Below are 100,357 nucleotides of genomic sequence, written 5' to 3' on the forward strand. Positions count from 1 at the left end.
AAATGGTGGAGGTGGCGGGAATCGAACCCGCGTCCGAAGATCATACACTGAAGGCGTCTACATGCTTATGCCAGGATTTAATTTAGCCGCCCGACTCTCCCCTGGCAGGGATTTCCGGGAAGCGATTCCACTAAGGTTTCGCCTTGGGGCCGTGGACCCTCCCCTCAACTATCCCACTAAAAATGACGATCCATCTTCACCCGTGGGAGAGGCTCAGCGGATCGGTAGCAGGTTATTAAGCTGCTACAGCGTAGTCGTAATTATCGGCGTGTAATTCGCCCCGGGCTTTTTAACGAGGCCAGCCCGGACCTCGGCATGCAACCATCAGCTTCCTATCCCCGTCGAAACCTGTACACCCCCTTGTAAACTCTGTTCAGTGACTCTTGCTCTTTTCTCTGAGGGCCTGGGCCATCTCCCTCGACTGGTCTTTCTTCTTCATGTCTTCCCGCTTGTCATAGAGCTTCTTGCCCTTGGCAAGTCCCAACTCGACCTTGGCGAGGCCATTCTTGAAGTAGAGGCGCAACGGAACAACCGAGTATCCCTTTTCGCGGATCTTGCCGAAGAGCTTTTCGATCTCTTTCTTATGCATCAGGAGCTTGCGCAGCCTGTCAGGATCGTGGTTCTCCCGGTTGCCGAACGCGTAGGGATTGATGTGGAGATTGTGCAGAAAGATTTCACCATTACGGATCAAGGCAAAGGAGTCGTTGAGGTTTGCCTTGCCGTCGCGCAGGGATTTCACCTCGGTCCCCTTCAGCACCATTCCCGCTTCAAAACGCTCTTCTATGAAGAAATCGTGAAACGCTTTCTTGTTATTGCAGATCAGCTTTTCTCCCATGCAAATGATACTAGCAGATATGGTGAAATCATTGCAAGGAGTAAAAAGGACTGTGATTGTCCGTTACTTGATGGGGTTTAGCGGTGCTCTGGCCGGTCGGTGAATCTGCCGGACAGAATCACATGGATAAGCTCCCCGTTGCCGATAACGGCTTCGTGGAGCCCCTCGCCGGTGCTCTGTGGATCCGGGAGTTTAATGACGAGCAGGTCGGCACGCTTGCCCTTCTCAAGGGACCCTGCCCAGTCGGCAAGAGCGAGTTGTCGCGCCGGACCGAGGGTCGCCATGGCAAGGACCTCCGACGGGGTGAAGACGTCCGGGAAGAGATCGAGGAGGTAGCGCATTTCGTCCCACAGGGAGAGGGAATCGTTGCTGGCCAGCGAGTCGGTGCCCAAGGAAAGAGGAATGCCGAGCTTTTTCAAAAAGGCGACAGGTGCGCGCCCCACGGCAAGCTTCTCATTGCTCCGGGGGCAAAGCACAATGCCGATGCCGCGCTTGGCAAGGGTTTCGGCATCCGACGGCGTAAGATGAACGCAATGGACCGCCGACATGTCGCCACCGAGCACGCCGAGGCCGTCGAGCCAGGCGGTTGCGGTAGCACGTCTCGGGGCGGGGAGGTACGACTCCCACCTGACGTGGGGATAGAGCAGCTCAGCGATATTCCCGGTCGAATCGAAGAAGAAATCACTCTCCTCCCGGGATTCGGCCAGATGGATGATGCGCGGCACGTTGTGTTTTTCCGCAAGCCGGCGGACATCCTGATGGAGCTGTTCGGAAACGGTGTGGGGGGCATGGGGCGAGAGGCCCGGCAGAAAGTCTCCGGCGGGAAAAGAAGCCACGGCAGTGCCAAGCTCCGAGATGAGCTCGGCGCTGCGGACCGGATCGTGGCCGATGGCCTCGAAGAAGAGCCGCCCCGCCAGGCCGGAGCCGGCATACAGAGGGAGGAGCGACCGGTCGGTGAGAATTTCGCCGATGGACGTGGTCCCCGCTTCAAGGCAGATACGCAGCCCTTCCCGTACGGAAAGTTCCAGTTCCTGCCGCGTCAGGGCCCGGCGGATTTTGATTACCTGGATGATCCAGTCCACATACGTCCGGGGCGAGTAGTCGATTCCCTTGCGGATTTTCCATGACGGGAAGTGGGTAAGCTCCAGATGGGTATGGGCGTTGACGAGGCCGGGAAGAATGGCGCAGCCCGGAAAGTCGTGAACAGGACAGCCGTACCGGGCGCGGAGCTCGGCGAGCGTGCCCGTATCAACTATCCGGCCATTGTCCACGGCTAGCGCGCCGCCGGCGACGGGGGGCGATGAAATGGGCACAAGGTATGAGGCGGCGTAGAGCTCCATCGGACTGATCCTCGCTTAGTCAATCATCCCGCTCGGCAGCACAAACAGAACGTCATGCTTCTACCATGAGGCGGCTTTTGCCAGACCGGTACAGAGCTCTTCCACCTGCTGCAGCACTGCCTGAATCTCCGGCAATTGCACGAGTTCACACTGCTCCGCCAGTACGGACTCCAGAATCTCGTTGGTTGTCAGCGGGTTGGCCAGGACGACGCGCAACACGGTGAGTTCCCGGTCATGGTGCGCCACATGCAGCCGTGTCCGGGAGACAAAGGTTTTCCCGGCTTCGCGCTGGAATTTCTGCAGCAACTGGCAGACCTGATCGAGGAGCGCATTGATATCGGCGCGTTCCCGGTCCGTCACGTCGTGCAAGGTCTGCTGAACGGCGGCCGGGCAGTAGCGGTACGTGAGGATATTCAGTTCCGGTTCGCTGATCAGTTCGAAATCGGGATGCTGCCTGATCATGTCGGCAAAGGTGCGAGCACGTTCGATCCCCATGTCGATCAGCAGTTCGTACCCTTTGCGTCCAATGATCGAGAAACCGGCATGTACCAGCATCGCCTTCCCCGGCCGTGATCCCTCCAGGGTATGGCTGCCCAGATCCTTGGAACCGTGGCGCAGGATGTAGTTGGCGTGATGCTCGATGGCTGACAGGGCGGTGGGATCCTTGAAGACGACCATTCCCGCCCCCATGGGCACATAGAGCTGCTTGTGCCCGTCAATGGTGACCGAGTCGGCCCGCTCGATACCCTTGAGCAGGGAGCGGTGGCGATCGGAAAAAAGGGTCGGTCCACCCCAGGCGGCGTCCACATGGAAATGACAGCCAAGTTCCTGGGCAAGATCGGCCATCGCCTCCAGAGGGTCCACGTTGCCGGTTTCGGTGGTTCCGGCGATGCCGACCAGCGCCAGCGGGAGCGTGTTCCGGTCTTGGAGGCGCCGGCACTCTTCTCTCAGTGCCTTGAGGTCGATGCGGTTGTTCGCTTCGGTTTTCACCTTGACCAGATCGTCCCGGCCGATGCCGAGCAGGTCGGCCGCCTTTCCCAGGGAGTAGTGCCCCCGTTCGGAGACGAGCACGGCAATGCCGTCCGCGCCGCGATGCTTGAGCGCACGGGCCAGCCCCTCCCGGGCAATGCCGCGAAATGCTCCGTTCGGGGCAAACAGACGGTTGCGTGCCACCCACAGGGCCGTGATATTGGCGATGGTACCGCCGGAGCAGAAGGCACCCAGGGCATGCCGGCTGTTATGAATCCATGATGGGTAGAAGTCTTCGTCGCGGCGATACACCAGATGATGGAGCATGGCGAGGACCTGCCGTTCCATCGGCGTAAAGGCCTTGGATGTCTCCACCTTGACCACGTTCTGGTTGAGGGCGGTCATAAGACGCGCCAGCGGCAGCATGAAGTACGGGAGCGCCGAGGTCATGTGCCCGACGAACGCCGGCGAGGCGGTATGAACCGAGTGGGCGACGAGGTTCTCTTTGACGAATTCGGTGTATTCGGAAACGTAGGTAGGTTCTTCCGGAATGGCGAAGGAGGAAAAATTCGCTTCGATATCTTCCAGATCGCGCTCGATGGCAACGATATGGGTCTGCAGGAAGCCGGTGACATCGCCGGATATGGCCTGATCGATGGCACCGAGGGTCGAATCGGGTGCTTCAGGCACGGTGAAGATCCGGTAGAGGTTCTCAAGGCTGGCACGAGCTGCGTCACGATTTTTCGGCATGGTTCGCTTCATCCTCTGGGCAGGCAGTGGTCAGGCTGCCCGCAGGCACGGACAACTACTGCTCCTCACCCAGAACGCAGTTGTCGATCAGCCTCGTTGTTCCCATCTTCACGGCCAGGGCGAGAAGTGTCTTTTCATTGGCCGTTTCCACCGCCTCAAGGGTTTCACTGTCACGGAAATCAGCATAGTCGATGGCGGCGCCAGGTACTTCGGTGATTATCCGCAGCACCTTTTCGCGCAGGCGCGCGACGCTCCGCTCGCCATGGGTGAACAGGTTTCGTGCGGCGGCAAGGGACCGATTGAGGCAGAGGGCGTTGGTGCGCTCCTGCGGCCCCAGGTAGGCGTTGCGGGAGCTCATTGCCAATCCGTCCGGCTCGCGGATAATGGGCATGCCCACGATGCTCAGATCCATGTTCAGATCCGCAACCATCCGGCGGATTACGGCCAGTTGTTGGAAGTCCTTCTTGCCGAAAAACGCCGTGTGGGGCATGACGATATTGAAGAGCTTGGCCACGACGGTGGTCACCCCGCGGAAGTGTCCCGGACGGCTCGCTCCGCAGAGAGGAAGCGTCACCTTTTCCACATCGACATAGGTCTGGAATCCGGCAGGGTACATGTCATCGGCCCGGGGGGCGAAGATCACGTCCGCCCCGGCCGCTGCGGCAACCTGCCGGTCCCGCTCCAGGTCGCGGGGGTACGTGGTGAAATCCTCGCTGGGGCCGAACTGGGTCGGGTTGACAAAGATGCTCACCACCAGGATGTCCGCGCGGGTGCGCCCCTCGCGCATGAGCGAGGCGTGACCGTCGTGGAGATAGCCCATGGTGGGGACCAGGGCAATGGTTTTCCCCGACCGCCGGGCGTTGCGGGAAAACGCCTGCATGTCGGCAACAGAATCTATGATGCGCATGTCAGTTGAATGAATGCCCCTCGGTGGGGAATTCCCCTTTCTTGACTTCGGAAATGTAGGACGCGACCGCGTCGGAAATGAGCGTACGGGCGTCGCCATAGCGTTTGACGAATTTGGGAGAGTATTTCTCGCACAGGCCGAGGATGTCGTGGATGACGAGGACCTGGCCGTCGCAGTGGGGACCGGCACCGATGCCGATGGTGGGAATGGAGAGTTCTGCGGTGATGCGGCCGGCGAGCGTGAGCGGAATCCCTTCCAGGACCACGGCAAAGGCTCCCGCTTCCTGGACCGCGAGGGCGTCTTCCAGCAATCGCTGGGCCTGCTCCTCCTTCTTGCCCTGCACCTTGTAGCCCCCCATCCGGTGAATCGATTGGGGGGTAAGTCCGATGTGGGCCATGACCGGGATGTCCATGTCGGCGATGGCCCTGATGGTGTCCGTCACGTGGGCTCCGCCCTCCAGCTTCACCGCTTCGGCTCCCCCCTCCTTGACCAGGCGTCCGGCGTTGATGCGGGCATCGCGCAGATCGGTCTGGTAGGAGAGAAACGGCATATCCGTAACCACCAGTGCCTTGGGTCTGGCCCGGGTAACGGCGCGGGTGTGATAGAGCATGTCGTCCACGGTAACCGGCAGGGTGTTGTCGTGGCCGGCAAAGACGACGCCGACCGAGTCTCCCACCAGGATCATGTCGATGCCGCATTCATCCATGATGCGGGTAAAGGGATAGTCGTAGCTGGTGAGGACGGTTATCTTCTCGCCCGTCGCCTTCATTTTCTGGATATCGAGGATGGTTTTCGCGCGGTTCACCGTGGTTGTCCCCTGTCAAATAACAAATGCGCCACCGGGGTCCGGAGGCGCACGAAAACGACCATGGAAGGGAATGCTCACCCATCCTCGTCGGTGCGGCTATCGCCTTCCGTCCCGGTTCAGTCGTGAATCCAGGCAGTATATCCGTAAAAAAGGATGACGGCTCCACCTGGGTTGCGGGCCGTCATCAGAATACTGCACGAATACTACAAATAACGTGGTTTTGTCCAGAACTATTTAAATCAACTGGCGATCTTCTTCATCAATTCGAGCTCTTTTACCACCTCGCCGCTCTCCTCGCGCCGGACTTCCATGTCCTCGAAGATTCGCGTTACCATCTCGCCGACCGCCTCCACCGATTTCTTGATCTCCGACCCGTCCTCGACCTGCTTGACCGTTGCCCTCACCATCTCCTGGGCCATCTCCTTGATGGTGTCAACGGAGCGGACAATGCTCATGGCGGCATCGGACTGTTCCTTGGAGGCCTTGTAGATCTGCGTGCTCATGCTGCTCACGTTCTCGATGGAGTTGGTGACCAACTGGACGCTGCGCGCCTGCTCCTCGGTGGCGGTCTTGATCTCGTGGGTCATGTCCATGGAGCGGGTGGAGCTCTCGTGAATGACCTGAAGCGACTGCCCCATGATGCCGCCCAACTCGACCCCTCGCTGGACCAAGTCCTTGGAGGCGGTTATGTTCTGGGCCGCGGAGCGGGATTCCCGCATGATTTCCTCGATAATGCCGGTAATCTCCCCGGTGGACTGGCCGGTCTGGAGCGACAGGTTGCGGATCTCGTCGGCCACGACGCCGAAGCTCTTGCCGTACTCTCCCGCCTGGGCCGCGATGATGGACGCGTTCAGTGCCAGGAGGTTGGTTCGCTTGGTGATGTCGTTGATCACGCCGACAATGCTTTCGATCTTGCCGCTGTTCTCGGAAAGGCGCTTCATGGCCTCGAAGGACTGGTCAACCGAACGCTGGATCTCGTCCAGGGCCTGGATGGTCTCATCCACCACGGCCCGGCCGCTGTCGGCCTTTTCCTTGACCGTGCTCGATACCTGGTGCGAGATGGCGGCGCTCTGCTCCACGTTCTTGATGGAAGAGTTCAGCTCCTCCATGGCCGACACCGACTTGTCGATGGACTCCGACAGGTAGTCGATGTTCCGCGTTACCTGCTCAATGGCCACATAGATATTGCTCACGGCGGAACTCGTCTCATCCACCGCCGAGAGAACGCTCTCGGACGCTGAAGCGATGTGGGCGGTGCCGTCGGCCACGGAGTTGACCGCTTCCTTCAGGTTGACCACGTAGCGGGAGTAATGATCGCGGTTCTTGAGCAGATCGGCAAAGGTGGTTTCCAGTTCCGACGTCAGCGTCCCGATAGCCTTGAGCAGGTTGATGCGGACAATCGCCGACGAGGCTTGGTCGGCAAAGAGCTTGATGGTGTCCACGTCCGTATCGTTGAGCGAACGGCGGCTCGAACGGTTGTCCACGGCGAAAACACCGATGGCTTCCCCCTTGACGACGATGGGGCAGATCACGAAGCTTTTGGATCTGAGGGCCCTGATGGCGTCAAAGGGGGGCTGGAGCCGGAAATCCGTCGGATAGGCGCTGATGTCGTCGATCATGTAGAGCTGGCGGTCGGTAAAACACTTGCTGATCACCCCACCCCGTTGATCCAGGGGCAGCGAAACGCCGGCGAGGTTGAAGTCAGAGGTGCCCACGGCTGCCACGAACGAAAGCGAGGCCCGCGCGGCATCCGCCATGAGAATGTTGACCCGCTCGTAGCCGAGAACATCGTGGAGTCCCTCGGCGCACAGCCGCAGGACCTCGTCCACGTCAATGGATTTCTGAATCTTGCTGCTGATCTGGTGAAAATTCTTGATGTTGTTGTCGAGAATCCGATAGCGGTTTTCAAATATTTCCTTTTGCGACGCGACTTCCTGATGCAGCAGGTTCAGTTCGGCGGCGCGCTTGTGCAGTTCGTCGCTCGTCTTTCCGATATGGTGCCCCACCACGGCCAGGACAAGGGCAGTGCCCATTCCCATGTACGTATAGAGGGCTACTTGGTAGGTTGACCGGGTAATATCGGAGAATACCTGCCCCAGGAGGGGCTGGCCGGGGTCGGAAAAGAAAATGAGGCGGATAAAGGTCCAGGCAATGGGAGCGCCGATTCCCAGCGCACAGCCGAGAACCCCGTACAGGCTGCTCCTGTTTTTGAATACAGCACCGGATTCCATGTGGATATCCCTCCATTGTGCGCATTACCCGGCAACGGGCGGCATCGAGCCGGCCATGCCGATGGTTCGGCTCGGATGCATTACGTATTACATCGGCGGTAAAAAGGATTTCTTAAGAAAAAACGAGTGCACTCTATATCGCGGTCCGGTCGATGTCAACTCCCTACCGCCGCCCCACCACGATGCCGAGCTCTTCTGCCGCAGTCACCATCTGGCCGCCGGGGTTCACCAGTTTCAGCTTCCGCACCGCCCTTTCGATGGATACCGATTTGATGTCGCGGCCGCGCAGGCAGACCATCCGTCCATACTGTTCCTGTTCGATGAGCTCTACGGCGGCAACGCCGAAGCGGCTTCCGAGGCAGCGATCAAAGGTAGATGGCGAACCGCCCCGCTGAAGATGGCCCAGGACCATGACGCGAACATCCATGTCGAGACAGTCCCCCAGTTGCCGGGCCACGTATTGGCCGACCCCTCCGAGCCGCTCAATGGTGTTCGTTTCATCGGCCCGTTTCTGCACGACCCGGCTGCCGCCGCGCGGGAACGCCCCCTCAGCCACCACGATGATGCTGAAAGCACTTCCCCGTCTACGCCGCTCGTCGACCGCACGGCAGACCGTGCTGATATCGTAGGGTATCTCGGGAATGAGAATCACGTCCGCGCCGCCGCTGATGCCCGATTCGAGCGCGATCCAGCCGGCATAGCGTCCCATGACCTCCATGATCATGACCCGGTGGTGGCTCTCGGCCGTGGAGTGAAGCTTGTCCAGGGCATCGGTTGCGGTTTCCAGGGCGGTGTTGTAACCGAAGGTGACATCGGTCTCCATCAGATCGTTGTCAATGGTCTTCGGCACGCCCACAACGGGAATTCCTTTGTTCATGAGCTCTAGGGCGATCTTGAGCGAGCCGTCCCCCCCAACTGCCACAAGTGCGTCGATCCCCTGATTTTTGATGTTCGCGACCACCTCGTCCGACACGTCGGTTAAAACGATTTTACCATTCACTTCAACAGGATATGAAAAAGGATTGCCACGGTTCGACGTGCCGAGGATGGTTCCGCCGCGGGGAAGTATCCCGCGTACCTCATTGAGGCCGAGCGGTACGATTCTGTTGTTGTAGAGCAGGCCGTCGAATCCGTCCCTGATACCGACCACTTCCCAGCCGCGCCGGATAATGGAGCTCTTGACAACTCCCCTGATCACCGCATTGAGCCCCGGGCAGTCTCCGCCTCCGGTCAGTATGCCTATTTTACGCGCCATGATTCCTCCCCGTCGTTGATCACTATGCAAACGCACTCTCAGATATCGAATTCATCCCGCGCCAGCGCAGCGCTTCCCAGAAGCCCTCCGTCATCGCCCAACGCGCCACGGACCACCGCGAGCCGCTCGGCCGGAATCGGAAAGGCCCGGGCACGAACCTCCCGCTCAATGGAGTTCCTGATCAGATCAAAGCTTGCCGCGACACCTCCCCCAACGATCAGTGCCTCCAGGTTGAGTACGTTGGCCATTGATGCCGTTGCCATGCCCACATAGCGTCCCGCCTCGGCGAAAAATTCCGCTGCTGCCCCATCCCCTTCCTGGGCGAGGCGGGCAAGGTCCTGGGTCGTGAGCCGCGCCGCAGACCCGTCGGCCGGCATATATAGCCCCGCAATCATGGCGTTTCGCGCGGCTGAGGCTATGGCCGTGGCAGAGGCATATTGCTCGAGGCAACCCCGGTTGCCGCAGGGACAAGGCGTACCCTGGGGCTCGACCGTCACATGGCCGAACTCGCCGGCCACGCCGTCGATACCGGTCCACAGCCGTCCGTTCAGGACGAGCCCTCCCCCGACGCCCGTGCCGAGGGTAACCATCAGGAACGAGTCGAACTCGCGGCCTGCGCCGAAGGATTTCTCGCCGTACGCGGTGGCATTGACATCGTTGGCTATCGTTGCCGGCAGGCCGCTGATGCGTTCCAGGTCGTGGCGGAGATTGATGCTGTCAATGGCTGGAAGATTCACCGATACGTGAATATGCCCGTCATTGGCCACAAGCCCCGGCACGCCGGCACCCACGGCCACGATGCGAAATCCCGCCTGAACCGCATGCTCTCTGAGAATGCCTACCCCTTGGGCGAGTTTGTCGTAAAAGGCGGCTCTCCCCTCATGGATATCGGTCTTCTGCCTGTAGCGGAAATGAATCGTTCCCGCTGCATCCACGAGCCCCATCCGCAGATTGGTCCCGCCGATATCCATGCCGATGAACGCCGGGCGGATCATGGAGTCTCCCGGGGAAACAGGGGTGCCAAGCGATCCCAGGCAGCCAGAAGCCCTTCCGGCACTATCCGCAGATCCGCTACGACCCCCATGAAATTCGTGTCGCCGTTCCAGCGGGGCACCACGTGGATGTGGAGATGGTCGTCAACTCCGGCCCCGGCCGCTTTCCCCAGATTGATGCCGATATTGTAGCCATTGGGGCTGGCCGCATCCTGGAGGATGGAGCGACAAAGCCGGACCGTGCGGAACAGATCGAGCATTTCCGCTTCGGACAGGGAATCCATGTCTGCGGTATGGCGCAGAGGGGCCACCATGAGATGACCATTGGTGTAGGGGTAGCGATTCAGCATCACGAGAGATAACGGTGTTCTGTGAAGGATGAGCCGATCCCGGTCGCTGGCCTGTCCGTTAGTGGGACAGAAAATGCATCCGGCGGGTTTTTCATCCACGAGGTATTCCATGCGCCAGGGCGCCCAGACACGTTCCACGACGGGTCCTCCCTTTGGGAGCCTGAAGCTCCCGGTCGATTTTCCCCGGGATTATCCGTGAAAATGCTCTAAATTACAAGCATGCCACGCCTCTTCAGTGTCCACACAGAAATAGAATGATTTTTTAGTATAGCTGTAATTATCCCTTGACAAAGCATTGAACCTAAGAATAAGGTTGTTTAATTTCAATAAAAACGCGGGCGATAAAACCGTGTTGGTCTCGCAGCGACATACCAGAACAAATTTTAGCATTACTAAAACGTACCTATCGCGAAAGGAGCGAACACCACATGAGAAAAAAGCAGGACGCCCTTGATTATCACTCCATAGGAAGAAAAGGCAAGATCGAGGTAATTCCGTCAAAACCATGCCTTACCCAGCGCGATCTCTCCCTTGCCTACTCACCCGGCGTAGCCGAGCCTTGTCTTGAAATCGAAAAGAACCCCGAAGATGTCTATACATATACCGCCAAGGGAAACCTGGTGGCTGTGCTGTCAAACGGCACGGCCGTGCTCGGTCTCGGTGACATCGGCGCCTTGGCCGGCAAGCCGGTCATGGAGGGTAAAGGTGTTCTCTTCAAGCGTTTTGCCGATATAGATGTCTTCGACATCGAAGTGGACACCAAGGACGCTGACGAAATAATCAGAGTCTGCCAGTTGCTGGAACCGACCTTCGGCGGCATCAACCTTGAGGACATCAAGGCCCCGGAATGCTTTTACATCGAGGAAAAGCTCAAGGAGACCATGAACATTCCGGTCTTCCACGATGATCAGCACGGCACCGCCATCATCTCCGGCGCAGCCCTCATCAATGCCCTTGAACTGGTCGGAAAGAAGATCGAAAACATCAAGATCGTGGTCAACGGCGCCGGTGCCTCCGGCATCGCCTGCGCCCAGATGGCGGTTGAACTTGGTGCGCGGAAGGAAAACATCATCCTCTGCGACACCAAGGGTGTCATCTACAAGGGACGTACCGCCGGCATGAACGAGTACAAGGAGCGCTTCGCCGTTGAAACCGAAGACCGCACCCTGGAAGATGCCTTCAAAAACGCCGACGTGGCCTACGGCCTCTCCAGCAAGGGTGCCTTCACCCCCGAAATGGTCCGGGACATGGCGCCCAACCCGATTATCTTCGCCATGGCCAATCCCGATCCAGAAATCACCCCCGAGGAGGTGGCGGCAGTCCGTGCCGACGCCATCATGGCAACCGGTCGTTCCGACTATCCCAACCAGGTGAACAACGTTCTGGGTTTCCCCTTCATCTTCCGTGGCGCACTCGATGTGAGGGCCACCACCATCAACGAGACCATGAAGAAGGCGTGCGTGCTCGCCCTGGCCGAACTTGCCAAGGAAGACTGCCCGGACTCGGTCTGTCGGGCGTACGGCAACAAAAAATTCGCCTACGGACGCGAGTACATCATTCCGAAACCCTTTGACCCCCGGGCGCTCCTGAGGGTGGCGCCTGCCGTTGCCAGGGCTGCCATGGAATCGGGGGTTGCCCGCCAGCCCATCGCCGACATGGAAAAGTATGTGGAGCACCTGGAAACGCTCCAGGGCAAGGCCAAGGAGACTCTACGCCTCATCATCAACAAGGCGAAGACCGATCCCAAGCGGGTCGTTCTCCCCGAGGGAGAGAATGAAAAGATCCTCCGGGCCGCACAGGTGATGATCGAGGAGGGGATCGCCTATCCGATCCTTCTGGGCAATCGGGAGGAGATCCGCAAAAAGATCGAGGAGCTCAACCTTGACCTTAATGGCGGCGTCACCATCATTGACCCGGACGACAGCCCCGACACCGAGCGCTACTCCCAGGCCCTGTTCGAGCAGCGGCAGCGGAAAGGGATCACCCTGTCCGAGGCCCGCCGCATGATCCGGCGCCGGGGCCGCACCTATTTCGGCTGCGAGATGGTCTGCCACGGCGATGCGGACGCCCTGCTCTCGGGGATCGATGCCCATTACCCAGACATCATTCGCCCTGCCCTTGAAGTGATCGGCAAGCAGGAAGGGCTTTCCAGCGTCCACGGGCTGTATCTGATGGTCTTCAAGCGGGGAATCTTCCTGCTGGCCGATACCACGGTCTGCATCGAGCCCACCGCGGAGGAACTGGCCGAAACCGCCATACTGGCGGCCGAGAAGGCGCGGCTTCTGGATCTCGACCCGCGCATCGCCATGCTTTCCTTCTCCAACTTCGGTTCCGTCAATCATCCCCAGGCGCTCAAGTGCAAGCGGGCGGTGGAGATCGTCAAGCAGCGGGCGCCCGAACTGATGATCGACGGCGAGATGCAGGCCGACACCGCCGTGGTGCCCGACATTCTGGAGGCCCACTATCCTTTTGCCACTCTCAAGGGGGGGGCAAATGTCCTTATTTTCCCCGACCTGAACTCGGGCAACATCAGCTACAAGCTCCTTACCCGCCTCGGCGGCGCCGATGCGATCGGGCCGATTCTCATGGGGATGAAAAAACCGGTACACGTGCTGCAGCGCGGCGACGACGTCATGGATATCGTCAACATGGCAGCCATTGCCGTTGTCGACGCGCAAAACAACTAAGCGCCAACATATGGAAATGACAAAGGGGGCCCTCGGCCCCCTTTTTTTGTCGCAAAATCCGAAAGGTAAACGAGAAATCGGGTTGTCACGGCCTTAGGGAAAAAGGTAGAATGACCACGTACCACATCCATTCCGCCTGGGAGCCAGCCCATGGACCAGTTGACACAGACAAGACGAAGCGATGCGCCGATGCTCTGGACCATCGCCCTCTCTCTTGCATTGCACGGAGCGCTCTATTCCGTGACGTCACTCCTGCCGCGCCACGTGGCTGGCGTGGAAGGGATGCAGGTTGTTTCCGTGGACCTGTCCGGCAGCGAGATTCGCCCTGTTGCACCATCACCGCCGGACAGCCTGCCAGCTCCCGTACCCGAACCTGTTGTTGCCAGCGACATGAGCCTGCCGGTGGAAAACGAGCAACCGCCCGCCGAAGAAGCTGCGCCGCCGCCCCGGGCGGTTGAGCCGCCGCCATCGCCGGTGGTGCAGGCGCCTCCCTCGCCCCTTTCGCTGGGCATGTCCCGCGGCTTTTTCCGCGGCATAGCCGAAGGCGAGTCCCTGAGAAGCGATGTCCGTGAATATTACTTCACGCTTCTGGAAACCATAAACGAACGGTGGTGGACGGTTGCGAGCGCGTCGGGAATGGAACTGGGCCGCTCGGAGGCGATGCTGACCATTGTGATGAAGAAAAGCGGTGAGATGGTTGACGTGCAGTTGGTGAAGAGTACGGGGAGCCCGGCCTATGACCGGTTGATTCTCCAGGCGGTTCAGGCGGCCAACCCCTTGCCTCCCCTGCCTGACAGCTATACCAGCGAGCTGTTTCTGGCGCCGGTTCGCCTTGTGGCGCCCCGGGGACTGCTCTTTTCGTAACCAGCGTTACGGGGGTTCCTCAAGGTCCACGAGATCCACATCGGCAAAACCGTCGTGGTCCAGGTGCTCCAGCTTGCCGGCCGTGTCACGGAAAGCGGGGTCGATGTCGGCAATCTTGCGATATTCGGCAAGGGCCTTATCCACGTCCCCTTTCTGCTCGTGGGTAAGGGCCAATTCATAGGTCAGGCAGAGAAACTCCTCCGGCGAAAGCTCCGACAGCATCAGCCCCGAACTGAACAGCTCCTCAGCCCTTCCCGGTTCACCCTTGTCCCGGTAACATATCCCCTGAAGCGTGATGCAATCCACGAGGCGGCGAGGGTCTTGCGACGCGGCCTTGAACTCGGCAATAGCATCGTCGTACAGCCCCATTTCCTTGTAGGCGATGCCAAGGTTGTACCGGGTTTCGGTGTCACCCTGTTCGAGCTGCTCACCCACCCCTTTCTTGAATGCCGAAAAAAAGCCGTCAAGACCATATTTGTCCCCCTTAGAACCGGAGGGCGGCGATACGAACGGTGGAGACGGCACAAGATCGTTCAGTTCATCCTCAGTGAAATCAAGGGACGAGCCGTCCGGTAATGAAGCTGCCTCGTTTTCGGGGCCGGCAAGCCAATCGGTCGATTCGTCCGGCACGGAAACTTCGAGCTCGATCTCTTCAAGGTCGGCATCGCCGTCGACTTCAAGCCCGATCTCAACCTCTTCTTCCCACAAGGATTCATCGGAATCGAAGTCGACTTCCGCCGCACAGGCAACGGGAGATTCAGGGACAGCGGGCGAGCCATCCGGCGAGGGTGCCGAATTTTCAGAAAACGATGCGGGTTCCTGCTCCTGTTCTCCGGCAACCGCACCATCCTCGTCGGCTGTCCCGCGAACCCTGCGCAGCCCTTCGGTAATGGCCCCGTTATCGGGAGCGATCTCCTGAAGCGACAGGTAGAACTGTTCAAGGGTCTCGGGCTCCTGGCTGAGGAATTCGGCCTCAAAGCGCTTCAGGAGTCCGAGCGCCTCATCCACATCACCCCGATGACGCAGACAGAACAGGAGCCCTTTGCAGGCGGTAAGCTCTCCGGGGTAGTTGAGCACGATGCGGTTGTATGCATCCGAAGCGGTTTTCAGGTCGCCCGCTGCCCGGGAAGCGTCGGCCAGGAGGTAGAGTGCGCGCGGATTGAAGCGCTCGTCGTCCACGAACTGCTTCAACAGGGGGAGAGCGGCCCCATGGTTGCCGGCGGCCAGTTCATCTTCGGCCACCATGAGGAGAAACTCCTTCCGTTGCGGAAAGAGCTGCCCGATCCGTTCGCAGATGCGTCCGTAGGCAGCGGCATCGCCCCGCGCTCTGATTTCGCGGGCCAGGGTGGTAAACTCCTGATAGGCTTCATCTGTCTGGCCGATCTTGTTCCGGGTGTCGGCCAGCTTCAGGCGGATAGTGATGTTCTCCCGGTCCAGGGAGTGCATGCGCTCCAGGACCTTCACCCCTTCACGGAGTTGCCCGCTCTTTTCGTAGACCTCGTAGACTGCCTTGTATTCGGCCAGGGCATTGCCGACAAGTCCCTGCTTTTCATTGAGGGTGGCAAGGGTGAGGGATGTGCCCGAATTGGCGGGATCAATCTTCTGGATCTGCTTGTAGACTGCGATCGCCTTAAGGAAGAAACCGTTGTCGGCGTAAAACTTGCCGATGACTTCGAACTCCCGCAAAGCCTCGCCCTTCCTGTTGGTGCGGACCAGCAGTTCGGCGTACTTCTGCCGAACCCGCACATCCTTGGGGTCAAGTGTTACCGCTTGCTCGTATTCACGGATAGCCCGGTCGACCTGTCCCTTGATAAGGAACTTCTGGGCACTGTCGAGATGTTTATCTTTCTTGGAGCTCACCGTCCATCCGTTGTCTGGGAAGGTCAAAAAACATGTACTTGTAACCTAAAGGAAAGAGTGTACCTTGTCAAGCCCGGACGCCCCGTGAAATGGCGTAATTGCATGCACTATGGGCTGCTTTCATGCTTTCCGCCGATGTCTTTGATCAATCGCTCAAGGCGTCGGATCTCATCCGGGGTGAGACGCCGGTCGTGGTAGACCGCTCCACTGTAAACGGCAACGAACTCCGTTGCCGCCGGATCGTCCAGCTCCGCGACGATTTCAGACAGTCCCTGCGAGGGATCCGGGCTCCGGGGAAGGCCGTGGCAGCGGGCAAGCCTGGTCAGGAAGCGCTTCATGAGCCGCTTCTCCCTGCCGGCAGGCCTGTGACGGCGAGTAACCAAGACGCCACCCAACGCCGCCAGGGCCGTGATTGTCACCGCCGTGACCAGGCGTGCATCCCTCGGCATGCGCAGCCCTTTGAACCGGCTGTTTGCCGTCCGGACAAGCTCGACCTGTTTCTGGAGGTCATAGGTGATGACCACCTGAATCCAGAGATAGGAGAGCGAGTCGACCATGCGGGTCATTCTGCCGAGCATGCCGGGCCTGGAGGCTTCACCCACCCGGTCGAAGTTGACGGCAAAGGCGCTCGGGTCGATCATGACCCAGCCGCGGCCGTCTATGAACGCTTCCACCCAGACATGGGCGCGGTCTTCAGTGACCAGATAATAGCCGGCCAGTTCGTTATATTCCCCGCCGTAGTAGCCTCCCACCAGCCTCGCCGGCACGCCCGCCACCCGTAAGAGCCGTGCGAACGATGATGCAAAAAACTCGCAGTGCCCTTTTTTACTGCCAAAGAGAAAGGCATCGACCGGATCGTCCGCGACCGGAAGCCCTGTGGTGGCGTAAGAGAATCCGGCATCACGAAACCACGCCTCGATCCTGTCGAGCCTGGCCGCATCGTCCGCTGCACCAACGGCCAACCGGCGCGCCAGGTCAACGGTTCGGCCGGAGATCCGCTCGGGCAGCTTCAGGTAGTGATTTCGGTCCACCGTCCCCCTGACGGCGATAGTGTCGGACACCACCGACTGCACCTCATACCTGATCCGTCCCCCCGGACGTCCCCGATTGACAAAGGTACCATCGTTGGCCTGCCTGCTCCGGACTCCGTCCATGCGAATCGGCATGTTGAGTCCCACCAGGTAGGTGGTGCGCGAGGGCTCGGGATAGATCACCTGCCGCACGGCCCTTCCTTGCGGCTGGGCGGGTGAATCCGCAGTCGGGGTCGCCCCGCGCACCCATCCGGTGGGGGTCGCCGTATCCAGGACCAGCCCCCGCCAATACAGCGCATTCCGCTCCAGCCTCTCGCATTCGGCCCTGAACGCGACGGTGTGGGCAGCGGCGACGCTGGAGGACGTGCCCGGCTCCACGCGCTCGCTGAGCCCCGTTGTTATCTCGCCCGGGGCATTCAGAAAACTGAGGAGCGGAAACTGGGGCCGCGGCAGGATGGCGAAAAAAACGAGCAGAAGCGGCAGCGACGCGGCGGGCATGGCAAGGGCCGCCGCGACCACGCGCCTGAGCGCGCGGGAGGTGAGGCTGATGCCTTCGTCGACGCTATGAAAGGCCAGAAGAACGAGCGCGATAGCGATAAGGGCCAGCAGGAGCGTCAGATAGAGCAGAAACAGGGCGCTCAGACTGAAGAGCGATGACCCTGCCAGGAGGAAAAGGGCAAGCGCGAATATCTGGAGAAGGTTTCGCGGACTCTTTTCGTTGACCAGTCGCACCGCCAGCAGCATGACGAGGAAGTTCACGACCGGCGCTGCCGGATTGGAGCGGCTCCACTGGAGTAAGTACGCCGCAAAGGCGACGACTGTGAACAGTGTCGCCGGAATGCCGGCCAGAGGATGCCGTCCCCGGCGATCAAATGCGATGCCCAGCGCCAGGGCCAGCGGGGCCGCGAGTCGCGCTGGCCAGTCCGCATGGAGCACGACGGGGAGATACCCGAGAACCGCCACGAGGTAGGCGAGAATGGTGATAACGGTCTTAACGGAAACCATGGAGTGCCAGTTCCGTGAGCAGTCTGAGCCGATGGGCGCGCGAAGTATCAGGGGGTATGGTCCGTCCGCCGACCGAGAGACCAACGGGACGGTTTGCCCGGATGGCCCGGTTTACGAGCCAGACCCCGCACCGGAGGCGCTCCTCGCGGTCACTGCCCGGCAAGCGGTCCGGATCGAGGATGATCGGCTCGTCCGCAACAGCGGTCATCCCTTTCACCTTCAGAGAACCGTGGCGTGCCGAAAGGCGCCAATGGATCAACCTGAACGGCTCCGTGCCCGTATAGTCGGAAATCCGGTCCACTTCCCCTTCGTAACCGGGGGAAAGGCTCTCGCGCCCCCCTCTTCCCGCCTGCTCCGGCAGAACGGGAAAACCGGCGCATGGAAGGGGCGAGGGGAAAACAACGCCGCGAACATCCAGGGGGAGGACCGTTGATCGGACAAAAAAATTAATGGGAAAGGGAGAGCTCACCACGGCTCGCCCCAGGGTAACGATCCCTCTGCGGGAAAACCTGATCGCGGCAGAACCGGCTTCGTCGGACTGCCGTTCCACCAGGCTGAAGTCGGCCCAGCCGCCCCCCTCCACTGCCACGCGCAACAGGAACGAGGGCACGAAACGCTTCCGGTTGGCAATGACCAGATAGGCAAAGGTCTCCTGGCTGGCATAGATCTCGTCGGGCAGGCGCACCTGGAGCGCGAGGCCGCGGATATTGAGCCATCCCGCAACTCCGGAAACAGTCATGAAACCGAGCAGCGCCGAAACGATGAGATACAGGAGGTTGTTGCCGGTGTTGACCGCAGCGAACCCGATCAGGAGCGTTATGGCGATATAGGCGATGCCGGGCCGGGTCAGCCTCAGGCCAGCGGAACGGGTATGGTGGCGAGGATGGCGTGTAATAGCTCCCCCTTGTCCAGGTTCTCGTTGTCAAAGCCGAGGATCAGGCGGTGCGCACCAACCGGCGCCGCAATCGCCTTCACATCCTCGGGAATGACGTAGTCGCGCCCCTCCAGATAGGCGTGGGCCTTGGCGGTTTCGGCCATGGCAATGGCCCCCCTGGTGGAAACGCCCGACGTCACGGCATGGTGGCTGCGGGTGGCCGCAACGATGGCATGGATGTAGTCAACAACCTTGTCGGACAGGTAGATGGATTCGCGGACCGTCCGCTGGGCCTCGGTGATGTCGTCAACCGTCACGAGCGGCTCCAGGTGGCGGATGCCGTCACGGATGCTCCCTCCCTTGATGATGGCCTTTTCGATGGCCTCGGGCGGGTAGCCGATGCCGCTGCGGACCACGAAGCGGTCCAGTTGCGATTCGGGGAGCGGATAGGTCCCCACCTGCTCCACCGGGTTCTGGGTGGCGATGACCAGGAAAGGCTCGGGCAGCGGGTGGGTGGTGCCTTCCACCGTGACCCGCCGCTCCTCCATTGCCTCCAGAAGCGCGCTCTGGGTCTTGGGCATGGCGCGGTTGATCTCGTCCACCAGCACCACGTTGTTGAAGATGGGGCCAGGCATGAAGGTAAAGCGGTTTTCGTCCCTGTTGAGGATGGAGAGGCCTGTGATATCCGAGGGCAGAAGGTCGCTCGTGCACTGGACCCGGCCGAAGGAGAGCCCCAGGGCCCGTGCCAGGGCGAGGGCCAGGGTCGTCTTGCCCAGGCCCGGTATGTCTTCCAGCAGGATGTGCCCGCCGGAAAGGAGCGCGATCACCGACAGACGGATCGCCCGGACCTTGCCCTTGAGGTAGTCGGTGGCCAGCGTGTCGATGACGTTGAGCATTTCAGCGCGCTTCAAGAGGTGCATGAACAGAGCCTTTCAGGAGACGTGGGTCGGAATGCCGCCTTTAATAGTACCACAGGAACAGCGGGAGCGACCGCTTCACTTTTCACACGTTTGCTGCTAAGATACCAACGCCGTCTGCTCAGGGGCAGGGAGCGCGGCAATCCCTTCAAGAACGGACCAGTCATGCGCTACATCAGCACCAGAGGAACCATTCAGCCCATTCGCTTCAAAGACGCGGTCATGATGGGGCTCGCCACCGATGGGGGGCTTCTCCTGCCGGAAACGATACCGGCCATCGACCGGGACACGCTCGCGACATGGAGGACGCTGCCGTTCCAGGAACTCGCCTTCCGGATCATCTCCCGCTACGCCGACGACATCCCGGCCGATGACCTGCGCAGTCTCATCGACCGCTCCTATGCCACCTTCGATCATCCCGACGTGACGCCGGTCGTGGAGCGGGGCGGTCTCCACATCCTCGAGCTCTTCCACGGCCCCACCCTCGCATTCAAGGACGTGGCGCTTCAATTCCTGGGCAACCTCTTCGAATATCTGCTGCAGGAGCGGCACGAACGGATGAACATCGTCGGCGCCACGTCCGGCGACACGGGAAGTGCCGCCATTTACGGCGTGCGGGGCAAGGAGAACATCAACATCTTCATCCTCCATCCCCACGGCAAGACCTCGCCGGTCCAGGCGCTGCAGATGACCACGGTGCTCGATCCCAACGTGCACAACATTGCCGTGCGCGGCACCTTCGACGATTGCCAGAACATCGTCAAAAGCCTGTTCAACGATCTCCCCTTCAAGGAACGCTACGCTCTCGGCGCCGTAAACTCCATCAACTGGGCCCGGGTACTGGCCCAGGTGGTCTATTACTTCCACTCTTACTTCCGCGTGGCAAAGACCATTGGCGACGAAGTTGTCTTCTCGGTCCCCACGGGCAACTTCGGCGACATTTTCGCCGGCTACGTGGCCAAGCGGATGGGACTGCCCATTGCCAGACTGCTCCTGGCCACCAACGAGAACAACATTCTTGCCCGCTTCATCAATGACGGAGACTATTCGCTGAGCGCCGTGGTGCCCACTGTGTCGCCGTCCATGGACATCCAGTTGGCCTCCAATTTCGAACGCTATGCCTACTATCTCTTCGGAGAAGATCCCGCCAGAGTCCGTGAGGCTTTTACCACGCTTCCCGACCGGGGCCGGATCGACTTCTCCGATGCCGAAATGGCGCACGTGCGCACCGAATTCCTCGCCTATTCGGTCAACCAGGAAGAGACCGTCGACACCATCGCCTCCTTCCACCGTGAAACCGGCTACCTCCTTGATCCCCACACGGCAGTGGGCGTGCGGGCTGCCCGGCACCTGGTGACCGACGGCACGCCAGTCATCTGCCTGGCCACCGCCCACCCGGCAAAATTCGCCGATGCCGTGGTGCGCGCGGTAGGGTTCGAACCGCCGCGCCCCCCGTCGCTCAAAGGGATTGAAGACCTGCCGAGCCGGTGCGAGGTGCTTGACTCACGTATCGAGCAGATCAGAACCTTCATCGAGGAAAAGGCCCGCTAAGGGTCTTTCCCGCTAGGATACGCCATGAAATTTGACTGGAACGGCATCGACACCGTACTGTTGGACATGGACGGGACACTGCTCGACCGCCATTTCGACGACCATTTCTGGCTCGAACACGTACCCAAACGCTATGCCGCCCGGAACAGCATTCCCCTGGACGAAGCGAAAATCCTTCTCTATGCCCTGTTCCGCTCCCAGGAGCGGACCCTGAACTGGACCGACCTGGATTACTGGTCGGAGCGGCTCGGACTCGACATCCCCGTTCTCAAGCAGGAAGTCGATCACCTCATCGCTGTCCACCCCGGCGTGGTGGAGTTCCTGCTCTTTCTTCGCCAGCACGGCAAACAGGCCTGGCTCGTGACCAACGCCCACGGCAAGACCCTCTCCCTGAAGATGCGCAAAACCCGGCTCGGGCACTATTTCACCGGCATCATTTCCGCCCACGACCTTGGACTGCCCAAGGAGGACGTGCAGTTTTGGGGAAAACTGAGGGAACGGATTCCCTACGAACCATCGCGGACGATGCTCGGAGAAGACAGCGAAACAAACCTCGGCACCGCCGAGGAGTACGGCATCGCTCATCTCGTCTATGTGAGCCGTTACAGCTCCGCGGTTACTCCCATAGCATCGGGCCGTTACGCCTCCATCCACTATTTTACCCAACTCATCCCAACCGCCGACACCGACGTAACTGTCCTTCCGCCATGAAAAAAGGCAGCCTGCGATGGCTGCCTTTCTCCGGCATCAACGTGCGGGAAGACGTTTCTATTCCAGATTATCCTCGATCCTGATGAATCTGCTCTTTTCGCTGATGAGCTCAAAGGTGTCGATCTCTTCCAGGGCCGCACGAATGTCCCTTTCCCGGGCTTCATGGGTCATGATCACGATGGGTACCGATTCACCGGCGCTTCTCCCCTTCTGGATCATTGATTCAATGCTGATGTCGTACCTGCCGAGGGCACCCGAAATTTTTGCCAGCACACCGGGCTTGTCAACGGCGCCGAAACGGAGATAGTACTTGCCCTCGATCTCGCCCATGGGCTTGAGGGCAAGGGTCGTGACTGCCTCGTCCCGATAGCCGAGGGGCGCGCACCGGCGGCCCACGCCGGCAAGGATGTTCCGGGCGATTTCGATGACGTCGCCCACCACGGCACTGGCAGTGGGCTCCATGCCGGCGCCGCGGCCATAGAACATGACGGGACCGATAAAATCGCCGGTGAAGCGGATGGCGTTGAAGACCCCGTCCACATCGGCAAGCGGGTAGTTGACCGGGATCATGGTCGGATGGACGCGGGCTTCCACGGTATCACCGGTGCGCTTGCCAATGGCCAGCAGCTTGATCTTGTACCCGAAATCCCGGGCAAAACCAATATCCACGGACGAGATGGAACTGATCCCCTCGGTGTGGATGGCGTTGAAATCAACCTTTGTCCCGAAGCAGAGGGAGACCAGCAGCGCCAGCTTGTGGGCGGTATCGACCCCCTCGATGTCAAAGGTCGGATCGGCCTCGGCATAGCCAAGCTCCTGGGCGGTCTTGAGAACATCGGCAAAATCGGCCCCTTCCTGGGTCATGCGGGTGAGGATGTAGTTGCATGTGCCGTTGAGAATGCCGAACACCGTGGTGAAGTTGTTCGCCGCCATGTTCCCCAGGATGGCCGAGATGACCGGGATGCCGCCGCCGACCGCCGCTTCGAAGAGGACTTCGACCCCCTTGGCCGCGGCCGCCGGATAGATCTCCTCGCCGTGCAGGGCAAGCAGGGCCTTGTTGGCGGTGACCACGTGCTTGCCGTTGTTGATGGCCCGCAGCACGAAACTCTTGGCCGGCTCGTAGCCGCCGATCAGCTCGATCACCACGCTGATCTCCGGGTCATCGAGTACCTCGGCCACGTTGCTGGTGAGCGTTCCCGGAGGGAGCTCGATGCCCCTGTCGGTGGTTATGTCCAGATCGGCGATCTTTTTAAGGGTAACCGCGGCGCCGACCTTGTCGGCAATGAGGCCGGCGTTGGCCTGGAGGAGCTTGGCGACACCCGTGCCGATGGTGCCGAAGCCGATGAGTCCGATCTTGATCTCTTTCATGTTTCCTCGTTCTGGTGCCTGTCGGGATGAGTTGGGGCCGCTACCCCTTGTCGGGGAGCGTTGAGGCGATCTCGTCCAGAATGCCGTTGATGAATGCCGGCGAGTCCTCGGTGCCGAACTTTTTAGCCACCTCGATGGCTTCGTTGATGGTGACGTTTTTGGGAATGTCGGGCCGGAACAGCAACTCGTACATGGCCATTCGCAGAATGCTCAGGTCAACCCGGGCCATGCGGCCGATGGACCAGTTCTTCGATGCGCCGGTGATGGCAGTATCGATCTCCTGGCGGTGCTCCAGGACCCCGCGGACCAGGTCGTCGGCAAAGCTTCGCCCCGCCGCCGCTCCGGGCTCTGATTCGTCCAGTGCGAGCTCCAGGAGCGGCGCAGCCTCGCCGGCAGCGTAATCCCGTGAGTACAGCAGTTGCAGGGCCAGCTCCCTGCCGAGGCGGCGGGCGCCCACTAGCGGAGCTCCCGGTAGAGGCGCGCCGTTTCGATGGCGGTCACGGCCGCATCGAAGCCCTTGTTCCCCGCCTTGGTTCCGGCCCGCTCAATGGCCTGCTCGATGGTGTCGGTGGTAAGCACGCCAAAGACGACCGGCACGCCGGTGGCCAGGGAAACATGCGCGACCCCCTTGGAAACCTCGGCGGCCACGTAATCGAAGTGGGGCGTGGAGCCGCGGATCACGGCGCCGAGGCAGATTACGGCATCGTAGTTCCCCTTCTGGACCAGTTTCTGGGCCGTGAGCGGGATCTCAAAGGCCCCGGGAACCCTGACGACGTCGATGTCGCCATCATCACCACCATGGCGGACCAGGGCGTCCACAGCACCCTCAAGAAGCCTCTCGCCGATGAAGCTGTTGAAGCGGCTCACGATAATGCCGAATCGAAGCCCGGTGGCGTCGAGCTTGCCTTCGATGAATCGGGGCATGGTATCCTCCTCAGATGTTTTCCAGCAAATGACCGAGCTTTTCGCGCTTGGCCTTGAGATAGTCGAGATTCGTCGTGGTGGGCGGGATTTCGATGGGAACCCGCTCCAGGATATTGATGCCGTAGCCCTGGAGGCCGATCAGTTTGCGAGGGTTGTTGGTCAGCAGCCTGATGTTCCGCACCCCCAGGTTCACGAGAATCTGGGCACCGATGCCATAGTCACGCAGGTCGGGCTTGAAGCCAAGGGCCAGGTTCGCCTCCACCGTGTCTTTCCCCTCGTCCTGCAAGGCGTAGGCCTTCAGCTTGTTGAACAGGCCGATGCCGCGTCCTTCCTGGCGCATGTAGAGGATGACCCCGCGCCCTTCGGCCTCGATCATCTCCATGGCCCGATGGAGCTGGCTGCCGCAGTCGCAGCGCAGGCTGCCGAAAACGTCGCCGGTCATGCACTCGGAATGCACCCGGACGAGCACCGGCTCATCCCCCCTGATCTCTCCCTTGACCAGCGCCAAGTGCTCCAGCCGGTCAACGTCGTTCTCAAAGGCAATGGCCCGGAATTCCCCGAAATCCGTGGGCAGAAGCACGTCTGCCGCACGCCTCACCAGGGACTCGTGCTTGAGCCGATAGGCCACCAGGTCCGCGATGGTGCAGATCTTGATTCCGTGCTCCCTGGCAAAAACCTTGAGTTGCGGCATTCGCGCCATGGTGCCGTCGTCGTTCATGATCTCACAAATGACGCCAGCGGACTTGAGCCCGGCAAGACGAGCCAGATCGACCGAGCCTTCGGTCTGGCCGGCACGAACGAGCACTCCGCCCGGCTTGGCCCGCAGCGGGAACACGTGGCCCGGACGGGCGAGGTCATCTGCCTTTGCGTCATCGGCAACAGCGGTCAGAATGGTGTGGGCCCGGTCCGCCGCTGAGATGCCGGTGGTCACCCCCCGTTTTGCCTCGATGGATACGGTGAAGGCCGTGCCGAAGGAGGAAGTGTTTGCCGAAACCATGAGTGGCAGTTGGAGATGATCGCACCGTTCGGTCGTCATGGTGAGGCAGATGAGCCCCCGCCCGAACCGGGCCATGAAGTTGATCGCCTCGGGGGTTACCATTTCCGCGGCCATGGTCAGGTCGCCTTCGTTCTCACGGTCCTCGTCGTCCACCAGGATCACCATCTTGCCCTGACGGATGTCTTCAATTGCTTCCTCAATACGTGCAACCGGCATTGGTCTCTCCGTCCCTTACATAGGTAATCATTTCATATCTCACAAAAATCCGTTCTTTGCAAGAAGCTCAAGGGTTACCCCGTTATCCCCCTTTCGGGGTTCCCCACCGCCTCCCAGGAGCCGTTCGATGTACTTGCCGAGAATGTCCGTCTCTATATTGACCCGGTCGCCCGGTCGACGGTGCTCCAGGGTCGTTTTCGCAGCGGTATGGGGAATGACGTTGACCGAAAACGAGTCGGCGTCAACCGTGTTTACCGTCAGGCTGATGCCGTCCACGGCCACCGAGCCCTTGGCCACCAGGTAACGGCTGAATCCGGAAGCCATCCGGAAGGTGAACAGGATGTTGCCGGACACCTCGCGACGTCCCTCGATTGTTGCCACCAAGTCCACATGCCCCGTCACCAGGTGGCCGCCGAGACGGTCTCCAAGGCGGAGAGCCCGCTCCAGGTTGACCGGAGCCCCCGTTGCCAGACTGCCGATCGTGGTGCGCTCCAATGACTCGGGGGAAACGTCGAAGGTAAGCTCGCCGCCCCCCTTTGCCACCACCGTGAGACAGGCCCCGTTCACTGCGACCGAGTCGCCCAGATTCACGGACTCAAGCGGCAGCGCCGTGGCCACGGCAAGGCGTGCCGCCTCTCCCCGGCGCTCCAACCGCCGCGCGGTACCCACATCTTCAATCAATCCCGTGAACATGCTTCCTCCGGATAGGCCTCGATCATGATGTCGCCGCCGAAACGCCGCACCCGCGCCGTTTCAAGGCGGAATGCCCGCTCCATGCGCTCCACCGATGCCCCGCCGAACAACCCGATGCCGTCGGCACCGCCCAGAAATAGGGGGGCGTAAAAGAGAATGAACTTGTCGATGAGTCCCTGACGGAGAGCCGCACCGGCAAGCTCGCTTCCCCCCTCCAGCAGGATCGACTGGATTCCCCTGGCGCCAAGGCGCTCCATGAGATCGCGCAGGTCCACGCGACCTTTGTCGGATGCGCAACGGATGACCTGCGCTCCCCGCGTCTCCAGAGAAGCTATTCGATCCCGATCATCTGACGTGGTCGCGATGATGGTGCCGCGGGCCAGGTCATCTCCCAGAACCCGTGCCTGATGTGGTATCCTGAGGCTGCTGTCCACTATGATCCTGAGAGGATTTTTCCCCTTCACGTGGCGCACGGTGAGTTCGGGGTCATCGGCCAGCAGGGTTCCGGCCCCCACCATAACGGCATCAACCATCGCTCGAAGTCGATGCACGTACCGCCTTGATTTATCGTTAGTTATCCAGCGCGAATCACCAGACAGAGTGGCTGTCTTCCCATCAAGGGTCAGGGCGCTCTTGAGGGTGAGGAAAGGAAGCCCTGTGGACACGTGTTTCGCAAAGGGTTCATTAATCAGCCGGCACTCCCCATTCAGTACGCCGGTAATTACCCGGATACCTGCCGCTTCGAGACGGGCGACCCCTGTGCCGCAGACCTTGGGGTTCGGATCAACCATTCCCACGAAGACACGTGCTACTCCCGCAGCAACCAGGGCATCTGCGCACGGGGGGGTGCGGCCGAAGTGGGAGCACGGCTCGAGCGTTACATAAACGTCAGCCCCGCGGGCCAGCGGACCGGCCTCGCGCAACGCGTGGACCTCCGCATGGGGTGTGCCGGCCTTGCGGTGCCACCCCTCGCCGACCACGGTGCCCTCACGCACGATCACGCACCCCACCGCAGGGTTGGGGGACGTCTTGCCAATGCCTTTTCGGGCAAGGGAAAGGGCACGCCGCATCATGTTTTCATGGACAGATGTCATGGGAGTGGGGCTGCTACTTCTTGAGAAGATCCTGGAGCTCGGACATGAACTCGTTGACATCCTTGAAGGAGCGATAGACCGAGGCAAAGCGGACGTACGCCACCTCATCGATGTCATGGAGCTCGGTCATGACCCATTCGCCGATGGTGGTACTCGGCACTTCCTTTTCCCCGAGCTCCGGCAGGCGGGCCTCCAGCCGGTCCACGAGCCGTTCGATGGTTTCCCGGGACACCTGCCGCTTTTCACAGGCCTTCTGAATGCCCGCGATGAGCTTGAGCCGGTCGAATGGCTCGCGGCGCCCGTCCTTCTTGAGCACCAGAGGAAGGACTTCCTCGATCCGTTCGTGGGTTGTGAACCGCTTGCCGCACGACTCGCATTCGCGCCGACGGCGGATGGCCGCCCCACCCTTGTCGGGGCGCGAGTCCACCACCTTGCTGTCGAGTTGACCGCAGAACGGACATTTCATGACGCTCTTCCTTTCAAGTCGGAAAATCGCTCCACTGCTACGCCGGATTCGCCGATCATCTCGCGGGCAAGGTCGTCCGAGTATCCCTCTTCGTACACGATGCGCCGGATGCCGGCATTGATGAGCATCTTCGAACAGATGATGCACGGCATGGTGGTGCAGTAAAGGGTGCCCCCGTCGATATTGGTGCCGTGCTTGGCCGCCTGGATGATGGCGTTCTGCTCCGCGTGGAGGCCCCGGCAGAGTTCATGGCGCTCGCCGGACGGGATGCCGAGTTTCTCTCTCAGGCATCCCACGTCGAGACAGTGGGCCACACCTGAGGGCGCGCCATTGTAACCGGTGGCAAGGATGTTCTTGTCCTTGACGATGACCGCACCCACCTGACGCCGCAGACAGGTCGAGCGCTTGGCCACCAGGTGTGTGATCTCCATGAAATATTCGTCCCAGGTGGGTCGGGCCATGAGGTCTCCAGTGCGGGAAATACGCGCCAGAATACACCGAAGACTCCTGAAAGGTCAAGAAATTAGCCCATTGACGCGGGGTTGCACCGGGTAAATGCATGATTGACAGAGCAGCGCCAAGGTCCGGATAATGAGACATCACTTCCAGCGCGAAAGAGGTTTGCCCATGACCCCCGAAAATCTGCTCGCACGGCATTTCGGCCCAGCCACTACGGCCTGCGGCATTGTGCTTGCCCACAGCCGCCACGTGGCGGCCAAGGCCCTGGCCGTGGCTCGCCGGCTCCGGGATCCGTCGCTCGATCTGCGGTTCCTAGAAGAAGCGGCCCTGCTCCACGACATCGGCGTCTGCCGGACCAATTCCACGGGCATCGGCTGCACCGGCGAGGCCCCCTATATCCTCCACGGCATCATCGGCCGGGAGATTCTGGAGGCCGAAGGACTACCCCGGCATGCTCTCGTCTGCGAGCGCCATATCGGTGTCGGCCTCACCGTGGAGGACATCGAACGTCAGAGCCTGCCCCTGCCCCGGCGCGACATGGTTCCCCTCAGCCGGGAAGAGCGAATCGTCTGCTTTGCCGACCTGTTCTTTTCAAAAAAACCCCGCTCCCTCGACCACGAAAAGCACCCCGACGAAGTGAGGGCGAATCTGCTGCGTTATGGCGATCACAAGGTTGTCATCTTCGAGGAATGGCTGGCTGAATTTGAGGTATAGTTGGAACATCGGAGAATTAGCTTACAGGAGAGGTGAACGAGCCATGACGGCACCGGCAGCGCTGAAGAGAATATCTGCAACGATCTGGGAGCTTCCCGTATCCTACAAGCAGGGAATGCTCGTTCCCGCCCGCATCATTGCCACGGAAAAACTCATCAACGCCATGGACGCAGGCGTTTTCGAGCAGGTATCCAACGTGGCCTGCCTGCCGGGCATCCAGAAATACGCCTTCTGCATGCCTGACGGCCACTGGGGATACGGCTTTCCCATCGGCGGGCTGGCGGCCATGGACCCGGATACGGGGGTCATTTCCCCCGGCGGCATCGGCTTCGATATCAACTGCGGCATGCGGCTGGTTCTGACCACCCTCACCTATGAAGAGGTAAAGCCGCGCCTGCGTGAGCTGGTGGACGCCCTCTTCTACCGGGTGCCGGCCGGGGTCGGGAGCCATGGCTTTGTGCGGTTGTCCCACGACGAGTTCTGCCGCGTGGCCGAGCAGGGCTCCTCCTGGTGCCTGAAACACGGTTACGCCTGGCCCGAAGACCTGGAGATGACCGAAGAGCACGGCTGCTTCACCGGAGCCGATGCCACGAAGGTCAGCCAGAGAGCCGTTGACCGGGGATACAACCAGATCGGGACCCTCGGCTCGGGCAACCACTACCTGGAAATCCAGGTGGCCCGCCCCGAGAACATTTTCGACGAGGATACCGCCCGGGCATTCGGCATTACCGTACCGAACCAGGTGGTGATCATGTTCCACTGCGGCAGCCGCGGCTTCGGCCACCAGGTGGCCACCGACTATCTCCAGCTTTTCCTGTCGGTCATGGAGAAAAAGTACGGCATCCGCACCAATGACCGCGAACTTGCCTGCGCCCCCTTCCGCTCCCGCGAGGGGCAGGACTACTTTGCCGCCATGAAGTGCGCGGTGAACATGGCCTTTGCCAATCGCCAGGTCATCCTCCATCGCATCCGCGAGGTCTTTTCGGACGTATTCGGTCGCGACCCGCGCGATCTGGGCATGGATATGGTCTATGACGTGGCCCACAACACCGCCAAGCTGGAGACCCACCTGGTGGACGGGAAAAAACGCGAACTGCTGGTTCATCGCAAGGGCGCCACCCGGGCCTTTGGCCCCGGCATGGAGGGGATTCCCGCCCGCTACCGGGAAACGGGCCAGCCGGTCATTATCGGCGGCAGCATGGAAACCGGCTCCTATCTGCTGGCAGGCGACCCGGGAGGCGGCGACACCTTCTTCACCACCGCGCACGGCAGCGGCCGGACCATGAGCCGCCATCAGGCGAAAAAGCTGGTCAAGGGGCAGAAACTGCAGCGGGATATGGAGGAGCGCGGCATCTACGTGCGGACCGCGTCCTGGGGAGGACTGGCCGAAGAGGCGGGGCATGCCTACAAAAACATTGACGACGTGGCCGAGGCCACCGAACTGTCGCATCTGAGCCGGCGGGTCGCACGGCTCGTGCCCATCGGAAATGTCAAAGGTTGAGGAGGTGATGCTGAAATTTTGACGCGGGCAATGGGCCCGCGCATTCAGATTTTCAGATCAATGACGAGCCCCTTGAGTTCAAGTATCTTGTTGGTGATGGCGAGACGATCCTTGTTCTCGGTCATGATGAGGCGATAGAGATTGTCGGCCTCTCGGTCGATCACGGTGATGATTTCGAAGCAACGTGGGTTGAGGGTCGTCCCCCCCACCCGCTGGAGCCGGTAGGCATGGGATGTGACGTTTTTCGTGATGCGGCCGATGAGATCGCGAAACGTGCGAAAATTGGCAATGGTCGGCTCCCGTTCCAGCTCGTTGCCGGCCTTGTCCAACTCGCCCTTGAGGACCTGCAATTCCTGCTCATGGTTTTCGAACTCCGACCGGTTGCGGGCAAGAGTCCGGACAAACGGCGATCCGGCAATGTCCGACCGGCCGAGAGATTCCTGTTTCCCCTTTTTATCCACGTCGCGCGAAGAAAGACGGTCACTGATCTTCATTGGCTGACTCCTATGCTCTGCGTATCGTTGGTGCGCGCCCAGGGCGAATCGACAGGCGCGATGCAGTTGCCGCGCCAGTCGACCGAGATGATGAAGTCGTCGTCATCCACGCCGATGGTCCGGTCGCAGCTCAGGTTCACCATACCGCCATAGGTGTAGACCGCGCCGCGGTCTTCATACCAGTGGTACAGCCGGTACCCCCCCCTGTCGGCCGACACTGACGAGGGAGCTCCCACCCGGTTTATCAATTCGTTCAGAGGAGCGCCTTTCCATGCCCTCATCTGCGTGCCCACCGGGGAGCACCCCCCCAAAACCGTGAGTGATGCCAAAATGATCAGGGAATATTTCACGTTCCACCCGCACAAGAGTAATGTTCCCATTGCTGATGCAGGAACAGTGCCTTAGCTGACAACACGGTCATGACAGCGGGATAATCGCGTCGGACATGGGAGGATAAGGCTCTTTTTTCGCCCCGTTGGACGTGCAATTGTGTATACTGTATGCGGAAAAACACCAACGAGAGCTGGCGCACCGTTTTTCCGCGCAGCAGTCAGCCTTCATGTTTCTGAATGAATTTCATACGCAACCGGGGGGACCATGGCCAAAAAAGTCTTTATCGGCGCAACGGGACAAAACTGCGGAAAGACAACCATGAGCGTCTCGCTCATGCACCTGGCACAACAGAAATACCGGCGGGTCGGCTTCATCAAGCCCATTGGTCCCAAAATCGAGATGTACAACGGCCTCACCGTCGACATGGACGCCATCCTCATGGCACGGACCTTCGGCCTGGAAGAAGACCTGGCCCTCATGAACCCCGTGCCTCTCCCCAAGAACTTCACCCGCGACTACCTAAGCGGCAGGTTCGACTGCCTCGCCCTTAAAAAAAAGATCGTCGAAGCATTCGAAATCCTCGACCAGAGCTATGACTTCCTGATCATCGAAGGCGCGGGCCACTGCGGTGTCGGTTCGGTCATCGGCCTCAGCAATGCCTGTGTAGCCCATACGCTCGGGGCACCGGTCATCGTGGTGACCGACAGTGGCATCGGCAGCACCATCGATGCCGTGCACCTTAACCTGGCCCTCTACGAAAAGGAAGGGGCCGACGTCCGGATGGTCATCGTCAACAAACTCCGGTCAGACAAGCGTGACTCGATCCTCGGCTTCCTCCGGCGGGGGTTCCCGGGGCGCTCGCTCCAGGTTTCCGGCGGCTTCAACTATTCCCCCGTCCTGGCAAACCCGACCCTGTCCCATATCGGAAAACTGCTCAATCTTCCCGTGCACGGCGACGCTGACAGGCACAGCCGGATCATTCACCACATCCACCTGGGAGCAGCATCGTCCCAACGGGTGGTTGACGCCCTGGAGGATGCCACTCTGCTGGTTCTCACCAGCTCACGGGACGAGTTGATCGTCACCCTGTCCTCCCTGTATCATATCCCATCCTACCGGGACAAGATCGCCGGTCTCGTCATCGCGGGCCACATGCCGGTTTCGGAAATAACCCAGCAGATTCTGGACGACAGCATGATTCCCTACATCCGGGTTCATGACTCCACGGCACGAGTGTTCACGACGCTTATGGAGGATGTCTCCAAGATCACTGCCGAGGACCGGGAAAAGCTCAACTGGATCAGGGCAAATGCCGAGAACGAGATCGATTTCGAGGCAATAGACGCCCTGCTCTGAGTGTCCGCCCCATGCCCTATCGCTATCTGCCCGATATTGCCACGGCCGACGTTGCCTTTGAAGCGTGGGGGGAGACGCGCGAGGAGATGTTCTGCGCCGCTGCCGATGCCCTCACCAATGTCATGGTCGACGACCTCGCATCGGTCGCCCCGGCTGATGAAATCGTCATTTCCCTTGCAAGCGAAGAATTGGACCTTCTTCTGTTCTCGTTTCTCCAGGAACTGATCTTTCTGAAAGACGCCCGGTGTCTCCTGCTCAGGGTTCCCCGGGTTATGATCACCGAGGCTGAGGGAGGCCTGCACCTCGATGCCGTTGCCCGCGGCGAGCGGATCGATAATGAGCGTCATCCCATGATGGTCGATGTAAAGGCGGTAACGCTGCATCTTTTTTCGGTCCGGCGGCAAGAAAATGGTTGGTGGGCCCGGGTGGTGCTTGATATATAAGGGAGAACAAACCCAAGCCATCCGCGGAGGATGTTTTTAATGAAGATTAGCGCGATCACGGCAGTTTCGGTATGCCTTCTTCTCTGTTGTCTGACCATTTCAGCGGCCTTTGGCGGCACATGTAACCTCATGAGCCTGACCTACGCCGGCGGAAACGACTATGTCATCAGGACCAACGGTTCAATCTCCAATGTCCAGTCGATTATCCTGAAGGTCGGTTACGGCGACGAAAATAAGCTTGCAAGCAAGCAACCGGTTGTGCAAGAGGGAACCGCCCAGTGGACTTTTTTCAATGCCACATCCCGCACGGACGGGCTTCTGATTTACGCTTCGGCACAACAGCCCTTCCTTCTTTCCGGTGCAGTGGCGCGCATCCGCTTTGCCCGCATAACGACGCCCCCTACCCTTGCATGTACCATTACCGCGGACTATGTTAAGAACGAAAACAACTCTCCCCCACCGGGCGCCCCGTCGGATCAGGACAAGCAGTACGAGAAGGACAGGTTGCCGGAAAAGGACAGGTTGCCGGAAAAGGACGGGTCGCCGGAAAAGGGCGAAGCCGCCCCCCCATCGGGACCCGCAACGATGTCGGTTCATAGAAACGCAACAGAAGACAGGGAAACCAGTGACGTACCAGCCGAGGAACAACCCCCTTCGGAAACACGAGAAGAGGAAGCCGGACCGTTGGAGCACGAGGAACCGCCTGCGCCACCCGAACCTGAAGCCACGCCCCAACGCTCACCCGACAAGCAGCCCGAGCACATCGTTTACCGGAGCATCCGGAGTCGTTTTCAGGAACTGACCGGGGAAAGGACTCCTGCCACGCTCACGGCGCTGTTCAGCGAACCCGTTGCGCAGGGTATTACCCAGGCACCGCCGATCGGATTCAGTGACGGTGAATCCGTTGTGACCCTCACCCTGAAGGGTGCCGGAGACGACACGGCAACCCCCCTCTTCATTCTTAAGGGAGCGCGCCTGCTGACCCTGACACGGGAACCGGACGGACTCTGGGCCGTGAAGGCCCTGCCCGACAGGGGCGTCAGCGAGGCAATCCTGACCGTGGTGTCAGGTGAGGACAGTGTGGTCTACCCCTTGACGGTGGTTCCCCGTATCATCATCAGACCGGCAGGAACAGGTCCGGCATCGGAGGCCGACTTTACGGCATTTCTCGCTCAACGGGACGGAGAGCAGGGGCAGGCAGGCGATCTGAACGGTGACGGCAGGCGCGATTATCTGGACGACTACATCTTTACCGCGAACTACCTTGCCGCCACCTCAACACCCCCTTCTGGATCTCGGACAAAAGAACCATCCCCATCGCCAGCACAACCGTAGCGGCAAGGGCTGGGGCCGATAGCGGCTCCGTATGGAACAGGGGATTGAGCGTCGGCACAAAGACGACGGCGAGTTGAAGACAGAACGTAATCGCGATGGCACCGACAAGGGGCCGGTTGGACATGATGCCGATACGCAGCAGCGAGGTCCGGTCTGAGCGGACCGCAAGCACGACTGCCATGCGGTTCAGAACCAGAAACGTGAAGACCATGGTCTGCCACGGCAGCCCCATCCGCAGGGCAGCGGCCTGGAACGCCAATGCCGCGGCACCGATCACCAGGCCGTAGCCGGCCGCGTAGTACCCTCTCCCTCCAGCAAAAATACCTTCCTTCGGGTCGACGGGCGGTCGACTCATCACATCCCGCTCAGCGGGTTCTCCTGCCAGGGCAAGTCCCGGCAGGCTGTCGCACAGCAGGTTCAGCCAGAGTATCTGAATGGGGAGCAACGGCAGGGGCAACCCCCAAAAAGGCGCAAGGGTTATGGCCACGAGGGTCCCGATATTCGACGTGATCGAGTAGGTAATGAACTTGAGGATATTGGCGTAGATCCGGCGCCCCTCCCGCACGGCCCTGACAATGGTGGCGAAATTATCGTCCAGCAGCACCATGGCCGCTGCTTCCTTGGAGACATCCGTGCCGGTGATTCCCATGGCAATGCCGATGTCCGCACGCTTGAGCGCCGGCGCATCGTTGATCCCGTCGCCGGTCATGGCCACGAAATGGCCGCGGTCCTGAAGCGCCTTGACGATCGTGAGCTTCTGCTCGGGCGCCACCCGGGCGTAGACCCGAATCTGCTCCACCTGTGCCTCAAACTCTTCCTGACTCAGTTCAGCCAGTTCCTGTCCGGTCAGCACCGCGTCGCCGTCATCTTCGAGGATTGCCAGCCGCCGGGCAATGATCCGGGCCGTGAGCGGGTGGTCGCCGGTTATCATCACGGGGGTGATGCCCGCGTTCCGGCACTGGGCAACCGCCTCGGCAGCCTCCTCGCGCGGGGGATCCATCATGCCGGCAAGGCCGAGGAAAATCAGGTCGCTCTCAATCCCGTCACTTTCCAGCCGGTCGGGTACCCGCGGCCAGCGGCGCATGGCCAGGGCAAGCACCCGGAGGCCGCGGGCTGCCATTTCATCCGTTACGCGCTCGATCTCTCGCCGGTCCAGGGGGATCTCCCTGCCGGAGACACGCATCGCCACCGACCGGGCCGCGAGCACTTCGACCGCACCCTTGGTAAAGGCCAGGATGGTATCGCCATCCCGGTGAAAGGTGGTCATGCATTTGCGTTCCGAATCAAAGGGAAGTTCGGCCATCCGCGGATGACGGGCCTCGATTTCGACGCGGGTCACGCCACAAGTCCGCCCGTAGGCCAGAAGGGCCGTTTCGGTGGGGTCGCCGACCAGCCCTCCTTCCGAGTCCTCATGCGCATCGTTGCACAGGACCAGGGCCGTTGTGAAGAGGTCGACGGGCGAGCGAGGGGAACTGGTGCAGGCAGCCCCATCGCCCGGGTCCAGGCCGTTCGGCCAGACGTCCTCCACGGTCATTCTGTTGAGGGTCAGGGTGCCGGTCTTGTCGGAACAGACATAGCTGACCGAGCCGAGGGTTTCCACGGCGGGAAGCCGGCGGATAAGGGCATTCTGGCGGACCATCCTGCGCGCGCCCAGGGCAAGCGTGATGGTCACCACTGCCGGCAGCGCCTCCGGAATGGCGGCTACTGCAAGGGATATGGAGGTGAGGAGCATGAGGAGGAGGGGCTCTCCCCGCAGCAGTCCAAGGGTGAACACCACTGCGCAGATGGCGAGCACCGCCAGCGCGAGGCGCTTGCCAAAGGCGGCGAGACGCCGCTGGAGCGGGGTTTTATTTTCGGCCTCCTGTTGCAGCATCGCGGCAATCCGGCCAAGCTCGGTTCCCATCCCCGTGGCGACTGCGACGCCGATGCCGCGACCGTAGGCGACCACCGTCCCCTTGTATGCCATGTTGCGCCGGTCGCCCAACGGCACATTCGGGTCGGGAAGTGGTTCCGAGAGCTTCTCCACGGGAAGCGACTCCCCGGTAAGGGCCGCTTCCACGGTTTTCAGGTGCACCGCTTCCACAAGGCGCACGTCGGCCGGCACCACGTTTCCCGCTTCCAGCAGGACAAGGTCGCCGGGGACGATCTCTCGGGCGGGCACGCTCAGATGCTCGCCGCTGCGCAGCACTGCGGCATAGTTGCCTGACATCTCCCGAAGGGCGGCCATGGCGCGCTCGGCGCGGTATTCCTGGGCAAAGCCGATAACGGCGTTAAGCACGACAATGATAATGATTGGCGCCGCATCCCCCGGCTCGCCGATGGCGCCGGCCACCACTGCCGCGCCGATCAGCACCAGGATCATGAAGTCCGTGAACTGGCCGAGGAGCATGGCAAGGGGCGTCCGCCGGACCTGTTCTTCCAGTTCATTGGGGCCGCATTCAGCCAGGCGCCGGCGGGCCTCATCGCGGCCAAGCCCGGCAAGGGACGTTGCGAGCCTGGTCAGGGCCTCATCGATGGGTATACGGTGCCATTCCGCCACTTAAAGTTCCTCCACGGCCGCACGCGCCGCAGCGACTATTTCAGCAGGTGACTCCAGGGTAAAGCGGATGGCCGTGCCGAAGGTCACCCGCACTTCGCCCCTGACGGGCCAGGAGGCACCGCGGGGGAATACCTGTTCGAGCCCGCGTATCCGCACCGGAACCACCGGAATGGCCAGTTCCCGCACCATCACTCCGAGCCCCGGTTGAAACGGCAGCAAGCTCCCGTCCCGCGAACGTTCACCCTCGGGGAACACAAGTATGCTCATGTCCCTGTCCGCCAATGCCCCCATGAAACGAAGCGCGCCCCGGAAACCGCGGCTCTGGGGAAGCGGAAACACCGTGAAGGCTACCGATGCGTACTCGTAGGCAAGGCGCTTCCAGATCTTCTGCGGGAGGCTCTTGTAGTTGCGGAAGAAAAACTCCTCCCAGGCAGCAGTGGCGGTTTTGTAGCGCCATTCACCGGGGAGAGCGGACATGATGACGGGATGATCGAAATAGCTGAGATGATTGGAAACGAACAGGATCGGGCCGTCCAGGCCGTCCAGATGTTCCCCGCCCTCCACCTTCAGGCGGACGTAGTGCCGGATCAAGGGGCCATGGAGAATCATATCCAGCACTCGCCGCACCGCCAGTGCCGCGGGTCGGGCGGTCCATGGCCGGAACCGCTCGCGGCTGTGGACCTTGGCCCGGAGGCGGATGACCTCCCGAAGTTCGGCCACCCGGGTGCGGGGGCCGATGACCGTGTCCTCCAGATCGAGACGGAACTCCATCTCGATGGCGTTGACCAGCTCCAGCCTGCCGATGGAGGTGAGCCCCAGATCGGTCGTCAGCACCGCGTCGTCCGTCACCGTTGCGACCGGGTTCCCGGTGATCCGGGCGATCATCAATGCCAGCCTGTCACTGGACCCCCCTGTCACGCCAGTGCCACCTCCCTGGGCAACCCGCTCCTTGACGAGAAATTTCCGGATCTTGAGGGTGGTGGTCTTGGGGAACTCCGCGTCAGACCAGATGGACCAGCCGGTAATCCGGTGGAGATCGTCAAGCCGCCCATTCACCTCGTTGATGATCTCCTCTGCCGGACGGCCGCTCCCATCGGGGATCAGCACGGCGTGGACCTCTTCCCCCTTCCCGCGGTCCAGACCGATGACACAGGATTCGCGCACCCCGGCGGCCCGGTCGAGCATGGACTCGATCTCGTCGGGGAACACATTGACACCCGCCCCCGTGACGATCAGCTCTTTTCCTCTGCCCAGGATCCGGAGCCAGCCCGAGCCGTCGAATTCTCCCAGATCGCCCGTGCGGAACCAGCCATCGGCAAAGGCATCACGGCTGGCCGATTCATTGCGGTAGTAGCCGGGAAAGACGTTGTCTCCCCGGGCCAGCACTTCGCCGTTAACGAGTTTCAACTCGACCCCCGGCAGTGCCGGCCCCACGGAACCGGCCACCTGGCGCTCAAGCGTGTTGGCCGCAAGGACCGGAGCACACTCGGTGAGGCCATATCCCTCTAATATGGTAAACCCGAGGCCGGCCCAGAAGCGGAACACCTCCGGGTCCAGGGGCGCTCCCCCTGACACGAACAGGGAAAAGTTGCGCCCGAATTTCCGGTGGACCGGAGCAAACAGCAGCTTGCGCCGCTCAACCGGCAAGTGCCCGGCAACAGCCAGCAGTCGGGCCAGCACAGATCCCAGCCCCCGGGCATCAAGCTCCCGCTCGATGGAGTCCTTGAGCAGTTGAAGCAGGCGCGGCACGGCGATCAGCGCGTGCACATTCTCCTCCCCCAGGGCTTCCATGATGGCCGACGGCTTGAGGGTACGGATATAGGCCACTGATGCGCCCCGGTACAGGGGGGTCAGAAATCCGCCCATCTGCTCGAACATGTGCGACAGGGGCAAGAGTGAAAGAAACACGTAGTCGCTGGTGACGATGGGGATGTGGCGGTTCACCTGGAGCAGGTTGGCAATCAGGTTACGATGGGTGAGCATGACCCCTTTCGGGGCTCCGGTGGTGCCGGAGGTGTAGATCAACTCGGCGATGTCGTCCGGATCGGGCACGTGGCGGGCAGTGAGCGGTGGGCACAACTCAAGAAGGAAGGGCAGTTCCTCAAAAAGTACCGTCGGCCGGCCGGTGAGCCGCTCAAGCTTATCCCGGCTCTGGATCACAAGCCGGGCCTCGGTGAGGCCCGCAATGACATCCGCCCGCTCGGCCCCGGACATGAAATCGACTGGCACCACGATTGCGCCGCGGGCAATGATACCCCAGAAGGCGATGCCCCACCAGGGCGAATTAGGCCCCCAGAGCACGACACGATCCCCGGGACCGACCCCCCGGTCGGCCAGCCACGCGTTCATCCTGAGCGCGTGGTCATGGAGGAATGCATAGGTATAGCGGTACCGCCGGACGCCGGTCCGAAACACGAACGCCGTATCAAGGCTTCTGCCGCTGAATGAAGTGAAAAGATCTGCCAGGGTTTCCATGCCGTGCCCGATCCTATTAAGGACGCTAACAAACGAATACTAGTATAGGGACGAAACCCTGTCATGCAACTATATACGTGATACAGGTGCATCCGGCGGGATAATGGGCGGACAAGGCGATCAATGCCTGGGGGAAGAGACCGGGGCTGGCCGGCAGCAGTCCGCTGGTCAGCGGGAGATACACTCGGCAATGCGGGCGGAATGTTCCACCACGTCGCGCACGAAGTCGTCACGGCGCTGGCGGCGTGTTCTCCCCAGATACGAGATATACCCCTTGAGGGAGGAATCCAGCAGGTAAGCGCGACGGACGAGCCTGATCTCACTGTAGAGCAGGAGAGCGAAAACGGGCACGGCTATGAAGGCGGTGCTATTCCTGACCAGCATGGCTGTTCCGCCCACGATGATCAGGCAACCGAGCCGCATGAGACTACGGGACAGGGCACTTTCGAAGATATCGCCCCTTATTTCAATGAGGTGGGAAACGAGGCGTGCCTCGTGATGGTCGAAGAAGCGGGCGGCATTGTAGTGGACGGCAGGTCGATCCCCCCTCCTGGCCTTGGTTTGCACGAGGAAGTGAATGCCGGTCAACTGTTCATCGGCCGCAATGAATGCTTTGAGCGAGGCACAGACCATAAGCCGTCCGGGTAACACAGGTGTCGTTGCACCACAAGTCGCTGATAAGCAGATGTTAATAGTGTATCTCAGCCTCTTCCAAACACGCAATCACAATTTACGTCATCGTTTCCAGTCACTGCGGGTACGGTGAGCGAGAACGGCGTTTTCGAAATCGATCTCCTCCAGAATGCGCTCGGCCTCTCCCCGGGTAAGCCCGACGCTTGGCCTGTTGCCCATCCAGTGAGTCAGGTCGTCCGTCGGAGGGTTGAGGGGGTGCGGTTTCGATGGCCCCGGAATCAGTTTCCCGTTGATGAAGAGAGCAGCCTCGTAGGCCCCCTCCTTCCTTACCAGCAGAAATTCGGCGAGACCGCCGGAGCTGAGGTGTTTTTTCAGGATCAGTTTCTTTATGATCATGCATAGCTCCGTGAACAGCGATCAGCTTGATATTCTGCGAGATTTTGGATACAGTTTACCACTAGGGCGAACGGCCGCCAGCGGTGGCGTCGGGAGGTTTCATGGGCAGATACATACGGGAAGAACGTACGGCCAAGGAGAAGATCCAGGACACGGTCAACACCATAATCGCCTTTTTCCTCATGATCGTTGCTTCAGCGCTCGTGGTCCTGCTGGTCTTTCTGTTCTACGAAAATTCCAAGGGTTGATTCACGACGCTTTGTGCGGAGCCAGGCCGTCATCCTTTTGGGTGACGGCTTTTTCCATTTCAGGGACCGGCTGTCCACCACGTTCCGGTGCTCTCCCGCCAGAAACATTGCCACATTGACCGCCAGGAAACCCGGAAAGAAGGGGGCGACATGCTCAAGGGCGCCCAACTCCATTGAGAGGCACAACCATCTACTCGCCCGTGAAGAACCGCTTGATGCTCCTGCCCATTTCCCTGAAGGCCTCTCCGGTTTTCCTGCCCGTCTCCCGGAACCACTCTCCCACACCCTTGCCGGTCTTCTTAGCCTCCTGGCCGGCCTCCTTGCCCATCTGTTTTACGCCCTGACCGATCTCCTTGCCCCCCTCCTTGAACGCCTGGCCCGTCTCCTTGCCAATGGTCTTGAAGCCCTCTCCGACCTTTTTGCCCCCTTCCTTAATTCCATCATCGGCACCTGCCACTCCCCCCAGCAGCAACGCAGCAGCAACCACTACCACTGAAAACGCTCCTCGAATCCTCATTCCTCGTGGAAAACCGTTTCTTGCTCGCACTATTCGCTACCTCCCTCTTCCCTGAGTAAGAAGCTCTTCCGCTCGGGGTACATCCTCTTCGGCCACATGGATTTCCATCATGCCAGTACCACGTCTTTCTTGACGGAGGAAGTACTCGATGCCGCCTTTCCTCAGGATTGCTTCCACCCTGCAACAATCCGTTTCATCTTTGGGGTCATAGAACCGTGCCATGATCAGGACCTCCCTTCCCGTGAGCCCGACGGCCGGCTGGAGCCGGTCTGTCCGTGGGATGCGTATTGTTGTCTAGTTAAATAATAGCATGAAACCGCCGGATGGATTGCGCCTTTCATCATGAGCCGCAACGGTGAAAATAATGGACGCATGACCTTTCATGCAGTATGCTGAGGATGCCGTAACGACGGATACACAGTGCAGCGCCAAGGCCGGCAGCGGCTGAAAGGAGCGGGATATCATGTTGCTTGAGGATGTGGGTAACGATGTCTACAAGTCGTGGAGCACTACCAAGCGCCGGGCGGAAATAGCCAAGCTTGTCGAGGGGTACCGGTCAGGACTGCCTGCGTTCATTCTGTGCAGAATGACGGAGACCATTGCCGGCAGCCGCAAGCGAGCCAGGAGATTCCTGCACGAAATGATGCCCACTGCGGAACGGCAGGAGGCGGCAGCGCGGGAAAGCGGCCCGACGGCGGAATTTGTGAGGGATTGCCTACTCTGATCGGGGCGTTTTGCATGCGCTACAGAAGCTGAATCTCGCTCACCCGCACGATCAGCACATCCTGCCGGAACCGGCCGGCGAGCTCCTCGCGAAACCGGCGCCACCACGGCCGATCCAAATGTTCGGCCATCACCTCGTAGATTACGATGTCATCGTGGACGGTGGTGGCTGACCCCTTCCACAACCCTTTTGCCGGCGACCTCACATAGGTGGTGATTCCACCGTAGCGCTCTGTCAGCTCGTCCCTGACCCGGACGAATTCCTCCTGGGGGAAGTTAGTGCCGTCATTGTCGTAGAGCGGCAGCAGTATCTGAAAGAGATACATGGCCTACCCTCCTTCCGCCAGGCCGGACATGCAGGCAGTGCCGCCGCGAATCGCCTCGAAGGGGCACTCGGTCACGCATCGGCCACAGGCATCGCATCGTTCGGGGCGGCCGAGCACCACTGCTTTTCTCCCATCCTTCGTTTCGAGGCTCAACAGCCGGTCCGGGCAGGCTGCCACGCACCTGCCGCACCCTTTGCACCGCCCCCCATCAATCCCGATCATGGTGTGTTTCCATCTCCTCGGCGCCCTCTTGTTTTTCTCGTGCGACCCCATGCTATTCCGACGTGTTTATGACTGCTTCAAGTTTTTTTCGCAACGGGTGTCGCAATAGCGGGTGGTAATGGTTACCATGGAAGCATGAATATCTCCCCTGAACACCTGTTGCCCTTGCCCGAGCTGTGGCTCCCCTTGCCCGCCGACCCGGGAACCGGCCCCTCCACCGACATTCTGACCGCACAGGATGCGCGGCTCTGGGCGTTGGTCCTGGAGGCGCGGTATGTGCCCGTTCGGATAGAGCAGAACGGCGCCGGTTGGCGAGTGCTCGTTCCGGCACCGGCTTTTGCCCGGGCTCTCAGGGAGGTGCGTCTCTTTGAAGAGGAGAACAGCAACTGGCCCCCTCCCCTGCCGCCCGTACGCCCATTGGAAGAGAACACCCTCTCCACCCTGTCAGTGCTGCTCCTGCTGGCGATGTTCCACAATCTCACCCGGTTCGGCGTCACCCTGCCCGGTCACGCATCCACCGACTGGTTCGACCTCGGCAATGCCAATGCAGCGTCCATTCTCGATGGGCAGTGGTGGCGGGCCGTGACTGCGCTGACACTTCATGCCGATGTTTCGCACCTGGCGGGCAACCTCGCCATCGGCGGTTTCATTGCCGTCCTCCTTTGCCGCGAGCTCGGGGCCGGCTTGTCATGGGCGCTCCTGCTCGGCTCCGGCATCCTCGGCAACCTCACCAACGCCTATCTCCAACTCCCTGCCCATCGCTCGGTGGGGGCATCCACCGCGGTTTTCGGCGCAGTCGGCATCTTCGCCGCTCTCAGCGCAATGCGCTACATCCATCATCCGAACCGGCGGGGTTTGATTCCCGCCGCAGCAGGGCTGGCCCTGCTGGCGGCGTTGGGCACGGAAGGCGAGCACACCGACCTGGGCGCGCACCTCTTCGGATTTCTCTGGGGAATCGGATTCGGCATTGCAGCGGAGTTCCGGCTGGCAACAAGCGGCAGGCCGGGGCGGATGGTCAACGCGGTGCTGGCACTGGCCAGCGCTCTCGTTGTGGCATCTGCGTGGTGGATGGCATTCACCGCAGGAGGGTGAGTCATTCAACCCGATGTTCTTCCCCGGCCGTGACAGCCACGAGCACCATCCGGGGAAACAGACCGCGATCCGCCTCGGCCATCCGTTCCGGGCCCAACCGGGTCAACTCGTCACGCAGGCGGTCCGCGGCGGATACCAGCCCGATCACGTCCACCCGTTGGCAGACCGGTCGTACCCGCCGCAGATAGCCTGCTCCTCCATTCAGGAGACTCACTGCCCCGCTAAAATTGCCGTTGCGCCAGTGGTGGAGGGCAACGGCCAGTTGCAGCGCCCCCTGGTAAAAATCCCGGATCTCTCCCTCGCTGCCGATCCAGAGATCTTCCAGGGTTTCGTGGCATTCGAACCAATCGCCCCGGTTGAACTCACCGAGCGCCTGGAGCAGCTTGCCTGAAATAGAGTGCTCACACAGATCCATGGGGTACCATGATCGCCTCTGCCTAGTCGACCTGCTCTGCCAGATAGTTCTGCGCTCCCATCTGGGAAATCTGGTCGAGTTGTGACTCCAGCAGGTCGATGTGCTCTTCCTCTTCCTTCAAAATCGACTCAAGCAGTTCGCGCGTGCCGTTGTCACCCACCTCAACCGCCAGCCGGATGCTCTCGTTATATCCCCTGATGGCCGTTTCCTCGGCAAACCGGTCGTTTTCATGCATCCCGGGCACTTCCGAACCGATATGGATCTTGTTCAGGTTGCTTACGATCGGCTTTCCCTCAAGAAAGAGAATCCGGGCAATCAGTTTCTCCGCGTGCTTCATTTCGTCGATGGAGCGCTTGCGGGCCATGGCGTGGAGCCGCTCATAGCCCCAGTTCTCGCACATCTCCGCATGTACGAAATATTGGTTGACAGCAGTAAGTTCTTCGGCCAACCGTGCGTTCAGGTGCTCGATAATCCGTTCGTTCCCTTTCATGCCCGCCTCCTTTTCGTCCGCTGTTGTATACTGCACACTGACAAGTGAAACAGCCTTCGGCCAAAGGTCAAGCCGTCGCTCCCGACCTGACTCACACGGTTTCGCATTCCTTGAATGCCCGGAGAATGAGCCGGGCGCCGTCCAACACCTGACGACGGTAATCAGCCATGAAAACGCCGCTCGTGCGTTGATTGATCACCACACACACCGCAGCGGCGCGGTACCCCAGCCCGCCGAGAAAATGGAGGAAAAACCCTGCTTCCATCTCCATGTTCTGGAGTTCGAACCCCGGCCAGGGACTGGCAAGGTGCTCAAGGGCGTCGAGCAGATTCACGTGGGTCGTGCCGACACGTGCCACACCTCGCCCCTGTTCCGCAAAAAAACCGGCACTGGAGATGGTGAGGCCCCGGATCCAGGGCAACCCCAGGGTGCCCGCAGCGGCAGTGAGCGAAGCCAGCAGGCCCCGGTCGGACCTGGCGGCATAGGGGGCTATTCTGCCGGCAAAGCGCGCACCCGGCAGTTCAGCGCCGGTCATGATGGAGCGTACCCTCTCTTCCAGCAGGGCACAGGCTTCATCGGGCAACGGGATGTCGTAGTACAGGGCGGTGTTGTCCAGCCCCACAACATAGTCGGTCAGGACCAGTGTCCCCACGGGTGTGGCCGGATTGAGCCCGCCGGATGTGCCGAGACGCACCAGGGTCAATGGTTGCCACTGCTCACGCCGGGTCATGGTGGTAAAATCCACCTCATTGAGGGCGGCCAGCTCGTTGAGGACGATTTCCGTTGATGGAGCGCCGATCCCCGACGTGACGAAAGAAACCCGTTGGCCGGTTTCGGCGGTCACACCGGTAATGGTGCGAAAGCCGCGGTGGAAACGATCCACCTCCCGTGTTGCCAGGAACGCCTCGGCCAGCACGGGGACCCGATCGGGATCCCCCACCACGATCACGTGCCGCGCCAACTCTTCAGGCGCCAGATCGAGATGATACACTCTCCCGTCGGCGACCGGCAGGTCATCCGGGTTCAGCCGATTGCCCATGCCCACCCCTTTCTTCGCGAACCTTGAGGTTACTGTATCGGCGAATTGCACAAAGGCAAGCCCCCTGCCGGCAGATTTCCGGTTCATGGGAGACGAATCCACCCCCGGTTCCTTGACTTGTACTTAAACAGCGATACGTTACACGTTACCAGTTATTGACACGATGGAATTCCGGGACAGCCGGGAAATCTATCACGAGGCCTGACCCGCAGCCCGCGCGTGTGGCTTGCCGCTTCGGGGTGTGCTTGCGGAAAATCGAGAGGAAAGACAAAAGACCGTACTGTCCATGCAACGGTATTATCAGGTTATATCGAAGGATATTCCGAAGGGAACCCCCTTTGGTGAGGCTCTGCTATCACATCATGGAGGTTTCATGCGCTACCGTATCCTGTCCATTGCGATGGTGTACCTGCTCATTGCGCAGCCTGCCGCAGGCGCAGACGTGGGCGCCCTGGCCACATGCACCACCAGGGTCTTCAGCGAGATCAACCTGACCCGGAAGTGGTCCGGCAAGGCTCCTGCCGGGTGCACGGCCACAGTTGCCGTTGAAAAGCGGACGGACGGAATCTTCGTGACTGCCTGGGCCGTCGAGGTCACTGCCGGCGGATGGGTGCAGACCGCTTTGTCATCAGCAGCCGGCTATGCCGAGCTGGCCGACAAGAAGACGCTTGCCAGGGCCAACAGCGACATTATCAGCCGGGCCGCACGTCTCGGCAGGTGCCTTGATTCGATCAAGGCTGTCAATGACCCGCTGGAGTGCCGCACCCATGCCACCAAGTCCTATCTGGTGGACGAGGTGACCGGCACCGAGCACAACCGTCTCATCTGGCTCGACGACAATGGAAGGCACACCGTTGTCGAGTACAGTTTCGGCGACACGGAAGCAACGCCGACGCCTCCGGCCGATCTGTTCGAAGGCACTCCTCTCCAACCGGGAGTGATCATCCACCTGTACCGGGAAGTGAAGGCACTGCCTCCCCCGACACCTGATTTCACCTAATAAGACCCATGGCACGGTACATGAAAAGACCCCCGTTCGGGCATGTCTGAACGGGGGTCTTTTCATGTTATCCCCTCAGCCTTTCAGCCGCGGGTCCTTCTGAGTTGATGAACTACCGGTACTCGGGCATTTCGTCGAACTGCAGGTATTTGTAAATCGCATCCTTCTTCGGCTCCACCTTCTCCTTGATGGCGGCGAAATACTCCTCCTTGGTCGGAATGCGGCCGAGGTTGGTGCAAATGGCGCCGAGTTCGGCGGAGCCGAGGAATACCTGCGCCCCGTCGCCCATCCGGTCGTCGAAGTTACGGGTGGAGGTGGAGAAGACGTTGGACTTGTCGGGCACGCGGGCCTGGTTCCCCATGCAAAGGGAGCAGCCTGCGATTTCGATCCGGCAGCCCACGGCGCTGTAGATGGAGAAAAGTGCCTCGTCCTTGAGTTGCTGCTGATCCATGCGGGTCGGCGGGCAGATCCAGGTACGGACGCTCGGGTTGAACTTCTGGCCGCGCCAGATCTCGGCAGCGGCGCGGAAGTGGCCGATATTGGTCATGCAGGAGCCGAGGAACACGTCGTTGATCGGGGTGCCGGCCACGTCGGAGAGGAGCTTAACGTCATCCGGGTCGTTAGGGCAGGCCAGAATCGGCTCGGTGATTTCAGCCAGATCGATCTCGATCACATCGGCATAGGCGCCGGTCTCCGCGGCGTTTTTGTCGGCTTCGAGAAGCTGCGGGTTCTTCAGCCACTCGTTGACCGCATCGATACGGTTTTGGAGGGTCTGGGCATCCTGGTAGCCGTCAGCAATCATCTTCTTCATGAGGGCAACGTTGGAGCGCAGATAGGTGGCAACCGACTCCTTGGAGAGTTGGATGCAACCGGCAGCGGCTGAACGCTCGGCAGCGGCATCGGTCAGCTCGAATGCCTGCTCCACGGAAAGATCGGGCAGACCTTCCATCTCAAGGATGCGGCCGTTGAAGATATTGATCTTGTTCTTCTTGGGCACGGTCAGCTTGCCCTGCTTGATGGCCCAGTAAGGAATGGCGTTGACCACGTCGCGCAGGGTGATGCCCGGGTTCAGTTTGCCTTTGAACCGGACCAGGACCGATTCGGGCATATCCAGCGGCATGAAGCCCATGGCGCCGGCAAAGGCCACGAGGCCGGAACCGGCCGGGAAGCTGATGCCGATGGGGAAGCGGGTGTGGGAGTCACCGCCGGTACCGACGGTGTCCGGAAGCAGCAGGCGGTTCAGCCAGGAGTGGATGACGCCGTCCCCGGGCTTGAGGGGTACGCCGCCACGCTCGATGATGAACTCCGGCAGGGTCTTGTGCATCTTCACGTCCGCCGGTTTCGGATAAGCGGCGGTGTGACAGAAGGACTGCATGAACATGGGCGAGAGGAACTTGAGGCAGGCCAGTTCCTTGAGCTCGTCGGCCGTCATGGGGCCGGTGGTGTCCTGGGATCCGACCGTGGTCATCTTGGGCTCGCAGGCGGTGCCCGGCAGCACGCCGGTCACGCCGCAGGCCTTGCCGACCATCTTCTGGGCGAGGGAGTAGCCCTGACCAGGCTTCGGCTCAGGGTTCACCGGCTTGGTGAAGACATCGGTGTCGCCAAGGCCGAGGGCCTTGCGGGCTTTCTCGGTAATGGCGCGGCCGATGATGAGCGGGATGCGGCCGCCGGCGCGGAACTCGTCGGCCAGGGTGTTGGGGTTCAGTTTGAAGGTGGAGATGACCTCGCCGGCAGCGTTGGCAATTTCACCCTTCTTGGTGTTGATGGTGATCACGTCGCCGTCATTCATCTTGGTGACGTCGGCCTTGAGGGGCAGTGCGCCGGAGTCCTGGGCGGTATTGAAGAAGATCGGGGCGATGACGCCGCCGATGATGACGCCTGCGGTTTTTTTGTTGGGCACGCAGGGGATATCCTGGCCCATGTGCCAGAGGACCGAGTTGCAGGCCGACTTGCGGGAGGAACCGGTACCGACCACGTCGCCGACAAAGGCAACCTGGTGACCGGCGGCACGCCAGTCGGCAATATCCTTCAGGCGACCGGGGAAACGGGTCTTGCCCATGGCAAGGGCATGCAGCGGGATGTCGGGGCGGCTCCATGCGTCGCCCGCCGGAGAGAAGTCGTCGGTATTGATTTCGCCTTCAACCTTGAAGACCTTGACCGAGATGGTTTCGGGTACGCCGGGACGGTTGGTGAACCACTCGGCATTGGCCCAGGATTCCAGCACCTTCTTGGCGGCTGCGTTGCTCTTGCTGAGCTCAACTACCTGATCGAAACCGTCATAGACAAGGGTCATGCCGGAAAGGGCGCAGGCGGCCTCGTCGGCCAGGTCGGAGCTGTTCAGGGCCTCTACCAGGGGAGAAACGTTGTAGCCGCCGATCATGGTGCCCAGGATGCGGACCGCGTCAACCTTGGAGACGAGGGGGGATGTCTTGGTTCCGGCAAGGATCTCGGCCAGGAAGGCGGCCTTGACTTTGGCAGCGGGGTCGACGCCCGGGGAAACGCGCTCCTTCAGGAGGTGGAGCAGGAATTCTTCTTTGCCTGCCGGCGGGTTTTCCAGCAGGTTGCACAGACCTGCGGTCTGCTCGGGGTTCAGCGGCAGGGGGGGGATTCCCTGGGCCTTGCGTTCGGCTTCGTGGGCGAGATAAGCTTCGATCATAGTCCATTCCTCCTGTGGTTTTACTTCTTGAATAGGTCGTTATTTCGGGATGTTGATACGCTCTTGCCCCAAGGGGGAAATGGATACTGTATACAATTTTTACGCTGGGTTGTCAATTGCTTAAGTGGATTTAAGGAGTAATCATCCCGGGCTACCGGATGAGAAAAAAGAGCCGGGACAACGCGTATCGTCGCCCGGCTCCCTTTCCGCCCGATGCAGGTTTTCGTTCTTACGCCGTAATTGTTATGCGTGCGGCAATCTCTTCCGGCGTCAACGGGACTTCCGCCTGGACACCGGTGTCCATTGCCTTGAGCACGGCCGCCCCTTTTGCCAGCTCGTCGCCGCCGATGATCAGGGTAAAACGCGCATTGAACTTGTCCGAACGGCGCATCTGACTCTTGAGGCTCTTGCCTTCGTAGTCCATTTCCACGGCCACCCCGCTGCGCTGAAGGCCGCACATGAGCCGAAACGCCTCATTCTGGGCCTCCTCGCCAAGGGCGGCTATGAAGAGATCCGGGCGACGGGTGAAGTGCTGGTCCCCCAGCAGGAGGGCAATCCGTTCCACCCCCATGGCAAATCCGATACCGGGAATGGCGGGTCCGCCGAGGTCGGAGATAAGGCCGTCGTACCGGCCGCCTGCGGCAACGGCGCTCTGGGCGCCGAGCAGGCCGGTCACCAATTCGAAGGTAGTGCGGGTATAGTAATCAAGCCCCCGGACCATCCGGTTGTTGATGCTGTAGGCGGTGCCCGCCCGCTCCAGATGGCGCCGGGTGACGGCGAAGTGATCGTCGCAGCCTGCACAGAGGCTGTCGAGCATGGCCGGGGCGGTCGCGGTCGCCTCCTTGCAGTGGGCCGACTTGCAGTCCAGCGCCCGCAGGGGATTGGTTTGATAGCGGCGCTTGCAGTCGTCGCAGAGGCTGTCGAGCCGTTCCCGGAGAAAGTCGATCAGGGCCTGGCGGTAGGCGGGGCGGCATTCGGGGCACCCGAGAGAGTTGATCTGGAGTGTCGGTTCCGTCAGTCCCAGCTCTGCGAAATAGTGGCAGAGCATGGTGAGTACCTGGGCATCGACCTTGGGGTCGGTAACTCCGGTCACCTCGGCGCCGATCTGGTGGAACTGGCGGTAGCGCCCTTTCTGGGGCCGCTCGTAGCGGAACATGGGGCCCATGTAGTAGAGCTTTGCCACCGGATCCTGGGCATAGAGCTTGTGCTCGATGTATGACCTCATTACGCTTGCGGTCCCTTCAGGACGCATGGTTACGGCGTTCTCTCCCTTGTCCACAAAGGAGTACATCTCTTTTTCCACGATATCGGTGGTGTCGCCGATGGACCGTCGGAACAGTTCGGTTTTTTCAAGAATCGGGATACGGATCTCCGAAAAGCCGTAGAGACTGAAAACCCGGCGCGCCGTGGCTTCGATGTGCTGCCACCGCTCCACGTCCCCGGGAAGAATGTCGTTGAATCCCTTGATACCAGTGATCATGTACGCACCTACTCCTTTGATTGCATTGAAACACTCTCAAGGTCAACGGATTGCCGTTGCCCGGAATACACGGTTTTTGCCCTCTTCCTTGCCCCGGTACATGGCCTTGTCCGCCAGTTCGAGAAGCTCCATTTTGGACTGGGTATCGATGGGATAGCAGGCATAGCCGAGGCTTGCGGTGAGCCGTACATCGAGCCCTTCAGAGGCCAGGAAGTGGTGGTCCTCAATGGAACGGCGTATCCTTTCGGCCACGGTTGCAGCGCCCTTTTCACCGGTTTCCACCAGAATTATGGTGAACTCGTCGCCGCCGTAGCGGATGATGACATCGACCTCCCGGACCGACTTTTTGAGCAATTGCCCCACTTCATGGAGGACCTGGCTCCCGAAGAGGTGGCCGTGGGTATCGTTGACCCCCTTGAAGTGATCCATGTCGATGAAGATCATGGAAACAACCGAGCCGAACCGGTCCGCCCGCTTGAGTTCACGGTCCAGCGAGATATCGAGATAACGGTAGTTGAAGAGCCCCGTGAGTTCGTCGACATAGAGCATGTCGCGGGCGCTGGAGTAACGCAGGGCATTGTCAAAGGCAAGAGATGCCTGCTCCAGCAAAAACTGGATGCTTTTATGCTTGAACACGGCAGGAAACGGCTTGCCCTGGTCGTTGACCAGCAGAAGCACCCCCTGCAGAAGTGTCCGCTGGCAAATACTAACCACAAGGGCGCCATTGATTCCCGCCGCGCGCAGGGTACTGTCGGTAAAATAAGAGCCATCGAGCCGACGGAAGCCTCCTGCCGTCTCTGTCGCGTCACTGTAAAGGGCAAGGGCTTTTTCGGCAAGGGTCGATGCAACTTCAGGGTCAAGGCCCCTCAGCTCCTTGAGGGCGTGGGGTTCACTCTTTTCGGGAAACAGGCCGATGGCCCGCGAAACCCCGACCTCCTTGCAGAATGCATCGACCACCACGGCAGAGAGCCGCTCCAGATCAATGCAGTTTGCTATGTTCTGACCGACCTGAAAAAGATTCAGCAGTTCCTTTAGCTCGTAGTTCTCGTTGATGAGCCGCCGCTGCTCGAAGCAGAGGGCCACGGTATGCTTGAACTCATCATGATTGAACGGCTTGAGGATATAATCGCGGGCGCCGTTCTTGAGGGCGTAGACGGCCGATTCAAGATTGGCATGACCGGTAACGAGGATGACATCAACGTTCGGGGCTTTCTGCTTGACGCGGGACAACACCTCGATACCGCTCATCCCCGGCATGACCAGATCGGTGATAACGAGGTGATATTCATGCCTTTCAAGCCGCTTCAACCCCTCGGTGCCCGATGCCACGGTATCGACCTCGTATCCCTCCTCTTTCAGGAGATCGACGTACATCTGACGAAAAAAACGGTCATCTTCGACAACGAGAATCCGTTCCATGCACAGCTCCCGGGATAGTGGCAAATCTTTTCAAGACTATCAGATAATGCGGTCCACTTGTCAACGAAAATGCCCGTTCGCGAAGGTACCCACGTCCCACGTTTTCCCGGTGCAGATAACCTGCACCGTCCCATCCCGGTCAGTGCGATAGACATCGATCCCGCGTGTCTCCAGGCGGCCGAGCGTTTCCGGAGCCGGCAGGCCGAAGCTGTTCCTGCGCCCGGCGGAAATCAGGGCCACGTGAGGCGATGCTGCGTCGAGAAAGGAAGGTGATGACGAATAACGGCTTCCATGGTGCGGCACCTTCAGCACCGTGCAGCGCAGACGCGCCGGATCGTTCGCCAGGATGCCTTCGGCCGGTGCGCCGATGTCGCCGGTAAACAGGATGGATGTGTCGCCATGGACGAGTCTGAAGACCAGCGAATCATCGTTGTCGCCCCCCGTCCCCGTTCCGTTCCCGGGCGGCCAGAGCGGCTCGACCCGAGCTCCACCCACGGTGAACGGCGATGTTGCGGCGGACAGGTGCTTGACGGGAACTCCCCGTTGGGCCAGTCGATCCCGCAACTCTGCCAGGGACGCACTTTCCGTCGGCAGCCCCGTTTCCCAGAACTCGCCCACAGGCATTGCCGCTGCCAGATAGAGGAGGCCTTCCAGGTGGTCGGGGTGAGGGTGGGTCAGGACAAGGTAATCGATGGACTCCACCCCCATGCTCCGGAGAGCAGGGACAAGGAGCCGTTCCCCCACATCGGTGCCGCCTCCATGAAGGGCTCCGCCCCCGTCCACCAGCATGGTCTTGCCGTGGGGAAGCGAAACGAGCGTCGACTCCCCCTGCCCCACGCTCAGAAAGGTAAGCACAAGCATGGCATCGCCTCCCGCCACGGCAGGCAAATGAAGGGTTGAAAGCACCACGGCGGCGATTCCTGCGGTCAGCATCCGCGCCCGCCGGCCGGGCAGCAGAGTCAATCCCAGCAGCAGGAGGAATGACACGAGCAGATCAGTCCTGGTGACGCTGTGAAGGGGGAGCGGGGGAATCCGTGCCAGAAGATCTATGATCCGGTTGGAAAGCGCTACGAGCCAGGACGCCGCCGTAATGAGCGGTCCGGCCGCAGCCGGGGCAACCGCAATGAGCGGCAGCGCGGCGAATCCGGCCACCACCGCTCCGTACCCCATCAGCGGGACGATGAAAACGTTGCTGATAATTCCCGCCGCAGAAGCCCGATGAAAGGCATATCCCACGGGAAGGATCGTTGCGAGGGTCGCCGCAGCCGAAGCGGCCAGCAGGAGGATGACGTTCTTTACGGCTCTGTTATCCAGCGTGCGCAACGGATGAATGAAAACGGGCGTCAGGACCACAAGTCCCCACAGGGCGAGAAACGACAACTGGAAGGAAATATCGAACAGCGACGGGGGATTGGCAGCGAGCATCGCCAGGGCCGCCATGATCAATACGTTGGCCGGGTCTGTTTCGCGTTCCAGCCAGAGAGCCACGGTGACAACGGCTATCATCAGCACCGAGCGGACCGTGGCTGGGGCGGCACCGGAGAGAAACAGGTAGAAGGTGACCGGAGGCAGTGTTGCCAGCAGTGCTGTCCGGCGCAGGTTGAGATGCAGGGCGAGGCGCTCGAAGCGACTGAGCAGCATGAGCAGGGACCGGTAGATGACCAGAGCAATAATCCCCACGTGGAAGCCGGAGATCGAGAGGATATGATTCACACCGGCCCGCGTGTAGGCCTCTTCCAGCTCTTTGGAGACGAATCCCCGCTCCCCCAGCAGGAGTGCCCTGAGTACGCCTCCCTCGCGGGGGGAATACCGGCCGATGACATCGCCGAGCATGGCTGCCGATCGGTCGAAAAAACGTTGCACCGGAAAGGCCACGGCCTGTCGCATCAGCAGAATATCATCGGCATGCCTGACAAACGCCGTGGCATGGATGTCCCGATACGCCAGATGACGCCGATAGTCGTATTCGCCCGGAATGCCGTAATTGAAGGGCTCCGCAACCGTGGCCCTGAACCGAACCCGATCACCGGTGAGAAATGGTACCATCCCTTCCTTCACATAGACCATGAGCCGTCCGCTGGCGGGCCGTGCCGAACCGTCAGCCATGACGGATTCGGCGGCAAGACGGAATTTCCCCTCACCGGGGCGGATGTCGGGCCGCGAATCGACAATGCCTTCGATGATTACCGCTCCGCGGCCGGCTGATCTGACTATATGGGTCGACAACAGCTCCGGGTGGAGAAAAGGGGCAAGAGACGAGGCTCCCCAGGCGAAAAAGGTGAGCCCAACAGCAATGGCCAGAGGAACTGCGCTCCTGAAGAAAATGAGCGCCGATGAGCCTGCCAGGCACAGCCAGGCAAGCCAGTAAGGGAGCGTCAGGTCAAAATGGTGCGTGGCGCAAAGCCCCCCCATCAGGCCGAGCAGCGGAATGAGAAAGGGGTGCTGACGCACTTGGCAGGCCAATCGTCAGTACCGCGCCGCGCCGAGAGGGTGCGCGGGGAGAGAGACAGGCCAGGCAACGGCAAGCGCCGCTGCTGTCCACGCAGTTGCTGCGCCATTCATCCCGGAATTCAGGTGCCAGGCGAGATCCATTGCACGCAACATGGGCTACCCCCCTGAAAGTTTTAGGTAATTTGGGCACCTTATAGCACAGCTTCCCCAATTTGCCAATTGGCATCGGGATGTTATTACTATATACATAGAGACAATGTCCGGGATATCAGAAGACGTTTGCAGCGTGTCGCCAGTGCCGAAGCCCGGCACCGTGGAGCTATTCTTGTCACCTCCACTTCGCGTACTCATCATTGAAGACTCGGAAGACGATTATTTCTTGCTCGTGAGGGCTCTCAAGCGCGAGTTTGATATCGTCACCGAGCGGGTTGATTCGGAAGAGTCGCTCCGCGCCAATCTTCACGACAAAAGATGGGACATTGCGCTGTCGGATTATTTCATGCCCCAGTTCGATGCCTTGGCAGCCTTGACCCTTATTCAGGACATGAACCTGGATATCCCCTTTATCATCGTCTCGGGCAAAATCGGCGAATTTGAAGCGGTCAAAGCAATGAAAGCGGGCGCCCACGACTACATCATGAAGGGCGATTACACCCGCCTGATTCCCGCTATCCGCCGGGAACTCCGCGAAGCCGTGATCCGGGAGGAACAACGTCGGACCGACCACGAACTCCGCGAACAGCTCCACTTCCGGCAGGCACTCATCGACGCCATTCCCGCTCCGATCTATTTCATGGATACCTCGGGAATTTTTCTTGGCTGCAACAAGGCGTTCGAGACATTTTCAGGGCACACTCAGGACGAAATCATCGGGAAGACAATCTATAGCCTGATGCCGCCCTCACTTGCAAAGCACACTGACAGTGCGGACAAGGAACTGTTCGAGCACGGCGGCATCCAGATCTACGAGAGCGCCATTTCCTTTGCCGACGGCGCGCTCCATGACGTGATCTTCTATAAGGCCACGTTCACCACAACTGAAAAAAAAATCGGCGGTCTCGTTGGAACCATCCTCGATATCACCGAAAGGAAGCAGACCGAGGAGAGGCTGCGGTACATGAGTACCCACGACCCGCTGACGGGGCTCTACAACCGGGCCTATTTTCAGGAAGAGATGGAGCGGCTCGAGCAGGGGCGGCAGTTCCCGGTCAGCGTGGTCGTATTCGACGTGGATCGTCTGAAATTCGTCAACGACAGCCAGGGACACGCTGCAGGGGATGAATTGCTGATTCGGGCCGCCTTGGTGCTCAAAGGCGCCTTCCGTGCCGAGGATGTGGTGGCAAGGATAGGAGGAGATGAATTCGCCGTTCTCCTCCCCTCCGCAGACGCCGATGTAGTGCAGGAAGCGCTGCGGAGAGTGGTCGGCAAAATAGAGCAGGGCCAGACAGAGAACCATCCTGTCGCCCTCAGTATCTCATTCGGCGCTGCAACGGCCAGCAAGGGAGACCGCCTCGAAGAAACGCTCAGGCTTGCCGACCACAGGATGTATGAAAACAAGTTCAAAAAAAGCTGCATGCTGCCTGCATGAATCAGTCTCATGCAGCCCCCCCTTTCACTGTCCTGCCATATAACCAGCTACCGGGCCATGCAAAGGGACCGACAGTGCTAAACGTATCCCGTTTTTTGCCGATGAGACATTAAGAAACAGTCCATTCCGGGACTGTTTACCGAAACGGAGCACGAATTATGGAGTTGCCACCCCTGCGCGTGGTGATTGTTGATGACTCTTCCCTTGACGCCGAACTGATCCTCAGGGAACTTAATCGCGGTTTTGCGACTGATTTCGTGCGCGTGGACACCCCCGGCGGCATGAGCGCCGTCCTTGAGGCCGAGCCATGGGACCTGATAGTCTCAGATTATTTCATGCCCCAGTTCAGTGGACTCGATGCCATCGCCCTGCTGAAGAAGCTCAACAAGGACATCCCGATCATCATCGTCTCCGGCAAACTGGGTGAAGATGCTGCGGTTGAGACCATGCGCGCCGGGGCAAGCGACTACATACTGAAGGATAATCTTGCCCGCCTGGTGCCGGCCATCCGCCGGGAAATGAATGAATTATCGGTCCGTCGGCAGAAAAAGAGGGCAGAAGAAGAACTCCGCAAACTTTACCACGCCGTTGAGCAGAGCCCTGTTTCGATTGTCATTACCGACCGGGAAGGCACCATCGAATATGTTAACCCGAAATTCAGCAAACTGACCGGATACGAATCCCATGAGGCCATTGGCCAGAATCCCCGCATCCTTAAATCGGGAGAAACTCCGGCCGAGGAATATCAACGCCTCTGGGAGGCCATCACAGCGGGGCATGAATGGCATGGCGAATTCCTCAATAAAAAGAAAAACAGCCAGCTTTTCTGGGAACGGGCATCCATTTCCGCCATAAAAGACGAAACCGGAACGATAACCCATTTCGTCGGGGTCAAGGAAGACATCACTGAACAGCGCAGGATAAAAGAAGCGGAGCGCCGCAGTTGGAAGCTCTCCGAGGCCATGGCATCTGCGAGCCTTTGCTTTCTGGAAACCGAGAACATCAGCAAGATGGCCCAGATACTGGTTGACCGCTGCGTCGAAATCACGAATGCGTCCTTCGGCTTTTTGTATGAACTGGTATTCGGTGGCGATGCGCGGATTCTCGCCGTGTCGTCCAGGACGGCCATGGCTGCCGGAGGCCTCTGCGCCCAGGTAAAGGGACATATCGAGCGGGAAGGTTTTTTTCTCGTCGCCCCCGGCGACGGCCTCATGTTTGAGCCGGTCAGGGCCGGCGCGACCGTTCTCACCAACAATCCCGCGACCCTGGATCACCTCATTTGCCGCGACAGCGGAAACTTCGGCCGGATCAATTCGTTTCTCGGCACCCCGCTCAAGGTGGGCAGCCGGGTCGTCGGCATGATCGGGCTCACTGACCGGCCGGATGGCTTTACTGAAATGGAGCGCCGGGAAATCGAGGCATTTGCTCAGACTGCAGCGCTTGCACTGCACAGCGCCAGGGCCGAGATCGAGCATAAAAAGGCCATGGACCAGCTTCGCCAGGCTCAAAAAATGGAGGCCATCGGCCAGCTCGCCGGGGGCATTGCCCATGACTTCAACAACCTGCTGACCGTCATCAACGGCTACAGTACCCTGCTGATCCATGAAATGCCCAACGACTCGCCGTTCAGGGGAGAGGTCGAGCATATCCTGCAGGCCGGCGAACGGGCGGCGGACCTCACGCATCAGCTCCTTGCCTTCAGTCGGCGCCAAATCCTGGAGCCCAAGCACATCGACATCAACCACCTCGTGAAAAATGTCGAAAAGATGCTGAAGCGGCTCATACGAGAGAATATCCTCCTCACGGCCCGCCTCGCCGAACAGCTTGGCACCGTAAAAGCGGACCCGGGCCAGGTAGAACAGATCATCATGAACCTCGTGGTCAATGCCCGCGACGCCATGGAGGAGGGTGGCATCCTCACCATAGAAACAGCGAACGAGGAACTGGACGGCACGTTCGCCATGAACAACCCCGGGGCGGTACCGGGGTGCTACGTCATGCTTGCCGTAACAGATACCGGCGTCGGCATGTCGGAGGAAGTGCGCCGCAAGGTTTTCGAGCCGTTCTTCACCACCAAGGCGCAGGGCAAGGGAACCGGCTTGGGCCTCGCCACGGTCTACGGCATCGTTAAGCAAAGCGACGGATACATCCAGGTGTTGAGTCAGCCGGGCAAAGGATCGTCGTTCCGGGTTTTCCTGCCTCGCGTCCAAGGCAAAAACGAGGGGGACGACCTGCTGGACGATGCGCCTGAGACATTGGGGTCGGAAACCGTGCTTGTGGTCGAAGATGAGGAGGGGGTCCTCAATCTCGTGGTACACACCCTCTCTGCCCGTGGCTACCGGGTGTTCAGTACGGCGTCCCCCGCCGAAGCCATGGAGATATTCAGCCGCGACCGGGAACGGATCTGTCTCCTTGTGACCGACGTGATCATGCCGGGAATGAGCGGCCCCCTCCTGGCAGACAATCTCAGGGAACAGCGAGAAGACCTCAAAATATTGTTCATGTCGGGGTATACTGATGACACCGCAATCCCGAGCGAGGCATCGGATGAACACACATCCTTCATTATGAAGCCGTTCACCCCGGATGCGCTGGCCGGCAAGGTCCGCGAACTGCTCGGCACGGTATCGTGATCATACCGGCGTACAGGAGGAAAACCACATGAAAGCCACAATCCTGACGGTCGACGATGAGGAGATGATCAGGGATCTGCTGGTGACGGCGCTGTCCCGCGAGGACTATAACTGCTTCCAAGCCGGAAGTGCCGAAGAGGCACGGGAGGTGCTGCTGAACAACCGGGTGGAACTCGCCCTGTTGGACATCATGATGCCTGGCACATCCGGGGTCGATTTGCTCAAGGAAATAAAGAAGATCAGCGCTGACACGGTCGTACTGATGGTAACCGCCATCAGCGACATGGAAACGGCCATGCGCTGCATTCATCTTGGCGCCGATGACTACATCCTGAAACCCTTCGACATCGAGCGGGTTCTGCTCACCATCAAAAACTCACTGGAAAAACAGCGACTGCTGATCGAGAACCGGGAGTACCAGGCAAACCTTGAGAAAAAGGTCCTGGAGCAGACGGGGCAAATCCGCTCGGCCATGGAGGAGCTCAACCTCACCTACGACCACACGCTCACAACGCTCGTGCGTGCGCTGGATGCCCGCGAAAAGGAAACCGGATCCCACTCGGAACGAGTCATGAACTACACGACTCTCCTCGCGGAAACCATAGGGATTCGTGCGGCAGAGGTGGCGATCATGGCCCGGGGCGCGCTCCTGCACGACATCGGCAAGATCGGTGTTTCCGACAACATACTGCTCAAGCCGACAAAGCTCGACGAGGCTGAATGGCGCCACATGAAACAGCACCCGCAGATGGGATATGACATCCTCTCCGGGATCAAGTTCCTCAAGGCTCCGGCGGAGGTGGTCTACGCCCATCACGAGCGCTACGACGGAACCGGTTACCCCAAGGGGCTACGGGGAAGCGAAATCCCGCTCGGTGCCCGGATATTCTCTCTGGTAGACACCCTTGACGCCATGACGTCGGACAGGCCCTACCGCAAAGCTCTGCCGTTTGCCGCAGTGCTGGCCGAAGTGGAGCGCTGCATCGGCAGCCAGTTCGATCCCTCGATTGCCGCGACGTTCCTGTCCATTCCAAAGGAAGAATGGGAAAAAGCGGGCAAGCGGCAGTTTCTGGACTAGGGGATGCCCGGTACGCTCTGCCCAGATCATCCCGGAATCCGTAACAGGGCTCCCTTTAAGGCGGCGGACCGCAAGTACGATTCACAACCAACCGCACGGGGCACCGGCTACCGCACTTCCGAGCGGGCCAACCTGTCGCGCAGGGTATTGCCGCTGATGCCGAGCAGTCGGGCCGCCACTACCCGATTGTTGCCGCATCGCTCAAGGGCCAGCCGGATCAATGCTCCCTGCTCTTCCGGCACAGGGTGTCAAGCTCCTGCACAAAAACCTTCCTGAAAAACCCGAAGCAATCGTCACCAACACCTCCCTCGCCCTTTCGCGGCAGCACGGCAGCGGGCAGCGCGGCGCAAAGTCCTCGGCATGAGAAACTCTCCCTTGCAGCGGACCGTTGCCGATCTTGCATATCAGAGAAATTCACCTTGCGAATTATGGGTGTCCCCTTTACGTTCCCCTTCTCCGGCCGGTTGCACTGTGCCTTTCTTCTGCTATACTGACACACACTCAAACATTAAAATTTCTAATGAAATAACGCGAAGGAGGGACATCGTGGCCAATGACGGAAGACCCTGGAGCCCCTATCTGGCAGGAGCGTTGGCGGGGGTGGTAAGCATCGGCTCGGCCTGGTTTGCCGGCAGGCTGTTCGGCGCCTCAAGTACCTTTGTCCGTACCGTCGGTCTTATTGAACAAGTGATCAGCCCGGAACGGGTGGCGCAGATGGAGTACTTTCACAAAGTGGTTCCCAAAGTCGATTGGCAAACCCTGTTTGTGGTCGGCATCTTTATCGGATCGTTGATCGCTTCCATCGGAGACGCGTCGTTCCGCTACCGGGGGGTTCCGCCACTCTGGGAGCGCAGGTTCGGGCCAAGCGCCCTCAAACGGGGGGTCGTCGCCTTTTTGGGAGGGACGGTCGCCATGTTCGGCGCCCGCCTGGCCGATGGCTGACCGAGCGGCCATGGGCTGAGCGGTTCGCTCCAGCTAGCAATAAGCGGCTACATCTCACTGGCCTTTTTCTTCATCGGCGGCATCATTATGGCGCGGTTGCTGTACGGTGGAGGTGACCAATGAACGACTTACTCTACGGCCTGATTACCGGCCTGCTGTTCGGCTTTTTGCTTCAGAAAGGACGGGTGCTGCGCTACGACAAACAACTGGGCGGCTTGCTGCTGAAGGACATGACCATCGTCAAGTTCATGCTGTCCAGCATCCTGGTAGCCATGGTGGGCACCCATCTGCTGGTGGATCTTGGCGTGATCCGGCTATCGATCAAGGCCACCATCCTGGGCGCCAACATCGGCGGCGGCATCATCTTCGGCCTGGGCTGGGGGATGTTGGGCTACTGCCCTGGCACCTCGGCCGGTGCCTTGGGGGAAGGGCGCTGGGACGCCCTGTTCGGCATCTCCGGCATGCTGCTGGGGGCGGCGCTGTATGCCGAGGCCTTCCCGGGTCTGAAGGATACCGTGCTGACGTGGGGCAATCTGGGCGAAATCACGTTGCCGCAGGTTCTGGGGGTCAACCACTGGCTGGTCATTATTCCTCTGTCAGTGCTTATTTTGCTGCTGTTCCGCTGGTTTGAAAAAAAAGGGCTCTAGCCCCGCAGCCGTCCTGCAGGAACAGGGCGGCAAGGTTTGAGGTAAACCGCGCAGGATCACGACGATCAATCGGTGCAATGGCAGGTGCCGCGTAAACTTCTGAAACCGTAAACGTCGCACCACTCTGCCAATCTCCCAACCAACGGGGTACGGGAACGAGGTGTAGAGCTGCAAGTCGCCTTCGTAGAACGGTTTCTGCCACCTCGTCGCCAAAGACCGGCAGAATAGCCCAGAGGAGCTTTCTGATAGTGAAGCCGCACCCCGCAAGGAGGGCGTTGATGCTATCGCCTTCTTTGCCCTTGAGGCAGTTGCGATCCATCCGGTGATCCTTCTTGGCGTGGCCGATGATCGATTCGATGCCGCTACGTCTTCGACACCATTTCCATCCGCCGGTCTTCGTGATCTTCTTTTTCTTTTTGCCCAGTACTGTCGAGACTCCCTTGTACCCCTTGTCGCAGTAAACATGCGTGGGGCGCCAACCGCTGACTGCCTGGACTTGATTTTGAGGGTGTGCCCGTCACACGGATTACTCAACCAACTGAGCCTGATTGCGGTTGTATGAAATCATCGGATTTTGAGCGTATTGATTCAATTCCCGGCGATTCCACCACACAACAACTACAAGTCATGTCAATAACCTCATTTGGTTACGCTTTCCCGTGACGACTGCAAGGTACCATTGGCTTTGTATTTACAATCCAATTGCAATATTCAGCAATCATAATAAGTTACACATATCATTAAAAAAGGGGCCTCCGATATCGGCAGGCCCCTCTTGCTGCATACAGGTGCGCCAGCACACTACTCTTCATCCTCTTCGCCATATTCGTCGACGCCGAACGCTTCGTCATAGCCGAGGTCATCGGCCCCTTCAGCATCGTCGAGCTCCTCGGCGAAATACTGCTCGGGCGAGCGGTCATCATCCGCAATGGCCTCGAACCGTGCCAGCAGGTCCCCCTTGGTGCAGTAGCGTCCATCGCGATGACCGCACACATCGGCGGCACCCTCCTCGCAGAGGTCGAACAGTTGGATTTCCGAGCAGAGTCTGGGCTGCTTTTGGTTCTCTTCCATGGTCATCACCCTCCTGGTTGAAAACTGCGGCATGGGTTAGCCGCCCATGAACTCCATGGCCGTGGCCACGTCATTGGAGCATCCGATGAAGATGGGAGCCCGCTGGTCAAGAGATTGCGGCTCGATGTCGAGTATGGGGGTCCTGCCGTCAGTGGCCGCCCCCCCCGCATTTTCGATAAGGTAAGCCATGGGGTTCAGCTCGAACAGTACGCGCAGTTTGCCGTTGGGCGAACCGTTGAGGGCAGGGTACATGAAAATCCCCTTCCCCTTCATCAGCACCTGGTTGATGTCGGGGACAAAACCGCCCGAATAGCGAAGCTTGGATCCCTTGCCTTCCAGGTGCTGCACGAATTTTTCCGTTTCAGGCAGGTATTTTTTGCGCAGTCCGCCAGGGGAGTAGATGTCTCCGTCCGGCTTCATGGTGACGTTCTCCCGGCTCAGGGTGTACTCCATGAGATGGTTCATGGTGAACTCGTGAACGCCTTTGCCCACGGAATACACCAGCGACACACGGGGGCCGTAGAGTATGTACATGGCTGCCACCTGGTTGCGCCCCTTCTGGAGCAGGTTGCACCCTTCGTAAATGGACACGATGGTTCCCACGGCAAGGTTCACATCAACGAGCGACGAGCCGTCGAGGGGGTCATACGCCACCGAGTAGAGACCGTCGGCGTCGGCCTGGGCCTGGAAGATCTCGTCCATCTCCTCGGATGCAATGTTGCAGACAACCCCCGAATGGATGAGCCGTTTTCTGATGATCCGGTCCGAAAGCACATCCAGGGCCAGTTGCTCCTCGCCGTAGAGGTTAGAAGTACCGGCCACGCCGAGATCACCGGTGCGTACCGCGTTGATCACATACTTGCTTGCCTCGGCAATCTCGCAGATCAGGTGCACGAGGTTATCGCTGATATCCTGATTGCGCAGATGACGGCGTAGGTCTACCTGGAATTTCGTCTTGCCCGGCTCGCTGAACGACATTCGCATCCTCCTGTAAGTATCGAATAGGTGAAAACGCTCAAAGATTACATGTAAACATGGCGTAGAATCAAGCGAAATGTAACCTCTCCGAGCCGTGTCGCCATGGGGCAGGCAGGTACATGCGATTGCAAAGCGGGGCTCAGCCGCTATACTAAGAGCTTGTTCGCAACTAATTCATTGCATGGAATCGCTCCCGCTGCGAGGTAGATGCTGCCGGGCCGTTTGAGTGCAACCGCAGGCGCAGCAGGGTTGCCGCAAGGGGTGCGAGGATCAACATGCTGTGACCGCGGGAGGCGCGCCGTGAGAGCCCTGGTTGCGGACACGATCTAAAGTATAAAGCGCGAAACCGATCTGATGGAGGTTCCATGCAGACCAGCACGAGACGGACGTTTCTCGGATATTGCCTTGGCGCCATCGCCATTGCGGGGGGTGCAGCGGCCACTTATCCCGTGTTCCGCTATCTCGCCCCTCAGGGAGAGAGCGACAGCGGCTACAGAGTGACCTTTCCCGAAACGGAAATTCCGCCCGATGGGGCAAAATTCTTCGACTACCGCGGCACGACCGGTGTCATCGTAAAGACGCGGGCAGGCGGGCTGGTGGCCCTGTCCGCCGTCTGCACCCACCTGGGGTGCATCGTCCAGTGGGAAAAGGAGAAGCAGGACTTTCTCTGCCCCTGTCATGGCGGCCGTTTCAGTGCTGATGGATCAGTCCTTTCGGGACCTCCACCCAAGCCGCTCGCCCGGCTTCCTCTCGCCGTGGAAAACGGCATCGTTACCATCGGATAGGAGGCCACATGTCGCTGCCGGACAAACTCCGAGAATGGTTCGAAGTGCGCCTCGGTATCGCAGAACTGGTTGAGAAACGCCTGACCGGCTATCTGCTGCCCCGCAACATCAATGCCTGGTACTCACTGGGAAGCGTCCTGCTGGTAATCTTCGGCATCCAGGTGGTCACCGGCATCCTGCTTCTCATCTACTACGTTCCTGACGCGGACAAGGCATTTCGCAGCGTCACCGCCATAATGAACGACGTTCCTTTCGGGTGGCTCATCCGGATGTGCCATGCGGTCGGCTCAAACATGATGGTGGCGGTGCTGCTGCTCCACATGCTGTCGGTCCTGTTCATGGGGAGCTACAAGCGGCCGCGGGAGTTGAACTGGCTCACTGGATTCATCCTTTTCAACCTGGTATTGGGAATATCCCTGACCGGCTACCTCCTCCCCTGGAGCCAACTCTCATTCTGGGCAACCACCGTGGCCACCAACAGCGCCGGCGCCATACCGGTCATCGGCGGCTACCTGGTGGAGTTCCTGCGGGGCGGCAAGCTCGTCGGACCGCCGACCCTCGGCCGATTCTTCGCCGTCCACGTGGCGCTGTTGCCGCTTCTTATCGCCGCCCTCATCGGAGCACACCTCTTTTTGCTTGAGCGGATCGGCGTTTCCACGCCTCCCTTCGGCCTCGCCGATACGCGCACCCGCTGGGCCGGGGACCGGTTCCGCCATGAATCCCATCCGGACGGCATCCCGTTCTACCCCACCTACCTGCTACAGGATGCGACCTCTATTTTCATCTATCTTGCGATATTCTTCGGGGTGGTATTCTTCAACCCCTACCTGTTCTTCCCCCCAACCGCCTTCATTCCGGCCGACCCATTCAAGACCCCGCCCCACATCAAGCCGGAGTGGTACTTCCTGGCAAACTATCAGACCCTCAAGGTCTTTCCCAACGAGTTGCTCGGCCTCATGGTTCAGGGGGCTGCCATGAGCTTTCTGGCCCTGCTCCCCTTTATCGACCGCAGCGCAGAGCGGCACCCTCTCAAGCGGCCGCTTTTTCTCGCCTGCTTTATCGGCGGCATCTGCGTTTATCTTGCCATGGCCATCTGGGGGCACTACTCATGAGATTCGCGTTCTGTTCACGAACCGGAGTCCCTTTCACGCTTTCGATCCTTGCGCTCTTGGTTGCGCTCCTGGGACCACCGTGCGCCCATGCCCTTGAGACGGTCTGCATTCAGTGCCACGGCAGCCAGCCGGGCAAAGGCGGCGTGCCGGTGGGACAGTGGCGCGGCAGCATCCATGAGGAAAACGGCATATCGTGCCATGACTGTCACGGTGGAGATCCCCGCGATGCGGTCAATGCCATGAGCCCTGCCCGGGGTTTCATCGGTGCCCCGACAGAAAAGCAGACTCCGGCATTCTGTGGTCGATGCCATGTGGGAATCGCGGAAGATTATCTGAAGAGTGCCCACGGCAAAGCGCTCGGTACCGGCGGTCCCACCTGTGTCACCTGCCACGGCTCACACAGCGTGACGGCTGCCACCCTCGACATCATCAATGAGAACCGCTGCGGCATGTGTCATTCCTATGAACGGGCCGCGGCAATCAAGGATGCCATGACCCGGACCGAGGCCATGATTGCGGGCATAGATGCGAAGATCCGCCTGCTCAAAGGGGAAGGAGTCGACACGGACAGCAGGGAAAAAAGCCTGTTCGCCCTCCGCAACACCTTCCGCCGCCTCTTTCACGAGATCGACACTACCCACGTCGAGCAGGAATCGGGACGGATCCGCACTGAACTCAGTGCCATCGACCAGTCCCTGGCACAATACGACCAGGCAAAGCAACAACGCAAATTCATTGGTGCCCTCGTGGTCGGGGCACTCCTACTGGCGGCGCTTTTTTCCCACCTTCTCAAGAAAACCTGGAACTGATCCTCATCAATAGCAGATCTGTCCGGACCATGCGCCCTGCAGTCCGGGCCGGGCAGATCTGCTTTTCCGCACACTTCTTGCTACTCATGATGCACAGTTAATTCGCACTAATTTTTCCCTTTACTCCCGAATTCTTTTTATGTATACATAGCTCCGTCGTTCAATGAAGTTGGGAAATGGAGGTGACGTAACGTTCAGCACCATGCAAGCCGGATGACGCTCCGCATGGAGTGCACGACATCAACCTACCCCTCGAGCCGATACGCTAAAGGAGGAACACATGGTTGTACTTGTACGCTGTATTGACGACACCATCACCGTTGCACTGGAAGCACATCTGAAGCAGTTGATCCGGGAGGGAAGCATCACGTCGTTTCTCCGGGCCGGAGAATGGGTCGACACAGTGGCTTCGCCTGAAAGAAAAAAGCGCCCCGCCGCCCTCAACAAAGCACGCTACGTTACTCTCATCTCGGGATTTTGAGCAGCTCCTGCCCTCCACACACCGGGTACGGGCAGTTATTCATACGGACGGCCGCGAGGTCGTCCGTTTTTTATGGTGAAACAGGAACCGATCCTTTACTATCTCTATCCAGGATCACATCTCAATGGTTCGGATTTGACCGGGTTGTTCAACTGGGAGTCGCCCACTCTACCGGCGCGCTGTGCTATTCCTTTGAAAAAGGGGGGCCTATGACCTTGCGCTTACTGCCGCTTCTGCTGCTTGCTCTCACCCTTGCCGGGTGCGGGGATTTTGAGTGGTTCCCGGATACCCGGACGAACCAGGAGAATTTAGGCACAGTGACCGATGCGGAACGCAATGCTCCGGTGGTCTCGCAGTCTTTCACCGTCACGGGTGGGTCAGCGGCCATCAGCATCGCCAATGGAGAATATTCGATCAACGGCGGTCCCTATACCTCTGCCAGCGGCAACGTGCAAACGGGCCAGAGCGTGACCGTGCGCCACATCACCTCAAGCGCCTACGGCACCAGCAAGACGACGATCCTGACCATCGCCAACGAGAACATCCCCTTTACCAGCATGACCATGGGCAAGCCCCCCGTTTTTGTGAACAGCTCAACGGCCACAGACTTCACGTTTGACCCCAAACTCGATGTGGAACCGAACACCGTGATTGTATCGGACAGCAGGACGGTTACGGGCAATACGTCGCCGGCGCCCATAAGCATCACCGATGGTGAATACTCAACCAACGGCACCTCCTTCACCAGTTCGGCCGGCACCATCAATGCCGGTCAGCCATTGCTCGTGCGGCATACCTCCCCAGCCACATACCAGACCATCAAGACAACCCGCCTGACGGTGGGCGGCGTGCGAACCAACTTCTCGACCATGACCAAGGCGGCACCGTTTGTGAACTATTCGACGGTGAGTTCGGTCGACGCCGATCCGACCAATGTGATCTCGGTGGCTCAAGCGCTCAGCGCGACCAAGGATTTCACAACTTCTACCCATGTGAGCTTTTCCATCCGTTACTTCTTGAACAACTCCTCCAGCGCGCAGAAAAACGTCGGGTTGACGATCGCCGGCGCCGATGCCCAGAACCGGCGTATTTTTTCCGGAACCATCGATGCCGCTGTCCCGGCCAAAGCCAGCCCTTATACCAGCACGCACAGTTTCGGAGCAGTCCTCACCATTTCCCAGTACAACAGCATTACCCAGTGGCTCGTGACGAAAATCGTCATCTATCCGTAGGGAGCAGTGGTGGCCCGCTCCCCCGCTACGGGCTGCAAGGACGCACAAAGGGCCGGCGGTTTCCCGTCGGCCCTTTGTGTGTGTAACTACTGTCGCCGGCCCTATGCCCTCGTCAGCTGCCGGTATTTGATCCGGTGCGGCATGTCGGCGGCGGCACCGAGACGCTTCTTGCGATCCTCTTCGTATTCCGAGTAGTTCCCGTCGAACCAGATGGCCTGGCTGTCCCCTTCGAAGGCGAGGATGTGGGTGGCGATACGGTCGAGGAACCACCGGTCGTGGGAGATGACCACGGCGCAACCGGCGAAGTTTTCCAGCGCCTCCTCCAGTGCCCGCATGGTGTTCACGTCCAGGTCGTTGGTCGGCTCGTCCAGAAGGATGACGTTTCCTCCCTCCTTGAGCATTTTTGCGATATGGACCCGGTTCCGCTCGCCGCCTGAGAGCATCCCCACCTTTTTTTGCTGGTCACTTCCCGAAAAGTTGAAGCGCGAGACATAGGCTCGGGAATTGACGCTCACCTTGCCGAGCTGGAGCGTTTCCTGACCGCCGGAGATCTCTTCCCAGATGCTCTTGTTCGGATCAAGGGCGTCGCGGCTCTGGTCCACACAGGCGATTTTCACGGTTTCACCGGTGCGTATGGTGCCGGCATCGGGTTCTTCCTGGCCGGTGATCATTCGGAAAAGGGTCGTCTTGCCCGCTCCGTTGGGGCCGATGACACCGACAATGCCGCCGGGCGGCAGACGGAAGCTCATCCCTTCCACCAGGAGGCGGTCCCCGTAGGCCTTGGAAACATTGTCCGCCTCGATGACGATATCGCCGAGCCGGGGACCGGGCGGGATATAGATTTCCAGGTCCTTGGCCCGCCTCTCGCTCTCCTGGGACAGGAGCTGCTCGTAGGAACTGATGCGCGCCTTGCTTTTTGCGTGGCGTCCCTTGGGACTCATCCTGATCCATTCCAGCTCGCGCCGCAGGGTCTTCTGGCGTTCGCTCTCCGCCTTCTCCTCCTGGGCCAGGCGGTTCTGCTTCTGGTCAAGCCACGAGGAGTAATTGCCCTTCCAGGGTATCCCCTCGCCCCGGTCGAGCTCAAGAATCCAGCCGGCCACGTTGTCGAGAAAGTACCGGTCGTGGGTGACTGCGATAATGGTCCCGGGGTAGCTTTGCAGATGATGTTCCAGCCAGGCGACGGTTTCGGCGTCCAGGTGGTTGGTTGGTTCGTCCAGCAAAAGAATGTCGGGCTTTTGGAGGAGCAGGCGGCACAGGGCAACCCGGCGTTTCTCGCCGCCGGACAGAACGTTCACCGGCGTGTCGCCGGGGGGACAGCGCAGGGCATCCATGGCCATTTCGAGGCGTGAGTCCAGATCCCAGGCATCCAGATGATCGAGCTTCTCCTGCACTTCGGCCTGGCGCTCGAGCAGCTTGTCCATATCAGCGTCGGGATCGGCAAAGGCTGCGGTGATTTCGTTGAATTCGTTCAGGAGATTGACGGTTTCCTGGCACCCTTCCTCGACGATTTCACGGACGGTTTTCGACTCGTCGAGCGTGGGCTCCTGCTCCAGATAGCCGACAGTGTAACCGGGCGAAAGCACGGCCTGGCCGTTGAAGTCCTTGTCAACCCCGGCCATGATCCGCAGTAGCGTTGACTTGCCCGAGCCGTTGAGACCCAGGACACCGATCTTTGCCCCATAAAAGTAGGAAAGGGAGATGTCCTTGATGACGGGCTTCTTGTCGTAGTACTTGGACACCCTCATCATGGTGTAGATGATTTTCGTGCTGTCGGTGCTCATGCGTGCGTGCAACCTCCTCGGAGTAAATGACCTATCCTTTTACCCCGGCGCCCCGTGGCATGTCAACGGCGGAGTCGCCAACGCACGAGGGCCGCCGGCATGAGCGGCTGCCCCGGAAATCCGGAGAGAACCAGTTGGCCGTTTCAGAGTTGTACCCGCACGCCCGGTTTCTCCCCTTCCCCTTGGCCGGGCAGAGGCAGCGGTCGACCCGGCAGAACTCGGTCCCGGCCACGGCAGACATGACCCGGTTGATAATGACCAGAGTAGAATAGCCGCAGTGGATACGCGTGGGCGCATCCTTGCCGTCAACGGCAGCCGCCATATTTGACATCGCTCCATTCTTCGCTACGGTTTAACCGGAAGCAGCTACTCACATCGTCCCCAAGGAGGCAACACATGTTCGACATCGACGTTCAGGAGGCCATCTTCAAATCCATTCAGACAGAAAAAAATGCCATGAATTTCTATCAGTTCGGTGCCGGCAGGATGAAAAACCCGGACGCCGTAAGAGTTTTCGAGCTTCTTGCCCGTGAAGAGCGCGAGCATGCCGGGCACTTCCACAAAATCTACCAGAGAAACGACATCCCCGATCTGGAGGCGTTTCTGAACACTCCCCCCGACCATGCCTCCGACTGGATGGCATCCCTGGCAAAGACCGTAGATGCCGACTTTACCGAGCAGAAGGCAATGGAATTGGCCATGGAGAAAGAGCTGGGACTGGAAAAAGCCCTGCGGGAGACCGCAGCCCGTATTGCCGACCCCCAGGTGCGGGCCGTGTTCGAACTGAATGCCCGGGAGACCCGCAACCATTACGAAATGATAGAGTCCGAGTACGCACGGCTCATGGCCATGGTCCACGAATCCGACATGGACACCTACGTTCGGGAATAGCGTCCATCAACAATCGGGCACGAGGGGGACGGTCGCCGTCCCCCTTCCCGCCCCCCGCTGCAGATCTCTCCGATGGTTCCCACCCCGTACATTCCAAGGGGCTGCAATACAAATCGCAACTGCTCGAATCTCTCCACGAAAACCGTTTGCAAAGCGTCTATCCACGGCCTTGTCGTGCCGATGCGGTGAGGCCACAGCAGAGCTGACGTCTCTAAACGTATCGGCGGATTTGAGGGTGGCAGCATCAGGAAAAACAGCACGGCAAAGGGGCTACCACCGGAAAGAGCCCACGGTCAATGGGCTCTTTCCGGTGGCGGAAGGCGGGAACGGATGTATCAGTAGGCGTGTGTATCGTTGAGAACGTCTGCCTCCGTGACCGGAGCCCGGAATATCCGGTACACCCAGATCTTGTAGGCGATGACGATGGGAACGAAGATAAAGGCAACCGCGGTCATGATTTTGAGCGTATAGGGGCTCGACGATGAATTGAAGATGGTCAGGCTGTAGGCCGGGTCGAGGCTCGACGGGATCAGGTTCGGGAAGAGCCCTGCCACGCCGGTCGCAGCCACCATGAGCACTGTCACGCACGAGGCGGCAAAGGCAGCCAGGGTCGCCCCCTTGGCCGAGAAGAGACGCGTGCCGACCAGCCCGGCCACGGCAAGCAGAGGAACAATGAACAGAACCGGCTGGGACAGGTAGTTATCGTACAGTTTCGTGGCAAATTTCGTGTACGCGAGAAACGCCACCGCAACCACCAGGAGCGCCGGCCAGACCTTGTCGGCAACGCCCTTTGCCCGGGCACTCAGGTCGCCAACCGACTTGACCGACAGGTAAAGGGCTCCGTGCACCGTGAAAAGGAGCACGAAGAGCACTCCCGTGAGCAGTCCGTAGGGATTCAGCAGGCCGATGAGGCTGCCGTGGTAGCCGTCGGCGTCCATGGGAAGGCCGGCGAAGATATTGCCGAAGGCCACCCCGAACAGGAGCGCGGGCAGAAAGCTCGACACCTGAATAGCCACGTCCCATGCCTTTTTCCAACTGGCGCTCTCAATCTTGCCCCTGAACTCGAAGGCCACCCCGCGGATGATGAGCGAGAAGAGCAACAACAGGAGCGCCGTGTAGAGATAACTGAACATGAGCGCATAGGTGGTCGGAAATGCGGCAAAGGTTGCTCCGCCGGCGGTGAGCAGCCAGACCTCGTTGCCGTCCCAGACCGGTCCCACGGCGTTGATGAGCACCCGTTTCTCGCCGTCGGTCTTCGCTATTACGTTGTGCAGGATGCCCGTGCCGAGCACAAATCCGTCGAGCATGAAGTAGACCGCCCAGAGTACACCCCAGAGAACGAACCAAGTAATCTGCAGTTCCATGTCAGGCCCCCTTTGCCGTCGCAGGCTTAATGATGCCGGAAAGATCGTCGTCGGGTCCCTTGCGGGCATACTTGGCCAGCAGGTAGATATCGATGGCACCCAGCAGGCTGTAGATGAGCGTGAACCCCACCAGCGAACCGACCACCTGGGGCGTTGTCACGGCCTTTGAGACACCGTCGGCCGTCTTGAGCACTCCATAGACGATCCAGGGCTGACGACCCAGTTCCGCCACGATCCAGCCCAATTGCGCCGCAATGTATGGGAGCGGCAGTGCAAGCAGCATCACTCGCAGGAAAAGGGTCCGGTTTTCGAAGTGCTTCATGCGCGAAAGGATCACGCCGGCCAAGGCGGCCAGGGCCATGAACGTACCCAGGCCCACCATGAGTCGGAAACTCCAGAAGGTGGGCTGCACCGGCGGGCGCAGCTCCTTGGGAAAGTCCTTGAGCCCCTTGATCTCGGCATCGGGGGTGTGGAAGGCGAGCATGCTCACCATGTTCGGAATACAGAGCCGCTCCACGGCGTTGCACTCATTCTTCGGGTCGGGGAGCAGAATCAGGTTCATGCCGACCCCCTTCCGGGTCTCCCAGACTGACTCCATGGCAGCGAACTTGGTGGGCTGAGTCTTGGCTATCTCAACGGCGTGGAAGTCACCGGAGAGGAATACCAGGATGGCGGCGACGAAGCCGAAGGTGGCTGCCATTCTGAACGAACGGACGAAGAAGTCGATGCGGTTCTTTCTGAGCAGGTGCCAGGCGGAGATCCCCATCACGAAGAAGGCCGCCACCATGTAGCCGGACGTCAGCGTGTGAACGAATTTGATGATGCCGTAGGGATTGGTGACCACGGCCAGAAAGTCGACCATTTCGGCCCGGCCGTTGCGCAGCACGTAGCCGACCGGCTTCTGCATCCAGCCGTTGGCCAGCAGGATCCAGAGAGCCGAGAGATTGGTACCGATGGCCACGAGCCAGATGGCAACCGCATGGGTCACCTTCGACACCTTGTTCCACCCGAAGATCCAGACACCGATAAAGACCGACTCCAGGAAGAATGCCACCGTGGCCTCGATGGCCAGCGGAGCGCCGAAGATATCGCCCACGTAGCGGGAATACTCGGCCCAGTTCATGCCGAACTGGAACTCCTGGGTAATGCCGGTGACCACGCCGAGGGCGAAGTTGATCAGGAAGAGCTTGCCCCAGAACTTGGCCATTTTCAGATAGGTTTCATCACCCGTACGCACGTACCTGGTTTCCATGTACGCCGTGAGAACGGAGAGGCCGAGGGTGAGCGGCACGAAAATGAAGTGGAACATCGTCGTTGCCGCGAACTGGAGCCTGCTCAGGGTTAGTACGTCCATTCGCCGTTACCTCCTTTGAGAATGTACTTCAGATCGTTCATGCGGTTGTCTGCGCCGCACATGTAACGCGCCCATGAATGGGCGCGGCTTTATTAAGAGTACCATACAGGACTAATTTTATCCTGTATACGGGCAAAAAAATTTTCAGAGTTTCGTTGTGGCGGCCAGTTCTTCGAGGGTCACCGCATCAAGGGTTTCGGCGACTCGTTGCTGCACCTTCCGCCATACGGGGTGAACGCCGCAGATGTTATCCCGCTCGCAGGTGCCGCTCCCCAGGAGGCAACGGTTGGGCATGATGGGTCCTTCCACCGCCTCCACCACTTCGCGCAGGGTAATGTGCGACGGGTGACGCCCGAGAATAAACCCGCCCCCGGCACCCCGGAATGATTTTACAATGCCGATTTTGGCAAAACTCTGCAGAATCTTGGCGAGAAACGTCTGGGGGACGTCCGTTGCCTCGGCGATCTCGCTGATGAGCGCCACCCTGCCCGGTGGAATCTGGGCAAGATAGATGACGCCGCGAATTGCGTATTCACCCTTTCGGGTTAGTTCCATCATAACAATCCCTAAAAGACCAAATTTGTCTTTTTTATACCAGAGCTCATCGAAGCTGTCAAAAAGAAAATGTGCCTCAGCGAAAGTTATTTACTGCCAGCGTCGGGGAGAGACAATGCGGCGAGGCGGTTGCCCCAGGAGAGCCAATCAATGCTGTCGAACGCAATGACAAGGGCGGTCGGGATGAAGGTGTCCACTTCGCTCAGGGGATGGCCGAGAAGGCGGCCTGCAAAGGTCCGGATGAGCCGGACTTCCTCGGTGAATATCCGGTTGAAATCGCCACGCAGGGCTGGATCGGCCAGAGGGTCGGCATCCATGTAGTTGAGGGTGCACCACTCATCGTGCATGATCTCGCCCGACACATCGATAAGGGGAAGCCCGTGCAGGCGGCAGGTCATGGGGCGATACCCGTAGACGAGACAGCGGCCACGTTGATCCAGAAGCGGACAGGGAGTCTCGTCGTCATCTGGCATGAGCGCTTCCCACTCATCCTCGGGGCGCATGTTGAGGATGAAGGGCTGATCGAATTCGGGCCACACCAGTCCGAGTCCTGCGATACGCTCCCGGCATCGGTCAAGGACCTGCCCGCGCACCTCCGGGTCGAGCCGGTCAAAGCCCCGGCGCAGAAAGGCCGCGTCCAGGAGCGTTATGTCGAAGAGCCCCCGGCAGCAGTCCGAACAGCCGTCGGCACAGCGGATGCGGTCGCCCGAACTGCCGAGGCAGGCGCGGAACCAGTCGTCGATGCGGGAGAGCAGGCTGCCGTAGTGGTCGAGAATTTCTTCCATGGTTCCATTAAAAAGGCAGGCGGGAGCGCACCCGCCTGCCTTCTCCTCATGCTTTCGAAGCCTCCGGCCCTTGTCAGGCCAGCAGTTCGGACTTGGTAAAGATGGTCCGGAGCTCGTACCCTTCCTGCTCGATATTCTCGCGGCCCCCCTCCTCGCGGTCAACCAGGGAAACGATGCAGAGCACCTGGAGCCCTTCCTCTTCAGCCCGCTTGACCGCCTTCATGGAGGAACCGCCAGTGGTAACCACGTCTTCGACAATGACCACCTTTGATCCAGGAGGGAGGTTCTTGCGTCCTTCAAGCCACTGGCCCGTGCCGTGCCCCTTGGGTTCTTTGCGGATAATGAACGCGTGCATGGGGCGACCGTCCAGAAATGCGGCAATGGAGGTTGCCGTGGCAATGGGGTCGGCGCCGAGGGTGATCCCCCCTACCCCCTGGACCCCTTGCACATCCTTGATGGTCTCATAGAAAAGCTTGCCCACCAGCAGTCCCCCTTCGGCATGGAGGGTGGTCTGCTTGCCGTCGAAATAGAAGTCGCTTTCGCGGCCCGAGGCGAGAATTACCCTCCGCTTCTCGTAGGACAGCTCCAGAATGATCTGCTTCAGTCGTTCCTTGTCGGTCATTGGTCGGTTCACTCCTTTCAGAAAAGGTCCAGTTGGGGTTCGGCCATGAGGCGCGGAAATGTAATCGGGTAGCCGCCGGAGAAACAGGCCTTGCAGAAGGGGTTGCTGCCGGCGCCCACGGCCTGGAGCAGCCCTTCCTCCGAAAGGTAGCCCAGCGAATCGGCGGTTATGTACTTGCGGATTTCCTCGATGGTGTGTGACGAGGAGATGAGTTCTTTGCGGGTGGGGGTGTCGATGCCGTAGTAGCAGGGATAGCTCGTGGGAGGTGATGAGATGCGAACGTGAACCTCGGATGCGCCGGCATTGCGTACCATTTTCACGATCTTGCGGGAAGTGGTGCCGCGGACGATGGAATCATCGATGACCACCACCCGCTTTCCCTTGAGCACCTCCCGCACCGGGTTGAGCTTGATCTTCACGCCGAAGTGCCGGATCGACTGCTGTGGCTCGATGAAGGTGCGCCCCACGTAGTGGTTGCGGATCAACCCCAACTCGAAGGGAAGGCCCGCCTCCTGGGCATAGCCCAGGGCCGCGGGGACCCCCGAATCGGGAACCGGGATAACGATATCGGCATCGATGCCGTGCTCGCGACAGAGCTGGCGCCCGAACTCCTTGCGGACCTGGTAGACGTTCTTGCCGAAGATGTAGGAATCGGGGCGGGCAAAGTAGACGAACTCGAAGATGCAGGGTGCCGGCTCGATCTTCTTGTGGGGGAAATGGGAGGTGAGCCCGTCCTTGGTAATGACCACGATCTCGCCCGGCTCGATTTCACGGACAAACTCGGCCTCGATCAGGTCAAGGGCACAGCTCTCGGACGCAACCACCCAGGCATCGCCGAGCCTGCCGAGACAAAGGGGGCGGAAGCCATGTGGATCGCGGGCCGCCACCATGCGGGTCTCAGTGAGAAACAGAAGACAGTAGGCACCCTTGATCCGGCCGAGGGTATCGATGATCCGATCCTCCAGGGAACTATGCTTGGAGGTGGCCAGCAGGTGGAGAATCACCTCCGTGTCCATGGTGGTCTGGAAAATGGAACCCCAGGCCTCCAACTCGTCCTTGATGTATTGGGCGTTCACCAGGTTACCGTTGTGGGCAACGGCAATGGAACCCCGGGAGTAGTCGACCTTGATGGGTTGTACGTTCTTGAGGACCGAGTCCCCGGTGGTGGAGTAGCGCACATGCCCGATGGCGGATTCGCCGGGGAGATTGCCGAAGATCTCCTGGTTGCCGAAGACATCCGCCACGAGCCCCATGCTCCGGTGGGTATAGAGACTGCGACCGTCCGAGGAAACAATGCCGCAGGCCTCCTGCCCCCGGTGCTGCAGGGCATAGAGCCCCAGATAAGTCAGGTTGGCCGCCTCGGGATGGCCGTGGATACCGAAAATGCCGCACTCTTCCGTTGGTCTGTAGAGCTTCATCATCTCTCCAAAATGGTTTGGCGGACACCCGCCCCTACAGCAGGTTTGCCTTGACGTAGGCGGCCGCGTTGCGGAACAGGACAAGTCCATCCCCCTCTTCGGGAAGTTCTTCGCGGGTCCAGCGGGGATGATTGGTCCGGTGAAGGAACGCCTCGGGATGAGGCATCATCCCCATGAGCCGGCCGGATTCGTTGCAGACCGCAGCGATGGCATTGACCGACCCGTTGGGGTTCAGCGGAAACTCCATGGTGGGTGCCGAATATGTCGCGTCTGAATAGGTGAAGACCGCCAGGTGCTTCCCTTCGATGGCGGCAAGGGTTGCCGGGCCGTCCACAACGAACTTGCCTTCGCCGTGGCGGATTGGCAGATAGAGCCCCCTGTCCACTCCCCTCGTGTAGATCGACGGCGATGCCGGGTCGACTTTCAGGTAGACCCAGCGATCCTGGAATCTGCCGCAGTCATTGAAGGTGAGAGTTGCCGTCTGGGTCAGATAGGCGCCGTCAATGGCAGGCAGCAGTCCCATCTTGGTCATGAGCTGGAACCCGTTGCAGACGCCGAGGATCAGCTTGCCCGCATCAATGAAACGCATGATCTGGTCGATCAGGTGTTCTTTCAGGTCGTTGATCCGGGCATATCTGAAGCGGTTTGCCTGGGCCTTGGCGCTCCCCAGGTCGTCCCCATCCAGGAACCCGCCGGTGAGATTGAGGAAATGGAACTCGTCGAGCCGGACCTCGCCGGTGAGAATATCGGAAATGTGGGCGATGACGGTTTCGTCGAAGCCGCCGAGGCGGCAGGCGTGGGCCGCTTCCATTTCGCAGTTTGTGCCGTTGCCGGTAATGACTATCGCTCGTGCCTTTGCCATTGATTACAGCTCCCTCAGCGGGCTCTGCCACGCTTGCTTGAGTTCGTCGATCCCCGCGTCGATGACCCCGGTGCCCGAAAGACCGGCAATGGTCACCCTACCCTCTTCCGTCACCACTCCGATGGAGGAGAAGCAGTTCCCTGCCATGACCGACTCGAAGGCATCCCGGTTTTCGGGACGAACCGTGACCAAGTGCCGCGACGCAGACTCGGAGAACAGGAGAGCTGCGTCGCTCTTCCGGGATTCATCGCCGCTCCAGAGGACCCGTGCCAGTTCGGCGGCAATGCCGAATCCGCCGGCAAAGGCCGTTTCGGCCAGGGCCACGGCGAGGCCGCCGTCGGAAAGGTCGTGACATGAAGCAACCAGCCCTTGGCTGATGGCCCGGTGCAAGGCACGGTAACGCGGCAGCGCCTCGGCCGTATTCACCTGCGGCACGCTGTTGCCCACGTATCCCTTGAGGGCCAGGTACTCGGAGCCGCCCAGTTCATAGCCGGTCTTGCCCAGGAGGTAGACGATGTCGCCCGGACGCTTGGCATCCATGGTGACTGCAGTGCGGATGTCGTCGATCTTGCCGATCACCGAGAACAGGAGGGTCGGCGGGATGGATATCTTCACGTTGCCGTCCCAGAAGTCGTTCTTCATGGAGTCCTTGCCCGAGATGAGAGGGATGCCGAAGGCAACGCAATAGTCATAGAGGGCCTTGTTGGAGCGAACCAGTTGGGCCATCTTGTACTCGCCGTCAGGGGTCTTGTCGGACTGGACCGGGTCGCACCAGCAGAAGTTGTCGAGCCCCGCCACCAGATCCAGGGAGCCGCCCACGGCCACATAGTTGCGCAGGGCCTCGTCAATGGCGTTGGCGGTCATGTGGTAGGTATCAATGTCGCTGTACCGCGGGCAGATGCCGTGGCTCACCACGACCCCCTCGAAGGAGTCGAGCACCGGCCGGATCACCGCCGCATCCGAGGGGCCGTCGTTGGCAACGCCCGTGAACGGCTTCACCACGCTCCCCCCCTGCACCTCGTGGTCATAGCGCCGGACCACCGACTCCTTGGAGCAGATATTGAGCGAACCGAGCAGTTGCTTCAGGTCGGCAGCATAGTCTTCCTTCACCTCCGGCGCCGGCTCCTCGTGACGCTTCACTTCCCATACTCCCCGCATCTGCATGGGAGGAAGCCCTTCGTGGAGGAAGTCCATGGGAAGGTACGCGACGGTTCTGTCCCCGTACATGATGTGGAAATAGCCTGAATCGGTGAACTCGCCGAGTATGGTCGCCTCAACGCCGAAACGGCGGGCCATGGCCATGAACTCGTCGATGTGCTCGGGCGGCACCGCGAGGCTCATCCGCTCCTGGGCCTCCGAGATCAGGATTTCCCAGGGATCGAGCCCCGGATACTTGAGAGGCGCCTTGGACAGATCCATGCGGCAGCCGCCGCACTCGCCCGACATCTCGCCGATGGACGAGGAAAGCCCGCCGGCGCCGTTGTCGGTGATGAAGTTGTAGAGCCCCTTGTCCCGCGCGCGGATGAGGAAATCGGTCATCCGCTTCTGGGTGATGGGGTCGCCGATCTGCACCGCCGTCACCGGAGAGCCTTCGTGGAGCTCTTCGGATGAAAAGGTGGCGCCGTGGATGCCGTCCTTGCCGATGCGACCGCCGGTCATGACGATCAGATCGCCGGGACGGATGAACTTCTCGTGGGCCGGGACCCCGTTGATGGTGGCGGGCATGAGCCCTGCCGTGCCGCAGAAGACCAGGGGCTTGCCGGCGAAACGGTCGTCAAAGACGATGGAGCCATTCACCGTGGGGATGCCGCTCTTGTTGCCACCGTGCTCCACCCCTTCCACGACGCCCTCATAGATGCGGCGCGGGTGCAGCAGCCGGCTCGGAAGGGGCTTGTCGTAGAACGGCGATGCAAAGCAGAAGACATCGGTATTGAAGATGAGTTTGGACCCTTTGCCGGTGCCGAAGGGGTCGCGGTTCACGCCGACGATGCCGGTGAGCGCTCCGCCATAGGGGTCCAGGGCCGACGGAGAGTTGTGGGTCTCCACCTTGAACACCAGGGACCAGTCGTCGTTCCAGCGGATGACCCCGGCATTGTCCTTGAAGACCGAAAGGCAGAAGTCCCGCTCGCCGAGCTGCTCCCGTACCTTCCTGGTGGTTCCCTGAATAAAGGTCTTGAACAGGGAGCGGATCTCCTCGCGGTTGCCGTTTTCGTCGACATATTCGATGTTACCGGAGAAAATCTTGTGCTTGCAGTGCTCCGACCAGGTCTGGGCGAGGGCCTCCAGCTCCGCGTCGGTGGGTCTGGCCGCAAGCCCGACCTTGGCCCGTTCCGCTATCACGGCGGGGTCGCGGTAATGGCCCTGGATCACCTTCATTTCGTCGAGCGTGAGGGCAAGAACCCCTTCGCGGCTGATCCGCATCAGCTCCTCGTCGGAAACGTTCAGGTCGATCTCCCGAACCTGGGCGCGGGTTTCTCCCGTCACTTTGGGGACAACGACTGCAACCCCGCCGGAAGCGGTGAATTCCGCCCGATCCAGGACAATGTAGCGCTGGATGAGCGTGTTGCAGAGGAGGTCGCGGGCAATCCGTTCCACATCGGTCCGCGACAGGGCTCCGGAAAGCAGGTACTGCACCGAGGTGTAGACCCCCTCTCCTGCGGCAAAGGGACGGCCGGTGATGTATTCGATGGCCTCCCGGGCCGTGCGGCCCACGTTGTCGGTAACGCCGGGTCGGAACCCGACCTCCACCAGGTAGTCGAACCCGTCGGCAAGAGGCCGGTCCAGGCTCCAGGTCTGGATGACCGGGTCGCTGAACGGCTCCGAGGCGGCTTTCACCAGCTCTTCCTGCGAAATGCCGGCATCCACCGTATAGACGTCGATGGTGCGCACCTCGCGCACCGGCAGGTGGAGAAAATGCTCGATCTCCCGCCGAACCCGCTCGCCGCGGGCATCGCGAACTCCCTCTTTCAGGGCGATTTCGATTCGTTGCGCCATTTACTGTTCCTTTTCCATGATGACCGTCCGTATCGGATAGGGAATGGTGATCCCCTCCTCGCGGAACCGTGCGATGATCCGTTCATTGATTTTATCGGCAGTGGCGAAGACAGAGCCGTATTCACTCACCCAGAAGAAGAGCGACATATTGAGGGCGCTTTCGCCGAACGACACGAAAAACGCCTCTGGCGCCGGCTCCCGCAGCACCGCGGGGACATCCAGAGCCGTTTCCACCAGCAGCGACTTGGCCCGTTCGACGTCGCTGTCATAGGAAATGCCGATGTTGATCCGCCCCTTGGCGCGGACGTCGGGAAACGCCAGATTGATGATGGTGGTGTTGCAAAGCTCCGAGTTGGGAATGATGAGCAGCGTATTGTCCACGGTCTTGATCTTGGTGGTTCTCAACCCGATATCGGCCACGTCACCCCATTGGCCGGAGGCAAGCTGAATCCGGTCGCCGATGCGGAAGGGACGGTCCACCATGAGGGTAAAACCGGAGATCATGTTTGCCAGCGTTTCCTTTGCCGCCATACCGATGGCAAGGGAGCCGATGCCCAGTGCCGTCACCACCGATATGATGTCGTAGTTGAAGTGCTGCAGCACCACCATCAGGGCGATGCCCGAGAGGAAAATGGTAATGAGCTTTTCAAGGGGAGGGATGATCTGCCGGTCCACTCCGGCCCCGTGACGCTCGGCAAGCCGGCTTCCATACCACACCAACAGCTCGTTTGTGACCCGCCAGGCAATATTGGTCACAACGATGGTGTTAATGATAAAGATGGCCCCGGCACTGAGCACGTGGGCCTTCTCCGGAAACGGCAGCGACTTGACCGCATAGTAGAGCCCGGCCAACACCACCAGCAGACAGGCAGGCGGCGTCACGCGCGTCAGAATGCGGTCGTCCAGGTCGGTGCTCGTGAACGCGGTGAACCGGGGGACCCATCTGCTAAGCAGAGTCCGGAGAAGCAGAGACAACCCCCAGAAAAAACTGAAGATGATCAGGGCGATGAGGGCTTCCTTCAGCCAGAAGAGCAGCAGATGATCCCCTGCCTCCAACCGGTAGAAGCTGCTGAGAAACGCTATGATGTCAGCCACCGAAGACCCTCGTGAAGATGGTGTCCACATGCTTCAGGTGGTAGTTGAGGTCAAAGGCCTCACGGACTTCATCCTCCGGGAGGAAACCGCGCACTTCACTGTCGGCCAGGAGCTCCTCCTGGAAATCCTTGCCCTGCTCCCACACCTTCATGGCATTGCGCTGGACCAGTTCATAGGCCTTCTCGCGTGACGCACCGGCAGTGGCCAGCTTAAGGAGTACCCGTTGGGAGAAGATGAGGCCGCGCATGAGGTTCAGGTTCCGCATCATGTTCTCGGGGTAGACCACGAGATTGTCGATGAGCCCGATGGCCCGGTTGAGCATGAAATCGAGACAGATGGTGGCGTCCGGGCCGATGACCCGCTCGACGGACGAGTGGGAGATATCCCGCTCGTGCCAGAGGGGCACGTTTTCGAGGGCGGATACCGCGTAGCCCCGCATGAGCCGTGCAAGGCCGGTCAGGTTCTCCGAAAGGACGGGATTGCGCTTGTGGGGCATGGCCGACGACCCCTTTTGCCCCTTGCTGAAAAACTCCTCGGCCTCAAGCACTTCGGTTCGCTGGAGATGACGGATCTCCACGGCGAACTTCTCGATGGAGGCGGCGATGATCGCCAGGGTGGAGAAGAACTCCGCGTGGCGGTCCCGCTGGATCACCTGGGTCGAGCAGGGAGCCGGTTTGAGCCCTGCCTTGGCGCAGACATATTCCTCCACCTGCGGATCGATATTGGCAAAGGTGCCGACCGCGCCGGATATCTTGCCGTAGGCAACGGTTTCCCGGGCAGCCTCCATCCGGCGGAGATTGCGCTTCATCTCGTCGTACCAGAGGGCCATCTTGATGCCGAAGGTGACCGGTTCGGCGTGAATGCCGTGGGAACGCCCCATCATCGGCGTATCCTTGTGTTCGTAAGCGCGGCGCTTGATGACCTCCATGAGGCGTTTGATGTCATCGATGATGAGATCGGATGCCTCGGTCAGGAGCATGGCGAACGATGTGTCGAGCACGTCCGACGACGTGAGTCCCAGGTGGACGAAGCGCGAATCATCTCCGATGTAGTCGGCAACGGAGGTGAGAAAGGCGATGACGTCGTGCTTCACGGTCCGCTCGATCTCGTCGATGCGGTCCACGTCGAAGTCAGCCTTTGCCTTGATGCGCTCCACCGCGTCGCGGGGCACGTTGCCCAGGCCGGCGTGGGCCTCGCAGGCGTAAATCTCGATGTCGAGCCACTTCTGGTAGCGGTTGCGCGGCTCCCAGATACGGGCCATTTCGGGACGGCTGTAACGTTCGATCACGGGCGGGTCCTTCCTTTCGTTCAATGAAGTATGTGCAGCCCCTGACAGGAGTCGGAACACACGAAGCATCCATCCTGTGCGGGTCGGTCGGCAGGCTGCAGAAAACGACGCCAGCAGCCTGTCAGATATTCAAAAGCTCGCTGGGCCGATACTGATCACCCATAATGAGACGTGGGGAGCAGATGTTCTGCCCGGCCAGGAAACTGGCGGTTACCTGGCGGGCCATGACGGGATCGTTGTTTACCTCCGAGAGGTGGGCAAGAAAAAGCCCCTCCAGTCCGGGGTTGATCACCTCGGCCAGGAGGGCCGCTGTATCGTTGTTGGATAGGTGTCCGTGACGGGACTTGATCCGCTGTTTCAGGTGCCAGGGATAGGGCCCGTCCATCAGCATCCCCTCGTCGTGATTCGACTCCACGACCAAGGTCCGGCAGCCCGCGAGCTTGTCAGTCACGAGACGGGTTGCGGTTCCCAGATCAGTCGCGACCCCGACCTTTCCCTCCCTGCTTTCAATGGAGAACCCCACCGGATCGCAGGCGTCATGGGTGATCCGGAACGGGTCCACGAGCACATCCCGAAACGTGAAGGAATAGCCCGACTCGAACTCGATCACATCGGCGCCATGGAGCTGACCGCTGATCTCCCGGTGTGTCGGATAGCTCACGTGAACCGGTATCCGGTACTTCCTGGCCAGAACTCCGGCACCCCGCACATGGTCCGTGTGCTCGTGGCTGATGAACAGCGCATCGAGATCATCGGCCTCAACCCCGACAAGAGCAAGCCTGCGGACCAGTTCCCGGGCCGAGAGGCCCGCATCAACAAGAATCCTGCTCTCGCCGGTCTCGATGAACAGGGAATTGCCCTTGCTCCCGCTGGCGAGGAGACAAACCCTCACACACCCTCCATTCATGGCCTTTCGGTCTACCGGCAACCGGACAGCTCAACCTATCTTATATACAGGAAACAGGGGGGATGATTCAAGGCGAAAGGCGGAAAAATTTTCTAACGATCAACGGTTGCCGGATGCCGGCTTCGGTCAGGATCGCGAAGGTCACTCAAGCAGATTGAGGTAATCGATGCTTCCATCTCCGGTGATGGGATTCAGGGGCAGCACGATATGGAAGGTGGAGCCGGGAAATTGCTCGGGATTGTAGCCGGGCGACTCGACCCATATCTCGCCGCCATGCATCTCGACGATTCCCTTGGCAATGGAAAGCCCGAGCCCCGCGCCGCGCGCCTTGAATGCCACCTTGCCCGAACTGTGCTCTTCGATATTTCCCACCTCGTAGAATTTGTCGAATATTCGGAGCTGATCATCCATATCGATGCCGATGCCGGTGTCTGTGATAGTGATTTCAACGTAAAGGTGCTGTTCCTTGCCGATATTGACCACCGGCTTGGCCAGTTCCGGAATCGGCGCCTGCTTGGAGCGGAGCAGGTACTTGGTCCGGGTGGAAACGGTGATCCGGCCGCCATCGGGGGTAAACTTGATGGCGTTGCCGATGACGTTCGACATGAGCTGCATGAGCCGCACAGGGTCTCCCTTGATCCGGGGGACCGTCTCATCCAGTTCGCCGATCAATTTCTGCTTGCGCATGGAGACGAAAAAGCGGAGCTCGTTCATGGAGTCTTCGATCAGCCGGTTCACATCGACATCGTCGAGCTTGAGCCGGAGCCGCCTTTCGTCGATCATGGAGATATCGACCATATCCTTGACGATATTGTCGAGCCGAGCAGCGGCATTGGAGATGTTCTGCACCATGTCGACCACATTCCGGTCAACCTTGCCGCTCATGTCGGAAAGGATCAGCTCCGCATACCCCATGATCACGGTGAGCGGCGTTTTGAGCTCGTGGGAGGCTATCCCCAGGAACGAGTCCTTCATCTTGTTGAGCCGGGCCAGGTCGGTGGCGCTTTTTTCCAGGTTGAAAAGGATCTCACGTTCGCGGGTTACGTCGCGGATGATTGCCTGAATGAGGCGTTCGGACCCGATGGTAACGGTGTTGGCGTGGATGAGCCCCACAACCTGTTCACCCTCCACCCGCGAGAAGCGGATCTCCTCTGCCACATGCCTCCCCTTCCCCACCTCCTGGAAAAAGTTGTAGACAATGGGGATATTGTGGGTCTTGACCAGGACAAGCATTCTGCTCAGGGGCAAGCCGACGACCTCCTCTGAGCTGTGGCCGAAAAATTCCTCCGCCATCTTGTTAACCATCTTGACGATCTCGTTCTCATCCACGACAACGATGGCGTCACTGGCGTCCTCCAGCAGAGACTTGTACAACTCTTCGCTCTTCTCCAGCTCGAGACTCAGGCTTTCCAGCTTGAGGTACGACGAATGGAGATCGTTGTGGATATTCTCAAGTTCCTGGTAATTGCGCTTGATCTCCTCCTCGCGGTTTCCCAGGGCTTCGGACATGACGTTCACATTCCGGGCGAGTTCGTTGAACTCATACACGGATAGTTCGTCGATCCGGTGATCGAAGTTCCCTTCCCTGATCTTTTTCACCCCGCCCAAAAGGGCGGAAATGGGCTGCACAATGCTCTTCTTGACAAAAATGACCACCAGCGAAAACGAGATCAGGAAAAAAAGCCCCAGCACCATGACGGAGCGGAGGATGATCCCTCCAACCTTCTGATCAACCACCTTTTGCGAGAAACCGATATGAACGAGCGCCACCTGCTTGCCATCCGACGAACGGACCGGCGTCACCGTATCGTAATAGGCACCATCTTCCCCGATCAAATGGATACTCTGGTCGAGCCGGGTGGTAAAAGCCTTCTTGATGATGTCGAAGCGTAGGGAACGATAGACGGGATCGTTGAGAAACAGAACGGAACTTTCACTGTCCGTGATGACGCAATAGGCGATTTCAGGGCTGGAGTTGACCAGCTCCCGACACTTTTCGCTCAGACCCTCGATATCCCTGATGTCGATGCCGAGGCCGACAACCTTCTCGATACTCCCGCGCAAAGAGGTCCCGAGGCTTTGCGATCGCAGGATCAGCGCCTGGATATAATCACGCCTGAACCCCACGACATCCATGCCGGAATTGGCGGCAATCGTGAGAAACAGGATGATGAATGAAAAAAGGATTATTCGTTTTTCAAGGGTATTTTTCATGGAACCGTATGAACAAGGACGGAGAAAACGCTCCTTCTTGACGGGCCTATAGTAGCACAACTTTCATAACCTTCTCATCATTTTTATACATGCGGCGCCTCGCCCGATGCAGCGTGAGACCGTCCCTGACGGCACAAAACGGTTGACGCTCGGCCCGCAACCCTATATGATTGCGGGGTTTGTATACTACAGGCTCGCCGAGCTCTCACATCACGCGACAGGAGGTTTCAATGGCTCTCAGGGTTGCAATCAACGGTTTCGGCAGGATCGGACGCTCCGTGCTCCGCGCGGCTACCAAGGAGAAGGGTATTGAGATCGTTGCCATCAACGACCTCACCGACGCCAAGACCCTGGCTCACCTTCTTAAATATGATTCGGTCCATGGCCCGTTCCCCGGCAAGGTTGAGGTAGGCGACGGCGCAATCATCGTGAATGGCAAGCCCATCACCATCATAGCCGAGAGAAATCCCGAGCTTCTCCCGTGGAAAAAGATGAAGATCGACGTGGTCCTGGAAGCGACGGGCCTGTTCACGGCGCGCGAAAAGGCCGAACTCCACCTGAAGGCCGGCGCCAAGAAAGTCATCATCTCGGCTCCTGCCACCAACGAAGACATCACCATCGTCATGGGGGTCAACCATGACGCCTATGATCCTAAGAAGCACAACATCATTTCCAACGCCTCCTGCACCACGAACTGCCTCGCCCCCGTGGCAAAGGTTCTCCATGAAACCTTCGGCATCGAAAAAGGACTGGTCACCACGGTTCACTCCTACACCAACGACCAGCAGATTCTCGACCTTCCCCACAAGGACCTGCGTCGCGCCCGGGCCGCGGCCATGTCCATGATCCCGACCACCACCGGCGCCGCCAAGGCGGTCTCTCTCGTTCTTCCGGAGCTGAAAGGCAAACTTGACGGCATGGCCATTCGCGTCCCGACCCCCAACGTCTCGGTGGTCGACCTCGTGGTCACCCTCAAGAAGAAGACCGATGCCGAAAAAGTGAACGCAGCCCTCAAAAAAGCAGCCAAAGGAAGCCTCAAGGGAATCCTCAGATTCGAGGAAGAGCCCCTGGTCTCCATCGACTTCAACGGCACCACTCACTCCTCCATCGTTGACGCTCCGAGCACCAAGGTCATTGACGGCACCATGGTAAAGGTCCTTTCGTGGTATGACAACGAAACCGGTTTCTCCAACCGGGTCGTGGACCTGATGAAACTCATCGCGTCCAAGTAAACCGGATACACGCAAGGGGGGGGATCAATCCCCCCTTTTCTTTTGCCCGCCAGTCAGACCACCCCTGCCCCCTGCATTACTGACAACCATCTACTCGGGAGGAAACCATGGCAATCCGCTATATTGACGAAATACCTGAACTTAAAGACAAAAAGGTCTTCATCAGGGTCGACTTCAACGTTCCCCTGGACGAACATCAGAATATCACCGAAGACACGCGCATCAGGGCGGTCCTCCCCACCATCAACTTCGCCCTCGATGCCGGCGCGAAAGTGATTCTCGCTTCCCACCTGGGACGCCCCAAGGGGGAGCGCAAGCCCAAGTACTCCATGACCCCGGCGGCAAAGCGTCTCTCGCGGCTCCTGGGTAAAGAGGTACTCCTGGCGCCCGACTGCATCGGCAGCGAAGTTCGGCAGATGATCGACGCCATGAAATCCGGCGACATCATCATGCTGGAAAACGTACGCTTCTATGAGGGCGAGGAGAAAAACGACGAAAACTTTGCCCGCGAACTGGCCAACGGCTGCGAGATCTACGTGAACGACGCCTTTGCCGTCTCGCACCGGGCCCATGCGTCAGTTGAAGCGATAACAGCGTTCTTTCCGGTAGTTGCGGCCGGATTTCTCATGAAGAACGAAATGAACTACTTCGAAAAGGCAATGCAAAAGCCGATCCGCCCGCTGGTCGCCATCCTGGGCGGGGCAAAGGTTTCGGGCAAGCTGGAAGTTCTCGAAAGCCTGCTCAACAAGGTGGACAAAATCATCATCGGCGGAGGCATGGCATTCACTTTCCTGAAGGCCCTCGGCTACAACGTGGGCAAGTCGCTGGTGGAGGAGGATTTGATCGAAACGGCCCGCTCGACCTACGCCAAAGCCCGAGAAAAGGGGATCAAGTTCTATCTCCCCGTTGACTGCGTGGCTGCCGACCGGTTCAACCCCGAGGCCGAGACCAAGGTGACCACCATTCAGGAAATCCCCGAAGAGTGGATGGCGCTTGATATCGGTCCCGCCACGGTGGCCCTCTTCACCGAGGCGCTCCAGAACGCCAAGACCATCATCTGGAACGGCCCCATGGGGGTTTTCGAGATGGATGCCTTTTCCCGCGGGACCTTTGCCATGGTGACAGCCGTGGCCAACTCCTACGCCCTTACCATTGTCGGCGGCGGCGACACCGACTCGGCGGTCCACCGCGCCGGTGAATATGCCAAGATCAGCTACATCTCCACCGGCGGCGGCGCCTTTCTTGAGCTCCTCGAAGGCAAGAAACTCCCCGGCATCAAGGTGCTCGAAGAAAACGGAAAATAGGAGGAGCGTCCATGAGAACACCCGTCATTGCAGGAAACTGGAAGCTGTTCAAAAAGCGCGCCGAGGCCCGTGAACTGGTCAATGGGCTTGCTCCGCTGGTGAAGGATGTGCAGGGGGTCGAAATCATCGTGGCTCCGGTTTTTACCGTGCTGGCCGCCGTAAAGGGCGCCCTGGACGGCTCAGCCATCAAGCTCGCTGGCCAGGACTGCTTCTGGGAAGAGGAAGGGGCTTACACCGGCGAGATTTCGCCGGGCATGCTCGTGGATGCCGGATGCAGCCATGTCATCATCGGCCATTCAGAGCGCCGCCAGTATTTCGGCGAAACCGATGAAACCGTGAATCGCAAGATCAAGGCCGCCCTCAAGGCAGGACTCACGGCCATTGCCTGCATCGGAGAATCCCTGGTAGAGCGCGAGGCGGGCACAACGTTCGACGTGCTGCGGGCACAGTTGAACGGCGGACTGGCCGGGCTTTCCGCCGGCGACCTCAAAGACGTCATCATTGCCTATGAGCCGGTATGGGCCATAGGCACCGGAAAAACCGCCACGGACGCCCAGGCCCAGGAAGCTCACGCCTTCATCAGGGGCGTAGTGTCCGAACTTCTCGGCAAACCGGCGGCAGAGGCGGTTCGCATCCTTTACGGAGGCAGCGTGAAGCCCGAGAACATCAAAGGGCTCATGACCCAACCCGATATCGACGGCGCACTGGTGGGAGGGGCCAGCCTCAAGGCGGACTCTTTTGCGGCCATTGCTTCATTCAGTATGTAAACACGAAAGAACGCCAAGTTAGGACTTGGCATTTCAATTAACCTGTGGTATGGATTTCAGGTTACTAACATACAGTGGAGTTGGCATTATGATGATCTTTTTGACGTTTCTTCACATTCTCGTCTGTCTCGCGCTGATCGGCATCGTTTTGCTCCAGTCTGGCAAGGGAGCCGAAATGGGCGCATCGTTCGGTGCGGGCGGCAGCCAGTCGGTCTTCGGCGCCAGCGGAGGAACAACCTTCCTCAGCAAACTCACCACTGCCGCAGCCGTCATCTTCATGCTGACATCCCTTACCCTCGCGTACCTGTCCGGCCGCGCGGAAACCTCGTCCATCATGCCTGCCAAGGGTGTGTCGGCTCCGGCTCCCCAACCGGCTGCGCCGCCGGCGCAGCCTCAACAGAGCCAGCCAGCTCCCGCGCAACCGGCGGTCCCCACGCCGACACCGGCAGCACCGGCAAAATAGAGGTTCCGGAAAAAAGCAGTTGACACCCACACAGAGATAATGCTACAAAGTGGGTCCCTGATGACGAAGAAGCCTGATGCCATCAGGGTTCAGACAAAAACAAAGGTTTGCGGTAGTGGCGGAATTGGTAGACGCACCAGCTTGAGGGGCTGGCGGGGGTTACCCCGTGATGGTTCGAGTCCATTCTACCGCACCAACAACAAAGGCCCATCAACTAGATTGATGGGCCTTTTCTTTTGCCCATAAATTATGCAACACCTGATATGCCAATCTTACCCTTGCTCACAATAAAGAGGCGCGCCACATGAAACGGCGCGCCCCTTTCTTCTTTATCGAAAGCCGGAAAGGCGAGTAACGATCCTGGTAAGACGCCTCGGTAACTCTTAAATTAAACAGGCATAATCTCACCGTCACCCGCCAATGACAGCCGGAGCCCGTCTCCGGCTGTTTTTTTGCTAAACGAAACGGGCAACCTGCCGATATGAAATTATGTATGGAGAAATCAAACGCGTTCGGCGTGACCATAGGAAGGAGGAATGCATGAAAAAGGTTCTCATTGTGGACGACAGCATCTCGGTGGCCCGTCAGCTTGACAAGATTCTTTCGGAAAGCGGCGAATTCCAGGTGGTCGGACACGGCAAGAACGGCATGGAGGCCATCCGCATGCACCAGACCGAGCACCCGGATATCATCTGCATGGACATGAACATGCCGGGCATGGATGGACTCACGGCCCTGCGAACCCTGGTGGCCCTTGACAAGAACATCAAGGTGGTGATGGTCACCTCCCTGGGTGGAGTCGGCGACAAGTTCACCGAAGCCCTGCGGCTCGGCGCCCGGACAGTCATCTCCAAGCCCTTCGAGGCTGACAATGTACTGAAGATCCTCCGCGAGCTCTAACCCGGCTCGCCCCCCCTTATTCATCAATCTCGCAGGGAGGACCGGACATGGCGGTCAAGTTTTTCGGACAGTTTCTCGTTGAAAAAGGAGTGGTAACGCGGGAAGTTCTCCTGCAGGCCATAGAATTGCAAGAATCGGTAAACCTGAGCTTCGGCGCCACGGCCATGGCCATGGGGCTTCTGACCGAAGCCGACATCGAAAAAGTCCACAACGCCCAGCGGTGCGAAGACCTGCGCTTCGGCGACATGGCCGTCAAGCTGGAGCTTCTCACTGCCGACCAGATGCAGCAGGTGCTCACCCGCCAAAAGAACGGCCACCTTTACATCGGCGAAGCCCTGGTCAAGGTCGGCGGGCTTTCCGCCGACGACCTTCCCCGCTATCTGGACGAATTCAAGGTGGATCAGGCTCAGTACGCCACTGACACGGTAAGCATCCCGGCCGGCCTTGCAAACCCGAACATCTGGGAAATGGTAGTCGACCTCTCCCGCAAGATGCTTACCCGGGTGGCGCTTCTCACGTTTCGTCCCGAACCGTGCTTTGTGGCGAATCGGCTGCCCAGGAAGGATGTCTACGCGGCCATGGATTTCTCCGGCGACGTCTCCGGGTGCTACCTGATGGGAGTGTCCACGGATGCCCAGGCCAGAATCGCCAGGGCAATCCTCAAGGAAGCCAATGTGGACGAAGAGCCCAAGGAGGTTCTGGACGACACGGTGATGGAATTCATCAACGTGGTATGCGGCAACATAGCCGCCAAGGCGGCTCAACTCGGCAAATCAATCGAAATCGCGCCTCCCCGGATCGTTGAGGCATCCGGCGGCATCGTTCCGCCGGCCGATCACCTCTGCCTGTGCTTCCCCGCATGCCTGGCCGAGGGGGATCACGTGGAACTGGCAGTCTTTATCAAGGAATAACCGATCGTTACCCCCGTGCGTTGAATCCGGGCGCACGGGGGATGCCCCGCACCGCTTCTCCCGATTCGCGCCATTACACACCATCCTTCCCGAATCTCTTCCCCCTGCCCTGTTGCCTGACTCTATCCTAAGGCAATTCCCGCTCACTGTTTCCCATCCTTGACACCTTTGTTTTTTTCATGTTAGGTTGACATATGACAACCAACAAGGGAGCCGTCCCCATGGAAACACTTACCCCCCGCCAGCGCACCGTGCTTGAGTTCATAACCTCCCACGTGGATCGTTACGGCTATCCTCCTACCATTCGGGAAATAGCCCACCACCTGAACGTGAGCGGCACACTGGGCATTGCAAAGCACCTGGAGGCTCTTGCCCGGAAAGGCTACCTCCAGCGGGAACCGGGGAACTCGCGCGGCATAACTCTGACTGGGCGGGCACGGCGCGCCCCTGCCGTTTCGTTACCCGTGATCGGGGTTGTGCGGGCCGGAGTCCCCCAGATCGCCACAGAGGAAATCGAGGAGCACATCTCGATTGATCAGTCCCTGGTCAAAGGCGGCGCCTTTTTTCTCAGAATCAAGGGCGACTCCATGATCAATGCCGCGATCATCGAAGGGGACCTGGCCCTGGTCCGCCCCCAGCAGACAGCGGAGAACCGCGACATCGTGGTAGCCATGATCGACGGCGAAGCAACGCTCAAGCGTTTCTACCAGGGAGCGGACCATATCCGGCTTCAGCCCGAAAATCCCAATATGGCCCCCATCATAGTTCGGAGCGGGGGACAGGAGGCATGGATAATCGGCAAGGTAGTAGGTATTTACCGGCGCATGTGCTGACAGCAGGCACAATTAATACATAGGTAAGCAGGTGCGCTGATACTTAACTATGAACACCCATCGAACCATCCTCCATCTGGACATGAACGCCTTTTTTGCCTCTGTCGAGCAACAAGCAGACCCATCCCTCCAGGGAAAGCCGGTTGCGGTTATCGGGTCAGGCGCGCGCACCATCATCACCACCGCATCCTACGAGGCCCGCGCCCACGGGGTCAGGACAGGCATGACAACTCACGAGGCAAAACGGCTCTGCCCGGAATTGATCCTCGTTATCGGCAACAACCGGGAATACACCCGCATTTCAAAACTGATCTTCGAAATGCTCGGGCAATTTACCCCCCTTGTGGAAGTCTTTTCCATTGACGAAGCCTTTCTCGACCTGAGCGGTTCGCTTCGACTTTTCGGCAGCGCCGACGTGATTGCCCGCGAGATTAAAGCCCGCATCCTGGACCGATTCGGCCTCACCTGCTCCATCGGCATCGCTCCAAACAAGCTTTTGGCAAAACTCGCCTCTGACATGCAAAAGCCTGACGGCCTCACCATCATCCCACCCGAAAACGTGGCTTCACTCATGAAAACGACCCCGATCCGCAGCCTCTGCGGAATAGGCCCATCCACTGAACAACGACTGAAATACCTTGGCATTTCCACCTGCAACGACCTGGGACACTTCAGCCCGGGGATACTTAGCCGACATTTCGGTGTCATGGGAGCACGACTCACACAGATGGGACAGGGCATTGACGACTCCCCCGTAATACCGACCACAACGGAAGAAGAAGTGAAAAGCATCAGCCACAGCACAACCCTGGACCACGACCTCACCAGCAAGGAAGACATACATAAGTACCTGCTTATGCTGTCAGAGATGGTTGGACGCCGCGCGCGCCGCTACAAAACCAAAGGAAAAACAGTTACCCTGACAATACGGTATGCCGATTTCACCACGTTCAGCCGCCAGGAAACCCTCCCCTCCCCATTGAATCGAAGCAGCGACATTTATCGAGCCGCCACTGCACTGCTCGACACACTCCACTTAACGCAACCAATACGACTCCTGGGCGTGGCCATCAGCAACCTTGTACATGCCTCGGAACAGCTCCCCCTCTTCCCGGAAGAACAGCGGCTCACAACCCTCTCGCAAGCCATGGACCAGGTTAACGACCGGTTCGGAGACACTGCCGTCACCTTTGGCACCCTGCTGGGACAAGACAACTGCTCACACGTTATCGCCCCTGCCTGGAGACCCGCTGGCATACGTGACGTAGAAGTAAAGTAATTACGATAGTAAAGCCACATAGACAACCATATCTCGCCTACCAGCTCAACGCACACCAAACTTACATACATACCTAATCACCCGAGACCATTGGTCTCAGGATTCTGCCGCAAAGATGAATGCTCGCTCCAGAGTGGTACACTTGCTACAGATATCAAGTTCGGGCCGGGTGAAGACACAAGAAGAAATACCCGGCGCCCGAGCGGGAGACGAGCGATGATCAGGGCAAGAACGAGATGGGCGCCTTTCCCCGCTGTTGCCGCACTCCTGCTCTGCCTGACAATGCTTCTTGCCTCATGGGCAGAGACGACATCCCGGGCACCGGCTGTTACCCTTTACTTTTTCTGGGGTGAAGGCTGCCCCCATTGCGAACGGGCCAAGACCTACCTCGCTGACGCCCACCACCGCTTTCCCGGCCTGGAAATCCGCTCCTACGAAGTGCTGCACAATGAAAACAACCTCAATCTCCTCATGACCATGTCCCGCAAACTGGGAACAGAGGCTAAAGGGGTCCCAACCTTTATTATTGCCAACAGGATGCTCGACGGTTTTTCAGATGAAACCCGTCGTGAGCTGGAACAGGAGATCGTCAGACGCACCGCGACATCCCACCCAGCCGGCGAAAACGACACACAAGGCAGAGCCGGCAATGCGGCCCCGCTCACCCTTCCTCTCCTCGGAACCATTTCGGCCGAGAGACTGTCCCTGCCCTTTTTCACCCTCGCCGTTGCAACGCTCGACAGCTTTAACCCCTGCGCGTTCTTTGTGCTCCTCTTTCTCCTGAGTCTCATGGTTCATGCCCATTCCCGCCACAAAATGGCACTAATCGGCGGGGTGTTCGTCTTTTTCTCCGGCTTGGTCTATTTTCTCTTCATGGCGGCCTGGCTGAATCTCTTTCTGGTAACCGGACACCTGACCTGGATTACCGTGCTGGCTGCCGTCGCGGCTTTGATCATCGCAACCATGAACGTGAAGGACTTTTTTCTGTTCGAAAGGGGAGTGTCGCTCGTCATCCCCGAAGAGGCAAAACCCAGGCTCTTCGAACGAATGAGAAACCTTGTCAGGGCAGGAACCCTACCAGCCATGCTGGCGGGTACCGTAGTGCTCGCCTTGGCCGCCAACAGTTACGAACTCCTCTGCACCGCCGGCTTTCCCATGGTATTCACACGGGTCCTGACCCTGCGCGAACTGCCGTCATCGGCCTATTACCTCTATCTGGGGTTTTACAATGTCGTCTATGTGATTCCCCTGGCGATTATCGTGGGAATCTTTACGATCACCCTTGGCAGCCGGAAGTTGACCGAATGGCAGGGACGGGTTCTCAAGCTCGTGTCAGGTATCATGATGCTCAGCCTCGGATTCGTGCTGCTGCTCAGGCCAACGCTTTTGAATAACGCCTTCATCTCACTGGGGATCATGGCCGCATCCCTTGCGGTTTCATGGGTGATAGTAACCATAGTCAAGCAAATAAAGCCCGACTGGACCCGGCATTGAACGCACAGAAACGGATTCCGGCTGGTGATTTTCGCAAAAGGATATACAATCAATCTCGTCACAACACGAGAGGAGGACACCATGAGCACGAAAGAGCAGATCGACGCCTTTTTCGCCGCCAAGGCGTTCGGGGTGGTGGGAGCCTCGGCCGACCGGCACAAATACGGCAACAAGGTCCTGAGGGTCTATCAGCAGAAAAACCTGAAGGTCGTCCCGGTGAACCCCAGGGAACAGGAAATTGAAGGAGTGGCCTGCGTGGCCAGCGTGATGGACCTGCCGGATGAGGTAACGAGCATCTCGGTCATTACGCCGCCGAAGATCACTGAAGAGGTGGTGGAAATGGCTGCCCGCAAGGGCATCCGCACTATCTGGATGCAACCGGGAGCCGAAAGCGACAAGGCGGTGGAGCTTTGCCGTCAAAATGGCATCGCTGTCATCGCTGACGGGAGCTGCATCCTTGTTGTCCTGGGGTACCGCGACCATTGAACAGGGAACAGGAGCTGACGCATCTCTTCCGCCAGGAAGGGCTCACGCCGGCCGTGGCAGACCTCTTCCGGCGGATCGTGTATGACTGGTACGTACCCCAGCGTCGCGAACTCCCCTGGCGGGAGACCTTTGATCCATACGCCATCCTCGTGTCAGAGATCATGCTCCAGCAGACGCAGGTGGAGCGCGTCAGGGAAAAGTACGCAACATTCCTGGCCGAGTTTCCTGACCTGAGGGCCCTGGCTGCGGCGCCACTGGAACGGGTTCTTGCGGCATGGCAGGGGCTTGGCTACAACCGGCGCGCCGTGAACCTCAAGCGCTGCGCCGAGGCGGTTGTCGCAAGCCTGGGAGGAGAGGTCCCCGCCGATCCGAACGAATTGGTCCGGCTGCCGGGCATTGGAACGTACACGTCCCGGGCAGTGGTCGTCTTTGCCTTCAACACCCCCCTGCCCTTCATCGAGACCAATATCCGCAGCGTGTATATCCACCATTTCTTCGCGGACCAAAGCGGCATTCACGACCGCGATCTCATGCCTCTGATCGAACAGACCCTGGACCGCGATAATCCCCGCGAATGGTATTACGCTCTCATGGATTACGGATCGCACCTGAAGCGACTGCATGGCAATCCGTCGCGCCGCAGTTCACATCATACGCGACAGACGCCGTTCAAGGGATCCAACCGGGAGGTGCGCAGCCGCATCCTCCGGGCCGTGCTGGAAAATCCGGGTATCAGCCGCGATGCGCTTGAAAAGGCAGTGGGAGCGAGCAGCGAAATCGTGGGGAAAAACCTGGAACAGCTTGCCGCGGAAGGATTTATCGTGTCGCGGGGCCCAGGGTATCGCATCCTATAGCCCCTGACACACACATACTTACCTCTTCACCTGATCCGCCACCGACTGGGTGGCCCGGGCAACCTCGTCAGGATCACCCAGGTAATAGCTTCGTATGGGGCGCAGGTCATCTTCCAGTTCATAGACAAGGGGAATACCGGTGGGAATGTTCAGGCCGGCAATGGCGTCGTCCCCGATACCGTCCAGGTGTTTCACCAGGGCCCGCAGACTGTTGCCATGGGCTGCGATGAGCAGCCGACGGCCTGCCAGGATGCGTGGCGCGATTGTCTCGTGCCAGTAGGGAAGGAAACGGGCTACGGTATCCTTGAGCGACTCGGTCAGGGGGATATCTGCGGGATCAAGCTCCGCATAGCGCGGGTCCCGTGCGGGGTTGCGCGGATCGCCGGCGGCCAGGGGCGGCGGCGGAACATCATAGCTGCGACGCCAGACATGAACCTGTTCCATACCGTGCTTTTCGGCGATTTCGGCCTTGTTGAGCCCCTGGAGCGCGCCGTAGTGGCGTTCATTGAGCCGCCAATGACGGTGCTCCGGAATCCACATCTGATCCATCTCCTCCAAAATGATCCAGAGGGTTTTGATGGCCCGCTTGAGCACTGAGGTGAACGCCTCGTCAAAGGCAAACCCCTCGTTTTTCAAGGTACGACCGGCACGCAGGGCCTCTGCCGCGCCCGTATCGGTCAGACCCACGTCAGTCCAGCCGGTAAAACGGTTTTCCCTGTTCCAGACACTTTCCCCATGACGAATCAGAACGAGCGTTCTCATGCGCTGACCCTCCGGCGGCCCGGCAGTTTCCCGACGAACCATTCCTGCATGCGGTCCATGTAGTAATAAATAACCGGTGTTATGTAAAGGGTCAGCAACTGGGACACCAGAAGCCCCCCCACCACAGCCAGCCCCAGGGTACGCCTGGCCTCGGCCCCGGCACCGATCCCCAGGGCAATGGGGAGCGTCCCCATCAGCGCCGCCATGGTGGTCATCATGATGGGGCGGAAACGGACGAGAGCCCCCTGATGGATTGCCTCCAGTGGTGGTTTCCCCTCGGTGCGCTGGGCCTCCAGGGCGAAGTCGATCATCATGATCGCGTTTTTCTTAACAATGCCAATCAGCATGATGAGACCGACAAAGCCGTAGAGATTCAGTTCCTTGCCGAAGATCATCAGGGTAATGAGTGCCCCGAACCCGGCTGACGGAAGACCCGACAGGATGGTGAGGGGATGGATATAGCTCTCATAGAGAATGCCGAGGACAATGTAGATTACCACGATCGCCATGATGATCAGGACAATTAGCCCCGTGGTCGACTGCTGGTAGGCCTGGGCAACTCCCTGGAAACTGGTGGTGAATGAAGCTGGAAGCGTATCGCGGCTCACCTGCTCGATGGCTGACACGGCCTCGCTGAGAGGGGTGTCCGGCCGCAGGTTGAAGGAGATGGTCACCGCCGGGATCTGCCCCAGATGGTTCACGGAAAGGGGACCGAGAGTCCGCCGCAGGGTAGCGAGGGTGTTGAGAGGAACAAGGTCGCCCTGCTGAGAACGGATGTAAAGCATGGACAGGGCTGCCGGGTCGGTCTGGTAGCGGGGCTCCAGTTCCAGGATAACCTTGAACTGGTTGTTTGGAGCGAAGATGGTGGAAACCTGGCGGGAGCCGTAAGCGTAATAGAGGGCATCCTCCACCTGGTGGGCGGTGATGCCGAGGGCCGACGCCTTGTCCCGGTCTATGTCGAGTTGCACCTGGGGATTATTGAGTTGGAGGTCGCTGGTCACGTCCAGCAGGAGCGGCACCTGCTTCAGCCTGGCCTCCAGGTCGGCTGCGCGCCGGTAGAGTTCATCCGTATCGGGACTCTGGAGCACGAACTGATACTGGCTCTTGGCCAACTGAGCCTCCAGTCGAATCGGCGGCGGATTCTGGAGGAACATGAGAATCCCGGGCACAGCCATGACTTTCGGCCGGAGCTGCTGGATGACCTGATCCGCGTTAAGCTTCCGCTCGTGGCGGGGCTTGAGCCGAATGAACATGAACCCCGAATTGGAGGACACCCGGCTCCCGGCGGCGCCCGCCGAAGACATGAATCCTTCAACGTTCGGGTCCTGGAGCACAATGGCCGCCAACTGCTGCTGCTTGGCCTTCATTTCCTCGAAGGAAATCCCCTGGGCACCCTCGGTAATAGCGAAGATGGCCCCGATGTCGTCGCTGGGCAGCAGCCCTGTGGGGATTCTCGTGAAGAGCCAGATGGTGAGCAGGGTCATGGCAAGGGTGCCGGCCAACACGGTCCGGCGGAGCCTCAGAACCTTTGCCAGAGTCACTTCGTAGAGGCGGTACATGCCGTCGAAAAACCGCTCCATGACCGTATAAAACCTGCCGTGGCCCTTTTCACCACTGTGCGGACGAAGGAAGCGGCTGCACAGCATGGGGGTCAGCGAGAGCGATACGAAGCCGGAAATGAGAATGGCCAGGCTGATGGTGACGGCGAATTCGTGGAGCAGCCGGCCAAGCATCCCTTTCATGAAAAGAACCGGGATAAAGACCGCCACCAATGAAATGGTCATGGAGACAATGGTGAATCCGATCTCGCGGGAGCCACGGAGGGACGCCTCCATGGGGCTCTCCCCCTTCTCCAGGTGACGGACGATGTTCTCCAGCATGACAATGGCGTCGTCCACCACGAAGCCCACCGACAGGGTAAGAGCCAACAATGAGATGTTGTTGACCGAAAACCCCATCAGGTACATGGCCGAAAAGGCGCCGACAATGGAGAGCGGTAGCGCCAGGCTCGGAATTACCGTTGCCGGCAGGTTGCGCAGGAAGAGAAAAATCACCATGATGACCAGGCAGATGGTGAGCACCATGGTGAACTTCACATCGGCGACCGACTCCTTGATCCCCTCGGTCCGGTCGAAGTGGATGCTCAGATCCACCGAGCCGGGGAGTTGGGAGCGGAACTGGGGAAGCAGCTCCTTGATCCTGCTTACCACTTCGATGGTATTGGTGCCCGGCTGGCGCTGGATGGCAAGGACAATGGCACGGGTCTGTTTGTACCAGCCGGCCACCTTGTCGTTCTCCACGCTGTCAATCACCCGGCCGATCTCTCCGAGACGGACCGGCGAGCCGTTGCGGTAGGCGACGATGAGCGGCTCATACTCCTTTGCGCTGTAAAGCTGGCCACTGGTCTGGATCGTCAGGGCCTCGTGCTTTCCCTGGAGGGTGCCGGTTGGAAGGTTCACGTTCCCCCGCTCCAGGGCCTGGGCCACCTCGTCAATGCCGATCTTGCGGGCCGCCAAGGCCTTGGGGTCCACCTGAACCCGTACCGCATACTTCTGGGAGCCGTAGATCTGTACCGAGGCCACGCCGTTGACCATGGAAATCCGTTGGGCGATCATGGTATCGGCGTATTCGTGGACCGTGGAGAGGGGAAGCGTCGGCGAACTGAGAACCAGATAGAGGATCGGCTGATCGGCCGGATTCACCTTCTGGAACGATGGGGGGGCCGGCATATCCTGGGGAAGCTGGCGCTGGGCCCGGGAAATGGCGGCCTGGACATCCTGGGCCGCGGCATCGATGTCCCGCTCCAGGGTGAACTTGATGGTAATGCGGGATATGCCGATGCCGTTGGTGGAGGTCATGGAGTCGACACCGGCAATGGTGGAAAACTCGCGCTCCAGGGGGAGCGCCACCGATGAGGCCATGGTGTCGGGGTTGGCGCCCGGCAGAGTGGCGGAAACCTGGATGGTCGGGTAGTCGACGGTGGGCAGGTCGTTGACCGGCAGCTTGTCGTAGGCGATGAGGCCGAAAAGCATGACCGCCAGCATGATGAGGCTCGTCATGACCGACCGGCGGATGAAGATTTCGGCAATGTTCATGGGTACTTACCCGGCTCAGGGGGGGGGGGAAGCGCCGGCA

General features: G+C 59.7%; 92 protein-coding genes, 1 tRNA gene, 1 other RNA gene and 1 pseudogene. 36 read left to right on the top strand and 59 right to left on the bottom strand.

All coding sequences use genetic code 11. The features are described 5' to 3' along the window. Nucleotides 1-3: 3 nt before the first annotated feature. The 10 genes from ssrA to AC6CDK_RS00550 all read right to left on the bottom strand — a co-directional run bounded on the left by ssrA (nucleotide 4) and on the right by AC6CDK_RS00550 (nucleotide 10,575). Nucleotides 4-360, bottom strand: a transfer-messenger RNA (tmRNA) gene (gene ssrA / locus AC6CDK_RS00505). 13 nt (nucleotides 361-373) lie between these two features. After that, nucleotides 374-835, bottom strand: coding sequence for an SsrA-binding protein SmpB (gene smpB, locus AC6CDK_RS00510; RefSeq protein WP_010942353.1), 462 nt, complete (start codon nucleotides 833-835; stop codon nucleotides 374-376). A gap of 77 nt (nucleotides 836-912) precedes the next feature. Then, complete coding sequence (locus AC6CDK_RS00515; RefSeq protein WP_039644797.1) at nucleotides 913-2,175, bottom strand: amidohydrolase family protein; 1,263 nt, start codon at nucleotides 2,173-2,175, stop codon at nucleotides 913-915. Nucleotides 2,176-2,235: 60 nt separating this feature from the next. Next, the gene (panP, locus tag AC6CDK_RS00520) at nucleotides 2,236-3,894 is read right to left on the bottom strand and encodes a pyridoxal-dependent aspartate 1-decarboxylase PanP (RefSeq protein ID WP_066357433.1); all 1,659 of its coding nucleotides are present in this window, start codon (nucleotides 3,892-3,894) and stop codon (nucleotides 2,236-2,238) included. Nucleotides 3,895-3,949: 55 nt separating this feature from the next. Next, a complete protein-coding gene (gene panC, locus AC6CDK_RS00525) occupies nucleotides 3,950-4,801 on the bottom strand; it encodes a pantoate--beta-alanine ligase (RefSeq protein WP_066358331.1) in 852 nt (283 codons plus the stop codon). Between the two features lies 1 nt (nucleotide 4,802). Beyond that, nucleotides 4,803-5,606: a 3-methyl-2-oxobutanoate hydroxymethyltransferase gene (gene panB / locus AC6CDK_RS00530; RefSeq protein ID WP_039644803.1), complete on the bottom strand. Its 804-nt coding sequence runs from the start codon at nucleotides 5,604-5,606 to the stop codon at nucleotides 4,803-4,805. A gap of 242 nt (nucleotides 5,607-5,848) precedes the next feature. Next, complete coding sequence (locus AC6CDK_RS00535; RefSeq protein WP_066357435.1) at nucleotides 5,849-7,840, bottom strand: methyl-accepting chemotaxis protein; 1,992 nt, start codon at nucleotides 7,838-7,840, stop codon at nucleotides 5,849-5,851. Between the two features lie 163 nt (nucleotides 7,841-8,003). Continuing rightward, nucleotides 8,004-9,095 (bottom strand): 6-phosphofructokinase, encoded by a 1,092-nt coding sequence (locus AC6CDK_RS00540; protein WP_066357437.1) that lies wholly within the window; start codon nucleotides 9,093-9,095, stop codon nucleotides 8,004-8,006. A 38-nt stretch (nucleotides 9,096-9,133) separates the two neighbouring features. After that, a complete protein-coding gene (locus AC6CDK_RS00545) occupies nucleotides 9,134-10,090 on the bottom strand; it encodes an ROK family protein (RefSeq protein ID WP_039644809.1) in 957 nt (318 codons plus the stop codon). Beyond that, nucleotides 10,087-10,575 (bottom strand): HIT family protein, encoded by a 489-nt coding sequence (locus AC6CDK_RS00550; protein WP_039644811.1) that lies wholly within the window; start codon nucleotides 10,573-10,575, stop codon nucleotides 10,087-10,089. Before AC6CDK_RS00550 ends, AC6CDK_RS00545 begins: the two co-directional genes overlap by 4 nt. 290 nt (nucleotides 10,576-10,865) lie before the next feature. Between AC6CDK_RS00550 and AC6CDK_RS00555 the strand changes: the two genes are divergently transcribed. Both AC6CDK_RS00555 and AC6CDK_RS00560 read left to right on the top strand, forming a co-directional pair. Next, the gene (locus tag AC6CDK_RS00555) at nucleotides 10,866-13,124 is read left to right on the top strand and encodes an NADP-dependent malic enzyme (RefSeq protein WP_039644813.1); all 2,259 of its coding nucleotides are present in this window, start codon (nucleotides 10,866-10,868) and stop codon (nucleotides 13,122-13,124) included. Between the two features lie 150 nt (nucleotides 13,125-13,274). Next, the gene (locus AC6CDK_RS00560) at nucleotides 13,275-13,988 is read left to right on the top strand and encodes an energy transducer TonB (RefSeq protein ID WP_039644815.1); all 714 of its coding nucleotides are present in this window, start codon (nucleotides 13,275-13,277) and stop codon (nucleotides 13,986-13,988) included. Nucleotides 13,989-13,994: 6 nt separating this feature from the next. Here the strand turns inward: AC6CDK_RS00560 and AC6CDK_RS00565 are convergent, their stop codons facing one another. The 4 genes from AC6CDK_RS00565 to AC6CDK_RS00580 form a co-directional block, all read right to left on the bottom strand. Next, on the bottom strand, nucleotides 13,995-15,848 hold the full coding sequence (locus tag AC6CDK_RS00565; RefSeq protein WP_039644817.1) for a tetratricopeptide repeat protein: 1,854 nt from the start codon (nucleotides 15,846-15,848) through the stop codon (nucleotides 13,995-13,997). 107 nt (nucleotides 15,849-15,955) lie between these two features. Next, complete coding sequence (locus AC6CDK_RS00570; protein ID WP_066357438.1) at nucleotides 15,956-17,884, bottom strand: transglutaminase TgpA family protein; 1,929 nt, start codon at nucleotides 17,882-17,884, stop codon at nucleotides 15,956-15,958. After that, nucleotides 17,871-18,623: a DUF58 domain-containing protein gene (locus AC6CDK_RS00575; protein ID WP_226048253.1), complete on the bottom strand. Its 753-nt coding sequence runs from the start codon at nucleotides 18,621-18,623 to the stop codon at nucleotides 17,871-17,873. Before AC6CDK_RS00575 ends, AC6CDK_RS00570 begins: the two co-directional genes overlap by 14 nt. Nucleotides 18,624-18,736: 113 nt before the next feature. Next, nucleotides 18,737-19,678, bottom strand: a complete 942-nt coding sequence (locus AC6CDK_RS00580; protein WP_039644823.1) for an AAA family ATPase — start codon at nucleotides 19,676-19,678, stop codon at nucleotides 18,737-18,739. Nucleotides 19,679-19,840: 162 nt separating this feature from the next. Between AC6CDK_RS00580 and thrC the strand changes: the two genes are divergently transcribed. Both thrC and yrfG read left to right on the top strand, forming a co-directional pair. After that, nucleotides 19,841-21,226, top strand: a complete 1,386-nt coding sequence (gene thrC / locus AC6CDK_RS00585) for a threonine synthase (RefSeq protein WP_066357443.1) — start codon at nucleotides 19,841-19,843, stop codon at nucleotides 21,224-21,226. 24 nt (nucleotides 21,227-21,250) lie between these two features. Continuing rightward, complete coding sequence (yrfG, locus tag AC6CDK_RS00590) at nucleotides 21,251-21,937, top strand: GMP/IMP nucleotidase (protein WP_039644825.1); 687 nt, start codon at nucleotides 21,251-21,253, stop codon at nucleotides 21,935-21,937. A 57-nt stretch (nucleotides 21,938-21,994) separates the two neighbouring features. Here yrfG and AC6CDK_RS00595 read toward each other — a convergent pair whose 3' ends face one another. From AC6CDK_RS00595 to AC6CDK_RS00630, 8 genes are read right to left on the bottom strand one after another with little or no spacing between them, the layout of a single operon-like run. Continuing rightward, the gene (locus tag AC6CDK_RS00595) at nucleotides 21,995-23,305 is read right to left on the bottom strand and encodes a homoserine dehydrogenase (RefSeq protein WP_039644828.1); all 1,311 of its coding nucleotides are present in this window, start codon (nucleotides 23,303-23,305) and stop codon (nucleotides 21,995-21,997) included. A 40-nt stretch (nucleotides 23,306-23,345) separates the two neighbouring features. Beyond that, the gene (gene nusB / locus AC6CDK_RS00600; RefSeq protein WP_039644830.1) at nucleotides 23,346-23,762 is read right to left on the bottom strand and encodes a transcription antitermination factor NusB; all 417 of its coding nucleotides are present in this window, start codon (nucleotides 23,760-23,762) and stop codon (nucleotides 23,346-23,348) included. Further along, nucleotides 23,762-24,229 carry a 6,7-dimethyl-8-ribityllumazine synthase gene (gene ribH, locus AC6CDK_RS00605; protein WP_039644832.1) on the bottom strand — a complete coding sequence of 156 codons (468 nt, stop codon included), beginning with the start codon at nucleotides 24,227-24,229 and terminating at the stop codon, nucleotides 23,762-23,764. Before ribH ends, nusB begins: the two co-directional genes overlap by 1 nt. 10 nt (nucleotides 24,230-24,239) lie before the next feature. Then, the gene (locus tag AC6CDK_RS00610) at nucleotides 24,240-25,442 is read right to left on the bottom strand and encodes a bifunctional 3,4-dihydroxy-2-butanone-4-phosphate synthase/GTP cyclohydrolase II (RefSeq protein WP_039644834.1); all 1,203 of its coding nucleotides are present in this window, start codon (nucleotides 25,440-25,442) and stop codon (nucleotides 24,240-24,242) included. A gap of 39 nt (nucleotides 25,443-25,481) precedes the next feature. Beyond that, nucleotides 25,482-26,135 carry a riboflavin synthase gene (locus AC6CDK_RS00615; RefSeq protein ID WP_039644837.1) on the bottom strand — a complete coding sequence of 218 codons (654 nt, stop codon included), beginning with the start codon at nucleotides 26,133-26,135 and terminating at the stop codon, nucleotides 25,482-25,484. After that, entirely contained in the window at nucleotides 26,120-27,229 is a 1,110-nt protein-coding gene (gene ribD / locus AC6CDK_RS00620) for a bifunctional diaminohydroxyphosphoribosylaminopyrimidine deaminase/5-amino-6-(5-phosphoribosylamino)uracil reductase RibD (RefSeq protein WP_066357445.1), read from the bottom strand. Before ribD ends, AC6CDK_RS00615 begins: the two co-directional genes overlap by 16 nt. Nucleotides 27,230-27,242: 13 nt before the next feature. Further along, a complete protein-coding gene (gene nrdR, locus AC6CDK_RS00625; protein ID WP_010942330.1) occupies nucleotides 27,243-27,695 on the bottom strand; it encodes a transcriptional regulator NrdR in 453 nt (150 codons plus the stop codon). After that, complete coding sequence (locus AC6CDK_RS00630; protein WP_039644840.1) at nucleotides 27,692-28,156, bottom strand: deoxycytidylate deaminase; 465 nt, start codon at nucleotides 28,154-28,156, stop codon at nucleotides 27,692-27,694. Before AC6CDK_RS00630 ends, nrdR begins: the two co-directional genes overlap by 4 nt. A 166-nt stretch (nucleotides 28,157-28,322) precedes the next feature. Between AC6CDK_RS00630 and AC6CDK_RS00635 the strand changes: the two genes are divergently transcribed. Together AC6CDK_RS00635 and AC6CDK_RS00640 are read left to right on the top strand one after the other, a co-directional pair. Next, nucleotides 28,323-28,868 (top strand): HD domain-containing protein, encoded by a 546-nt coding sequence (locus AC6CDK_RS00635; RefSeq protein ID WP_192905228.1) that lies wholly within the window; start codon nucleotides 28,323-28,325, stop codon nucleotides 28,866-28,868. Between the two features lie 43 nt (nucleotides 28,869-28,911). Further along, a complete protein-coding gene (locus AC6CDK_RS00640; RefSeq protein ID WP_039644843.1) occupies nucleotides 28,912-30,369 on the top strand; it encodes an RtcB family protein in 1,458 nt (485 codons plus the stop codon). 44 nt (nucleotides 30,370-30,413) lie between these two features. On the opposite strand, the gene AC6CDK_RS00645 is transcribed toward AC6CDK_RS00640, so the two are convergent. Beyond that, nucleotides 30,414-30,863 (bottom strand): YaaR family protein, encoded by a 450-nt coding sequence (locus tag AC6CDK_RS00645; protein ID WP_039644845.1) that lies wholly within the window; start codon nucleotides 30,861-30,863, stop codon nucleotides 30,414-30,416. Then, nucleotides 30,860-31,144: a hypothetical protein gene (locus AC6CDK_RS00650; protein ID WP_226048254.1), complete on the bottom strand. Its 285-nt coding sequence runs from the start codon at nucleotides 31,142-31,144 to the stop codon at nucleotides 30,860-30,862. Before AC6CDK_RS00650 ends, AC6CDK_RS00645 begins: the two co-directional genes overlap by 4 nt. A gap of 316 nt (nucleotides 31,145-31,460) precedes the next feature. Between AC6CDK_RS00650 and AC6CDK_RS00655 the strand changes: the two genes are divergently transcribed. The 3 genes from AC6CDK_RS00655 to AC6CDK_RS00665 are packed head-to-tail and all read left to right on the top strand — an operon-like array spanning nucleotide 31,461 to nucleotide 34,330. Beyond that, nucleotides 31,461-32,552 carry a phosphotransacetylase family protein gene (locus AC6CDK_RS00655; protein WP_039644848.1) on the top strand — a complete coding sequence of 364 codons (1,092 nt, stop codon included), beginning with the start codon at nucleotides 31,461-31,463 and terminating at the stop codon, nucleotides 32,550-32,552. Nucleotides 32,553-32,563: 11 nt separating this feature from the next. After that, the gene (locus tag AC6CDK_RS00660) at nucleotides 32,564-32,995 is read left to right on the top strand and encodes an archease (RefSeq protein ID WP_039644851.1); all 432 of its coding nucleotides are present in this window, start codon (nucleotides 32,564-32,566) and stop codon (nucleotides 32,993-32,995) included. Nucleotides 32,996-33,034: 39 nt separating this feature from the next. Further along, the gene (locus AC6CDK_RS00665; RefSeq protein WP_039644855.1) at nucleotides 33,035-34,330 is read left to right on the top strand and encodes a hypothetical protein; all 1,296 of its coding nucleotides are present in this window, start codon (nucleotides 33,035-33,037) and stop codon (nucleotides 34,328-34,330) included. Here the strand turns inward: AC6CDK_RS00665 and AC6CDK_RS00670 are convergent. From AC6CDK_RS00670 to AC6CDK_RS00685, 4 genes are all read right to left on the bottom strand, one after another. Continuing rightward, nucleotides 34,245-36,869, bottom strand: coding sequence for a cation-translocating P-type ATPase (locus AC6CDK_RS00670; RefSeq protein ID WP_318556484.1), 2,625 nt, complete (start codon nucleotides 36,867-36,869; stop codon nucleotides 34,245-34,247). The two genes, AC6CDK_RS00665 and AC6CDK_RS00670, sit on opposite strands and share 86 nt — an antisense overlap. Then, nucleotides 36,870-39,344 (bottom strand): AMP-binding protein, encoded by a 2,475-nt coding sequence (locus AC6CDK_RS00675; protein WP_066357447.1) that lies wholly within the window; start codon nucleotides 39,342-39,344, stop codon nucleotides 36,870-36,872. It abuts the gene before it with no gap. 168 nt (nucleotides 39,345-39,512) lie between these two features. After that, the gene (locus AC6CDK_RS00680; protein WP_192905114.1) at nucleotides 39,513-39,977 is read right to left on the bottom strand and encodes a hypothetical protein; all 465 of its coding nucleotides are present in this window, start codon (nucleotides 39,975-39,977) and stop codon (nucleotides 39,513-39,515) included. Between the two features lie 102 nt (nucleotides 39,978-40,079). Further along, nucleotides 40,080-40,373: a hypothetical protein gene (locus AC6CDK_RS00685; protein WP_039644863.1), complete on the bottom strand. Its 294-nt coding sequence runs from the start codon at nucleotides 40,371-40,373 to the stop codon at nucleotides 40,080-40,082. Nucleotides 40,374-40,474: 101 nt separating this feature from the next. Between AC6CDK_RS00685 and AC6CDK_RS00690 the strand changes: the two genes are divergently transcribed. Continuing rightward, complete coding sequence (locus AC6CDK_RS00690) at nucleotides 40,475-40,621, top strand: hypothetical protein (protein WP_010942317.1); 147 nt, start codon at nucleotides 40,475-40,477, stop codon at nucleotides 40,619-40,621. A gap of 190 nt (nucleotides 40,622-40,811) precedes the next feature. Here the strand turns inward: AC6CDK_RS00690 and AC6CDK_RS00695 are convergent, their stop codons facing one another. Then, on the bottom strand, nucleotides 40,812-41,114 hold the full coding sequence (locus AC6CDK_RS00695) for a hypothetical protein (RefSeq protein ID WP_237560717.1): 303 nt from the start codon (nucleotides 41,112-41,114) through the stop codon (nucleotides 40,812-40,814). A 60-nt stretch (nucleotides 41,115-41,174) separates the two neighbouring features. Next, nucleotides 41,175-41,360, bottom strand: coding sequence for a putative signal transducing protein (locus AC6CDK_RS00700; protein ID WP_039644865.1), 186 nt, complete (start codon nucleotides 41,358-41,360; stop codon nucleotides 41,175-41,177). Nucleotides 41,361-41,601: 241 nt separating this feature from the next. Between AC6CDK_RS00700 and AC6CDK_RS00705 the strand changes: the two genes are divergently transcribed. Continuing rightward, the gene (locus tag AC6CDK_RS00705; RefSeq protein ID WP_039644867.1) at nucleotides 41,602-41,862 is read left to right on the top strand and encodes a hypothetical protein; all 261 of its coding nucleotides are present in this window, start codon (nucleotides 41,602-41,604) and stop codon (nucleotides 41,860-41,862) included. Nucleotides 41,863-41,881: 19 nt separating this feature from the next. Here AC6CDK_RS00705 and AC6CDK_RS00710 read toward each other — a convergent pair whose 3' ends face one another. Next, nucleotides 41,882-42,187 carry a hypothetical protein gene (locus AC6CDK_RS00710; protein ID WP_039644869.1) on the bottom strand — a complete coding sequence of 102 codons (306 nt, stop codon included), beginning with the start codon at nucleotides 42,185-42,187 and terminating at the stop codon, nucleotides 41,882-41,884. Between the two features lie 3 nt (nucleotides 42,188-42,190). After that, complete coding sequence (locus tag AC6CDK_RS00715; RefSeq protein WP_052269416.1) at nucleotides 42,191-42,409, bottom strand: 4Fe-4S dicluster domain-containing protein; 219 nt, start codon at nucleotides 42,407-42,409, stop codon at nucleotides 42,191-42,193. Between the two features lie 135 nt (nucleotides 42,410-42,544). Between AC6CDK_RS00715 and AC6CDK_RS00720 the strand changes: the two genes are divergently transcribed. After that, on the top strand, nucleotides 42,545-43,501 hold the full coding sequence (locus AC6CDK_RS00720) for a rhomboid family intramembrane serine protease (protein WP_039644871.1): 957 nt from the start codon (nucleotides 42,545-42,547) through the stop codon (nucleotides 43,499-43,501). Nucleotide 43,502: 1 nt separating this feature from the next. On the opposite strand, the gene AC6CDK_RS00725 is transcribed toward AC6CDK_RS00720, so the two are convergent. From AC6CDK_RS00725 to AC6CDK_RS00735, 3 genes are all read right to left on the bottom strand, one after another. Further along, a complete protein-coding gene (locus AC6CDK_RS00725) occupies nucleotides 43,503-43,916 on the bottom strand; it encodes a DUF309 domain-containing protein (protein WP_066357451.1) in 414 nt (137 codons plus the stop codon). A 22-nt stretch (nucleotides 43,917-43,938) separates the two neighbouring features. After that, complete coding sequence (bfr, locus tag AC6CDK_RS00730) at nucleotides 43,939-44,406, bottom strand: bacterioferritin (RefSeq protein WP_039644873.1); 468 nt, start codon at nucleotides 44,404-44,406, stop codon at nucleotides 43,939-43,941. 91 nt (nucleotides 44,407-44,497) lie between these two features. Next, entirely contained in the window at nucleotides 44,498-45,445 is a 948-nt protein-coding gene (locus AC6CDK_RS00735) for a phosphorylase family protein (protein ID WP_039648245.1), read from the bottom strand. A 373-nt stretch (nucleotides 45,446-45,818) separates the two neighbouring features. Between AC6CDK_RS00735 and AC6CDK_RS00740 the strand changes: the two genes are divergently transcribed. Then, nucleotides 45,819-46,445 (top strand): hypothetical protein, encoded by a 627-nt coding sequence (locus tag AC6CDK_RS00740; protein ID WP_192905115.1) that lies wholly within the window; start codon nucleotides 45,819-45,821, stop codon nucleotides 46,443-46,445. Between the two features lie 112 nt (nucleotides 46,446-46,557). Here the strand turns inward: AC6CDK_RS00740 and acnB are convergent, their stop codons facing one another. The 4 genes from acnB to AC6CDK_RS00760 all read right to left on the bottom strand — a co-directional run bounded on the left by acnB (nucleotide 46,558) and on the right by AC6CDK_RS00760 (nucleotide 54,451). Next, on the bottom strand, nucleotides 46,558-49,101 hold the full coding sequence (acnB, locus tag AC6CDK_RS00745) for a bifunctional aconitate hydratase 2/2-methylisocitrate dehydratase (RefSeq protein WP_039644875.1): 2,544 nt from the start codon (nucleotides 49,099-49,101) through the stop codon (nucleotides 46,558-46,560). A 229-nt stretch (nucleotides 49,102-49,330) separates the two neighbouring features. Further along, nucleotides 49,331-50,581 carry a histidine--tRNA ligase gene (gene hisS / locus AC6CDK_RS00750; protein WP_066357454.1) on the bottom strand — a complete coding sequence of 417 codons (1,251 nt, stop codon included), beginning with the start codon at nucleotides 50,579-50,581 and terminating at the stop codon, nucleotides 49,331-49,333. A gap of 42 nt (nucleotides 50,582-50,623) precedes the next feature. Next, nucleotides 50,624-52,000 carry a GGDEF domain-containing response regulator gene (locus AC6CDK_RS00755; RefSeq protein ID WP_039644879.1) on the bottom strand — a complete coding sequence of 459 codons (1,377 nt, stop codon included), beginning with the start codon at nucleotides 51,998-52,000 and terminating at the stop codon, nucleotides 50,624-50,626. A 60-nt stretch (nucleotides 52,001-52,060) separates the two neighbouring features. Continuing rightward, a complete protein-coding gene (locus tag AC6CDK_RS00760) occupies nucleotides 52,061-54,451 on the bottom strand; it encodes a DNA internalization-related competence protein ComEC/Rec2 (RefSeq protein WP_192905116.1) in 2,391 nt (796 codons plus the stop codon). Between the two features lie 295 nt (nucleotides 54,452-54,746). On the opposite strand from AC6CDK_RS00760, the gene AC6CDK_RS00765 reads away from it, so the two are divergent. The 3 genes from AC6CDK_RS00765 to AC6CDK_RS00775 all read left to right on the top strand — a co-directional run bounded on the left by AC6CDK_RS00765 (nucleotide 54,747) and on the right by AC6CDK_RS00775 (nucleotide 59,750). After that, nucleotides 54,747-56,039 (top strand): sensor domain-containing diguanylate cyclase, encoded by a 1,293-nt coding sequence (locus tag AC6CDK_RS00765; RefSeq protein ID WP_318258145.1) that lies wholly within the window; start codon nucleotides 54,747-54,749, stop codon nucleotides 56,037-56,039. A 158-nt stretch (nucleotides 56,040-56,197) separates the two neighbouring features. Beyond that, nucleotides 56,198-58,672, top strand: coding sequence for a response regulator (locus AC6CDK_RS00770; protein ID WP_039644887.1), 2,475 nt, complete (start codon nucleotides 56,198-56,200; stop codon nucleotides 58,670-58,672). 28 nt (nucleotides 58,673-58,700) lie between these two features. Beyond that, nucleotides 58,701-59,750, top strand: coding sequence for an HD domain-containing phosphohydrolase (locus AC6CDK_RS00775; RefSeq protein ID WP_039644888.1), 1,050 nt, complete (start codon nucleotides 58,701-58,703; stop codon nucleotides 59,748-59,750). Nucleotides 59,751-59,857: 107 nt separating this feature from the next. Here the strand turns inward: AC6CDK_RS00775 and AC6CDK_RS00780 are convergent, their stop codons facing one another. After that, a complete protein-coding gene (locus AC6CDK_RS00780; protein ID WP_237560719.1) occupies nucleotides 59,858-59,992 on the bottom strand; it encodes a helix-turn-helix domain-containing protein in 135 nt (44 codons plus the stop codon). Nucleotides 59,993-60,296: 304 nt separating this feature from the next. Here AC6CDK_RS00780 and AC6CDK_RS00785 point away from each other — a divergent pair, with 304 nt between their 5' ends. After that, on the top strand, nucleotides 60,297-60,692 hold the full coding sequence (locus AC6CDK_RS00785; RefSeq protein WP_237560720.1) for a YeeE/YedE thiosulfate transporter family protein: 396 nt from the start codon (nucleotides 60,297-60,299) through the stop codon (nucleotides 60,690-60,692). A 119-nt stretch (nucleotides 60,693-60,811) separates the two neighbouring features. Beyond that, nucleotides 60,812-61,339 (top strand): DUF6691 family protein, encoded by a 528-nt coding sequence (locus AC6CDK_RS00790; protein ID WP_039644890.1) that lies wholly within the window; start codon nucleotides 60,812-60,814, stop codon nucleotides 61,337-61,339. On the opposite strand, the pseudogene AC6CDK_RS00795 reads toward AC6CDK_RS00790, so the two are convergent. The 3 genes and pseudogenes from AC6CDK_RS00795 to AC6CDK_RS00805 form a co-directional block, all read right to left on the bottom strand. Beyond that, nucleotides 61,296-61,867 (bottom strand): annotated as a pseudogene (locus AC6CDK_RS00795) (hypothetical protein); the annotation flags it as partial. The gene AC6CDK_RS00790 and the pseudogene AC6CDK_RS00795 overlap by 44 nt on opposite strands. A gap of 273 nt (nucleotides 61,868-62,140) precedes the next feature. Next, on the bottom strand, nucleotides 62,141-62,410 hold the full coding sequence (locus AC6CDK_RS00800; protein ID WP_039648247.1) for a hypothetical protein: 270 nt from the start codon (nucleotides 62,408-62,410) through the stop codon (nucleotides 62,141-62,143). Between the two features lie 36 nt (nucleotides 62,411-62,446). Further along, complete coding sequence (locus AC6CDK_RS00805; RefSeq protein ID WP_039644893.1) at nucleotides 62,447-63,388, bottom strand: class 1 fructose-bisphosphatase; 942 nt, start codon at nucleotides 63,386-63,388, stop codon at nucleotides 62,447-62,449. A 365-nt stretch (nucleotides 63,389-63,753) separates the two neighbouring features. On the opposite strand from AC6CDK_RS00805, the gene AC6CDK_RS00810 reads away from it, so the two are divergent. The 5 genes from AC6CDK_RS00810 to AC6CDK_RS00830 all read left to right on the top strand — a co-directional run bounded on the left by AC6CDK_RS00810 (nucleotide 63,754) and on the right by AC6CDK_RS00830 (nucleotide 67,807). After that, complete coding sequence (locus AC6CDK_RS00810) at nucleotides 63,754-64,173, top strand: QcrA and Rieske domain-containing protein (RefSeq protein WP_039644895.1); 420 nt, start codon at nucleotides 63,754-63,756, stop codon at nucleotides 64,171-64,173. Nucleotides 64,174-64,181: 8 nt separating this feature from the next. Then, a complete protein-coding gene (locus AC6CDK_RS00815) occupies nucleotides 64,182-65,285 on the top strand; it encodes a cytochrome b (RefSeq protein ID WP_039644897.1) in 1,104 nt (367 codons plus the stop codon). Continuing rightward, nucleotides 65,282-66,094, top strand: coding sequence for a cytochrome c3 family protein (locus AC6CDK_RS00820; protein WP_039644899.1), 813 nt, complete (start codon nucleotides 65,282-65,284; stop codon nucleotides 66,092-66,094). Before AC6CDK_RS00815 ends, AC6CDK_RS00820 begins: the two co-directional genes overlap by 4 nt. 280 nt (nucleotides 66,095-66,374) lie before the next feature. Then, a complete protein-coding gene (locus tag AC6CDK_RS00825; protein WP_192905117.1) occupies nucleotides 66,375-66,575 on the top strand; it encodes a GSU3473 family protein in 201 nt (66 codons plus the stop codon). Nucleotides 66,576-66,784: 209 nt separating this feature from the next. Next, nucleotides 66,785-67,807, top strand: coding sequence for a hypothetical protein (locus AC6CDK_RS00830; RefSeq protein ID WP_039644903.1), 1,023 nt, complete (start codon nucleotides 66,785-66,787; stop codon nucleotides 67,805-67,807). Between the two features lie 101 nt (nucleotides 67,808-67,908). Here the strand turns inward: AC6CDK_RS00830 and ettA are convergent, their stop codons facing one another. Both ettA and AC6CDK_RS00840 read right to left on the bottom strand, forming a co-directional pair. Further along, the gene (gene ettA / locus AC6CDK_RS00835) at nucleotides 67,909-69,588 is read right to left on the bottom strand and encodes an energy-dependent translational throttle protein EttA (RefSeq protein WP_039644904.1); all 1,680 of its coding nucleotides are present in this window, start codon (nucleotides 69,586-69,588) and stop codon (nucleotides 67,909-67,911) included. Nucleotides 69,589-69,619: 31 nt separating this feature from the next. Then, nucleotides 69,620-69,910 (bottom strand): hypothetical protein, encoded by a 291-nt coding sequence (locus AC6CDK_RS00840; protein WP_039644905.1) that lies wholly within the window; start codon nucleotides 69,908-69,910, stop codon nucleotides 69,620-69,622. Nucleotides 69,911-69,984: 74 nt separating this feature from the next. Here AC6CDK_RS00840 and AC6CDK_RS00845 point away from each other — a divergent pair, with 74 nt between their 5' ends. Next, on the top strand, nucleotides 69,985-70,479 hold the full coding sequence (locus AC6CDK_RS00845) for a ferritin-like domain-containing protein (RefSeq protein ID WP_039644906.1): 495 nt from the start codon (nucleotides 69,985-69,987) through the stop codon (nucleotides 70,477-70,479). 335 nt (nucleotides 70,480-70,814) lie between these two features. Here AC6CDK_RS00845 and cydB read toward each other — a convergent pair whose 3' ends face one another. The 12 genes from cydB to AC6CDK_RS00905 form a co-directional block, all read right to left on the bottom strand. After that, nucleotides 70,815-71,843, bottom strand: a complete 1,029-nt coding sequence (gene cydB / locus AC6CDK_RS00850) for a cytochrome d ubiquinol oxidase subunit II (protein WP_039644907.1) — start codon at nucleotides 71,841-71,843, stop codon at nucleotides 70,815-70,817. A 1-nt stretch (nucleotide 71,844) separates the two neighbouring features. Then, complete coding sequence (locus AC6CDK_RS00855; RefSeq protein ID WP_066357460.1) at nucleotides 71,845-73,197, bottom strand: cytochrome ubiquinol oxidase subunit I; 1,353 nt, start codon at nucleotides 73,195-73,197, stop codon at nucleotides 71,845-71,847. Nucleotides 73,198-73,341: 144 nt separating this feature from the next. Further along, nucleotides 73,342-73,755 (bottom strand): RrF2 family transcriptional regulator, encoded by a 414-nt coding sequence (locus tag AC6CDK_RS00860; RefSeq protein ID WP_039644910.1) that lies wholly within the window; start codon nucleotides 73,753-73,755, stop codon nucleotides 73,342-73,344. A gap of 83 nt (nucleotides 73,756-73,838) precedes the next feature. Further along, nucleotides 73,839-74,537, bottom strand: a complete 699-nt coding sequence (locus tag AC6CDK_RS00865) for a YkgJ family cysteine cluster protein (RefSeq protein WP_039644911.1) — start codon at nucleotides 74,535-74,537, stop codon at nucleotides 73,839-73,841. A gap of 73 nt (nucleotides 74,538-74,610) precedes the next feature. Next, a complete protein-coding gene (gene pyrE / locus AC6CDK_RS00870) occupies nucleotides 74,611-75,159 on the bottom strand; it encodes an orotate phosphoribosyltransferase (RefSeq protein WP_066357462.1) in 549 nt (182 codons plus the stop codon). 17 nt (nucleotides 75,160-75,176) lie between these two features. Continuing rightward, nucleotides 75,177-76,577, bottom strand: a complete 1,401-nt coding sequence (purF, locus tag AC6CDK_RS00875) for an amidophosphoribosyltransferase (protein WP_039644913.1) — start codon at nucleotides 76,575-76,577, stop codon at nucleotides 75,177-75,179. A 34-nt stretch (nucleotides 76,578-76,611) separates the two neighbouring features. Continuing rightward, complete coding sequence (locus AC6CDK_RS00880; RefSeq protein WP_039644914.1) at nucleotides 76,612-77,439, bottom strand: phosphoribosylformylglycinamidine synthase subunit PurQ; 828 nt, start codon at nucleotides 77,437-77,439, stop codon at nucleotides 76,612-76,614. A 3-nt stretch (nucleotides 77,440-77,442) separates the two neighbouring features. Continuing rightward, nucleotides 77,443-80,433 (bottom strand): phosphoribosylformylglycinamidine synthase subunit PurS, encoded by a 2,991-nt coding sequence (locus AC6CDK_RS00885; protein ID WP_192905118.1) that lies wholly within the window; start codon nucleotides 80,431-80,433, stop codon nucleotides 77,443-77,445. Continuing rightward, nucleotides 80,434-81,528 carry a mechanosensitive ion channel family protein gene (locus AC6CDK_RS00890; protein WP_039644916.1) on the bottom strand — a complete coding sequence of 365 codons (1,095 nt, stop codon included), beginning with the start codon at nucleotides 81,526-81,528 and terminating at the stop codon, nucleotides 80,434-80,436. Then, nucleotides 81,521-82,816, bottom strand: a complete 1,296-nt coding sequence (gene purB / locus AC6CDK_RS00895) for an adenylosuccinate lyase (RefSeq protein ID WP_039644917.1) — start codon at nucleotides 82,814-82,816, stop codon at nucleotides 81,521-81,523. The genes AC6CDK_RS00890 and purB overlap by 8 nt, the downstream gene beginning before the upstream one ends. Before the next feature lie 121 nt (nucleotides 82,817-82,937). Then, nucleotides 82,938-83,708 (bottom strand): MBL fold metallo-hydrolase, encoded by a 771-nt coding sequence (locus tag AC6CDK_RS00900; RefSeq protein WP_192905119.1) that lies wholly within the window; start codon nucleotides 83,706-83,708, stop codon nucleotides 82,938-82,940. 156 nt (nucleotides 83,709-83,864) lie between these two features. Further along, a complete protein-coding gene (locus tag AC6CDK_RS00905) occupies nucleotides 83,865-85,937 on the bottom strand; it encodes an ATP-binding protein (protein WP_039644920.1) in 2,073 nt (690 codons plus the stop codon). Nucleotides 85,938-86,167: 230 nt separating this feature from the next. Here AC6CDK_RS00905 and gap point away from each other — a divergent pair, with 230 nt between their 5' ends. The 12 genes from gap (at nucleotide 86,168) to AC6CDK_RS00965 (ending at nucleotide 96,460) form a co-directional block, all read left to right on the top strand. Then, nucleotides 86,168-87,169 (top strand): type I glyceraldehyde-3-phosphate dehydrogenase, encoded by a 1,002-nt coding sequence (gap, locus tag AC6CDK_RS00910; RefSeq protein ID WP_039644921.1) that lies wholly within the window; start codon nucleotides 86,168-86,170, stop codon nucleotides 87,167-87,169. 107 nt (nucleotides 87,170-87,276) lie between these two features. Further along, nucleotides 87,277-88,473, top strand: coding sequence for a phosphoglycerate kinase (gene pgk, locus AC6CDK_RS00915; RefSeq protein ID WP_039644922.1), 1,197 nt, complete (start codon nucleotides 87,277-87,279; stop codon nucleotides 88,471-88,473). Nucleotides 88,474-88,484: 11 nt separating this feature from the next. Further along, nucleotides 88,485-89,240 carry a triose-phosphate isomerase gene (tpiA, locus tag AC6CDK_RS00920; RefSeq protein WP_039644923.1) on the top strand — a complete coding sequence of 252 codons (756 nt, stop codon included), beginning with the start codon at nucleotides 88,485-88,487 and terminating at the stop codon, nucleotides 89,238-89,240. A gap of 88 nt (nucleotides 89,241-89,328) precedes the next feature. Then, nucleotides 89,329-89,703, top strand: a complete 375-nt coding sequence (secG, locus tag AC6CDK_RS00925; protein ID WP_039644924.1) for a preprotein translocase subunit SecG — start codon at nucleotides 89,329-89,331, stop codon at nucleotides 89,701-89,703. A gap of 109 nt (nucleotides 89,704-89,812) precedes the next feature. Continuing rightward, a tRNA-Leu gene (locus AC6CDK_RS00930) sits at nucleotides 89,813-89,899 on the top strand. A gap of 344 nt (nucleotides 89,900-90,243) precedes the next feature. Beyond that, nucleotides 90,244-90,603 carry a response regulator gene (locus AC6CDK_RS00935; protein WP_010942264.1) on the top strand — a complete coding sequence of 120 codons (360 nt, stop codon included), beginning with the start codon at nucleotides 90,244-90,246 and terminating at the stop codon, nucleotides 90,601-90,603. 47 nt (nucleotides 90,604-90,650) lie between these two features. Then, nucleotides 90,651-91,514, top strand: coding sequence for a chemotaxis protein CheX (locus AC6CDK_RS00940; protein WP_039644925.1), 864 nt, complete (start codon nucleotides 90,651-90,653; stop codon nucleotides 91,512-91,514). 221 nt (nucleotides 91,515-91,735) lie between these two features. Then, nucleotides 91,736-92,347, top strand: a complete 612-nt coding sequence (gene lexA / locus AC6CDK_RS00945; RefSeq protein ID WP_192905120.1) for a transcriptional repressor LexA — start codon at nucleotides 91,736-91,738, stop codon at nucleotides 92,345-92,347. Between the two features lie 49 nt (nucleotides 92,348-92,396). After that, nucleotides 92,397-93,626, top strand: coding sequence for a DNA polymerase IV (gene dinB, locus AC6CDK_RS00950; RefSeq protein ID WP_039644927.1), 1,230 nt, complete (start codon nucleotides 92,397-92,399; stop codon nucleotides 93,624-93,626). Between the two features lie 216 nt (nucleotides 93,627-93,842). After that, nucleotides 93,843-95,120 (top strand): glutaredoxin family protein, encoded by a 1,278-nt coding sequence (locus AC6CDK_RS00955; protein WP_192905121.1) that lies wholly within the window; start codon nucleotides 93,843-93,845, stop codon nucleotides 95,118-95,120. An 81-nt stretch (nucleotides 95,121-95,201) separates the two neighbouring features. Further along, nucleotides 95,202-95,606 carry a CoA-binding protein gene (locus AC6CDK_RS00960; protein ID WP_039644930.1) on the top strand — a complete coding sequence of 135 codons (405 nt, stop codon included), beginning with the start codon at nucleotides 95,202-95,204 and terminating at the stop codon, nucleotides 95,604-95,606. Continuing rightward, nucleotides 95,603-96,460, top strand: coding sequence for an HhH-GPD family protein (locus AC6CDK_RS00965; protein WP_039644931.1), 858 nt, complete (start codon nucleotides 95,603-95,605; stop codon nucleotides 96,458-96,460). The genes AC6CDK_RS00960 and AC6CDK_RS00965 overlap by 4 nt, the downstream gene beginning before the upstream one ends. A gap of 18 nt (nucleotides 96,461-96,478) precedes the next feature. Here the strand turns inward: AC6CDK_RS00965 and gpmA are convergent, their stop codons facing one another. Continuing rightward, complete coding sequence (gpmA, locus tag AC6CDK_RS00970; protein WP_192905122.1) at nucleotides 96,479-97,222, bottom strand: 2,3-diphosphoglycerate-dependent phosphoglycerate mutase; 744 nt, start codon at nucleotides 97,220-97,222, stop codon at nucleotides 96,479-96,481. Then, nucleotides 97,219-100,317 (bottom strand): efflux RND transporter permease subunit, encoded by a 3,099-nt coding sequence (locus AC6CDK_RS00975; RefSeq protein ID WP_192905123.1) that lies wholly within the window; start codon nucleotides 100,315-100,317, stop codon nucleotides 97,219-97,221. The genes gpmA and AC6CDK_RS00975 overlap by 4 nt, the downstream gene beginning before the upstream one ends. Between the last annotated feature and the right edge of the window lie 40 nt (nucleotides 100,318-100,357).

The organism is Geobacter sp. PheSNFMC (genome assembly GCF_059620965.1).

Excerpts from the sequence above, each read along its gene's own strand:
- AC6CDK_RS00740 (WP_192905115.1), top strand. The coding sequence starts at position 45,819 with ATGCGCTACCGTATCCTGTCCATTGCGATGGTGTACCTGCTCATTGCG.
- AC6CDK_RS00800 (WP_039648247.1), bottom strand. The coding sequence starts at position 62,410 with ATGGAAGAGAACCAAAAGCAGCCCAGACTCTGCTCGGAAATCCAACTG.
- gpmA (WP_192905122.1), bottom strand. The coding sequence starts at position 97,222 with ATGAGAACGCTCGTTCTGATTCGTCATGGGGAAAGTGTCTGGAACAGG.
- AC6CDK_RS00555 (WP_039644813.1), top strand. The coding sequence starts at position 10,866 with ATGAGAAAAAAGCAGGACGCCCTTGATTATCACTCCATAGGAAGAAAA.
- AC6CDK_RS00720 (WP_039644871.1), top strand. The coding sequence starts at position 42,545 with ATGAATATCTCCCCTGAACACCTGTTGCCCTTGCCCGAGCTGTGGCTC.
- ribD (WP_066357445.1), bottom strand. The coding sequence starts at position 27,229 with ATGACATCTGTCCATGAAAACATGATGCGGCGTGCCCTTTCCCTTGCC.
- AC6CDK_RS00825 (WP_192905117.1), top strand. The coding sequence starts at position 66,375 with ATGGTTGTACTTGTACGCTGTATTGACGACACCATCACCGTTGCACTG.
- ettA (WP_039644904.1), bottom strand. The coding sequence starts at position 69,588 with ATGAGCACCGACAGCACGAAAATCATCTACACCATGATGAGGGTGTCC.
- AC6CDK_RS00955 (WP_192905121.1), top strand. The coding sequence starts at position 93,843 with ATGATCAGGGCAAGAACGAGATGGGCGCCTTTCCCCGCTGTTGCCGCA.
- hisS (WP_066357454.1), bottom strand. The coding sequence starts at position 50,581 with ATGATCACTGGTATCAAGGGATTCAACGACATTCTTCCCGGGGACGTG.
- AC6CDK_RS00735 (WP_039648245.1), bottom strand. The coding sequence starts at position 45,445 with ATGGGCAATCGGCTGAACCCGGATGACCTGCCGGTCGCCGACGGGAGA.
- AC6CDK_RS00865 (WP_039644911.1), bottom strand. The coding sequence starts at position 74,537 with ATGGAAGAAATTCTCGACCACTACGGCAGCCTGCTCTCCCGCATCGAC.
- AC6CDK_RS00645 (WP_039644845.1), bottom strand. The coding sequence starts at position 30,863 with ATGAAGATCAGTGACCGTCTTTCTTCGCGCGACGTGGATAAAAAGGGG.
- AC6CDK_RS00755 (WP_039644879.1), bottom strand. The coding sequence starts at position 52,000 with ATGGAACGGATTCTCGTTGTCGAAGATGACCGTTTTTTTCGTCAGATG.
- AC6CDK_RS00705 (WP_039644867.1), top strand. The coding sequence starts at position 41,602 with ATGTTGCTTGAGGATGTGGGTAACGATGTCTACAAGTCGTGGAGCACT.
- AC6CDK_RS00570 (WP_066357438.1), bottom strand. The coding sequence starts at position 17,884 with ATGGTTTCCGTTAAGACCGTTATCACCATTCTCGCCTACCTCGTGGCG.
- AC6CDK_RS00905 (WP_039644920.1), bottom strand. The coding sequence starts at position 85,937 with ATGAAAAATACCCTTGAAAAACGAATAATCCTTTTTTCATTCATCATC.
- AC6CDK_RS00630 (WP_039644840.1), bottom strand. The coding sequence starts at position 28,156 with ATGGCCCGACCCACCTGGGACGAATATTTCATGGAGATCACACACCTG.
- AC6CDK_RS00615 (WP_039644837.1), bottom strand. The coding sequence starts at position 26,135 with ATGTTCACGGGATTGATTGAAGATGTGGGTACCGCGCGGCGGTTGGAG.
- AC6CDK_RS00635 (WP_192905228.1), top strand. The coding sequence starts at position 28,323 with ATGACCCCCGAAAATCTGCTCGCACGGCATTTCGGCCCAGCCACTACG.
- AC6CDK_RS00660 (WP_039644851.1), top strand. The coding sequence starts at position 32,564 with ATGCCCTATCGCTATCTGCCCGATATTGCCACGGCCGACGTTGCCTTT.
- AC6CDK_RS00775 (WP_039644888.1), top strand. The coding sequence starts at position 58,701 with ATGAAAGCCACAATCCTGACGGTCGACGATGAGGAGATGATCAGGGAT.
- AC6CDK_RS00710 (WP_039644869.1), bottom strand. The coding sequence starts at position 42,187 with ATGTATCTCTTTCAGATACTGCTGCCGCTCTACGACAATGACGGCACT.
- AC6CDK_RS00690 (WP_010942317.1), top strand. The coding sequence starts at position 40,475 with ATGGGCAGATACATACGGGAAGAACGTACGGCCAAGGAGAAGATCCAG.
- AC6CDK_RS00665 (WP_039644855.1), top strand. The coding sequence starts at position 33,035 with ATGAAGATTAGCGCGATCACGGCAGTTTCGGTATGCCTTCTTCTCTGT.
- AC6CDK_RS00685 (WP_039644863.1), bottom strand. The coding sequence starts at position 40,373 with ATGATCATAAAGAAACTGATCCTGAAAAAACACCTCAGCTCCGGCGGT.
- AC6CDK_RS00535 (WP_066357435.1), bottom strand. The coding sequence starts at position 7,840 with ATGGAATCCGGTGCTGTATTCAAAAACAGGAGCAGCCTGTACGGGGTT.
- AC6CDK_RS00655 (WP_039644848.1), top strand. The coding sequence starts at position 31,461 with ATGGCCAAAAAAGTCTTTATCGGCGCAACGGGACAAAACTGCGGAAAG.
- panP (WP_066357433.1), bottom strand. The coding sequence starts at position 3,894 with ATGCCGAAAAATCGTGACGCAGCTCGTGCCAGCCTTGAGAACCTCTAC.
- AC6CDK_RS00805 (WP_039644893.1), bottom strand. The coding sequence starts at position 63,388 with ATGTCGTTCAGCGAGCCGGGCAAGACGAAATTCCAGGTAGACCTACGC.
- AC6CDK_RS00860 (WP_039644910.1), bottom strand. The coding sequence starts at position 73,755 with ATGATGGAACTAACCCGAAAGGGTGAATACGCAATTCGCGGCGTCATC.
- gap (WP_039644921.1), top strand. The coding sequence starts at position 86,168 with ATGGCTCTCAGGGTTGCAATCAACGGTTTCGGCAGGATCGGACGCTCC.
- AC6CDK_RS00880 (WP_039644914.1), bottom strand. The coding sequence starts at position 77,439 with ATGGCAAAGGCACGAGCGATAGTCATTACCGGCAACGGCACAAACTGC.
- AC6CDK_RS00700 (WP_039644865.1), bottom strand. The coding sequence starts at position 41,360 with ATGGCACGGTTCTATGACCCCAAAGATGAAACGGATTGTTGCAGGGTG.
- lexA (WP_192905120.1), top strand. The coding sequence starts at position 91,736 with ATGGAAACACTTACCCCCCGCCAGCGCACCGTGCTTGAGTTCATAACC.
- cydB (WP_039644907.1), bottom strand. The coding sequence starts at position 71,843 with ATGGAACTGCAGATTACTTGGTTCGTTCTCTGGGGTGTACTCTGGGCG.
- secG (WP_039644924.1), top strand. The coding sequence starts at position 89,329 with ATGATGATCTTTTTGACGTTTCTTCACATTCTCGTCTGTCTCGCGCTG.
- pgk (WP_039644922.1), top strand. The coding sequence starts at position 87,277 with ATGGCAATCCGCTATATTGACGAAATACCTGAACTTAAAGACAAAAAG.
- pyrE (WP_066357462.1), bottom strand. The coding sequence starts at position 75,159 with ATGACCGACAAGGAACGACTGAAGCAGATCATTCTGGAGCTGTCCTAC.
- AC6CDK_RS00885 (WP_192905118.1), bottom strand. The coding sequence starts at position 80,433 with ATGGCGCAACGAATCGAAATCGCCCTGAAAGAGGGAGTTCGCGATGCC.
- AC6CDK_RS00810 (WP_039644895.1), top strand. The coding sequence starts at position 63,754 with ATGCAGACCAGCACGAGACGGACGTTTCTCGGATATTGCCTTGGCGCC.
- yrfG (WP_039644825.1), top strand. The coding sequence starts at position 21,251 with ATGAAATTTGACTGGAACGGCATCGACACCGTACTGTTGGACATGGAC.
- panC (WP_066358331.1), bottom strand. The coding sequence starts at position 4,801 with ATGCGCATCATAGATTCTGTTGCCGACATGCAGGCGTTTTCCCGCAAC.
- AC6CDK_RS00650 (WP_226048254.1), bottom strand. The coding sequence starts at position 31,144 with ATGAGGGCATGGAAAGGCGCTCCTCTGAACGAATTGATAAACCGGGTG.
- AC6CDK_RS00575 (WP_226048253.1), bottom strand. The coding sequence starts at position 18,623 with ATGACTGTTTCCGGAGTTGCGGGATGGCTCAATATCCGCGGCCTCGCG.
- AC6CDK_RS00680 (WP_192905114.1), bottom strand. The coding sequence starts at position 39,977 with ATGGTCTGTGCCTCGCTCAAAGCATTCATTGCGGCCGATGAACAGTTG.
- AC6CDK_RS00515 (WP_039644797.1), bottom strand. The coding sequence starts at position 2,175 with ATGGAGCTCTACGCCGCCTCATACCTTGTGCCCATTTCATCGCCCCCC.
- AC6CDK_RS00580 (WP_039644823.1), bottom strand. The coding sequence starts at position 19,678 with ATGCACCTCTTGAAGCGCGCTGAAATGCTCAACGTCATCGACACGCTG.
- AC6CDK_RS00830 (WP_039644903.1), top strand. The coding sequence starts at position 66,785 with ATGACCTTGCGCTTACTGCCGCTTCTGCTGCTTGCTCTCACCCTTGCC.
- ribH (WP_039644832.1), bottom strand. The coding sequence starts at position 24,229 with ATGCCCCGATTCATCGAAGGCAAGCTCGACGCCACCGGGCTTCGATTC.
- dinB (WP_039644927.1), top strand. The coding sequence starts at position 92,397 with ATGAACACCCATCGAACCATCCTCCATCTGGACATGAACGCCTTTTTT.
- AC6CDK_RS00675 (WP_066357447.1), bottom strand. The coding sequence starts at position 39,344 with ATGGAAACCCTGGCAGATCTTTTCACTTCATTCAGCGGCAGAAGCCTT.
- AC6CDK_RS00770 (WP_039644887.1), top strand. The coding sequence starts at position 56,198 with ATGGAGTTGCCACCCCTGCGCGTGGTGATTGTTGATGACTCTTCCCTT.
- nrdR (WP_010942330.1), bottom strand. The coding sequence starts at position 27,695 with ATGAAATGTCCGTTCTGCGGTCAACTCGACAGCAAGGTGGTGGACTCG.
- AC6CDK_RS00790 (WP_039644890.1), top strand. The coding sequence starts at position 60,812 with ATGAACGACTTACTCTACGGCCTGATTACCGGCCTGCTGTTCGGCTTT.
- thrC (WP_066357443.1), top strand. The coding sequence starts at position 19,841 with ATGCGCTACATCAGCACCAGAGGAACCATTCAGCCCATTCGCTTCAAA.
- AC6CDK_RS00595 (WP_039644828.1), bottom strand. The coding sequence starts at position 23,305 with ATGAAAGAGATCAAGATCGGACTCATCGGCTTCGGCACCATCGGCACG.
- acnB (WP_039644875.1), bottom strand. The coding sequence starts at position 49,101 with ATGATCGAAGCTTATCTCGCCCACGAAGCCGAACGCAAGGCCCAGGGA.
- purF (WP_039644913.1), bottom strand. The coding sequence starts at position 76,577 with ATGAAGCTCTACAGACCAACGGAAGAGTGCGGCATTTTCGGTATCCAC.
- AC6CDK_RS00960 (WP_039644930.1), top strand. The coding sequence starts at position 95,202 with ATGAGCACGAAAGAGCAGATCGACGCCTTTTTCGCCGCCAAGGCGTTC.
- AC6CDK_RS00975 (WP_192905123.1), bottom strand. The coding sequence starts at position 100,317 with ATGAACATTGCCGAAATCTTCATCCGCCGGTCGGTCATGACGAGCCTC.
- AC6CDK_RS00545 (WP_039644809.1), bottom strand. The coding sequence starts at position 10,090 with ATGATCCGCCCGGCGTTCATCGGCATGGATATCGGCGGGACCAATCTG.
- tpiA (WP_039644923.1), top strand. The coding sequence starts at position 88,485 with ATGAGAACACCCGTCATTGCAGGAAACTGGAAGCTGTTCAAAAAGCGC.
- AC6CDK_RS00815 (WP_039644897.1), top strand. The coding sequence starts at position 64,182 with ATGTCGCTGCCGGACAAACTCCGAGAATGGTTCGAAGTGCGCCTCGGT.
- smpB (WP_010942353.1), bottom strand. The coding sequence starts at position 835 with ATGGGAGAAAAGCTGATCTGCAATAACAAGAAAGCGTTTCACGATTTC.
- AC6CDK_RS00715 (WP_052269416.1), bottom strand. The coding sequence starts at position 42,409 with ATGATCGGGATTGATGGGGGGCGGTGCAAAGGGTGCGGCAGGTGCGTG.
- bfr (WP_039644873.1), bottom strand. The coding sequence starts at position 44,406 with ATGAAAGGGAACGAACGGATTATCGAGCACCTGAACGCACGGTTGGCC.
- AC6CDK_RS00560 (WP_039644815.1), top strand. The coding sequence starts at position 13,275 with ATGGACCAGTTGACACAGACAAGACGAAGCGATGCGCCGATGCTCTGG.
- AC6CDK_RS00935 (WP_010942264.1), top strand. The coding sequence starts at position 90,244 with ATGAAAAAGGTTCTCATTGTGGACGACAGCATCTCGGTGGCCCGTCAG.
- AC6CDK_RS00940 (WP_039644925.1), top strand. The coding sequence starts at position 90,651 with ATGGCGGTCAAGTTTTTCGGACAGTTTCTCGTTGAAAAAGGAGTGGTA.
- AC6CDK_RS00845 (WP_039644906.1), top strand. The coding sequence starts at position 69,985 with ATGTTCGACATCGACGTTCAGGAGGCCATCTTCAAATCCATTCAGACA.
- AC6CDK_RS00855 (WP_066357460.1), bottom strand. The coding sequence starts at position 73,197 with ATGGACGTACTAACCCTGAGCAGGCTCCAGTTCGCGGCAACGACGATG.
- AC6CDK_RS00820 (WP_039644899.1), top strand. The coding sequence starts at position 65,282 with ATGAGATTCGCGTTCTGTTCACGAACCGGAGTCCCTTTCACGCTTTCG.
- AC6CDK_RS00540 (WP_066357437.1), bottom strand. The coding sequence starts at position 9,095 with ATGGCGCGTAAAATAGGCATACTGACCGGAGGCGGAGACTGCCCGGGG.
- AC6CDK_RS00610 (WP_039644834.1), bottom strand. The coding sequence starts at position 25,442 with ATGCCGGTTGCACGTATTGAGGAAGCAATTGAAGACATCCGTCAGGGC.
- AC6CDK_RS00640 (WP_039644843.1), top strand. The coding sequence starts at position 28,912 with ATGACGGCACCGGCAGCGCTGAAGAGAATATCTGCAACGATCTGGGAG.
- AC6CDK_RS00840 (WP_039644905.1), bottom strand. The coding sequence starts at position 69,910 with ATGGCGGCTGCCGTTGACGGCAAGGATGCGCCCACGCGTATCCACTGC.
- AC6CDK_RS00725 (WP_066357451.1), bottom strand. The coding sequence starts at position 43,916 with ATGGATCTGTGTGAGCACTCTATTTCAGGCAAGCTGCTCCAGGCGCTC.